This window comes from Tsukamurella sp. PLM1, from assembly GCF_023168325.1.
In the GTDB taxonomy this organism is placed as follows: Bacteria; Actinomycetota; Actinomycetes; order Mycobacteriales; family Mycobacteriaceae; genus Tsukamurella.
Genome location: NZ_AP025688.1, coordinates 2,214,896 through 2,330,238, shown reverse-complemented (window position 1 = coordinate 2,330,238; position 115,343 = coordinate 2,214,896). Strand labels below are relative to the sequence as shown.

Below are 115,343 nucleotides of genomic sequence, written 5' to 3'. Positions count from 1 at the left end.
GTGACGATGCCGTCGAGGATGCCCTCGCCGATCTCCTCGCCGTTCAGCAGGATCGCGTCGGTGGTCATCAGGTGGCCCACGTTGCGCACGAACAGCAGCGAGCGGCCGTGCAGCACCAGCTCGGAGCCGTCGGGCGCGGTGTACACGCGGTCCGGGTTCAGCGTGCGGGTGAAGGTCTTGCCGCCCTTGCTGACCTCTTCCGCGAGGTCGCCCTTGTTCAGGCCCAGCCAGTTCCGGTAGCCCACGACCTTGTCGTCGGCGTCGACGGCCGCGACCGAGTCCTCGAAGTCCATGATCGTGGTGACCGCCGACTCCACGAGCACGTCCTTGATGCCCGCAAGATCGGTGGAACCGATCGGGGAGGCCGCGTCGATCTGGATCTCCAGGTGCAGGCCGTTGTGGCGCAGCAGGACGCCGGACGGGGCGCTCTGCTCGCCCGTGTAGCCGACGAAGGCCGACGGGTCGGCGAGCGCACAGGTCTTGTCGCCCTCGGCGATCGCGAGCGCGCCGTCGGCCACCGTCAGGCCTGTGACGTCCGCCCAGGAGCCGGACTCGAGCGGCACGGCCTTGTCGAGGAAGTCCTTGGCGAAGGCGATCACCTTGTCGCCGCGGACCTTGTTGTAGCCGGGCTTGCCGCCGGGCGCCTTCTCCGCGCCGTCGGCCTCGGAGATGGCGTCGGTGCCGTAGAGGGCGTCGTACAGCGAGCCCCAGCGGGCGTTCGCGGCGTTGATCGCGAAGCGGGCGTTCAGGATCGGGACCACCAGCTGCGGGCCGGCGGTCGAGGTGATCTCGGAGTCGACGTTCGACGTGGTGATCTCGCGGTCCTCGGGGACCGGCACCAGGTAGCCGATGTCCTGCAGGAACTGCTTGTACGCGGGGAAGTCGGTGATCTCGCCGGGGGAGGCGGCGTGGTATTCGTCGATCTTCGCCTGCAGCTCGTCGCGGGTGGCGAGCAGCGCCCGGTTCTTCGGGACCAGGTCGCCGATCAGCTGAGCAGCGCCCTCCCAGAAGGCGTTCTGATCTACACCGGTACCGGGAAGCGCCTCGTTGTTGATGAAATCGTAGAGGACCGTTGCGACCTCGAGGCCTGCGACGGATGTCCGGGCGGTGTCAACCATGAAGTTCTTCAACCCCTTCGTAGCACGTGATTATGTGCCCATCAGGTTACTCCGCGGGCGATCGCCGCCGACGCCGGGACCACCTGCCCGAAGTCCAGTTTCACCAGCTGGTCGGCGCGGTCGAAGTATCTGTCGTCGTGGGTGATGACGACCACCGCCTTTCCCCGTGCTCGCAGGTCCGGGACGATCCGGTCGTAGAACACGGCGCGGAACCGTGGATCCTGATCGGCGGCCCACTCGTCGAACAGGTACACGGGCCGGTCCTCGAGGAGCGCGGTCAGCAGGGCCAGCCGCTTACGCTGCCCGGTGGACAGCGCAAGCGTCGAGAGCTTCCCGTCCTGCACCGTGACGGCGTGCGCCAGCTCCAGGTCGTGCAGCAGGCCGCGCACCCGGTCGTCCAGGTCGTCGGTCCCGAGGCCCAGGTAGTCGTCGAACAGGTGGAAATCGGAGAACACCGCCGTGGTGTGCTGCCGGAACCACTCGGTGTTGTCGGGGCCCACGAGCTCGCCGCCGATTCGGATCTCGCCGATCCGCGGCGCGTACAGCCCGTGATCAGCTTCGCCAGCGTCGATTTGCCGCTGCCGTTGCCGCCGACCACGAACGTGACCTCGCCGGGACGCAGCGTGAGGTCGACGGGGCCGAGGCGGAAGCCGTGCGGGACGCCGGGCGGTGGTCCCTGGGGAGGATGCGGCGGCGGGTCGCCGGGGCCGCCGTGCGGCGGGTGTCCGGGTCCGTGCGCGCCGGGCGGGGGCTCGGGGAGGTACTCGTAGCCCACTCCGCGCAGTTCGACGGTGCCGGCGCCGACGGGCCGGCCGTCGTAGGGCAGCGCGGTCTCGTCGCGCGGCGTCTCGAGCGAGAGGTCGAGGCCGCGGATCTTCGCGAGCGCGACGTCGCCGCGCAGCAGGTCCGGGATGCGGTGCATCAGGCTCTGCATCGGCATCGACAGGAAGGTCGTGACCAGGACGTACCCGATCATCGTCTCGCGCGGCAGCTCCATGGCCCGGGCGAGGACGAAGAGGATGAGCACCATCGTGCCGAGCTGCAGCACCTGCCCCAGCGCACTGGCCGCCCGCGAATCGGGTGCCTGCGGCGACGTGCTTACCGCGCAGGTCCTCGGCGGTGCCCAGGAGCTTGCGGTCCAGGAAATCGGTGCGCCGCGCGCGGTGCAGCTTGAGTTCCTTGACGCCGTGCGTGACCTCCTGGAACGAGCCGATCAGGGCGTCGTCGAGCTCGCGGGCCCGGCGGTAGGTCTCCCGGACCCGCCGCAGCACCGTCTCCACACAGGCGATGCCGATGAGCGTGCCCGCCACGGAGACCGCGAACAGCGTGCCCGAGACGGTCGCGAGGTAGGTCAGCGCGCCGATGATCGTCGCCAGGTCGATGCACAGCCCCGGGATTCCCGAGACCGCCATCGACAGGGAGCGGACGTCCTCGGTGAGGGTCGCCAGCAGCCGGTGGTCGCCGAGCCGCTCGATGTGCTCGAGCGGGGCGGCGAGCACGCGCTGCGACAGCCGCGCCCGCAGCCGGTACACCGCCGCCTGCGCGAGGTGCAGCAGGATCAGCTGCGAGGCGACGCCCGCCACCACCACGACGACCGCGGTCAGGACGAACTGGGTCACCGTCACCGTCGGCATCGGTCCCGGCGCGACGAGGCCGTTGATGAGCGTGAGCAGGTAGGCGTTCGCGCCGCCGGCGATCAGGCCCGCGACCACCGCCGCGGCGATCGCCGCCGGCGAGATCGAGAGCAGGAACTTGAACAGCTTCATGGCGTGCTCATTCGCCGTCGGTGATGACGTCGAACAGGAAACCCTCGACCGTGACGCCCGGTGCGAACGAGAAGGCCATGCCCGTGCTCGGCGCGGCAGGAGCACCGTCGGGCATCCGGGCCAGGAGGCGCTCGAGGACGAACAGCAGGGAGACGCTGAGCATGTTGCCGTGCTCGGCGAGCACGTCCCAGCTCAGTCGCGACGCCTCGGCCGGCAGGCCGAGCCTGGGCGGCCGACTCGATGATCTTGGGTCCGCCCGGGTGGATGGCCCAGTGCGCGACGTCGGCGTCGCTGAGGCCGTTGCGGCCCAGCACCTCGTCGATCACGGGCCGGACGCCGCCCAGGATGTACTGCGGCAGGGATTGCGCGAGCTCGCACGTGATGCCGTTGGCGTTGACGCCCAGCACGATCCCGTCCTCGGCACCGTCGAGAAGGTGGCTGAACGTGTCCCGCACGACGATGCTCCCGGACCGCAGCGGGTGCCCGACCTCGCTCGCCCCGATGAGGGCGGCGCCGCAGCCGTCGGCGAACAGGCTGGAGATGACGACGTCGTTCGGGTCGCCCGAGAACACGGCGTTCACCGAGCTGATCTCCAGGCAGATCATGAGCGACTTGCGGTCCGGGTTGGCCCGCACGTAGTCGGTCGAGACGCGGAGGGCGTTCATCGCGGCGGCGCAGCCCATGAAGTTGATGACCACGCGGCTGGTGCTCGCGGCGAGGCCGAGGGCGCGGATGACCGCGACGTCGACGCCGGGCGCCAGGAAGCCGGTGCTCGTGACGAAGACGAGCTGCCCGACGTCCTCGGGACGGGTCTCGCCGAGCGCGCGGCGCGCCGTGTCGATCGCGAGCGGCGCGGCGTGCTCGTAGAACAGGTCCATGCGCTCGCGGATGGTGTCCGGGCGGGCGCTGAACTCCGCGAACTCCGGGGTCAGCGGGTCGATCGCCAGGTGCCGCTCGGCCACCTGCGTCTTGGCGTAGACGCGGCGGATGCGCGCCGCCTGCGCGGGATCGTCGAACCGCTGCGCCACCCGGTCCGCGGACTCGGCCTGGTCGTACGTCGGCGCGGGCGAGCCCGTCGCGAGCGACTCGATCACCGCGACCGAGGTCGGCGGGGCGGGCGGGGCGCCGCGCCACAGGCCGTCGGGGACGACGGTGCGCTGTTCCTGGGTGTTCATGGTCATCTCCTTAAACCGTGCCGATGCCGGTGAACCCGGCGACGACGTACGAACCCGACGTCTTGAGGGCCTGCGGCGAGAAGTGCTCGCGGAGGAATCCGTGGCCCTGCTCCTGCGCGGGCCGGGCCTTGCTGCCGAGGAACGTCCGGACCTGGTCCGGCAGCCGGTCGAAGAAGAAGCTGCGCCGCGGCAGCCACTCGACGCCGAACTTCGCGGCCTCCTCGGCCATGAGGTCCTCGGTGATGATGTTGGCGTAGCCGCTGCGCTGGTACGGCAGGACGTGGTGCACGCGGTGGCTGGACAGCCCGGCCGAGAGGAAGCAGTCGACGTAGCGGTTGCCCGAGATCCTCAGGTCGTACGCCTGGTTGAGCTGGTTCACCGCCCAGTCCTCGGTCTCGACTTCGGGCAGTTCGTCGACGTCGGTCTCGAAGTCGTGGCTCGCGACCACCAGGAACGTGCTGACCCACAGCACGGCGACGAACTGCGCCACCCAGGCCCAGATGTCGCCGAGGAACAGGAACAGGAAGAACTCGCCGATCAGCACCGCGCGCATCGCGAACGCGCCGATGAAGTGGGGCAGAGCGCCGCGCATCGAGCCGTACATGTCGGCCACGCCCACCTGGCGGGTGAGCTTGACGATCTCGAACAGTCGCATCGTCATGCCCGTGGCGGTGTGGCCGAACTTGTGCAACGTGTGGATCGGGATCCGGTACCACCGCGGAATGTCCATCATCATGGTGAACACGTTCTTCTTGATGTCCACTTCGCTCTGCGTGTGCGGGTGGTGCAGCAGGGCGTGCCCGTCGGCGGTCACGAAGGACAGCGCGACGTAGTTGATGTCGAACGAGTTCACCAGCACCTTGGTGGCGCCCTTCTGGGCGCGGTGGATCGCGTAGTGCCCGAAGCCCGCCAGGGAGCTGCGCAGGATCACCATGAGGATCACGAACAGCCAGATCGGCATCCACGCCGGCACGCTGAGCCGCGCCGCGATCACTGCCACGTAGGCGACGGCCAGGGCCGCGGCGGTGATGTTGAACAACCGGTCCATGCGCTGGATCCGGGCCTTCATCGCCGGGTCCTTCAGCCGCGCCTTCACCTGGTGCAGGAGATCCGCGGGATCGTCGAACCGGTAGCGCGGGGTGTCGCGCCAACTGTCGAAGCCGTCCTTGAACAGGAACGCGGGGGCGTTGTTCTTCGGGTGCACGTCTTCGACGCGCGCGTCGCGGTCGAGTGCGAACCGCTGGAGCATTTTCTCGATCTTCTCGGGATTCGCGTGGTACGAACCGATGATCGAGGTGATGTCGCGATTCTTGGACCGGCCGATGAAGAATTCGCCGCCCGGGTGCTTGTTGATCCATTCCGACAGGTCGTACGCGCGGCCCTTGTAGACCCACACGTTCGACAGCTGCGGGCCGCCGCCGGGGCCGGCTCGCGGCCGAGGTCGCGGGCGCCGGGATCGCCGCCCTCACCACCGTCGATCCCGACGGGGCCGCTGCCTCGCCGACCCGGGTCGAGCGGGTCCGGGCGGCCCTCGCGGGGGCCGTTCTCCGGATCGCGGGGGGCGCGGTCCAGGTCGCGCGGGCCCGGATCGGCCGCAGTGGGGCGCGGGCCGTCGGGCCGCGGCGCGGCGGGCGGCGGGGTGGGATTGGTGGACACGTTCTCGACCTTCCATTGGGCGCGACCGGTCTCCCGGTCCCGTACACCATCTCCGGGTACGCTAATGGATCGCTGAAAGTGCACTTGTCGCTACCGTCGTTTGCCGACTCGGATGTCAGGACGTGTACTTCGAATGCTTCGTTCGGCTCCGGGATTCGTGCATACTTCATCGGTGAAGGCGGGGCCTCCGTCTTCTTTTCACGCCGGCGAACCGTTCGGCCTGATGCAAGGGGAACCCATGAAGATCTCAGCAACGCGCGCCGCCGTCGCGCTGCTCGCGGCGGGAGCGCTCGTGCTCACCGGCTGCGCCGACAAGAAGACGGACGACGGCGCCGCGACCACCACCGCGGCCGCACAGGACGGCGCGTCGGGGTCGCCGACGGCCGCGCCGTCGGTGGACGCCAGCGGCCTGCCGACGGTCCAGATCATCCAGGACGCGGCGCTCGCGACCCGCGAGACGTACTCCGAGCACCTCACGCTCAACGTCGACAAGGCGATCCAGGGCCTGCCGGTCACCAGCGTCGCGGGCGACATCATCTCGTTCAAGGACACCAAGCGCGTGGCCGCCCAGGGCGATGCGAACGTGCGCGTGAACGAGAACTTCGTGCAGACCAAGTTCGTCGTTATCGACGGAGTGCTGTACGCCAACCTGGGCGGCGCGAAGTACCAGCCGATGGGCAAGACCGGCGAGAAGGGCGTCTACGACCCGGCCATCATCCTGGACATGGAGAAGGGCCTGGCGAAGATCCTCGAGTCGGTGCAGAACCCCAAGGTCGAGGGCAAGGAGACGGTCAACAGCCTCAAGACCGTCAAGGTCACCGGCACCGTCGACACCAAGGTGCTCGACCCGCTCCTGCCGCAGATCACCGAGATCGCGATGAAGGGCAACGCGGGCACCGCCCTGCCGATCACCCTGTGGATCGTCTTCGACCCGTCGGCCGACCCGCAGCCCAAGCCGAACGTGACGAAGATGCAGGTCAAGCTGAAGGACGGCAACATCGATCTGAACCTCACCGAGTTCGGTAAGGACGTCAAGATCGTCAAGCCCGCCACGTAGGGCGCGGACGCCACGCGGAAGCCGGACCTTCGGGGGAGGTCCGGCTTTCCGCTGTCCGGGGCCGGTCAGAAGCCCTTCGAGCGGAGGTACGCGCCCAGGGTCTCGACACTGCCCGGCGTGCGCGGGCCCTCGACCCAGCCCGCGTACGGGATCACCACGAAGTTCCCCTCGCGCACCGCGGTGGTGTTCGCCAGGAGCGGCTGCGAGCGCAGCTGCGCGATCTTCGCGTCCGGCGTGTTCTCGGGGCCCACGCCGTAGTCGACGATCGCGATCACCTGCGGGTCCCGCTGCGCCGCGCCCTCCCACGACGCGGTCGTCCACGAATCGTCGAGGTCGGCGAAGACGTTGACGCCGCCCGCGTTCTCGATGATCGCCTGCGGCGTGCCGGTGCGGCCCGAGGTGAAGGGTCCGGCGACGCGCTGTCGAACAGGAAGACCTGGCCCTGCGGGCCTCGTCCGACGGTGCGCCGGTGTGCACCTTCGCGATCCGTGCGCGGTACTGCGCGACCAGCTCCGCGGCACGGCCCTGCACCCCGAACAGCGTCCCGAGGTCGGTGAGGTCCTTGAACAGCGCGTCGAGCGGGGCATGACGCCCCGCTTCGTGCTGCCGGCCTGGCGGCAGGCCTCGGTGAGCTGGTACGGCACCGCACCGATCGACCGGATCCAGTCCGGGTTGACGCCGGTGGTCTCCTTGAAGCCGTAGTTCCAGCCCGCGAAGACGAAGTCCGGTCGCGCCGCCCTGATGGTCTCCCGGGTGAAGGCGGTGCCGAGGCTCGGCGCCCGATCGAAGTCGGCCCTCCACGGCGAGGTGTTGTAGTCGACGTGCTTGCCGTCGTAGGTCGTGTATCCGGCGATCCGGTCGGTGAGGCCCAACGCGAACATGATCTCCGCGACGCCCGTGTCGTTGACCACGACCCGCTGCGGCACGCCCGGAACCGTCAGGGGCTCGCCGCAGTTGGTCACGGTGGCGGGGGCTCCGACCGGGCCCGACGGGGCCGCCTCCTCGACCGTCGCGCCGCAGGCGGTGAGCAGTGCGCCGCTCAGGACCAGCACGGGGAGTCGCTTCATGTCAGGGGCCCTTCGTCGAAGATCACCTGGGGGACGCCCAGGCGGGGGTGGGGGAGGACGTGGGCGCCGATGGCGAAGTAGCGCCGGATCGTCTCCGGGGTGAGGACGTCCGCCGGGGTGCCGGAACAGGCCAGTGCGCCGTCGGACAGCACGTACAGCCGGTCGCAGTACTGGGCGGCCAGGTTGAGGTCGTGCAGCACCGCGACCACCGTGACGCCAGGCCGCGGGCGGCGCTGAGCACCGCGAACTGGTGCCGCACATCGAGGTGGTTGGTGGGCTCGTCGAGCACCAGCACGCGCGGTTCCTGCGCGAAGGCGCGGGCGATCAGCACTCGCTGCGCCTCGCCTCCCGAGAGGGTGCCGAAATCCCGCCGGGCAAGGCCGGAAGCGCCGGCGACGGCGAGCGCACCGTCGACCGCTCTGCGATGCGCCGAGATTGGGACGCCGCGGCGGCGGTGCGGTAGCCTGCCGGTCTCGACGATCTCGCGCGCGGTGAAGCCGATGTCGAACGGCGCGTGCTGCATGACCGCGGCCACCTGGCGGGCGTTCTCGGCGAGGCCGACGGCCGTCACGTCCCGCCCGTCGACGGCGACGGTGCCCGCGGCGGGATGGAGGGCGCGGTACAGGCACCGGAGCAGCGTCGACTTGCCGCTGCCGTTGGGGCCCACGACGCCGATGAACTCTCCGGTGTCGGCGGTGAGGTCGATGTCGTCGACGATCGTGGTGCCGCCGAGCTCGACGGTGACGCCGCTGTACTCCACCCGCATCTACGCGCCCCCGAGATTTCTACGGCTCATGAGCGCGACGAACAGGGGGACGCCGACCGCGGCCGTGATCGCGCCCAGCGGCAGCTCCTGCGGCGGGACCACCGTGCGCGCCACGATGTCGGCGAGGACCAGGAACAGTGCGCCCAGCGCGGGAGCGATCACGAGGACCCGGCGGTGGTCGGCGCCGACCAGCAACCGCGCGACGTGCGGCACCACCAGCCCGACGAAACCGACGGCGCCGCAGACCGACACGATGATCCCGGTCATGGCCGCGGTGAGTACGAACAGCGTCGAGCGGTACCGTGCGGCGGCGATGCCGACCGAGACCGCCACCTCGTCGCCGAGCGCGAGGGCGTTGAGCCGGCGCGCGCCCGGCGCAGCACGACGAGTCCGATCGCCACGGTCACGGCCAGCAGCGCCGTGGTCCGCCATGTGGCGGGGGACAGGCTCCCGAACAGCCAGAACATCACCGTTCGGGCGGCGTCACCGCGCGGGGCGAGGAACACCAGCACCGTGGTGACCGCCGACAGGCCGTACGCCAGCGCGGTTCCGGTGAGGACGAGTCGCAGGGGAGCGAGCCCGCCCCGCGGTACGCGATGAGGTAGACCAGGGCCGTCGCGCCGAGCGCACCGAGGAACGCCGCGGTGGGCAGCGCGTACAGGCCGAGCGTGCCGAACACCCCGAACAGGGCCACCGTCGTGGCGCCGACCGACGCGCCCGAGGAGATGCCGAGCACGTACGGGTCCGCGAGCGCGTTGCGCACCATCGCCTGCACCGCGACACCGATCGCGCTGAGCCCCGCTCCCACGATCGCGGCGCTCAGCACCCGTGGGACCCGCGAGTCGGTGACGATCCGGTAATGCGTGGCGTGCTCGGCGTCGATGACGCCGCCGGTGAGGAACGCCCAGACGTAGCGCGTCGAGTCCTGCCACGGGATGCGGACGGTGCCCAGCAGCACGCCCAGCCACATCGCGGCGATCAGCGCGATGAGCAGACAGGCCAGCAGCACTGCCACACGGCGCGACGAGACGACTCGCACTCCGCGACTCCCCTCGGGTCGGTGAGCACCACCCGATCCGGGCGGTCACGAGGCAGGTATCGGGCTGTCGCGGGATCGCGATCACCGTTGCGGGGCAGCCCCGGAATCGCACCGGGTTCCCTCTTGCGCCGCACGCTCACGCGCGCGGACCTTCGCTGCGGGGAAGTGTAGTGGGGCTACCGGGGCGGCTCGGTGCCGGGCCAGGCCGCGACCACGGCGCGCAGGCGGTCGCGGATCGGAGCCGCCCGCTCGGCGAGGGCGGCCTGCTCCCGGACGTACTCGCGCCGGCCCTCCGCCGTCTCGATGGCGACGGGCTCGAAGCCGAGCGCCGCGAGATCGTACGGGCTCGCTCGCATGTCGAGTTCGCGGGCGTCGCAGGCCAGCTCGAACGCGTCCGCAACGAGCTCCGACGGTACGCCGGGGGCCAGCTTGAACGCCCACTTGTAGAGGTCCATGCCGGCGTGCAAGCACCCGGGCTGCTCCGAGCCGATCTGGGTCTCGCGGGTGAGCTCGACGGCGTTGCGGAGCGCCGCCTCCGGGGTGAAGAATCGGAACGCGTCGTAGTGGGTGCACGTCAGCTGTCCGGCGCGGACCACCTCGTCGGTGCCGGCCGGGCCGAGGCGCAGCGGCACCGGGTGCCGGGCCTGATCCGCCTCGCGGTAGACCATCGCCCACTCGTGCAGACCGAAGCAGCCGAACACCGGCCGGCGCGCGGCCGTGGCCTCCAGGAGCCGGGACACGTACTGCGCTGTGCCGGCCCGCTTGGCCAGGGCCGCCGGGTCCGGCCGCACCCGCGTCCCGTCGACGAGGTAGCCGCGCGCGCCCCGAACTCCGCGGCCGCGCGCGGGCCGTCGAGCTCCGTGCCGAGCCCCGGGTGCCAGCGCAGCAGGTGCCCGGTCCGGTGCCCGTAGTAGGTGAACAGAAAGTCCCAGACGGGGTGCTTCTCCCCGCGTGCGGCGCGCTCGCGGTGCGCCCGCACGAACGGTTCGAGGCGTGCCCGGTGGGCGGCCGCACGGGCCGCCCACGCGGGGTCGTGGAGCACCGTCACACCCGGTGCGTCCCGTCGCGCACCGTGCCGACGAACTCCTCCACCACGTCCTCGAGGGCGACGATGCCGATGGTCCGGCCGTGGTCGTCGGCGACGGCCGCGAGGTGCCCGCCCATCCGGCGCAGGTTCGCTGCGGCCTGGTCGAGGGACAGCGCACCGTCGACGACGGGAAGGGGGCGGATGCGCCCGGCCCCGATGACGGTGTCCGGGCCGACGGCGGCGTCCATGATGTCTTCGAGCACGTCCTTGACGTGGAGGTACCCGGTGAACGCGCCGGTCCGCCCGCGGACGGGGTAGCGGGAGTAGCCGGTCTCGGCGACGGCCGACTCGATGTCGCCGAGCGTCGGTCCCCACATGCCGTCGCGGCCCTCGACGGCCTGCAGGCCGCGGATCGCCGACAGGCCGATCGCGACGTCCGCGACAGTGCGCCGGGACGTCTGCAGCGCGCGGGTCAGGCGCACCCGCTCCTCGGAGTCGATGAGCCCCTCGTCGTGCGACTCGGCGATCAGCTCGCTGAGCTCTCCCGCGGAGACCGTGCCGTCCAGCTCGTCCCGCGGCTCCACGCCGCCGGCGCGCAGCACCAGCATCGCCATCCAGTTGTAGACGGCGATGAGCGGCCGCACCAGCCGGACGAACGCGACGTGCGGGGGCACCAGCAGCATCGCGGCGGCCTCGGGGCCGGCCAGCGCGATGTTCTTCGGGACCATCTCGCCGAGCAGGATGTGCAGCACCACCACGAGCCCGAGCGAGACCGTGAACGAGATCGGGTGCAGCAGGGCTTCGGGCACGTGCGCCCAGCCGAGCGGCTTCTCCAGCAGGTGCGCGATCGCGGGCTCGCCGACCTTGCCGAGCAGGATCGAGCAGATGGTGATGCCCAGCTGGCAGCCCGCGAGCATCAGCGACAGGTTCTCCGACGCCTTGATCACGGCCTTCGCGCTGGACCGGCCCTGCTCGACCAGCGCCTCGAGCCGGTCGCGGCGCGCGGCGATCAACGCGAATTCGGCGGCGACGAAGAAGGCGTTCGCCGCGAGCAGCAGGACCGTCAGGCCCACGCCGAGGAGGTCACTCATGGGTCACCTCCACCAGATCGACGCGGCGCCCGTCCATCCGGGCGACGCGCGCCGACCACTGCACCGGGGGACCGGCGTCGTCGTCGGCCGCGGGATGATGCGGCAGCGGCGTCCGGTCGCCGACCTCGGGGACGCGCCCGAGGAGGAACATCACCAGGCCGCCGAGGGTGTCGTAGTCGCCCTCGGGCGCCCGGTAACCGGTGTCGCGCTCGAGCTCGTCGACGCGCAACAGGCCCGAGCAGAGGTAGCCGTCCTCCGTGCGCTGGACGTCGACGGGTTCGTTCGCGTCGTGCTCGTCGCGCACGTCGCCCACGATCTCCTCGATCAGGTCCTCGACGGTGACGATGCCCGCGGAGCCGCCGTACTCGTCCACCACGAGCGCCATCTGCAGGCCGTTGGCCCGCAGCTGCTCCATCAGGGCGTCGCCGTCGAGCGTCGCGGGCACCACCGGGGAGCGGTCGCGATCGTCGTGACCGGCGTCGCGGCCCGGCGGTCCGCCGGCACCGTCAACGCCTGCTTGACGTGCACCAGCCCGACGGTGTCGTCCAGGTCGCCCCGGACCACGGGGAAGCGCGAGTGACCGGATTCGATCGACAGCGCCACCAGGTCGGCGACGGTGGCGTCCTCCTCGAGCGAGTGGATGCGCTGGCGCGGGGTCATCAGTTCCTCGGCGGTGAGCTCGCCGAACTCGAGGCTGCGGCCCACGAGCTCGGCCGTCATCTCGTCGATCGCGCCCTGCGCCGCCGAGTTGCGGACCAGCGCGCTGAGCTCCTGTGCCGAGCGCGCGGAGCTGAGCTCCTCGGCGGGCTCGATGCCCAGGCGCCGCACCAGTGCGTTCGCGGTGCGGTTGAGGAACGAGATCGCGAACCGGAAGATCGTGGAGAACAACGACTGCGCGCCCGCGGTGAGGCGGGCGGTGGCCAGGGGGCGTGCGATGGCGAGGTTCTTCGGGGCCAGCTCGCCGAGGACCATCGACAGCGACGTCGCGATGATCAGGGCCAGGATGAGGGTGAGGGCGACCGAGGCGGTGTCCGGCATGCCGGTCCACTCCAGCGCGGGGCGCAGGAACTTCGACAGCACGGGCTCGGCGAGGTAACCGGTCACCAGCGTGGTGATCGTGATGCCCAGCTGCGCGCCGGAGAGCTGGAAGGAGAGCGTGCGGTGCGCGGTCTGGACCTGCTTGGACCGCCGGTCGCCGCGGTCCCGCACGTCGGCGTCGACGGTGGACTTCTCCAGCGCAGTCAGGGAGAACTCGGCCGCGACGAACAGCGCGGTGCCCACGGTGAGGGCGAGGAAGCCGACGATGGCGCCGATCGTCATGAGGGCGTCAGCCATCGGCCCGCCTCCTCGACGTCCGGGGTGTCTGGGTTCGTCGTCGGCGGCGTTTGCCGGGTCTTCGGGCCTTCATGGTCCTTCCAGGGGTCGAGGGCCGACGCGTCGGTCGGCTGCACGCAGTCTACCGACGATCGGCTCGCGATCTCACCAACCGCCGGGCAGCGGCCGTCCCTCCGCGAACCCGGCAGCGCTCTGCACCCCGACGGTGGCACGCTCGTGGAACTCGGGAACGCTGCGTGCGCCGGCGTAGGTGAACGAGCTGCGCACGCCCGAGGTGATGCGATCCAGCAGGTCCTCGACGCTGGGCGCGTCGGGGTCGACCCGGATCCGCGAGCTGGAGATACCCTCCTCGAACAGCGACTTCCGGGCGCGGTCGAACGCGCCCTCGCCGGCGGTGCGGGCGGCGACGGCGCGCTTGGACGCCATACCGAAACTCTCCTTGTACGCCGAGCCGTCGGTGGCGTACTTCATGTCGCCGGGGGACTCGTAGGTACCGGCGAACCAGGAGCCGACCATCACGTTGGACGCGCCGGCGGCCAGTGCCAGGGCCACGTCGCGCGGGTGCCGCACGCCGCCGTCGGCCCAGACGTGGGCGCCGAGCTCGCGGGCGGCCGCGGCGCAGTCGAGCACGGAGCTGAACTGCGGGCGGCCGACGCCGGTCATCATGCGCGTGGTGCACATCGCGCCGGGGCCTACGCCGACCTTGACGATGGTCGCGCCCGCGTTCACGAGGTCGCGGGCGCCGGCGGCGGCGACGACGTTGCCGGCGGCGATGGGCAGGCCCAAGTCGAGGGCTGCGACGGCCTCCAGCGCGTCGAACATCTTGGCCTGGTGGCCGTGCGCAGTGTCCACGACGAGCACGTCGGCGCCCGCCTCGGCGAGGGCACGAGCCTTGGCGGCGACGTCGCCGTTGATGCCGACGGCGGCCGCGACCCGCAGCTTGCCCTGCGCGTCCGTCGCGGGGGTGTAGATGCCGGCCCGGACAGTGCCGGTGCGGGTGAGCACGCCGTGCAGGCGATCGTCGGCGTCGACGATCACTGCGAGGTCCGAGTGGTCCTTGTCGAGCAGGTCGAAGACCGCCTCGGGTTCGGTGCCCGGCCGCGCAGACGAACGACGTCGTCATCACGTCGCGCAGCCGGGCGAATCGATCGACGCCGTCGCACGCGGCGGCGGTCACCAGGCCGACCGGGCGGTTCTCGGCGTCGATCACCACGACGGCGCCGTGCGCGCGCTTGGGAAGCAGCGCGACCGCGTCGCTCACCGAATCGTCCGGGCCGAGGGTGACCGGGGTGTCGGCGACGAGGTCGCGGCTCTTGACGTATCCGATGGTCTCGGCGGCGGCGGGCAGGGGAGGTCCTGGGGCAGGACGACGATGCCGCCGCGGCGCGCGACGGTCTCGGCCATGCGGCGGCCGGCGACGGCGGTCATGTTGGCGACGACCAGGGGAATGGTGGTGCCCGTCCCGTCAGTCGACGAGAGGTCCACGTCGAAACGAGAGGTGACGTCCGACCGGTTCGGGACGAGGAAGACGTCGTCGTAGGTCAGGTCGTACTGCGGGCGGCTATCGGTGAGGAAGTGCACGTGGCGCGAGTCTAGCCCACTCGCGCCACGTGCTACGAATCACTGCTTGAGCGGACGTCCCTGGGGGTCGCGGACCTTGCCGGTGAGGATCATGATCCCGTCGATGAGGGCCCAGATCGCGACGCCGAGCACGACGAACACGCCGATGATCACGATCGCGAGGACGTAGCCGAGGATCGTCAGGCCGAGCTGGATTCCGCCGGTCTTGTTGTCGCCCAGGTAGAATCGGCCCACGCCGAACTGCCCGAGGAAGATCTGCAGCAGACCCGCGACGAGTTTCGACTTGTCCGACAGCGGCTCACCCGTGAGCGGGTCGCGGCCGTACGGTGCGCTCGGGTCGGCACCGAAGGCGGGGTAGCCGGGCTGGGGGTAGCCGGGCTGCTGGTACTGGGGCTGCTGGTAGCCGGGCTGCGGGTAGCCGGGCTGCTGGTACTGGGGCTGCTGGTACTGAGGCTCGCCGTAGGGATTCTGCGGGTCGGTCATGGGATTCTCCTCCTCGTGGAGTCCCCGATGGTAGTGGTCGCGGTCAGTGCGTGAAGAGCCGGTACAGCTCCGTCAGCCAGGGCACCGCCACGGCGACGGTGGGGACCACCAGGATCAGCCCCGCGAGCAGGTAGACGCCGGTGCTGAACAGTGCGCTCGCGGGGGTCAGCGAGAGCCGCTCGACCCGGACCAGGGTGCCCGTCGACCCCACCGCGAGGGCGCCGCGCGGCGCGGGGCTCTTGGCGCAGGTCACGAGGGCGTTGGCGAGGGTACCCGGCCCGCGGCGGCCACCGCCTCGTCATCCGCCAGGAGCTCGACGAGCAGCTTGACCGAGTCCAGGGCCGCGGACGACCGGGGAGCCGGGGAACGCGTGGTGGACGGCGGTGAACGCCTCCAGGACCAGGTCGTGCCGCGACCGCAGGTGCGCCCGCTCGTGTGCGAGGACTGCGGTCAGCTCCTCGTGGCTGAGCTGGTTGATCGTTCCCACGCTGAGCACGACCCGGTGACGGAGGCCGGGCAGGCAGTAGGCCAGCGGCTCGTCGACGCCGAGGACGCGCAGGTCGGCGGCGGAGACGGGGTGGTCACCGTCGACGGCCTGCGACAGGATGTCGACGACGGTGCGATGACGCGCCCGGCGCCGGCGCGTGCGGATCGCGAGCCGCACGGTCGAGGTGATCAGGCGGGCGCCGATGAGCAGCGTGAACGCGAACGCGATGACGGCGACGGTCCACGGGACGATGCCGAGCTGGCGCAACTCGTCGATGGGGTTGGTCGTCGGCCTGCCGTCGGGCCCGGGGACCAGGAGCCAGCTCGCGATGACCAACCCTGCGCTGAACGCGGACAACACCGCCGCGAGAGCGATCGCCTGCCACAGCACGAGGGCCGCACGCGGGGAGCGGATCGGCCAGGAGGCGCGCGCGAGCCAGGTGGGGACAGGCCCCGCGAGCAGCAGGGCCAACAATCCGAAGACGACTGCGGCCATGACGCGAGCCTACTGGCTCGTCAGGACCGACCGCGACGATCGGCCTCGCCGGCTTCGAGGCTCGCGAGTGCGCGACGCAACGCCTCGGCCTCGTCGGCGCCCACGCGCTCGACGAAGTGGACGAGCGCCGCCTCGCGTGAGCTCTCCGCTTGGGCCAATGCGTCGAACATCAGGTCGGCCACCAGTTCCTCGCGGCCGAACGTGGCCGCATAGCGGTGCGCGCGATCCGTGCGGATCTGGGTGACCAGCTTCTTCTTGGCCAGGCGCTGCAGCACCGTCATCACTGTGGTGTACGCGAGTTCGCGGTCCGCGGAGAGCGATTCGTGCACCTGTCGCACGGTCTGCGGTTCGGTGGACGCCCACAGGTGGTCCATGACCGCGCGCTCAAGATCTCCCAATGCCGCCATTGCAGCGATTCTACTCGGCATGGCCCAGATCGCTACGACGGAGTGTCGTAATCCACGCCACATCAATTAGGGCTTGCTTAGTTAGGGGAGGCTGTCCTAGAGTAGGTCTCGTCGCCGAGAGCGACGAGTGATCCACATCGGACCGAGACGCGAACTGAGGGCTGCAGTAATCCGCCGGTCTGTGCCACGGCGGGTCCGGGGATGGCTGAGCCCCGGACCCGCCGATCACTTTCTTCTCGCGCCGTCCCGGGCGTCGACGGGATGCCGTCACTGATCCTTGGGCATCACGAGCCAGAGCAGCAGGTACAGCAGGAACTGCGGGCCCGGCAGCAGGCAGGACACCACGAAGAGCACGCGCACCAGCGTGGCGTCGATGCCGAAGTAACGGGCGATCCCGGCGCAGACGCCGCCGATCCAGTTGTTCTGCGTGTCCCGCGCGAAGCGCTTCTGCGGAGGAGGAGTGGGGAGGTACGGGTTCTGGGTGAAGGGCGAGTTCTCGGTCATGACTCCACAGTGCCCGCCGGCGGGCGATCCGGCATCGGGGTCTTCCCCGAATCCGGCCCGGAGATCCCGGCGCCGGGACGCCGACCTAGGGTGGGTCCATGACGCAACCGACAGCTGGGCAGCAGCAGGTCATCGACGGGATCCTCGCCGGCGGGGCCGCCGGGTTCGACACGATCCTCGGCCTCGAGTACACCGAGATCACCCCGGACGGCGTGCGGGCGACGCTGACCCTGCGCCCCGAGCTGCACCAGCCGTTCGGCATCACCCACGGCGGCGTGTACTGCTCGATCGTCGAATCCGTGGCCAGCGTGTCGGGCGTGGTGTGGCTCGGCGGGGCCGGGCACGTCGTCGGCGTGAACAACAACACGGACTTCCTGCGCGCCCTCTCGAGCGGCACGCTCGCCATCCGCAGCACCCCGATCCACCGCGGCCGCCGGCAGCAGCTGTGGCTCGTGGAGATCGACTCCGCGGACGGCAAGGCCGTCGCCCACGGCCAGGTGCGGCTGCAGAACATCGACGCCTAACCGCCGCTGGAACGCGACGAGCGCGTCGCCGGATCAGGCGGCGCGCTCGTCGGCGTCGAGTGGGTGCGGGTCAGCCGGCCTTGTCGGCCTTCTCCGCGTCCTTCGACGGTGTCGCGGCGGGTGCGGCCTTCGGCAGTACCTTCGGCGAACTGGTGTGCACCGGCGGGATGGCCCGCTTGGCGCCGGTCTGGATCGCGTCGAGCGCGGTGCGCGCGTACACCTGCTGCTCGGTGATCGTCATCTGGCCGCGCTTGTTGGTGAGGAACGTGATCGCCCACGACGTCAGCGTGATCACCCGGTTCTGGTAGCCGACGATGTACCACAGGTGCAGCGCCAGCCAGCCCAGCCAGGCGAGGAAGCCGCCGAACTCGAGCTTGCCGACCTTCGCCACCGCGCTGGCGCGCGAGACGGTGGCCATCGAGCCCTTGTCGAAGTACTTGAACGGCTTGCGCTCGGCGGGCGTCTGCCCCTCCAGGCCGCCCTTGATGGCCTTCGCCGCGTACGTCGCGCCCTGGATGGCGCCCTGCGCCATGCCCGGCACACCGTCGACCAGCATCATGTCGCCGACGACGAACACGTTGGGGTTGCCGGGGATCGTGAGGTCCGGCAGGACCTTCACGCGCCCGGCGCGGTCGGTCTCGGCGCCCGATTGGTCGGCGAGGATCTTGCCGAGCTTGCTGGCGGCGACGCCGGCGGACCACACCTTGCACTGCGCCTCGATGCGCCGCCTGGTGCCGTCCTTCTCCTTGACCACGAGGCCGTCGGCGTCCACATCGACGACCATCGCGTTGAGCTGGATCTCGACGCCCATCTTCTCGAGCCGCTTGGCGGCCATGGTGCCCAGCTTCTCGCCCATCGGCGGCAGGACGGCGGGCGCCGCGTCGAGCAGGATGACGCGGGCCTCGGTGGGGTCGATGTTGCGGAACGCGCCCTTGAGCGTGTTGTCCGACATCTCCGCGATCTGGCCCGCGAGCTCGACGCCGGTGGGCCCGGCGCCGATCACCACGAAGGTGAGCAGGCGCATGCGCTCCTCGTGGTCGTTCGAGAGCTCGGCCTGCTCGAACGCGCCGAGGATACGGCCGCGCAATTCGAGCGCGTCGTCGATCGTCTTCATGCCGGGCGCGAACTCGGCGAACTGGTCGTTGCCGAAGTACGACTGGTCGGCGCCAGCGGCCACGATGAGGCTGTCGAACGGGGTGACGGTCTCGCGTTCGAGCAGGTGGCTGGTGACCGTGCGGTTCTCCAGGTCGATGTCCGTCACCTCGCCCAGCAGTACCTCGGCGTTGCGCTGCTTGCGCAGGATCATCCGGGTCGCGGGGGCGATCTCGCCCTCGGAGAGGATGCCCGTGGCGACCTGGTACAGCAACGGCTGGAACAGGTGGTGCGTGGTCTTCGCGATCATCGTCACGTCGACGTCCGTGCGCTTGAGGGCCCGGGTGCCGAACAGGCCCCGAAGCCCGATCCGATGACGACCACCCTGTGGCGGTGCGTTCCGTCGCTCATTACTCTCGTCGCTCCTGCGTTCGCGTCGAAGCCGGGTTCGCCGGCGTGTGCAGTCCTACCGTAGTCGCACCGTCAGTCCCCGTCGCGGCCCGCGTCCGAACTCGTCGCCCGGCGCTCCCGGTACGCGGCCACATGCGTGCGGTTGCCACAGTTGCCCTCCGAGCAGAACCGCCGCGACCGGTTCTTCGACAGGTCGACCAGGACCCGGTCGCAGTCGTCTGCGGCGCAGCGCTTGAGTCGGTCGACGTTGCCGCTGCGGACCAGGTCGACCAGGGCCATCGCCGACTCCGCGCGGATCCGAACGGGGATCGGTGCATCGTCGGGTGTGAAGTGCAGGTGCCAGTCCCAACTGCCGTGACGGGTCAGGCGCGGCTGCTGCGGTGCCGCTGCGAGCATCTCGTTGACGATGCCGGCCACAAGGTCGGGGTTCTGCGCGGCCCACACGCGCGCCAATTCGTCCCGGAGCGCGTGCACGGGCGAGGTCGCCCGCATCCGCGCTGTTCCACCCGGTGAACTCGTGCAGGCGCAGGTACTCCTTGAGGGCCCCGACGGTGCCGAGTCGCTCCTCACCGGCGTAATCGCTGTTGACCAGGTCGGCCGCCATCAGCAGGGACGGCTCCGTGTCATGTGCGAATTTCATTTGACTCCTTACAGCGGCGACCCCTACTGTCACCAGTGTAAATCACTTGACTCCTTACAAGGCGCGTGTAGACGGAGGTGACTCATGGGTCGGGGTATCGCTATCGCATTGGTGTCGGGGTTCGCGTTCGCGATGTCCGGCCCGTTCGGTAAGCCGCTACTCGAGGCGGGTTGGAGTCCGGCCGGGGTGGTCCTCGTCCGGGTGTGGATCGCCGCGCTGGTCACGCTGATCCCGATGCTCGTCATAGGGCGCGCCCGGCTGGCCACGCTCCGCCGGGCGCCGTTCACGGTGCTGGCGTACGGACTGCTCGCCGTGGTCGCGGTGCAGCTCGCGTACTTCAACGCGATCGCCCACATGTCGGTCACCGTCGCGCTGCTCATCGAGTTCTCGGCGCCGCTGCTGGTCCTGGTGTACCTGTGGGTGCGGTTCGGCCGGCGCCCGTCGGTGCGCACCACGATCGGCGCGGTCGTCGCGGTGGCGGGCCTGGTCGCCGTGGTCGGTGCCGCGTCCGGCGGCGCGGTGGTCACGCCCGTCGGCCTGGCGTGGGCCGTGCTGTCGCTGATCGGCCTGGCCGCGTACTTCCTCCTCGCCGAGGACGGGACGCGAGCGGAGGACCCCGTCGCCGGGGATGCGGAGGACGGGGTCGGCACCGTCGACCAGCTCGCGCTGGCGGTGGGCGGCCTGGTGGTGGGGGCGCTGTTCCTGACCGCCACGTCGCTGGCGGGGGTCACCCCGGTCCGGGTCTCGACGCAGCCCGTGGTGCTGGGCGCGTTGGGTACGGTGCCGTGGTGGGTGCCCGCGGTGGTCATCGGCGCGGTCGCGACAGGGCTGGCCTACGTGGCGGGCATCGTCGCGATCAACCTGGTCGGGCCCACGCTGGCGTCGTTCCTGGGGTTCTCCGAAGTGGTCGCCTCCGGCGCGGTCGCGTGGTTGATGCTGGGCGAGGCGCTGACCGCGGTGCAGATCGGGGGCGCCGTGGCGATCATCGCCGGCATCGTCGTGGTCAAGCGGGGCGAGCGCCCCGCTACGCCGGTCGGGCGTCGGTCCGCGCCACCAGTTGCGCCAGCCAGTCCGCCCGATGCACCTCGTACTCGACCCGCGCGTACGGCGTGAGGTCCGCTTCGGCCGTGTCGCCGAAGTCGACTTCGTCCGCGAGGGACTCCCAGTCCAGCATCGCGATGTCGAGCTGTTGCATGCCCAGCCCCGCGAGCACGCGGCGGGATGCGAGATTGGACCACGCCGTCGAGGCGTACACCCGCCCCGTCAGGCTGCGTTGGAACGCGTGATCCACCAGCGCCGCGGCCGCCTCGCGGCAGAATCCCCTCCGCCGGTGCGCCGCCGCCACCGAATAGCTCAGCTCCAGGCCGCGGGCGCTGCTGTGGCGGGCCGCGCGCAACGCGATCCGGCCCAGCGTCCGGCGCGTGTGCCGGTCGACGATGTGGAACCGCCCGTCGTCGGCGGGGTGGCCCGCCCGGCCGGTGGCAGGCGCGAGGTGCAGCCGAGCCGTCTCGATATGCACGTGCAAGTCACCCCTCACAGCTGCCCAGGGTAGCCCCTGCGGGCCGGCTTCCGGCGGACTTCACGCGGGTGTCGCGATGGTGACCGGCGGGTGGACTGCCATACTGTCGGGCGTGACGTACCGAATCGCTCTTGCCACTTCTGCGGCGCAGCCGGACCTCGATGATCGCGGTCAGGAGATTCTCGCCGCCCTGCGGGCCGCCGGCCACGAGGCCGAGGCCGCCGTCTGGACCGACTCCGCCGTCGATTGGGAGGCGTTCGACGCCGTCGTCATCGCCGGCGCGTGGGACTACGCGCAGCGCTACGACGACTTCCTCGGCTGGGCCTGGCGCGCCGCCGCGCAGACTCTCGTGCTCAACCCCGAGCCGCTCGTGCGCTGGTACGCCGACAAGCGGTACCTGGCCGACTACGCGTCCGAGGGCCTGCCGATGGTGCCCGCACAGTTCATCACCGTCCACGACGCGACGCTCGACCACGACTACCTGGACGTCGACCACGTGGTGCGCCCGTCGATCAGCGGTGGTCTGGCGGAGGCGTTCCGGTTCGGGCCCGCCGACGCCGACGCGAGCCGCGCCAAGCTCGAGGAGATCAAGGCGTCGGGCTCGTCGGTCATGGTTTTCCCGTACGCCGGCGAGGTCGGCAGCATCTCGCTGGTCTACATCGGCGGCGAGTACAGCCACGCCTTCGGCCGTGACCTCGCGGCCGAGGTGAACGGCGATCCGGCCGAGGGCCGTCCCGCCGAGGTGTTGACCGACGCCGAGCCGACCGACGCGGAGCGCGCGCTGGCCGATGCGGCGCTCAAGCCGATCGACCCCGCGAACCCGCCGCTGTACGTGCGCGTGGACCTCGTCCGCACCCCAGCGGGCGACCCGCTGATCCTCGAGGTCCAGGTCGTCCAGCCGGACCTGCACCTCGAGCGGATCGACGGTGGCGCCGCGAAGTTCGCCGATGCCGTCGTCGCGCGGATCGCGGCCGCGAAGGCCTGACCAGCACAGACAGCGTGTGAACGTCCCCGTCCGGATATCCGGGCGGGGACGTTCTGCATCTCAGGGGTTGTCACTTGAACACTCGCGATATATCGTGAATGCATCGGGTTGAGCGGAACATGCGTCGACCCCCTACCGAAAGGAGTGCCACCATGCGTAGGCACATTCACGATGAACAGCGTTGCGACCCCGCTTCCGGCACGGCGGGTTCCCCGGCGGTCCGGGCGGCCGCGGCTTCGGTCCGGGCGGATTCGGTCCCGGTGGTCCCGGTGGTCCGGGAGGCCCCCGGGGGCCGTTCGGCCCCGAGGGCTTCGGGCCCGGCGGCCCGGGGCGTGGACGGGGCCGCGGTCGCGGCCGACGGGGCGTCCAGCGCGGCGACGTGCGGATCGCGGTCCTCAAGCTCCTCGAGGCGGCGCCGATGCACGGCTACCAGATCGTCTCGTCGATCGAGGAGCGCACGGCCGGTGCCTGGAAGCCCAGCCCCGGCGCGATCTACCCCACGCTGAGCCAGCTCGAGGACGAGGGTCTCATCACCATCGCGCGCGAGCAGGGTCGCAAGGTCGCCACGCTCACAGATGCGGGCCGCGAGTACGTCGAGACCGCGCTCGCCGGCGCGCCGGACCCGTTCGCCGGGTTCGACGGCGGCTCCGCCGAGCGCGGTCACCTGCGGGAGACGCTGCGCGAATTGCACGAGGTCACCCGACGGGTGGCCCGCACGGGCAACGCGGAGCAGACCGCCGCGGTCGACACCATTCTCGGCGACGCGATCAAGCAGGTCTACCTGCTGCTCGCCGGCGTGGACCGCACCCGCCCGGCGCGGCCGACGGGGTGGCGGAAGAGAGCGCCGAGCGGGTCAGCGAACCGGAGGACGACGAGCTGTAGCCGCCCGGCGGGTCCGCGCGGGGTCGGGCTCCAGTTGCACCGGGTCGCCCGGGCGCAGGTCCCGGTGCCGGTCGGCGGGGAGCTCGGCGACGAGCGCGGCGCCATCGGCGGTCCGGGCCGTGACCCGGCACCGCCCGCCGGCCACCGTCACCTCGACGACGGTGCCGGGCGTCCCGGCACCGTCGGGCCCGCTGACGCGCACCGCGTCCGGCGGGAAGACCCACACGTCCTCGCCGTCCGGCAGCAGGTTCATCCCCGCCAGCCGGGCGGCGAACGGCGTTGCGGGGGAGAGCAGCAGGTCGGCCGCGGGACGCAGATCGGTGATCCGCCCGTCCTCGAGGACCGCCGCGGCGTCCGCGAGCGCGACCACGTCGGCGGCGTCGTGCGTGATGAGTACGCAGGTCCGGCCGGCGAGGTGCTCGCGGAGCACGCCCCGGACCTCTACGCGCGCGCCGACGTCCAGCGCCGACAGCGGCTCGTCGAGGAGCAGCACCTTCGGCTCCGCGGCGAGCGCGCGGGCCAGCGCGACCCGCTGCGCCTGGCCGCCGCTGAGCTCGTGCGGGCGGCGTTCGGCGAGCTCCGCCGCGCCGACGGCCTCGAGCCAGTGGTCGGCGGCCGCGGCCGCGACCCGGCGCGCCACCCCGGCGCTGCGCGGCGCGAACGCGATGTTCGCCCGCACGCTCAGGTGCGGGAACAGTCGCGCCGTCTGGCCCAGCAACGCCACTCTCCGGCGGTGCGCCGGGACCCACTCCTCGGTGCCGCGGTCGTCGGTGCCGTGGCCGGCCGCGAACACGGTCTCGCCGGCGACGGTGATGCGCCCGGCGTCCGGGCGGACCAGCCCGGCGATCGCGTCTGCCACCGTCGACTTGCCGGTGCCGTTGGGGCCGAGCAGGGCGAGCACGGCACCGTCGGGCACCACGAACGCGGCGTCGACGCCTCGGCCGGGCACCGAGACGGCGACTTCCAGGCCGGGCCCCGCGGTCACCGGCGCCACGCCCGCATGCCGTAGACCAGCGACACGATCACCGCGGCCGTGACCAGCAGCACCAGCGACAGCGCGACCGCGGCCTGCGGATCGGTCTCGTTGCGCAGGTAGATCTCCAGCGGCAGCGTGCGCGTGGTCCCCGCGAGCGAGCCCGCGAAGGTGAGCGTCGCCCCGAACTCGCCGAGCGCCCGCGCGAAGGTGAGGACCACGCCGGACGCGATCGACGGCAGGACCAGCGGCAGCGTGATCCGGCGCAGTGCGATCGACGGTGACGCGCCGAGCGTCGCCGCGGTCCGTTCGTAGTCCGTGCCCAGGGTGCGTAGCGCCTCGACGGCGAGCACCAGGAACGGCAGGGCGACGAAGGCCTGCGCCAGGACCACGGCCACCGTCGTGAACGCGATGTGGCCGCCGATCCCGCCGTACTGGCCCACCAGGCCACGCCGGCCGAACGCGTACAGCAGCGCGATGCCGCCGACCACCGGCGGCAGCACCAGCGGCAGCAGCACCACCGGGCGGAGCACGCCGACGAACCGGGACCGGCTGCGCGCGAGGATCACCCCCAGCGGCACCCCGAGCACGATGCAGACGGCCGTCGCGGCCAGCGAGGTCTGCAGCGACAGCACGAGCGCGGCCCGCGAATCGTCCGAGGTGATCAGGGACCAGAAGTCGGACCACTCGACCTTCGCGATGATCGCGACGAGCGGGACCAGCACGAACGCCGCGCCGAGCGCGGCCGGTACCGCGACCCAGCGGGGAACTCCCTCACGGCGCCCCGAAGCCGGCGGCCTCGAGCGCGCGCCGGCCCTCGGGACCGCGCACGTACTCGATGAAGCCCTGCGCGCCTGCGGCGTTCTTCGCGCCGGACAGGGTGGCGATCGGGTAGACGTTGACGGCGTCCGCCGCCTGGGGGAAGTCGACCGCGCCGACGGCCCCGTCGGTGCCGCGCACGTCCGTCTTGTAGACGAGGCCGGCGTCGGCCTGGCCGTGCCGCACCTTGGCGAGCACACTCGAGACGGCGTCCTCCTCGCTCACCGGGGCGAGGGTGACCCCGGCGGCCGCGGTGACCTTCGCGGTGGCGACACCGCAGGGGACCGGCTTCGCGCACACCACGACCGAGACGCCCGGCTTCGTCAGGTCGGCGAGGGAGGCGATGCCCTTCGGGTTGCCCGGGGCCGTCGCGATGGTGAGGGTGTTGGTGGCGAACGGCTCGGCGCCGCTCACCAGCCCGGCGTCGCGGGCGCGGTCCATCGTGGGGGTGTCGGCGGTGGCGAAGACGTCGGCCGGCGCGCCCTGGGTGAGCTGGGTGAGCAGGCCCGACGAACCGCCGAACGAGAACTTCACGGTGGTGCCGGGACGGGTGGCGGAGTAGGAGCGGCCCAGTTCCTCGAAGGTGGCTTTGAGGCTGGCCGCGGCGTACACGATCACGGTGCCGGCACCGCCCGGGCTCGAGGGCGCGGCACCGTTGCCGGACGTTCCGCAGGCCGCCAGGGATGCCGCGAGGAGGGCGGACATCAGAACTCGTGTGGCGCGCATCGCAGCTCCCGGTGGCAGGTGATCGTGTTCCGTGACCGACAATAACGGCATGGCGAGTCACGAGGTGAAGGTCCCGATGCGCTGGTCCGATATGGACGCGCTCCAGCACATCAACAACGTGTCGATGCTGCGGCTGCTCGAGGAGGCGCGGATCCGGTTCATGACGGAGTTCGCCACGGGGCCGGGCTCGGGTCGGATCACGATGTTCGTCGCGCACCAGGAGATCGACTACGTGTCGCCGCTGCTGTACTCGCCGGAGCCGGCCCGGGTCGTCATGCGGGTCACCAGGATCGGCGGATCGGGCTTCGACATCGGGTACGAGGTGATCGGGGCCGACGGTGCCGTGGCCGCGATCTCCGAGACCTCCATGGTGGTGGTCGACGGTGCCGCCTCGGGTCGCCCGGTGCCGATCCCGGACGATCTCCGGGCGCAGCTCGAGGCCCTCGTCGGTGAGCCCGTCCCGTTCCGCCGGCGCCGCGTGTCGGCCTGATGCGTCACCGCGTGACGCGCCCGCCGCCGCGAGGTAGCGGCGGGTCATCGCGGCCTGCAGTGCGCGGCCGAACGGCGCTCCGAGCCGCGTGTACCACCGGCCGGGCCGGGAGAATGCGCTGACCACGGCGACGACGGCACCGTCGGGCTGCTGCGGCGAGGAGCGCAGCTCCACGCAGAACAGCTCCTCGCCGCTCTCGGGGTGGCCGGGCAGCGTGCCGTACGCGAAGCCCGCCCGGCCGGGTTCGTCGATCGTGTAGACCACCCGGCAGGGGATCCGGACCGGGCCGAGGAACCGCGCGCGCAGCAGCACGACGGTGCCCGCGCGCGCGGTCGGGGTGCTCGCCCGCACCCGCATGCCCGCGCCGCGCTGCATCCCGAACGACAGGATCGACGCGCGGACGGCGGTGAAGTCGTCGGGTCCGTGGCCCACGACCCGCTCCGCGCGGACCACGTGGGCGTCGGTGGGCGGGGTGCCCGCGGTGGCGCCGACCTCGGGGTAGGTGAACGGGGCGTGGGCGAAGGCGGCGAGGTCCGGCACGGTTCCCGACTGTAGTGTTCGATTCGATCATTCACCTGTGAAGGAGTAGAGCGTGGCGAAGGTCGAGAGCACCGTCGAGTTACCGCCCCCGGACACGGCCTGGGAGAAGGCCGCGGACCTGAACCTGCTGCCCGAGTGGGTCACCCTGCACGACGGCTACCGCAGCCCCCTTCCCGACGAGCTGAAGGCCGGCGTGCGGATCAGTTCCGTCGTGAAGGTCAAGGGCTTCCGCAACCGCGTCGAATGGACCATCGACACCTACGAGCCGCCCCGCAAGCTGGTGCTGGACGGCCGGGGCGTCGCCGGGACCAAGTACAAGCTGACCGTGACCGCGACGCCGGCGGGCACGGGGACGCGGATGGCGCTGCGCGCCGATCTGGGCGGGCCGCCGCTGTTCGGGCCGATCGGTTCGACGGTGGCGCGCGCGTTGAAGGGCGACATCGAGGAATCGTTGGATAGGTTCAAGAAGCTGTTCGTGTAGCGGGTCGGGAGAGGGACGGGCGCGTGGAGATCACGGATCTGGTCGGGACCGCGGTTCGCAGCGGGGTGACCTGGGGCGCCGATGCGGTCCGGCGTCTGCGCGCGCGGTCCGGGTTCGACGGTCCGCGGCCCTGCCACGTGCTCGTCCTCGACGTCGACGACACCCTGATCGATACGGCTGCGGCCATGCGGACCGCCGCCCGTGCGGGCGCGCTCGAGGTGTGGCCGCAGTCGAGCGCCGCCGACCGGGAGCGGTTCGGCGAGCACTTCAGCGGCGACCCGGAGGGCATCTTCGCCCGGTACACCGCGGGCGAGCTCCGGTTCCACGAGATGCGCAAGGCCCGCATCGCGACGGCCGCGTCCGATGTCGGTCTGGTGTGGGAGTCGCGGCGCTACCGGCGGTTCTGCAGCGGCTACGACCCGGCGTTCGCCGCGGCGCAGCGGCTGTACCCGGACGCGATGGCCGCGGTCCAGGCGGCGGAGCGGTGGGGCATCACGGTGGTGCTGCTGACCAACTCGTCGAACTCCGCGACCCGGATGAAGCTGCAGGTCCTCGGGGTCTCCGAGCGGTTCGAGCACGTGGTCACCACGGACACGTTGGGCTTCGGGAAGCCGGACCCGCGGATCTTCGAGCACGCGTGCGCGCTCGCCGGAGCCGCGCCCGCCGATTGCATCGCGGTGGGCGACAACTACGCCAACGACGTGGCGGCGGCACGGGACGCGGGGTTGCGCGGGCTGTGGCTGGACCGGTCCGGCCGGGGGATCGGCGGGGAACCGCCGTCCATCCGCGCGCTGTCCGAGTTGCCCGCCGCGCTGTCCCGGGCGGTCTGACGCGCCCGTCGGCGTTCCGTGTCGGACCCGCGTGTTAGAACTGCGGCCATGCTGACCGTCCATCGATCCGAGCGCGGCGACGTCCTGTTGGACGCGCTCGCGGAGGTCCTCGCCGCCCCCGGCGCGGACCCGTTCGCGGCGGAACTGATCGCGGTCCCGGCGCGCGGGGTGGAGCGCTGGATCAAGCAGGGACTCGCATCGCGGCTGGGCATCGCCGCGAACATCGCGTTCCCCACCCCGGCCGCCCTGGTCGCGGACGTGGTGGCCGCCGCCTCCGGCATCGCGGTGGACGCCGATCCGTGGCGGGGCGTGCGGCTGGTCTGGTTGGTGCTCGCGGCGATCGACGAGCTGGCGTTCGAGCCCGCGGGCCGGGTCCTCGCCCGGCACCTCGGGGTCGAACGGCCGGGCGGCTGGGCAGACCAGCCCGGCCATCGTCCCCGCCGGCGCTACTCGACCGCGGAGCTCGTCGCGGGCCTCCTGCGTTCGTACGGCGCGAACCGGCCGGGCATGCTCGTGGAGTGGGCCGCCGGCCACGACTCCGACGGGGTCGGCGGCGAGCTGCCCGAGGATCTGCGCTGGCAGGCCGAGCTGTTCCGCCGGGTACGGGCCTGGCCGGGGTGGCCAGCCCTGCGGAGCGCCTGGCGGCGGCGTGCACGGCGCTGCGGGCCGACCCGGGCGTCGTCGAGCTTCCGGGCCGCGTGTCGGTGTACGGGCCCACCCGGCTGCCGACGGATCAGGCGGGGTCCTGTCGGCGCTCGCCGCCGGCCGGGACGTGCACCTGTGGCTGCCGCATCCGAGCCCCGCGCTCTGGTCGGGTGCCGTGGCCGCCGGCACCGAGTCCGACGGTGCGCTGCCCGTGCCGGTGCCGCGCGCCGTCGCGCCCGCGGCGATGAACCCGCTGCTCGCGTCGCTGGGCCGGGAGGCACGCGAACTGCAGGCCCGGGTCGCGCCGCTGGCCGGCGCGGACGTGCACCATCCCGGTCCCGCGCGCCCGACGACGCTGCTGGGGGCGCTGCAGGCGGCCGTCGCGGCCGACGCGCCGCTCACCCCCACGGCCGCAGCCGACGGGTCGCTCGAGTTCCACGCGTGCCACGGGCCGCGCGGATGATCGAGGTGCTCCGCGAGCGGTTGGTGCGGTTGTTCGAGGACGATCCCACGCTCGAGCCCCGGGACGTCCTGGTGACCTGCCCGGACATCGAGACCTACGCCCCGCTGATCCGGTCCGCGTTCGGGCAGGCCGTCGCCGGGGCGGGGGCACCGTCGGGCGAGCCGACCGAGGCGGGGGACCGGGTGCACCCCGCGCAACGGCTGCGGGTGCGCCTGGCTGACCGGGCGCTGCGCTTCACGAACCCGCTGCTGGACGCCGTGGTCACGGTGCTCGAGCTCGCGGACGGTCGCGCGACGGTGGCGCAGGTGCTCGACCTCGCGGCCACCGAGCCGGTGCGACGCCGGTTCCGCTTCACCGATGCGAACATCGAGCGGCTGCGCGAGTGGGCGGGGCCGTCGGGCGCGCGCTGGGGCCTCGACGCGGCGGGCCGCGAGCGGTTCGGGCTGGGCGGGTTCCCGCAGAACACGCTCGCGACCGCGCTGGACCGGATCGTGCTCGGCGTGGTGGCCGACGAGTCCGACGGTGACTGGCTGGGCCTGGGCCTGCCGCTGGACGACGTGGATTCGACCGACATCGACCTGGTCGGCCGGTTCGCCGAGTACCTCGCGGTGCTCACCGCGGCCGCCGCGGACAGCCGTGGCCGCCGTCCGGCGCGGGAGTGGGCGGACTCGCTGCAGCGCCTCACCGGCGAGGTGGGCGCGGTCGCCCCGGCGGACGCCTGGCAGGTCACGCAGGCCGGACGAGAGCTCGCCGCCGCGCTCCGCGACGGCGCCGACCGCGATCTGACCCTGACCGAGGTGCGCGCGATGCTGGACTCGCGGCTGTCCGCGAAGCCCACCCGCGCGAACTTCCGCACCGGCGAGCTGACGGTGTGCACCCTGGTTCCGATGCGCTCGGTCCCGCATCGCGTGGTGGTCCTGCTGGGGCTCGACGACGAGGTGTTCCCCCGGTCCACCCGCTTCTCGGGCGACGACGTCCTGGGCCGCACGCCGTGCGTGGGGAGCGCGATCCCCGGGCGGAGGACCGCGAACTGTTCCTCGACGCGGTGACGAGCGCCACCGACCGCCTGCTGGTGTTCTACACCGGCGCGGACCCGGTGAAGGGCACGGTCCGGCCTCCGGCGGTGCCGGTGGCCGAGCTCCGCGACGCGGCCCGCGCACTGCTGGCGGCGCGGCCGGCGGACGGCGCCGAGGTGGAGGGACTCGAGTTCCGGCACGCGCTGCAGCCGTTCGACGCCGACAACTTCGACCCCGACCGATTCGGTACTGGCGTGCCGTTCTCGTTCGATCCGGCGGCCTATGCGGGCGCGGTCGCGGCGACGGGCGAACCGCAGCGGCCGGAACCGTTCCTCGACGCTCCGCTCGCCCCCGCGGCGGCCGTCGAGGACGTCGATCTCGATGCGCTGCTGCGGTTCTGCGAGCACCCGGTGAAGGCGTTCCTGCGCCAACGATTGGGATTCACGGTGCCCGACCAGGACGAGGAACTCGCCGAGGCGCTCACCATCGCGCCGGACGGCCTGCAGAAGTGGGACATCGGCGAGCGGATGCTCGGTTCGGCGCTGGCCGGAGTGCCGCCGGAGAAGTTCGCGGCCGCCGAGATGCGGCGCGGCACCCTGCCTCCGTTCGCCCTGGGCGCCGCCGTCCTCGACGACGTCGCGCTCACCGTGGCCGACCTGGCTCGCGTCGCCGGGCCGCACCTGTCCGAACCGGGCTCGACGGTGGACGTCGCGGTCGACCTCGGCGACGGTCGCCGGCTCGTCGGGTCCGTCCCGTCGGTCCGCACCGGCGGGATCGTGCGGGCCTCGTACAGCAAGCTGGCCCCGAAGCACCGGATGGCGGCGTGGGTCGCGCTGCTCGCGCTCGGGGCGAGCGGGCGCGCCGGGGCGTCGGCGGTCGCGATCGGGCGGGCCCGGTTCCGCGGCGTCCTGACGTCCACGCTCAGGGTGCCCGACGACCCCGTCGAGCAACTGCGGCGGCTCGCGGACCTGCGCGAGCGCGGCCTCTCCGAGCCCCTGCCGCTGTTCCCGAGCGCATCGGCGCTGTACGTCGAGCGCGGGGTCGCCGGCGACAGCGCGGCGCAGGCCCTGGAGGCCGCCCGCGCCGAGTTCGGCGGCGCGTTCGGTGACGGCAAGGACCGGTCCGTGCGGTACGCGCTGGGGGAGTCGGCGTTCGACGACGCGCTGGGACCACCTCGGGGCGTCGAAGCCGAATACTCCCAGGCCGGCACCCGCTTCGGCGCGCTCGCCGCACGGTTGTGGGTCCCGCTCGTGACCCACGAGGAGGTGCGCTGACATGGTCCGCGAATCGGTGCTCGGCGCCACGCCGTTCGAGCTGACCGGCCCGCTGCCCGCGGGGCCCACGACGACGGTGCTCGAGGCCAGCGCCGGCACCGGCAAGACGTACGCGATCGTCGGCCTGCTGGCGCGGTACGTCGCCGAGGGGGTCGCCGAGCTCGGCGAGATGCTGCTGATCACGTTCTCCCGGGCGGCGACCCAGGAGCTGCGCGAGCGCGCCCGCGCCCGGCTGCTCGGCGTCGAACGGGCACTGCGCGACCCGGACACGGCGCGGGCCTCGGCCGACGAGCTGGTCCGGTACCTGGCGACCGGCGCACCGGCGGAGGTCGCCGCGCGCCACCGCCGGCTGGTGGCCGCCCTGTCGGACTTCGACGCCGCCACGATCACCACCACGCACGGCTTCTGCCAGCGGATGCTCGAGGCGCTGGGCCTCATCGGCGACCTCGAACCCGGCGTGCAGTTCGTCGAGGACATCGGCGAGCTGGTGCAGGAGGTGGCCGAGGACGCGTATCTGGCGATGTTCGCCGGGCGCTCGCGCCCGCCGTTCCCGCTCACGACCGCCCTGCTGTACGCGCGCACCGTCGTCGCCAATCCGCGCGCGGAGATCACCCCGCGCGACGCGGAACCGGGCACCGACGTGGCGGAGCGCGTGCAGTACGCCGAGGCCGTGCGGCGCGAGGTCGACAGGCGCAAGCGGGCCGGCCGGCTGCGCGACTTCGACGACCTGCAGGGGCTGCTGCGCGCCGCACTGGTGGACCCGGCGCACGGCCCCCGCGCCTGTACCCGCCTGCGCGAGAAGTACTCGGTCGTTCTGGTCGACGAGTTCCAGGACACGGATCCGGTCCAGTGGGACATCCTCCGCGCGGCCTTCCACGGCGCGCGGACGCTGGTGCTGGTGGGCGACCCGAAACAGGCGATCTACGCCTTCCGCGGTGCGGAGGTGTACAGCTACCTGGGCGCGGCGCGGGACGCGACGACGCGGCAGGCGCTCGACGTCAACCGGCGGTCCGACGGTCCGCTCGTGGCGGCGCTGCAACACTTGTACGGCGACGTCGCCCTCGGCGACGCCGACATCGTGGTGGGGCAGGTGAGCGCCCAGCACGGGGTCGCGCGCCTCCCGGGGCCGTCGCTGCGGCTGCGCCACCTCGGGTCGAACGGCGTCGGTCCCAAGACCCAGTACGGCGTGCCGCGCGTACCCGGGGTGCGGAGGGCGGTGCTGCGCGACGTCGCGGCCGACATCGCGCGGACCCTCGCGGCGGGGGACGTGCTCGACGCCGACGGGGACCGCGTCCCCTGGCACCCAAGGACATCGCGGTCCTCGTCCGCAAGAACGAGCACATCGCGGAACTGCAGGCGCTGCTGCAGGGGCACGGCGTCGCGGCCGTCGCCGCGGGCGGCGCCAGCGTGTTCACCACGGCGGCGGCCACCGACTGGCTGCGGGTGTTGCAGGCACTCGAGAACCCCGGCCGCAGCGACCGGGCGCGGCTCGCGGCGCTCACCCCGCTGTTCGAGTTCACCGCCCGCGACCTGGACGAGCGCGGCGACGAGCTGGTCTCGGAGATCAGCGGCCGGCTGCGCACCCTGGCCGGTGTGTTCGCACGGTCCGGGTTCGCGGCGATGTTCGACGCGGTGGCCACCGGTTCGCGGTTCGACGAGCGCATGCTCGGGCGGGTCGGCGGCGAGCGCGTCCTCACCGACCTGCGCCACGTCGCCGAGCTCGTGCAGCACGCCACCGTCACCCTGGGGCTCGGGCTGGGCGCGGCCACCCGCTGGCTGGCCGAGCGCATCGCCGATCCCGGCCTGGGTGGCACCGCCGACCCGGCCCGCCGCCTGGCCACCGACGCCGCCGCGGTCCAACTGATGACGGTGCACGGGAGCAAGGGGCTGCAGTTCCCCGTCGTGTACCTGCCGTTCGCGTGGGATTCGTTCGGCGGCTTCGGTGATCGCGACACGTTCACCTTCCACGAGGACGGCGTGCGCTACGTCGATGTGGGCGGCAAGGACGCGCCGGGCTACGCCGCACGCCTGACGGTCTCGCGCGAGGAGGAGGCGGCCGAGGAACTGCGCCTGCTCTACGTCGGCGCCACCCGGGCCCAGTCCAGGCTGGTGCTGTGGTGGGCGCCCAGCACCACGACCAAGGGCTCGCCGCTGCACCGTCTCCTGTTCTCGGCGGTCGGCGGCGGCCGGGTGCCCGACGCCGCGGCGCCGCTGCCGCCGGACGCCGAGGTCGGGGCCCGGCTGCGGGAATGGGCCGCCCCGATCGAGTCCGCGGTGTCGATCGAGCCGGTCGACCTCGCCGCCCCGCCTCCCCGCAGTGGCACCCGCCGTTCACGGGCTTCCCGACGCTGGAGCTCGGCCGCGCGGTGCGGCGGGTGGACCCCACGTGGCGCCGTACCAGCTACTCGGCACTGGTCGCGGACGCGGCGCACGGTCCCGCGGACGCCGCGCCCGACACGGGGAGCGAGCCGGAGGAACCGATCACCGCCGACGAGCCCCTCGACGAACCGTTGGGCTCGGCGGCCGAGGCGGGCGGCGCACCGTCGAGCCTGATGAACGGGCTGTCGGGCGGCGCGGTGTTCGGCACCCTCGTGCACGAGATCCTCGAACATGTCGACACCGGCGCACCCGACCTGGAGGCGGAGGTCCTCGCGCGGTGCCGCGAGGCGGCCGAGTTCGGCGCCACCGGCGACGATCCGGCGGAGGTGGCGCGCGCGCTGGTCGCCGTGCTGCGGACGCCGCTCGGCACCGGTCCACTCGCGGGCCTCACCCTGGCCGATGTCGCGCCCGGCGATCATCTCGCCGAGCTCGACTTCGAGATCCCGCTCGCCGAACGGGACTCGGCCACGCTCGCCCGCATCGCCGATCTCCTGGACGAGCACCTACCCGCGGGTGATCCGCTGGCGCCGTACGCGGAGCGGCTGCGCGAGGTCCCCGGCGCCGCGCTGCGCGGCTACCTCACCGGCAGCATCGACTCGGTGCTGCGGGTCCGGGGCGAGCTGGGCGATCGGTTCACCGTGGTCGACTACAAGACCAACCGGCTCGCGCGGGGCGATCTGACCACGGCGGACTACACGCCCGGGGCGATGGCGCGCGAGATGATCTCGTCGCATTACGTGCTCCAGGCGCTGCTGTACTCGGTCGCGCTGCACCGGTTCCTGCGCTGGAAGCTGACCGGCTACGCGCCGGGGGAGCACCTCGGCGTGATCCAGTACCACTTCGTGCGGGCGATGATCGGCCCCGACACCCCGCCCGGGGCGGGGTCTTCGAATGGCACCCGCCGGCGGCGCTCGTCGTCGCGGTGTCCGACGCGCTGGCAGGGGAGGGCGATGAGTACGACGGAGCCGACGCTGCTGGAGACGTTCGCCGACGCCGGTGTCCTCGGCCCGGCTGACGTGCACGTCGCGGCGACACTGGGCCGGCTCGGCGGTGAGACCGACCAGTCGGTGCTGCTCGCCGCCGCGCTCGCCACCCGCGCCGTGCGGCTCGGGTCGGTGTGCCTGGAGCTGAGCCGCCTGCGCGACGTCGCCGTCGACGTCGAGGGCGACCTCGACGTGGCCGCGCTGCCCTGGCCCGATAACGCCGCCGTGCTCGACGGGCTGCGGCGCAGCCGCTCGTCCTGGGCGCTGCGTCGGGACCGCTGCGTCCATTGCGGCTGGTGGGTGACGAGCTGCTCTACCTCGACCGGTACCACCGGCAGGAGCAGACGGTCCGGGCGATCCTCGACGCCCGCGCGGGCGCGGCGCCCGGCGTGGACGCCGCGCGCCTGCGGGACGGTTTGCGCACCACGTTCCCCGAGCCGGGTCCCGACCGGCAGCGGCTCGCCGCCGCGGCGTCGGTACTCGGGCAGACCACGGTCCTCGCAGGTGGGCCCGGCACGGGCAAGACGTACACGGTGGCGCGGATCCTGTCGCTGCTGTTCGACCAGCACGGCCCCGGCCTGCGGGTGGGGCTGGCCGCGCCCACCGGACGCGCCGCCGCACAGCTCGCCGGCGAGGTCCGGACGCAGGGCGCCGAACTGGGCCTCCCGCGCGAGATCCCGGCGCAGACGATCCACCGCATGCTCGGCTTCAAGCCCGGCAACGCCAGCCGGTTCCGCCACGACGCGGGCAACCACCTGCCGTATGACGTGGTCGTCGTGGACGAGACGTCGATGGTCTCGCTGACCATCATGTGCCGCCTGCTCGAGGCATTGCGGCCCGAGGCGCGGCTCATTCTGGTCGGCGACCCGGACCAGCTGGCCTCCGTCGACGCGGGCGCGGTGCTGGGCGACCTGGTGGCCCGCGGGGTGACCCGCACGCCGTCGCCCGAGCTCGACGCGGTGCTCGCCGACGAGGCGGCGCGCGAGGGTGAGGACGAGGCCGGCCTGGATCCGGCCGAGCTGGCCGAGGCCCGCCGCGGAGTCGTCCGCCTGCGCCGCGGCCGCCGGTTCACCGGGGCGCTCGGTGAGCTGGCCGACGCCGTGCGGCGCGGTGACGCCGACGCCGTGATCGCGCTGGCCCGCGCGGGCGGCGACGGCGCGATCGAGTGGTGCGATCCTGACGATCTCGTGGGTCTGCGCGCAGACGTGGAGCGGGCGAGCACGGTCACCGTCGGTGCGGCGCAGCGCGGGCTCGCCGCCGAGGCCGCCACCGGCGTCCAGCTGCACCGCGTACTGTGCGCGCACTCGGAGGGACCGTCCGGCGTCACTCGGTGGGCGCAGCTGGCCGAGGAGTGGGCGGGCGTGCGCGCGGGCGGCGCGGGTTGGTATGCGGGCCAGCCGCTGCTGGTGACCGCGAACGACTACGACGCGAAGGTCTACAACGGCGATGTGGGCGTCGTCATCGCCCACGACGGTGATCCGCAGGACCTGCGTGCCGCTTTCGCCCGCGGCTCCGACGTGGCGTTGCTGTACCCGAACCAGCTCGTCGCGGTCCGCACCGTGTACGCCATGACGATCCACCGCAGCCAGGGCAGCCAGTACGAGGCCGTGTCCGTGGTGATCCCGCCTGCGGATTCGCGGCTGCTCACCCGGGAACTGCTCTACACCGCGATCACCCGGGCCCGGCGGAAGGTCCGGCTCCTCGGTTCCGAGGAGGCCCTGCGCGCCGGCGTCGAGCGGCAGGTGTTGCGGGCGAGCGGCCTCGGGGAGACGCTGGGGTATGACCGAACGCAGGCGGGTCCTGATCCAGGGAGCCGGCGCGGTGTCGGCTGCGGCCGGTGCGTTGCTCGCGGGCACGGGCGCCGGTTCGGTAGAGGTGCGGGCCGCATCCCGGCGCGACGACGTGATCCTCACCGCCGTCGGTCCGACCGGCGACGCGGTCCACGTTCCGGTGGTGCGGTATGCGGACGTTGCGCCGGGCACCGTCGACCTGCTCATCCTGACGTCCGCGCCGGGCGAGCTGGACGCCGAGGTCGCCGCGGCCCTGGCTTCCGCCCGACCCACCGCGGTCGGGGTCACCAGCCCCGTGATCGGCGATGCGGCGGTCGCTGGGCGGATGTTCCGCGGCGCCGGCATCGTGACCCTCGCGCCGGGGTTGCTCTCCTTCGCCACGTCGCGCGGCACCGAGACCCGCGCCGAGTTCTGGGTGCCGCCGCTGGCACCGGCCTTCGCCGCCGTCGCCGTCGAGGGCTCCGCTCGCGACCTGCCGCGCCGGCTCGCCGCGCAGTACCCGAAGGTCATCGGGCGCGCGCCGGCCCGGAGCGTCGCCGCCGTGGGTGCGGCGATGGTGCCGTACGCGGCCGAGCTGGCGATCGTCGGCGGGGACTGGCCCACGTTCCTGCGGCGGCTGAAGCGACCGGGCCGGGCGATGGCGGAGGCGATGCGCGTCGACGTGGGCCTGCCGGCGCTCGCGCCGCCCCCGATCGTGGTCCGCGCGGTGCTCCGGCAGCTCTGCCGCACCGTCCCCTTCGACTTCCCGAAGTTCGCGGGCAACCACTTCGTCCGGCACGCCGGGCAGAGCCTGCGCATCCTCGACGCCTGGCGCGCCATGACGCCGTGCGCGACCCCGCGTTGGACGCGCTCCGCGAGGATCTCGCCGCGGTCCTGTAGGAGGCGTCGTCGCGCAACTCGCGTCAGGGCTGGACGAGCAGCCGGATCGGATTGCCCTCGTGGCGCTCCAGACGCTCGATGCCCGCTGCGACGTCCTCCAGCGGCACGATCCCGCTGACCGACCGGGACAGGTCGAGCCGGCCGAGCGAGACGAGCGTCGCCAGGGTCTCGATGTCGACGTTCTTGTAGCCGAGGTGGCCGAGTACCTGCTTCTTGGTCAGGCCCAGCATCGTCGTGGACCCGACGGTCGGTTCCTGATCGCTCATCCCGACGGAGACCAGCCTTCCGCCGATGGTGAGGTGGCTCAGCGCCTGCTCGAACGTCGCCTTGAGGCCCACGGCGTCGAAGGCGACGTCGATGCCCCGGCCGCCGGTGACCTCCGCGATCTTCGCGCCGAGCTGCTCGTCCCGGGAGTCGAAGGCGTGGTCGGCGCCGAGGTCGAGGGCGCGCTCGAGCACCTCGGGAATGATGTCGACCGCGATGATCGGCGCCGCGCCGACGACACGCGCCAGTTGGACCACGTGGGTGCCGACGCCGCCCAGGCCCCAGACGCCGACGGTCTCCCCGACGCCGACCTTTCCGGTCCGCACCACGGCGCCGTAGGGGGTCGAGACCGCGTCGGCGAGGATCGCCGCCTGCTCGAGCGGGACGTTGTCCGGGACGCGGGTCAGCCCGGCCGCACGGGCGACGGTGTACTCGGCCCACGCCCCGTCGTACGCGAACGCCATGATCTGGATCTGCGTGCAGTCGGCGAAATTTCCGCGGCGGCAGTTCGGGCAGGTCGTGCACGGCCGGCCGGCGGCGACGATCACCCGGTCGCCCTCGGCCCACCCGGTGACGCCGGCGCCCAGCTTCGCGATGGTCCCCGACGCCTCGTGCCCCTGGGTTACCTCCGGAAGCATGGCCGGGAACGTGCCGTTGATGAGGCTGAGGTCCGAATGGCAGATCCCGCAGAAGGCGACCTTCACCAACACCTCGCCGGGGCCGGGTTCGGGGATCGGCACGTCCTCGACGGTGATGGTCCGGGTGTCGGCGTGGAACCGCTGCGCGCGCATCGTCGGTGTCATGGCTCCATCATCAGTGACTCCGCGCGGGCGGGACCGATTCGCCGGGACCGGAATCAGACCGCACGGAGCGGGTCGTGCTCGGCCATCAACTTGTCGATCCGCGCCTCGTCGACGCGGACGCGGACGCTGTTCGCCTCCTGCTGGTCGCGGATCACCTTCGCGAGGTTGAAGGTGCTGGTGATGAGGAACAGGGCTCCGACGAGCAGGAAGCCCCGCTGCCAGGTGTCGACGGGCAGGTAGAACGCGCCGATGAGCAGGCTGCCGGAGGAGACCGCGAAGGCGATCGCGGACTGGACGAAGAAGGCGGCAGTGGGCTTGGGGTGCTTGCGATGGTGTTCATGCTCACAGCGTGCCGCCCGCGGGGATGCGGGGAATGAGTAGAACTACCTCTCCTCGGTGGGTACTTAGCGCTGTGAAAGCCGCCACACGATTGGGCGCGGGACGTGCCGGGCTGAGATTCTCATCTGAGAGAAGTTCGGCTCGGTTCTATCGCGACGGCAGGAGACGGCATGGCGACGGTCGTGGTCCTCACGGTGCTCGCGCTCGTGATCGGCGGCGCGATCTGCCTCGCGATCGCCGCCCCCGGCCGCCGGGCCGCGCTGCCCAGCCGGTTCCTCGTCGCGGTGCTCGTGGGGCTGGTGGTGGGCGAGCTCGTATCGATGCTCGCGCTCAACGGGGCCGTCCAGGACCGGCTGGACGCCGACGCCGAGCGGGCGGCGTCGTCGGCGCCCGCAGTGCGCGCCGCGCAGGCCGAGTTCGATGCCGCCCGCGCCGAGCGCACGGCGCTCGACACGGCTGTCGCGGAGGCGTCCACCCGTCGGGACCAGGCGCTGGTGGTGGCCCGGTGCGAGTACCGGCCGAGCGCCGCGTGCCCGCAGACGTCGATCACCGGCGTCCCCGGCCGCGGCCCGGAGGCCCGCACCGCCAACGAGCGGCTCACCTCCGCGCAGGCCGACCTGGATCGCGCGACCGCGGCCCGGGCGCAGGAGACACCGGTTCGCGACGCCCGCGTCGCGACGGCGCGGGCCGAGGTGGCCGCGGCCCGGCGGGACGCCTCGGCGAGCGGCGACGACGGTGTCGGCGCGCGCTGGGCCGCGATGAACGGTGTCGTCGCCGATTCGGTCTCCGCCGCGGCGCTCCGGATCGGGATCGACGTGGTCTGCGTGGTGCTCGCACTGCTTCCGCTCCTCCTGCGCCTGTGGCGCGAGGAGACGGTCCGCGACATCCGGCACCGTCGGGATCTGGAGAGCGAGCGTCTCGCCTCCGCCGCACAGCTGGCGATCGAGCGCCGCGACCACGAGCACCGCATCGGGCTCACGCTCGGCGACGACCGCCCGACGCAGATGTTGCCCGCCGTCGGCGCAGGCGCTCTCGGCGGTGCCGCGGCCGGTGCCGCGGCGGGCGCCGCAGCATTGGAAGCCGCCGGATTCGAGCCGGTCGCGCTGACCGCGCGGCGTTACCGACAGGAGATCCCCGCCGTGAACGACGACTTCCTGCCCATCGCCGCGGCCGCGGAGGCCGCGAGCCTGCGCTCTCCCGGCCAGCCGCCGGCCGACGAGACGCCGACCGGCGAGATCCCGGTGATCACGACCGACCCCGAACCCGTCGAGGAGGCCGTCGTGCGCGACGAGACGAACCCGCCCGCCCGCGTCGCTGAATCGGCCCCGGCGGTTCCGGATGCCCCGGTCGCCCCGGCGCCCGCCAGCGAGCACAAGCCCAACCCCTTCGTGCCGCCCGTCCTCGACGAGGCCGCGCGCACGATCGCCGGCTTCGTGCGGCCGCTCATGCCGCCGATCGTCGCGCGGGTCCTGCCCGGCGGCGGGACCCGCGCCGTGCAGCAGTCCTACGAGGAGGTCGAGGAGGTCACCTTCGCGATGCGTCGCACGCGCAAGGTCGTCGTCGGGACCGTCGAGCAGAGCGCACCGGCACCGTCGCCCGACGGTGCCCCGGGCCCCGCCGGGCCTCCACCCGCCCGGCGCGCCTGCCGAGGAGCCGCTCGACGTCGCCCACGAGCCCGTCGACGAGCTCCCGGGGCGGCCGGCGCGCGAGATCGGCCAGGCGCGCGATCTCCGTGGGAGGCGGTGACCGGAGCCGCTGCGGACGCCGACCGCCGTGTCGTACGCATTGTTTGCTATACTGCAAATAGGGAAACGACGGCGGGGAGGTGTCCATGATCACCGTTTTCGCGGTCTGCGCCGTGGTGGGTGTTGTGGTTCTGGTGGCGTCATTGATCTTGGGGGACATCGAGATCGGCGGGGCCGATATCGGTGGTCCGCACGCCGACGCCGGCCTGCCCTGGCTCAGCGCCCCCGCCCTCGCCGCGGCCGTCGGGGTCTTCGGTGTGGTCGGTTGGCCGCTCGCCGTGGGCACCTCGCTGCCGGTTCCGCTGGTCGCCGTGGTCGCCGCCACGGCCGGGGCGGGAGCGTACGGCGTGCTCATGCTGGTGCTGCGCGCGATGCGCCGCGCCCAGACGGGCACCGTCGCGGGGCTCTCCGCGGCCGTCGGCACCATCGGCGAGCTCAGCATGGCGATCCCGGCGGGGGGCTGGGGGCAGGTCAGGTACACGGACTCGGAGTCGGTGCGCGCCACCACCACCGCAGTCCTCGTCGATCCCGCCGCCGTCGCCGCGAGCGGCGCGCAGGTGCTGATCGTCGACGTCGACGGGGACCGGCTGGTCGTGCAGCCGCTCGACACACAGATGTGACCCGGACCGGGTCGTCCGAAGAGGAGGGAATCAATGACCGTTTCGATCCTGATCGCGGCCGGTGCCGCGGTGGTAGTGATCCTGTTGGCCCTGTGGATCTTCTTCCACAACTACATCAAGTCTCCGCCGGATCAGGTGGCGATCTTCACCGGCCGCGGCGAGATGAAGGTGGTGCGCGGTGGGGCGCGGTTCAAGGTCCCCGGTCTCGAGCGCGTGGACTACATGCCGCTGCGTCCGTTCGAGGTGCGCATCGCCCTCAACAACGCCCGCAGTATCGACGGCGTGCCCGTCGAACTGCAGGCCGTCGGACTGGTCCGCATCGGCACCACCGACGAGATGACCCGCACCGCCGCGCAGCGCTTCCTCACCGCGAACATGGCGGAGCTGGAGAACCAGATCAACGAGATCCTGGCCGGCAGCCTCCGGGGCATCGCGGCCACCATGACCGTCGAGCACCTCAACAGCAACCGCGAGGCCGGCCCGCGGCGTGGTCGAGGAGGCGGGCGGCGACCTCGCGCGGATCGGCATGGAGGTCGACATCCTCAAGATCGCCGGCATCGAGGATCGCAACGGCTACCTCGAATCGCTCGGCCAGAAGCGCATCGCCGAGGTCAAGCGCGACGCCGACATCGGCAAGGCGGAGGCCGAGCGCGACTCGCTGATCCGCTCCGCCGACGCCCGCCGCGCCGGCGAGATCGCCCAGACCGAAGCCGAGACGGCGATCGCCGAGGCGCAGCAGAGCCGCGACGTGCGCATCGCCCAGCTCCGCGCCCAGACCGAGGCGCAGAACGCCGAGGCGGATCAGGCCGGACCGCTCGCCAAGGCGAAGGCGGAGAAGAACGTCGGAATCGCGCTCGAGGAGGCCGAGGCCGCCCGCATCGAGGCCCGGACCGAGGTCGAGCGCAAGCGCCGAGCGCAGGCCGAGGCCGCGCTCGAGGCCGACGTGATCGCCCCCGCCGAGGCTCAGCGGCAGGCTGCCATCACCCGTGCCGAGGGTGAGCGCCAGTCGGCGATCCTCACCGCCGAGGCCCGCGCGAACTCGACCCGCCTGGACGGCGAATCGGCCGCCGACGCCCGCAAGTCGGCTGCCGCCGCCGTCGAGGCCGAGCTGCGTGCCGACGCCGCCGGCAAGCTCGCCCAGGCCGAGGTGCACGCCGAGTCGATCCGGCTCGAGGGCGAGTCCCAGGCGACGGCCCGCAAGTCCGCCGCGGAGGCGCTCGAGGCCGAGCTCCGGGCCGACGCGGCCGGCAAGCAGGCGCAGGCCGAGGCGTTCAACCAGTACGGCGCGGACGCCGCGCGGCTGCTGCTGGTGCCGCAGGTGTTGTCGATGATCGAGGGCGCGGTCCGCGCGCAGTCCGAGGCCACCGCCGCGATCGACAGCATCAACATCATCGGCGGCGGCCAGAATGACGCCACGGGCGGACTCCTGGGGCTGTCCGCCCAGTCCATCGCCTCCATCGTGGCGGCGCTGAAGGCCCAGGGTATCGACCTGGCCGGGCTGCTATCGGGCACCGAGGCCGGCGCTCCGGCCGTGCTCGGGGAGCCCGGGGCCGGGCCGGTCACCGTCGACGAGGAGTGACGCTCCCGTGAAACCCGGCGACGCCGAAGCCCTGCGCCTCGCGGTGGGCCTGCTGGAGCAACGCCTCCGGCAGCTGCCCGCCGCGGGGCTGCGGGGCTCGAGCTGTTCGTGCTCGCCGCGGTCGAGGCGCTCGGCGCCGCCGCGTTCCCGACCGCCATCGGGGACCGGCTCGACATGAAGCGCTCCAACGTCTCGACCGTCGTCGCGGACCTGCGGCGCCGGGGCTTCATCGTCTCGGATGCCGACGGTGCCGACGGCCGGCGTCGTCCCGTCGCCCTGACCGACCGGGGGAGGACAGCCCTGCACGCGCGCGACGCCGCCCAGGACGAGTGGCTGGTCCACGCGGGCGGCGAGCACCTCACGGCCGACGAGGCGGAGGCACTGCGCACGGCGATCCCGCTGGTCCTGCGGCTGGCGGGGGCATGAGAATCACGGCGAGTGCAAACCTGGTCGACGATCCCGCCCGGCGCTAGTGTCAGCCGCGTGAGTGGTCTCTTCTCCTTCCCGAATCCCGTCAACGAGTACGCGGCGCGCGCCGCCGCGGGCCTCGTCGTCGTCCTCGCGGTGGTGACGATCGTCGCCGGACAGTGGTGGCTCTACGCCGCGCTGGCGATCGGTTTCGCGCTCCGCGTCGCGGGCGGACCCCGGTATTCGCCGTTCGGCAGGCTGTCGGTGCACGTGATCGCGCCGAAGCTCGGTCCGGCCAAGCTGGTGCCCGGGCCGCCGAAGCGGTTCGCGCAGACCATCGGCCTCGTCTTCTCGACTGTCGCCCTGGTGCTGTACCTCACCGGGAGCCACGTCGCGGCGCAGGTCGTGCTGGGACTCCTCGTGGTGGCGGCGCTGCTGGAGTCGGCGGCGGGGGTGTGCCTCGGCTGCATCGCCTTCGGCTTCCTGCAGCGCCGGGGCGTGATCCCCGCGTCGGTGTGCGAGGCGTGCGCGGGCGTCAACACCACGCCGCCGACACTCACCGTGCCGCAGTAGCCGCGCACCACCGGACGAAAGAACGCCGCCGCGGATCGCTCCGCGGCGGCGTTCGTCTGTCAGGGGCTCAGATCTGGCCGACGATCTCCTCGGCCCACTCGACGGCCTTCTCGTCCACATCGTCGGTGCCGGAGTTGTCGTGCTCGAAACGGTCGCCCACCTGCGTGGCGCCGAGCCCCGTGAGGTGCTCCACGATGGTCTTCCCGGCGGCGTTGTAGGTGTCGACGTAGATGGTGTCGCCCAGGCCGAAGACCGCGAAGCGAGGCCGGTGAGATCTGGCGCGGCCTCGAGCAGGTCCTCGAAGAACTCGGTGGAGCCGGCAGGCAGCTCTCCCTCGCCGTACGTGGCGCACGAGAAGACGTGGAAGTCCGCGGGGTCCAGCGCGTCGATCTCGCCGTCCATCATGTCGTGCAGCTCGACGGGGCCGGCCTTGGCGAACACGGTGTACATGGCGTTCGCGGCGCCCTCGGCGGTGCCGGTCGAGGAACCGTAGAAGATGTGAACAGACATGGGCAGCAGTCTAGCCACGCGACGACCGCGACCGTGAGCGGCGTCGCGCAGGTGTGACGTTCTACGCTTCGTGGATGCCCTACGCCACGCTCGATGACGGTACCCGGCTCGCGTACGACGTGCATCCCGGTGCCTCCGGCGCGGACGGGCCCGGGGTGTTGCTGTTCGCCGGTCAGGCGCTGGCGGGGAGCTCCTGGTCACCGCTGGTGGAGGCTTTCCGCGCGGCGGGCCCGGTGGTCGTGTTCGACCATCGCGGGATCGGCGCCAGCGACGACGCGTTCCCGCGCGGATGGAGCACGCGGGACTGCGCCCGCGACGCGGTCGGCGTGCTCGACGCGGCGCGCTCCGCCGGTGGGATCGGCGACCGGGTGGACGTGTACGGCTTCTCGATGGGCGGCCGGGCTGCGCAGTGGCTCGCCGCCGACCATCCCGATCGGGTGCGCCGCCTGATCCTGGGCGCGACCACCGTGGGCGACCGGCACGGCGTGGAACGGCCCTCCGACGTCCTGCGCATCCTCGTCCGCTCCGACCGGCGGGCTCTGCTCGAGCTGTTCTTCCCGCCGGACTGGCTCGAGAGCCACCCCGAGTCGGCCGAAGCGATCCTGGCCCGTCCGCGCTCGCTGCCCGCGCAGCGCGCGCACTTCGCGGCCAGCACCGACCACGACGGGGCCGCCGCGCTGCCGAGGATCGAGGCGCCCACGCTCGTCCTGCACGGCGCCGAGGACCGCATGTGCCCGGCCGGGAACGCCGAAATCCTCCGCGCGGGCATCGACGGTGCGCGGATGCGCGTGTATCGGGGAGCCCGCCACGGCTACCATCTGCAGGAGCCCGCGGCCACCGTCGACGCCCTGGACTTCCTCACCGCGCCCTGAGGGCTGCTGTTACGGTCCAGGAATGACGGACTTCGGCTCCTTTCAGGACGGCATCTATGCGGAGGGGCTGCTGGCGAAGCACCGCCGGTTCCCGTACACCTTCGTCGATCTCGAGGAACGTGCGCGGCAGGTGCTCGACCACGCCACCTTCGACTACGTGCGTGGTGGCGCCGGCGACGAGACCACGCAGGACGTCAACGTCACGGAGCTGCGACGCTACGGATTCGTGCCGCGGATGCTGCGCGACCGCAGCGTGCGCGACATGTCGACCACCTTCCTCGGTGCGGAACTCGAGGCCCCCGTCGTGCTGTGCCCCGTCGGCGTCAACGGACTGGTGCATGAGGGCGGCGACCTGGCGGTGGCGCGCGCCGCCAGCGCGCTCGGCGTCGCCGCGATGTACTCCACGCTCTCGGAGGCGCCGCTGGAGGAGGTCGCCGAGGCGCGGGGCGACTCCTTCGCCGCGTTCCAGCTGTACCCCACCAAGGATGATCGGCTGACCGACAACCTGGTGCGCCGCGCCGACAAGGCGGGCTTCGACGCGCTGACCATCACCCTGGACACCGGCAGCCTGGGCTGGCGGCCGCGACCTGCGTAACGGGTACATCCCGTTCCTGCGCGGCCGGTGCCTCGCCAACTACCTCACCGACCCGCGGTTCATCGAGCTGTGCGGGGTGGACGCTCCGCCGCCGCTGCACGCGGGGATCGTGTGGTCGTCGCTGTTCAGCAAGCCGACGTTCTCCTGGGACGACATCGCGCGCATCCGTCGCACCACCGACCTGCCGATCATCCTCAAGGGTATCTGCCACGCCGACGACGCGCGCCGTGCCGCTGCGGAGGGCGTGGACGCGATCGCGTGCTCGAACCACGGCGGCCGGCAGGCCAACGGCGGCCTGCCCGCGATCGGCCATCTCGAGGAGGTCCTCGACGGTGTCTCCTCGGCCGGCCTGCCCGTCACCTTCGACAGCGGCGTCCGCGACGGCGTGGACATCCTGCGCGTCGTCGGTCTCGGCGCGACCCTCGCGGGGATCGGCCGACCGTACGTCTATGGGCTGACCATCGGCGGTGCCGAGGGCGTGGAGCACGTGGTGCGGTCGATGCTGGCCGAAGCCGATCTCACGATGGCCGCGGACTGCCTGACCTCGCTCGCCGATCTGCGCGTCGTCAAGCGGTGACCGGTGCCGGGGAGGTGGTGAGCGGGCCGGACTTCGACTGGTTCGGGTTCGAGGACGCGGTCTGCGAGGAGCTGCGGTCCGTCGCCCGGGCGTTGGTCTACCAGGCCGACGGGGAGCTGCCCTACGCCTACGTGCTCACCGCCTTCTACGCCGAGCGCGGGAGCGTGATCCACCTGCCTTACCCGGCCCTGGGCACCGTCGAATCCGTTCCGCCGCGGGAGTTGTGGGACCCGCCCGGGTGGCCCTGCTCGGACGACGGGTGGGCCGAGCGGCCCCGCTCGACGCGTGGCAGGACCGCCTCAACGAGGCGGTCGAGGGGCTCGACGGTGCCGCCTGGGACGCGGCGTACGCCCGGTACGGGCACGCCCTGCTCGGGGCGATGCGGCGCGCGAAGGCCGAGCTCGTGGCGGAGGATGCGCTGCCGTCGCAGGTCGTGTGCCTGCTCGACGACGAGGACGAGGTGCTGCTCGCGAAGTCCGCCTCGGCACAGGAACTTCGGCGGTGGCGCGCGGCGCGGCCGAAGTAGCGTCGGGGCGGGCATCACGCTCACGCCGGGGTACCGCGTGCCTACAGGGAGCCGCGTGGCGGTCGCCGCGGGGCGGTTTCAACCGCGCGAGTACTCCACGACCACGGGTGCGTGATCGGAGAGACGCCGGTCGGGGGAGGGCTCCTTGTCGACGGTCACGGAGGTCGCGGCCCGCGCCAATCCCGGTGTGGCCAGGTGGTGGTCGATGCGCCAGCCGACGTCCTTGGTGAACGAGGCTCCGGCCCAGCTCCACCACGACAGCGGGCCGGGACGGTCGCCGTGCACACGGCGGACCACGTCCACCAGGCGCCGCGGCCCGAGCTGCGCGCCGAACCAGTCGCGCTCCTCGGGCAGGAAGCCCTCCATCTTCTGCGTGGGTCGCCAGTTGGTCACGTCGTGCGGCAGGTGCGCGATGTTCAGGTCGCCGAGCAGGAGGAACTCCCGGCCGGAGGCGAGGGCGGACCGTCGGGATCGGTCCAGTTCCCGCCCGAACGCGGAGAGGAAGGCCATCTTCCGTTCGAACTTCGCTCCGCCGTCGGGCTTCTCGCGCATGCTGCCGGGCCTCTGCAGGTGCGCGGGAGGCCGCCCTTGGGCAGATAGAGGCAGGCGACGGTGAGGCCGGACAGGTCCGCTTCGACGTACCGGCCCTCGTGCGCGAACGCCTTCAGGCCGCGGGCGCGGGGTGGGTGCGTCGCCCACGTCCGCACGTCCGACGGTGCCTCCCGGCTCAGGATCGCGACGCCGTTGCGCCCCGGGATCGAGCCGTGGTCGACGGCCGCGTGGTACCCGGCGAACGCACCGAGTTCGAAGGCGGGCAGCGCAGTTCCTGCAGGGCCACCACGTCGCAATCGCGGCCGTTGAGCCAGGCGTCGAACCCCCGCCGCCGGGCGGCGCGGATCCCGTTGACGTTGAAAGACGCGACCCGCAGCGGTGCCGGCGTCAGGGCGCCGTCGCCGTGCTCGAGGGTCGATGAGGATCTTGGCGTGCACCTCGGGGTCACCCAGGGCGTCGAACGCCGCGCTCACCCCGCCCAGTCCGACGGTGCCCGTGACCAGCGGCCTCACGTCGACCTTGCCGTCCGCCATCATGTGGAGCGTGTCGTGGAACTCGCCGGGGTCGTATCCGAAGACGAACCTCAGGTCGATCTCCTTGTTGCCGGCGAGCGCGGGCATGAACGTGTCGGGCTCCATGCAGACGCCCACCACGATCACCCGGGTGCGCAGCGGCGCTGCCTCGATGATCGAGTTGATCATCCCCGGCACCCCGACGCACTCGAACACCACAGGGCCCGAGGGGGTCTCGCCGATCTTATCGGCGAGGCGGAACACGTGCCACCAGGGGAGGGCCCGGGGACGAGCGTGAGCTTGTCCATCGTGCTCACGCCCATCTTGAACAGGTCGCTGGCCCTGCGGATCTCGTTGCGGGGCTGCTCGTAGGCGTCCCACGGCTGCTGCTCGCGCGGATCCACGACCACGTGCGCGCCCATCTGCTTCGCCAGCGCCCGGCGGCCGGGCGAAGTCACTGGCGATGATCCTCTTCACCCCGGAGGCGCGGAGCATCGAGATCACCGCGAGGCCGATGGGGCCGCAGCCGATCACGATCGCCGGCCTCCCGCGGCCCACTTCGGCGCGGCGCACCGCGTGCCAGGCCACGGCCATCGGCTCGGTGAGCGCGGCCTCCTCGTCGGACAGTTTGCCGGGAACCGGCATCGTCATCGACTCCTGGACGAGCACCTGCTCGGCGTACGACCCCGGGGCCCGCTCCGACAGGCCCACGAGCTGCGGCTCACTGCCGACCATGACGGTGGGCAGCGCGACGACGCGGGTGCCCTCGGCCCAGCGCTTGCGGCAGCCGGGTCCGTACTCGGCGACCGTGCCCACGAACTCGTGGCCCATGACGATCTTCTGGTTCATGCGCAGCGCGTCGGGGTAGCCGGCCTTCGCGGCGAGGTCGGAGACCAGGTCCGCGTGGTGCCGGGCATGCAGGTCGGACCCGCAGATCCCCGTGCGGGTCACGTTGAGGAGTACCTGGCCACGCGCGGGGCTCAGGGCGGGCAGGTCTTCGACGGTCAGCTGGCCCTCGGTGCACACGACTGCTTTCATACATCCGAGAATAACCGGCCGGCGCTGCGCGACCGGCGCTCGCCCGAGGGCTGGCTGGGCGGGGGTGCGCGAAGCGGGTCTCCTGGTTCGATGAGTGGGTGAGCGCATCGGAATCCCCCGCACCGTCTCCGCCTCCCGCGACATCGCGGCGCCGGCGGACCTGCTGTTCGAGTTGATCGCGGATCCCGCGCGGCAGCCGGAATGGGACGGCAACGACAATCTCGACGCCGCCCCCGAGGGGCAACGGGTCCGGGCGATCGGCGACGTGTTCCGGATGCGCTTGACCAACGAGCAGGTCCGCGAGAACCGGGTCACCGAGTTCGAGGAGGGCCGACGCATCGCCTGGCTGCCGGCGCCCGTCGGCGAGCCGGCGCCCGGGCATCTCTGGCGGTGGGAGCTCTCGCCGCTGCCGGACGGCGGTACCCGCGTCACGCACACCTACGACTGGACCGATCTGCGGGACGAGCAGCGTCTCCCGCGTGCCCGCGCGACCACCGCGGACCGTCTGGCCGCCTCCCTGGACCGGCTGGCCGCGCTGACCGAGGGCCGGTGACCGAGCTCCGTCGGACGCTCGGCGTCGGCGACGCGGTCGCCGTCGGTCTCTCGGCGATGATCGGCGCGGGTGTGTTCGCGGCGTTCGGGCCCGCGGCGGCGGCTGCGGGGTCGGCGCTGCTCGCGGGCCTGGCCGTCGCCGCCGTCGTGGCCTATTGCAACGCGAGCAGCTCCGCCCGGCTCGCGGCGTTGTACCCGCGGTCGGGCGGCACGTACGTGTACGGCCGCGAGCGACTGGGCCCGTTCTGGGGACACCTCGCGGGGTGGAGCTTCGTGGTCGGGAAATCGGCCTCCTGCGCGGCCATGGCGCTGACCGTGGGGCATTACGCCTGGCCGCAGCACACGCACGCCGTCGCGGTGGGTGCGGTCATGGCCATCACCGCGCTCAACCTGTGCGGGGTCGAGCGGTCGGCGCGCGCCGCGCGGATCGCCGTGGCCCTGGTGGTCGCGGTGCTGGCCGCCGTCGCGGTCGCTGCGTTCACCTCCGGCGGCGCCGACGCGTCCCGGGTGCTCGACGGTGCCGCCGGCGGCCCGTTCGGTGTTCTCCAGGCCGCGGGCCTGCTGTTCTTCGCGTTCGCCGGCTACGCCCGGATCGCGACGCTCGGTGAGGAGGTCCGCGATCCGCAGCGGACGCTGCCGCGTGCGATCTTCACGGCGCTGGCGGCGACCCTCGTGGTCTACGCCGTGCTGGGGTTCGCGCTCCTCGCGGCCCTCGGCCCGGCGGGACTCGCGGCTGCGGGAGCGCCGGTCGCCGACGCCGCACGGGCTGTGGGGTTCCCCGCCGCGTTCGTCACCGTCGCGGCCTGCGTGGCGGCGATCGGCTCGCTCCTCGCGCTCGTCCTGGGGGTCTCGCGCACCACGCTGGCGATGGCGCGCGACGGGCACCTGCCCCGGCCGCTTGCCGCGGTCGACGCTCGGCGCGGAGTCCCGGTGCGCGCCGAGCTCGCGGTCGGCGCCGTCGTCGCGGTTGCGGCGGCGATGGTCGACCTGCGGTCGGCGATCGGGTTCTCCTCGTTCGCGGTCCTGGTCTACTACGCGGTGGCCAACGCGTCGGCGTGGACCCTGTCCACCGCGTGGACGTCGCGCGTCGTGCCGGCGGTCGGGCTGGCCGGATGTCTGTCGGTCGCGCTGTCGCTGCCCGCGGGCGCGGTGTCCGTGGGCATGATCGTCCTCGCGGCGGGCGCTCTCGCCTACACCGTGACGCGCCCTGGCAGCCGGTCTGACACAGCGCCTTGAGCCGGCCCGCGCGCTGATAGCCCCAGCCGCGGTCCGTGGAGTGCGTGATCAGCCCGGCACCGCGGGGCGCGGGACCGAACGGGCGGGCAGGGCGGCGAACAGATCCGCGAAATCGCGGTTCAGCCCGCCCGCGCGTGATCCCGGCCACCGCGCCCCGTCGGGTGGACTCGGGGCGCGGTCACAACCGGGCGTCGACCGCGTCGGGCCAGGCGGAGCGGTCGAGGCCGTGAGCGGCGAGCAGCGCGAGGGCGATCCGTTCGATCCCGAATCCGAGGCAGGAGCTGTGGGCGGGGGCGCCGTCCACCGTGGTGATGCCGAACCGGGTTCCGAAGTGGTCGCGATGGTAGTTGCTGGACGCCACCGCGACGCCGGGCAGATCCTCGCCGTAGAGCGGCACGATCAGCTCGCTCTTGAGGTCGTCGGCGGACTGGTCGGCGGCGAGCAGACGGCCCGCCCGGCCGAAGAACGGGTCCGTGGCCGCGACCCGTCGCACGTCGAGACCGAGCCCGGTGAGGAGTCCGGCGGCGCGGGCCGCCCAGCTGTCGCGGTGCGCGATCGCGGCACGGTCCGATCCGACCCGCACGACCTCGTGCATCCGGAAGGACTGCAGCCGGGCGGGATCGACCGACGGTTCATGGCGGTAGCAGTGGCCCGTGACGTCCACCCAGGCGCCGTCGCGCGGCAGCTCGCCGGCCAGCGTGGGGTACACGGAGTGGCATGCGGACGGGACGAGCGCGACCTCGCTCGCGTGGAAGTGACCGCCCCAGTCGTGCCCGGCATCCCGGCCGGCGAGCAGCAGGCGGTGCTCGGCGTCGCCCCGGTGTACGTGGACACTGCGGCGCTGAGCTGAGGGAACGACGCGACGTAGTCGGTGCGGTCGAGGTTCTCGCGCGGCATGACAGGGGGAACGCCAGGACCGTGGCAGCGCCGCCGTGCACCGAGGCCACGGTGGCGGAGATCAGCGCGTCGATCCGCTGGGTGAGGCGCTCGAACTCCGCCCCGCGCCCGTACACCCCGTCCACCCCGGTCGGGACCAGGTGACCGGCGTCGAACAGGGCTGCGCGGAACTCGCGATGGCGCTCGTGCAGGTCAGCACTGTCGAGCGCACGCGTTGTCGTGGCCTGGGTCATTCCGCCTCACCTCCCCGGGTACAGAGCTGCCGTCACTGCAACACGTTACCAGGATAGGGTGAACTACGGCGCCGCCCGGATCGCGAACGCAAAGTGTGGAGCGGGTCGGAGCGTCGCAGCGGAGGGGATGTCGTGGACCAGGCGATTCGCCGGATCGCGGCCCGTCACGGACGGTTGTCCGTGGCGATCGAGACGGTTGCGGGCGACGACGACCTGTACGCGCTGGGGCTCACGTCGCACACCGCAGTGAATGTGATGCTGACCGTCGAAGACCGGTTCGCGATCAAGTTCTCATACTCGTGCATGACGAAATCCACGTTCGCGACAGTGGATTCACTGTCGGCGGCGGTCCGCGAGCACGGCGGCGCGTGTCGCTGCGCGGCGGGGTTCGGCCCCGGCGAGGCGGCCGTCGTCACCGAACCGCGGCTCACCGTCGAACTGCGCGGGGTGTCGGCCGAGCGCCCGCCCGGGCCCGGGCCGTGGTGCCGCCCGGGATCGATCCGCCGCGCCTGAGCCCGCGGCGGGTGTCCCCGGTCGGGACGCGAAAGGGCGCCGCCCCGATGCGATCGTGCCGGCGGCACGAACGGTGATCATCGACGGGCGGCGCCCTTCGGTGGGGCAGGCGTCCTAGGAGACGGTGGCCTTACCGTCGCGGAACGTGATCGTCCCGTTCTGGAAGGTCTGCTTGATGGCGCCGTTCTCCGCGGTCTCGTCGCTGGTGGGGTAGCCCAGCTTGCCGGTCTCGTGGCCGGCCTCGCCCCACTTGTCGCCGATCACGCCGTGCACGACGTGCGCGCCCGATGCCTGCGACCAGTAGATCGTCCCGCCCTTGAGGGTCAGGTACTTGCCCTTGCCGTCCGGCAGTGGCGAGACGGGGCCGAGCGGGGCGCCCAGGTAGCCCTTCTCGTAGCCGTACTTCGCGTACTCGGCGACGATCGGCGCGTCGGTCAGCGTGACCTCGGTGCCACCCGGTGTGGCGATCTTCGTCGAGGGAACTGCCGGCTTCGACTCGGAGCCGGCGCCGCCCGCACCGTTGGCGCCGCTGGCACCCGCGCCGTTAGCCCCGCCCGTGGCGCCGGCGGCCGCGCTGCCCGCGGCGGCCGTCGCGTCGCTCGCCGCGCTGCCTGCGGCGGCGGTCGCGTCGCTCGCTGCGCTGCCTGCGGCCGCGGTGGCGTCGCTCGCCGCATCCTTGGCTTCGTTGCATGCGGTCAATCCGGCGGTCAGCGCGACGGCGGCGGCTACTGCACCGAGCGTCCGTGTGATCCGAGTATTCATGTGAACTCCCTTCGACAGGGTGAATTGAACGCCCGGTATGTAACCACACTATTGAGTGATTTTCAGCGGGGACGCACGGTTTGTATCTGATTCACCGTTCCGATCGGCCCGGTGCTGTCGTATATGACCGAACTCGTGAGCCCGACCCCGTTCGGGCCGGTCGAGACGCGCGTGTCGAATCCCAGTCCGTCGCCGACGGGCTCGCGAAACAGGTGGGCCGTCAGGTCGAGGTTCGGGTACGCCACGTCCGCGGGACCGAAGCGGGGCGTCATCCCGTTCGCGATGTCGAAGAATCTGGCCGCCCGGGCGACGGGCCGACGGTTCGTCATCGAGGAGCGGGACGTCCGAGTGCACCCAGTAGGCGGCGCGTCCGGGGCGCGTTTGCACCCGGCGCGCGCGGTGGAGGCGATGTATCCCCGGGCCAGACGGTGCTGGGACTCCATTCCGGCATCTCGGAGGCCGGCGGGAGGGGTCGAACTCGGTGCCGGCGATCGCGGCGGTCTCCCGCTCGTCGAGCAGCCACGCGCGGAGGACGAGGGCGGGGCGACCACCGTGGCTCAGGGTGGCCTCGACGAGTTCGATGGTGCGCCCGGGGCGGATCATCCGGACGTCGACGTCGACCACGTCCATCGGCAGCGTGCCGAGGATGTCGTACGACAGGCGCGCGATGCGCAGCCCGTCCCCTGGGCGCCGGGCGTCGCGGTCGCGTTCCACCTCGTGGGCGAGTAGCCCCATCGGGGGAGCGATGTGCTGCTCGGCGGTGTTCCATCCGCCGGAGACGTGTTCGGTGGGGCGGAACGCAGTCGAGGCGACCCGGTCGAAGTACGGCATGGCGGTGAGCCTACGCGTCCGACCGGCGCGAATTCGCATTAGGGTTAATAATCAGTAACCGAAGTCCGGAGGCCGGCAACGCGCCGCGCCCCGCACGCCGGGCGGGCGTGCGGGGCGCGGTTGTCCGGCCGAGGAAGAGGATCAGGCCTTCACGTCGAACCGGTCTGCGTTGGACAGCTTCGTCCAGGCGGCGACGAAGTCGTTCACGAACTTCTCGCCGGCGTCGGCGGCGCCGTACACCTCGGCGATCCCGCGAAGGATCGAGTTCGAACCGAAGACGAGATCGGCGCGCGTAGCGGTCCACTTCTTCTCTCCGGTGGCCCGGTCGGTACCCACGTAGGTCGAGTCGTCGTCCGAGGCCGGGGCCCACTTGGTCGACATGTCGAGCAGGTTCACGAACCAGTCGTTGCTGAGCGTGCCGGGGCGGTCGGTGAAGACGCCGGCCTCGGAGCCGCCGAAGTTGTTGCCCAGCACGCGGAGCCCGCCGATCAGTGCAGTCATCTCCGGGGCGGTGAGGCCGAGCAGGTTCGCCTTCTCGACGAGCAGGTACTCCGCTGGCATGGGCGCGCCCTTCGCGACGTAGTTGCGGAAGGCGTCGAACCGCGGCTCGAGCACCGCGAAGGACTCGATGTCGGTGTCCGCCTGCGTGGCGTCGGTGCGGCCCGGGGTGAACGGGATCGTCACGTCGACGCCCGCGGCCTTCGCCGCCTGCGCCACGCCCGCGTTGCCCGCGAGGACGACCACGTCGGCGAACGAGACCTTCTTGCCCGACTCCGCGTTGAAGGCCTCGACGACGCCCTCGAGCGTGCGGATGACCTGCGCGAGCTCGTCGGGCTCGTTGACCTCCCAGCCGGCCTGCGGCTGCAGGCGCAGACGGCCGCCGTTGGCGCCGCCGCGCTTGTCGGTACGGCGGAACGACGAAGGCGGCCCATGCGGTCTTCACCAGCTGTGCGGTGGTCAGGCCGGTGGCCAGGATCCGCTCCGTGATGGCGTCGGCGTCCGCCGCGTCGATCGGCGCCCCCTCGGGTGCCGGGATCGGATCCTGCCAGAGGTGCTCGGTCTTGGGGACCAGCGGTCCGATGTAGCGCGAGGTCGGACCCATGTCGCGGTGGAGCAGCTTGAACCAGGCCTTGGCGAAGGCGTCGGCCAGCTCCTGCGGGTTGTCGAGCCAGCGCTTGGTGATCTCGCCGTAGATCGGATCGAACCGCAGCGACAGGTCGGTGGTCAGCATCGACGGATGCGTCTTGGCCGTGCCGAAGGCCTCCGGCACCGAGTTGGCCCAGCCGCCGTCCTTCGGGCGCCACTGGTTCGCGCCCGCGGGGCTCTGGAAGAGTTCCCACTCGTTGCTGTAGAGGATCTCGAGGAAGCTGTTGTCCCATTTGGTCGGGGTGTGCGTCCAGATGACCTCGAGGCCGCTGGTGACGGCGTCCTTGCCGACGCCGGTTCCGTTGTGGCCCTTCCAGCCCAGGCCCTGCTGCTCCATCGGGGCGGCCTCCGGCTCGGGGCCGTTCTCCGCCGGGCCCGCGCCGTGCGTCTTGCCGAAGGTGTGGCCACCGACGATGAGTGCCGCTGTCTCCTCGTCGTTCATCGCCATGCGACCGAAGGTCTCACGGATGTCGTCCGCGGCGGCCATGAAGTCCGGAACGCCCTCGGGGCCTTCGGGGTTGACGTAGATCAGGCCCATGTGAGTGGCGCCGAGCGGCTGGTCCAGATCGCGCTTGCCCGAGAAGCGGCCGTCCGAGCCGAGCCAGGTGTGCTCCGGGCCCCAGTAGACGTCCTCGGGCTCCGCGACGTCCGCGCGACCGAAGGCGAAGCCCTCGGTGGTGAAGCCCATGTCCTCGAGGGCGACGTTGCCCGCGAACAGGATCAGGTCGGCCCAGGACAGCTTGCGGCCGTACTTCTGCTTGACGGGCCACAGCAGGCGGCGCGCCTTGTCCAGGCTGACGTTGTCGGGCCAGCTGTTGAGCGGCGCGAAGCGCTGCAGGCCGGCGCCGCCGCCGCCGCGGCCGTCAGCGGTCCGGTAGGTGCCGGCGGAGTGCCAACTCATACGGATGAAGAGCGGGCCGTAGTGGCCGAAGTCCGCGGGCCACCAGTCCTGCGAATCGCGCATGACGGCGATGAGGTCGGCGCGCACCGCGTCGACGTCGAGGGTGGCGACCTCGGCGGCGTAATCGAAGTCGGCGCCGAGCGGGTCGGCCTCGGCGGGGTTGTTGGCGAGCACCTTCAGGTTGACCTCATCAGGCCACCAGTCGCGGTTGCCGCCGCCGGCCACCGGCGGGCGCAGCGACCCGTGGGCGACGGGGCAGCCGCCGTTCGTCTGTTCCTGGGGGGAGGTGGTCTGATCCTCGGACACGGCGTTCCTCTCGGGTACGGATGTGTGTACGGCTGGTACATCTCGGCGCGGCCGCGGGCTGGCGGGGCGCTCGGAACCCACCATACGTCCGCCCGCCGACAGAATCCAGCTTTTCTGGAAATATTCCAGTTATCGAGGAAAGTCGTGGTAGACGGGCCTATCGGTCCGGTAGGAACTGCCTATCGACGCCGATTTCCGGTGCCGAACTCGCGGGCGATCGCGTCGAGCAGCGCGGGGTACCGGCGCGCCTCGGGGTGCCCGCCGGGCTTGCCGCTCGACACCACCGCTGCGGCGAGGTCGCGGTCCGGGTCGGCCCACATGGCGATCTCCGTCAGCCCCGTGTGCCCGAAGGCGTTCGGCGCGTGGCGACCGAACGGACCGAAGCGCTCGGACCCGAGCATGTAGCCCGTTCCCCAGCGCAGCGGCGCGCCGCCGTCGCGAAGTCCGGCCGGAGGCGCCGGGCCTGCCGCGTGGCCGCGGCGAGCGTCTCCGGGCGGAGCACGCGGACGCCGTCGAGCTCCCCGCCGCGCCGGAGGATCTCGGCGAACCGCGACAGTTCCGCCGCGTTGGACACCAGATTCGACGACGGGACGATCCCGGTCAGGAACTGCGGCGAGTTCGACATCGGGACGATCTGCTGCATGGTGCCGCCGACCACCTTCCGGAACGCGGCCTCGATCGCGGGCGGCGCGGGTGTACCCGTGGCGTAGCTCAGGCCCACGGCGGGCACGTCGTCGGTGCCACTCGAAGTTCGTCCACCGGAAGCCCAACGGGCCCAGGATCTCCGAGGCGGCGATGTCGCGGATCGTGCGCCCGGTGGCGGCGAGGACCAGCTCGCGGACCAGCGGGCCCCAGGTCAGCGCGTGGTAGAAGTGCAGCCGGCCAGGGGAGTAGACGGGCTTGATGCCCGCGAGCATCGCGCGCGTGTACTCGCTGTCCTCGGACCGCCGCAGGTCCGGCTTGGGTCCGGTGTTGATCGGGATCCCCGCGCTGTGGGTCAGCACGTGCCGCACCGTGATCCGGTCCTTGCCGTCGCTGGTGAACTCGGGCATGTAGTCGGCGACCCGGGCATCGAGCGCGAGGTCGCCCCGCTCGATCAATCGGTGCAGCACCGTGACCGCCACGCCCTTGGCGGTGGAGTACGTGCAGAACGGGGTGTCGACGGTGACCGGTACCGGTTCGGCGCTCTCGCGCGGTTCCGGCCGCGACGGTGCCGCCCGGCCCGGTCCGAAGACGGGGCCGTTGCCGCGAGCGTGCCCGATCGCTCGGTTGAGCACGACGCGGCCGCCCCGGCGCACGCACACCTGGATCGCGGGCTGCATTCCCGCCGCGTACCACGACCGCGCCGCGAGCCACCCGCTCGACCGCACGCGGGTCCACCTCGCCATGGTCCTCGGGGCCGCGATCGGTGACCGAGTCCAGATCGCGGGGGATCCGGATGCGGCCCTCCGCGGGGTTGTCGGTGACGAAGGCCGATGGGCCGACGGTATCGGTGCTCACGGCCCGAGCCTACGGACCGACGGCTAGATTGACGCGGTGACTCGTGCCGCCACCGTCCTCAAGCTCGCCTACGCCGCCCTCGCCGCCGTGGACACGACGCTCTCGGCGTCGTCGCGGCCAGCGCGGCATCGCGCGCGGCGGTACACCAAGCCGCTGCTGCTCCCGGTGCTCGCCGCGTCGTTCGCCGCCGACCCGCGGGCCCGGCGGTCGCCGCTGCGACGCACGACGCTCGCCGGTCAGGCCGCCGGCTGGGTGGGCGACGTCGCCCTCCTCGGCGACGAGCCGCGGCACTTCGCGCTCGGTGCCTCGGCGTTCGCGACGGGCCACGCCGCCTACATCACCGGGCTCCTGGCCGAGCGCGACCCCGCCGCGTCGCTCGCGCGTCCGGCCACCGTCGAGGCCCTGTGGGCGGTGGGCGCCCCGCGGACGCTGGTGGCCGCGTACCGGACAGAACCCCTCCTCGCCCCGGTCCTCGCCGGCTACTCCGCCCTCCTCGCGGTACCGCCGCGGCGGCGACCGTGCTCGGCCCGCAGATCCTGCGGGTGCGCGCCGCGCCACTCTCGCGGGGGCGGGGCTGTTCCTGCTCAGCGATTCGATCCTGGGCCTGCGCAAGTTCGTCCTCGCCGACCCGCCCGCCTGGCTCGAGGGCGCCGTGATGGCGACGTACTGTTCGGCCCAGTTCCTCCTCGCCGACGGTGCCGCCCGCGCCGGTGCGCACTGCGCCTAGCGATCGCGCCTTGACCCTCACGGTGTCAGGCGACAGTGTGGAGTCCGTGACCGACACCCCGGATCTCCTTCCCATCGGCAGGTTCTCCTCGCTGAGCCGGATCAGCGTGCGCATGCTGCGCCACTACGACGCGCACGGCGTCTTGGTGCCCGCGGACATCGACGCGAGCAACGGCTACCGCCGGTACGCACCGGCGCAGCTCTCCGAGGCGGCGGCGATCCGCCGGCTGCGGGACGTGGGATTCGGCGTGTCCGCCATCGGGGCCCTCCTGGCCGTCCGCGGCACCCCGGCGTTCGACGAGGCCCTGCGCGCGCAGCGCCTCGATCTCGCCGCGGCCGTGGACGACGCAGTGCTGCGGCTCCGCCTCATCGACACCCTCATCCAGGAGCCCACCATGACCGACACCCAGGAACGCGCCGCACTGACCGTGCTGCCGGCCCAGACCATCGTGTATCTGCGAGACACGGTTCCCGATTACGCCGGCGAGGGGCTGCTGTGGCAGCGCTTCCTTCCCGCTCTGCAGGAGCGGGGGATCGTATGCGGCGAACCCGGCGGTTGCATCGAACACGACGACGAGTTCCGCGAGAGCGACGTCGACGAGTCGGTGTTCCTGCCCGTACCGGAGGGCACCGCGGCGGCGGCTCCGCTCGGGGTGCTCTCCGCACCGGAGCGCCGCGTCGTGACGGCGACCGTCGCGGGTCCGTACCCCCAAGCGATCGGGCGCGCGCACGAACTGATCACCGCGTACGTCTCCGCCCACGGCCTCGAGCTCTCGCGCACCCCGGGCGATCCGGCGACGCATCACTTCAACATCTACCTCAACGATCCGTCGACGGTGCCCGAGGAGCAGTTGCGGACCCGGGTCGTGGTGCCGGTCCGATAGGTCAGTGCTCGGCGGGGGCGCCGCGGACCTTGCCGATCAGGTGCACGATCACCACGACCACGGCGCCCACCGCGAGCCCGAACAGCGCGGAGCCGAGGGTGTTCGCGAGCCATCCCGACGGAGCCGATGGACGCGATCAGGTCGTGCGCCCACTCCTCGAAGTGGTGAACGACGGAGTACGGCCAGTGCCAGCCGAGCTCGTCGAGCCCGACGAGCAGGATGTGCCCGCCCACCCAGCACATCGCGACGATGCCGACGTTGGCGAGGACCGCCAGTGCCTTCGGCATCGCCTTGACCAGCGCGGTGCCGATGCGGCGGCTCGCCTCGGACGGCCGCTCGGCCAGCGCGAGGCCCACGTCGTCCATCTTGACGATGGCGGCGACGACGCCGTAAACGAGGGCGGTGATGACGAGCGCGACCACGATCAGGATCAGCGCCCGCGACAGGAGGGTCTCGTTCGCGACCTCGTTCATCGCGATCACCATGATCTCCGCGGAGAGGATGAAGTCGGTGCGGATCGCGCCGCTCACGACGGTGTCCTCGTCGACGGCGCTGCCGTCGGAGGACGACGGTGCCTCCACCTCGCCGTGGCCGGAGACCTTCTCCCAGATCTTCTCGGCACCCTCGAAGCACAGGTACGTACCGCCGATCATGAGGATCGGCGTGAGGGCCCACGGGGCGAGCCAGCTCAGCAGCAGGATTGCGGGCAGGATGAAGATCAGCTTGTTGCGCAGGGAGCCCTTGGCGATCCGCGCGACGATGCTCAGCTCCCGTTCGGGCTTGATCCCCTGCACGTAGCGCGGCGTGACCGCGGTGTCATCGACGACCACGCCCGCGGCCTTGACGCTCGCCCGCCCGGCGGCCGCGGCCACGTCGTCGACCGACGCGGCGGCCAGGCGCGCCAACGCGGCGATGTCGTCGAGCAGGGCAGCGAGTCCTCCGGCCATGGCGCTCAGCCTAGCGGAGGGGGCCGGTATGCCGGTCTGCCTGCTGCCACGACGGAGAAAGGACCATAATGGGTCTCGCTGACAGAGCGAAGTCCCCATAACTGACACATCCAGTAGAGCCGGGAGAGTAATGACCGACCAGAAGCAGACCATCATCTACACGTTGACCGACGAGGCACCGCTGCTCGCGACCGCGTCGTTCCTGCCCATCATCCGGACCTTCGCCGGTCCCGCCGGCATCGACGTGCAGACCAGCGACATCTCGGTCGCCGCCCGCATTCTGGCCACCTTCCCGGAGCGCCTGACCGACGAGCAGAAGGTGCCGGACAACCTGGCCGCGCTCGGCGAGCTCACGCTGGATCCGTCGGCGAACATCATCAAGCTGCCGAACATCAGCGCTTCGGTGCCCCAGCTGCTCGCGGCCATCGCCGAGCTGCAGGGCAAGGGGTACGACATCCCGGATCTGCCGTCGGAGCCGAAGACCGACGAGGAGCGCGACATCGCCACGCGCTACTCCACGATCCTGGGCAGCGCGGTGAACCCGGTACTGCGCCAGGGGAACTCGGACCGTCGCGCGCCGCGCGCCGTCAAGGAATACGCCCGCAAGAACCCACACAGCATGGGCGAGTGGTCGATGGCCTCGCGCAGCCACGTCGCGCACATGAAGCACGGCGACTTCTACCACGGCGAGAAGTCCACCACCCTCGACAAGGACCGCGACCTGCGGATGGAACTCGTCACCGCGGACGGTCAGACGCATGTGCTCAAGAAGAGCGTGCAGCTCGGCCCCGGCGACGTGATGGACTCGATGTTCATGTCCAAGAAGGCGCTGCTCGAGTTCTACGAGGAGCAGATGCAGGACGCCTACGAGACCGGTGTCATGTTCTCGCTGCACGTCAAGGCCACCATGATGAAGGTCTCGCACCCCATCGTCTTCGGGCACGCGGTCAAGGTCTTCTACAAGGACGCCTTCGCCAAGCATCAGGAGCTGTTCGACGAGCTCGGCGTCAACGTCAACAACGGCCTCGGTGACCTGTACGACAAGATCGCGACCCTCCCCGCGTCCAAGCACGAGGAGATCGTCAAGGACCTGCACGCGTGCCACGAGCACCGCCCGGAGCTGGCGATGGTCGACTCGGCCCGCGGGATCTCCAACTTCCACTCGCCGTCCGACGTCATCGTCGACGCGTCGATGCCCGCGATGATCCGCGCCGGCGGCAAGATGTACGGCGCCGACGGCCGCCCGAAGGACACCAAGGCCGTCATGCCCGAGTCCACCTTCGCGCGCATCTACCAGGAGATCATCAACTTCTGTAAGACCAACGGCGCCTTCGATCCCCGGACCATGGGCACCGTCCCCAACGTGGGCCTGATGGCGCAGAAGGCCGAGGAGTACGGCAGCCACGACAAGACCTTCGAGGTTCCCGCCGCCGGTACCGCCAACATCGTCGACAACGCCACCGGCGAGGTCATCCTCTCCCAGGAGGTCGAGGAGGGCGACATCTGGCGCATGTGCACCGTCAAGGACGCCCCGATCCAGGACTGGATCAAGCTGGCCGTCGATCGCGCCCGTAATTCCGGTACGCCCGTGCTGTTCTGGCTCGACCCGTACCGCCCGCACGAGAACGAGCTCATCAAGATCGTCAAGAAGGAGCTGCAGAAGCACGACACCGAGGGGCTGGACATCCAGATCATGTCCCAGGTGCGCGCCATGCGGTACACGCTCGAGCGGGCCATGCGCGGCCTCGACACCATCGCCGCCACGGGCAACATCCTGCGCGACTACCTCACCGACCTGTTCCCGATCCTGGAGCTCGGCACGTCGGCGAAAATGCTGTCGATCGTCCCGCTCATGGCCGGCGGCGGCATGTACGAGACGGGCGCCGGCGGTTCCGCGCCGAAGCACGTCAAGCAGCTGATCGAGGAGAACCACCTGCGGTGGGACTCGCTCGGTGAGTTCCTCGCGCTCGCGGTCTCCTTCGAGGACCTCGGCCGCAAGAACGACAACGCGCACGCGGCGACGCTCGCCAAGAGCCTCGACGCGGCCACCGGCAAGCTGCTCGAGAACAACAAGGCGCCCTCGCGCAGCACGGGCGAGCTCGACAACCGCGGTAGCCAGTTCTACCTCGCGCTGTACTGGGCGCAGGAGCTCGCGGCCCAGACCGAGGATCCCGAGCTGGCGAAGGCCTTCGCCCCGCTCGCGGAGAAGCTGGCGAACGACGAGGAGAAGATCGTCGAGGAGCTGCGCGCCGTCCAGGAGGCCGCCGACATCGGCGGCTACTACTACCCGGACCCGGAGAAGATGTCGAAGGTCATGCGCCCGAGCGCCACCTTCAACGCCGACCTGGATTCGCTGAACTCCTGATGGACCGCGAACGGGCACCGTCGAGATCGTCTCGGCGGTGCCGTTCGGCGTTCCGGGCGGGGTTCGGTGCCGGTCCGTGGAACTCACAGGAAGCGCGACTGCTGGCCGTCCACGAAGGCCATCAGGCGCTGGTACCCGGAGCCCGTGACCCGCACGATCAGGTCGAACGCCACGGCGTCGGGCCCGATCAGGATGCGGCCGTGGTTCTTCTCGACGCCCTTGAGGATCGTGCGTGCCGCGGCGTCGGCCTCGGTGCGCGCGAGGTGCTTGTTGAAGAAGTCGGCGAACGCGGCCTGGTCCTGCCCCGCGCCGACGGTGGCGTTGTTGCAGATGTCGGTCTTGATGCCGCCGGGGTGCACGCAGCTCACGCCGACGTGCGGGTGAGTCGAGAGCATCTCGATCCGGAGCGCCTCCGTGAAGCCGCGGACCGCGAACTTCGCGGCGTTGTAGGCGCTCTGCCCGCCGACGCCGAACAGTCCGAAGACGGAGCTCGTGTTCGCGATGTGGGCGTCGCCCGAGGCGATCAGGTGCGGCAGGAACGCCTTGGTGCTGTTGACCACGCCCCAGAAGTCGATGTCCATGAGGCGGTCGTAGTCCTTGAACGAGGTCTTCTCCACGCTCGCGTGGTGCGCAATGCCGGCGTTGTTGAACAGCAGGTTGACCACGCCGTACTCGGCGACCACGTCGTCGGCGTATGCCAACAGTTGTTCGCGCTCACCGACGTTGACGACCTTCGTGTGTACCTCGGCGCCGAGCGCGCGGGCGTCGGCCGCCGTCCGTTCGAGCCCCTCCGGGGCGTAATCGCACAGCGACAGGCGCGCGCCGCGGCGCGAGTTCGAGCGCGAGCTCGCGGCCCATTCCCGACGCGACGCCGGTGACCACGGCGACCTTTCCGGTGAAGTCCTTCATCAGTGTCCTTCCATTGCGCCACGCCAGCAACGCGGCAGCGTCGTCGGCGGCCGCACGCACGGTCGTCCAGCAAGCCGGTGGCGCGGGCGGTCAGCGTCCGGGCGAGGGTGATGGGCGACACCGTGGCAACCTAACACCGAGTGCGCCAGAGTGGCACGGTCAGTGCGTCGCGCCGGTCCGGCGTCGGGGGATCGCCAGCGCGCAGGCGACCGCCAGCGCGCACACGACGAGGCAGATCACGGCCGTCGACGCGTACGCCCCGGTGCTCGGTGTGACGACGGGCCCGGCGGTGGTGGGGGTGAGCACGACCGATCCGGTGAGGACCATGCCGACGACCGCGGTGGCGAGGGACGTGCCCACCGACCGCATCAGGGCGTTGACGCCGTTCGCCTCGCCGGTCTGGGTGACGGGAACGACCGACATGATGAGGGCCGGCATGGCCGAGTACGCGAGGCCGAGACCCGCGCCCACCAAGCCACTGGAGCCGAGGATCCACAGCCAGGAGATGGGCCAGGGCCCGATCAGCGCGAACAGCAGGACGAGGTAGCCGGCCCCGATGACGAGGGTGCCGGACGCGAGGGACATGCGTGCGCCGTACCGGTCGGTGATCCACGAACTGACGTAGGTGAAGCCGAACATGATGAGGCCGGTCGGCATGAGGACGAGGCTGGCGCGGACCATGTCCAGGCCGAGTCCCAGCGGCGTCGCCTCGGGCGCCATGAGGATCTGGATCGGCGCCATCTGCATGGCGTAGAACGCGAAGCCGGTGGCGATCGACGCGATGTTGGTGAGCATGATCGGCCGGTCGAGCAGCGATTCGACGTCGATGAGGGCGTTGGGGGTGCGACGCTCGTACCGCCACCAGGCGACCGCGGTCACGGCGAACGCCGCGAACAGGCCGAGGGTCAGCGGGGCGGTCCAGCCCCACTCGCCGCCCTTGGAGACGGGGAGCAGGACGAAGGTGAGTACCGCGGTCAGGCCGAGCGTGCCGATCGCGTCGAAGCGGCCGCCCGGTGTCGACGGTCCTTCCGGCACGCAGCGCTGGATGGCCAGGCCGCACGCGAGTGCGGCGGCGCCGCTGATCCAGAACAGGGCGTGCCAACTGATGTGCTGGGCGATGGACGCGGCGAACGGGAGCCCGAGTGCCCCGCCGACGCCGAGTGACGCGCTCATCGCGCCGACCGACGATCCCAGGTGTGCGGCCGGGACGATGTCGCGCATGATGCTGATCCCGACCGCGATCGCGCCGATCCCCAGGCCCTGCAGGCCGCGCCCCACCAGGAACGGCAGCAGGGCCGACGAGACCGCGCAGACCGCGGATCCGGCCGCGACCGACGCCATGTTCGCCAGCAGGACCCGCCGCTTGCCGAACATGTCGCCGAGGCGTCCGGCGATCGGGGTGGCGATGGCGCCCACCAGCAGCGTGATGGTGAGCGCCCACGACGCGTTGCCGGGGGAGGTGTGCACGAGGTCCGGTAGCCGGGGGATCAGCGGGACGATGATCGTCTGCATGACGGCGACGACGATGCCGGCGGCGCACAGGAGCGCGACGGACGTGCGGGGGAACGACTCGGACAGCGGGTCCAACTTTCAGCGGCGATGTCTTCAGCTAGAGATTCTAACCGTCTGGCGAGCCGGAACTCGAACCACGACGGGCAACGGTCGCGGCGTCGTGACTTCCGCGTAGGGCGGTCGACCTGATTGGATCGACCGATGCTCGTCGCTCTCCTCTCGTTCACCGCAGCTGCGGCGCTCATCGTGGTCCTGCCCGGTCCCGACACCCTCGTCGTCGTGCGGGGCGTGGTTCAGGGCGGGCGGCTCGCCGGCGTGCGTACCAGCCTCGGGGTGCTGAGCGGCCTGGTGCTGTGGGTGCTGGCGGCGGTGCTCGGCCTCTCGGCGATGCTCAAGGCCAGCGAGTACGGCTACACCGCGCTCAAGGTCCTCGGCGCCGCGTACCTCGTGTACATGGGGGTCCAGTCGCTGCGCGCGGTGGTGCGCGGCTCGGCGCTGGGGGAGCTGCCGCCCGAGCCGGCGGCGTCCTCGTGGCGCACCGGCGGTTTCGGCGGGCTTCCTCACCGACGTGCTCAACCCGAAGATCGGCGTGCTGTTCGTCAGCCTGCTGCCCGGGTTCGTCCCCGCGGGGTACCCGGTGACCGGGACGACGCTCGCGTTGGGAGGCGTGTACATCGCGCTCACGGCGCTGTACTGCGGCGTGCTCATCGCAGCGGCCGGCACCGTCACCCGCTGGATGCGGACGCCGCGCACGCGTCGCCTCCTCGACGGTATCGCGGGCGTCGCGCTCATCGGTTTCGGCGCCAAGCTGGTCACGGAACGATGAGTCCGGTGACGTGCGCCGCCTCGGCAGCCGCGCCGTCCGCGTCCGGGTGGCCCCGGACGCCGTCGAGCACTTCGTGCCCGCCTGGCGGCCGAACCGCTCCCCGGCCAGCGCGACCTGGTCGCCGGGGGAGAGACCGTCACCGTCGTCTTCGATGACGCCACCGCCGCGACGGAGGCCGAGCGGCTGCTGGCGGCGATGGCCCCGCCGGCACCGCTCGCCGCCGACGGCCCACTCGTCGAGATCGGCGTCGTCTACGACGGTGAGGACCTGGGCGCGGTCGCCGAGCAGCTCGGCACCGACGAGGCGGGCGTCGTCCGAATACACACCGAACGCGCCTGGTACGCGGGCTTCCTGGGGTTCGCGCGGTTTCGCGTACCTCCGATCGGTGGAGCCGGGACTGGGGATCGCGCGCCGTGCGTCGCCCCGTGTCCGGGTGCCCGCGGGCGCGGTGGCGCTGGCGTGGGAGTACGCCGCCGTCTACCCCCGTACCTCCCCGGGCGGCTGGCAGTTGATCGGCCGCACCGACGCCGAGCTCTGGTCACTCGACCGCGACCCGCCGGCAGTGCTGGTGCCGGGCACCCGGGTTCGGTTCCGCGCCGTCCGCGAGCGCGTGGCCTTCCAGTCGCGGCCGTCGACGGCTACGCGGATGTCGCGCCCGGAGCGCGGCCTCGTGGTGCGGGGAACCGGGGTGCGGAGCCTCGTCGAGGATCTCGGCCGCCCCGGGAACGCGGTGATCGGCGTCACCCGCTCCGGTGCCGCTGACCGCGCCGCGCTGCGGCAGGCCAATCGGCTCGTGGGCAACCCGGCCGGCGCGGCCGCGATCGAGAACGCCGGGGGCGGGCTGGAACTCGTGGCGGCGGGGAGCAGGTGATCGCCGTGACGGGCGCCGACGCGCCGCTCGGCGTCGAGTCGCCCGACGGGCGGTGGCGCACCGTCGACCGTGGTCGGCCGGTCGGGCTCGACGACGGCGACCTTCTCGCGGTCGGACCGGTGCGCGCGGGACTGCGCGTCGTCGTCGCGGTGCGCGGCGGCGTCGACGTCGCCCCGGTACTCGGCAGCCGCAGCACCGACACCCTCGCGCGCCTCGGGCCAGACCCGATCGCTGCGGGCGACGTCCTCCCCGTCGGACGGGCGCCGAGAGCCGCCGTCGGAGAGCCGGAGACCGTGCCGGCGGTCCCGGACGGGAGGAGTCCGACGGTGCTCGACGTCGCGCTCGGACCCGACGCCGACCTCTTCCCCGACGGTGCCTGGGGGCACCTGCTGAGCGCGGTGTGGGAGGTCACGCCGAACGGTGACCGCGTCGGGGTCCGTCTGGCCGGACCGCCCCTGGACCGGGCCGGCGGCGAAGTGCAGAGCCAGGCGCTGGTGCCGGGCGCGATCCAGGTGCCGCCCTCGGGGCAGCCGGTGGTCTTCGGCGTCGATCACCCGACCACGGGCGGCTATCCGGTGCTGGCGGTGGTGGCGGAGCGCCACCTGGGTCGCCTCGCGCAGGTGCCGATCGGTGCGGCCGTGCGGTTCCGCGTCACGTCGTGAGCGCGTTGTGGTCCACCGGGCAGGCGGTGGGGAAGGTGCCCATCTGCTCGACGGTGAAGCCCCCGGGGTAGCTCTTGATCCTCGACATCTCGTAGACGTGCAGCGGCTTTCGGCGCGGGGGAAGCTTCGCGACGACGGCAGCGCGGAGCTTGAGACCGCCGTTCGAGAGGGCGCGCGCGACCGCGTTCGGCCGGTCGTAGCGGAACGCCGCGAGCAGCGGTTCGTCCATGATTGCGCGGCTGAAGACATCGATGGCGGGCGCGAGCGGCCGCGGGTAGAAGGACGCGAGCAGGGCCTTCGTCGCATCGGCGACCTTGCGGGCGCCGCCGTCGTACGCGAAGTGGTCGCGTTCGTAGTCGTCCATCAGCTTCGCGAATCCCAGGTAGTCCTCCGGAATTCCCTTGATCGCCATGTGCTTTCCCAGGGTGCGGTAGTACAGCACTGACGCCCGCAGCTCGGCCGCGGTGAGCTTGCGCCAGCCGTACCGGTCGATCCAGCGCTGCGGGACCACGACGAACGTGGAGAGGACGTAGAGCATGTCGTCGTTGGAGATGTCGTACGACCGGTGCATCTGGTTGATCCGGCGGATCGCGGCGCGGCCGCGATCGTCGTCGAAGCCGGTGGTGAGCGGGACCTCGAGCAGCAGTGCAGTGTCGTCGTAGCGCTTCTGGGTGCGGTTCTCGAACTCCGCGGTGCGGTGCAGCAGGGCGCCGATGCTCGGCACCGCGTAGGTGCGGAAGAGCGCGAAACTGAGCGCCTGGTTGAAGTCCCACGGGAACTCGAGCGTGGTCAGATCACGGTAGATCCGCACGAAATCGACCTCGGGATCGAGGTGGGCATTGCGGCTCGCCTTGGCCATCGACTCCTCCTAAGTGAGTGCACGTTCACTGTAAGTCGACTTATAGTTTTGTGCAAGAGGTCACACAGGAGGTGCTATGCCGGTCGAGCGCAAGTCCGCGCCCACACCGCAGGCGCGGCGGCGGTTCCTGGACGCCGGGCTCGCGGTGCTGGGACGGCACGGGCACGCCGACTTGAAGCTCGCCGCGGTGTGCGCCCGCGCGGGGGCCACGACCGGCAGCTTCTACCATGCGTTCGCGAGCTGGGGGGAGTACACCTCCGAGTTGATCGCCTTCTGGCGCGAGGATCAGAGCCTGCGCCTGATCGTCGAGGCGACCGCGATCGCGGATCCGCGCGCCCGGCTGGAGCGGCTCGTCGAGATCGGGCTGAGTCTGGACGCGGACTCGGAGGCAGCCATCCGGGTGTGGGCGGCGCATGACCCCGAGGTGCTGACCCATCTTGCGGAGGTCGACGCCATCCGCCTCGCCGCGATCCGGGAGACGTACGTCGCGATCGTCGGCGACGAGGCGCGCGCCGACGAGTTCGCGCGGATCGCGATGTACCTGCTGGTCGGCTATCAGAGCGGCACGCTCCGTTCGGATGCCGCGCTCGAGCTGGGGTACCGCACGGTGATCGACGCCGCGCTCGCCGCCGTCGGCGCCCCGCCTCGGTAGGTCGTCGGGTGCAGCTGCTGCATCGGATCGCTCATCTAGCAGCAGGTTGCGAGCACGCTTCCTTGCGGCCGGGATCGATGTTTGTCAATATCGATGGGTGTCGAATTCGATTCCGTTGACCGATGTGACCGTGCGGTGCTCACCGCTGGTCCGCGAGCCTCTCGGAGGGGCAGTCCGCCGACCTCGCGGTGGTGTTCAAGGCCCTGGCGGACCCGGTCCGGTTGCGGCTGTTCAGCTTGATCGCCAGCCACGAGGGCGGTGAGGCCTGCGTGTGCGACATCTCGCCGGCGGTGGACGTCTCGCAGCCGACGATCTCGCATCACCTGAAGGTCCTCAAGGCCGCGGGGCTACTCGAGTCTGAGCGCCGCGCCTCGTGGGTGTACTACCGCGTCGTCCCCGAGGTCCTGACCTCGCTCGCCGAGGTCCTGCAGGCGGGCGAACCCGCCGCTTCGCTGGAGGTTCTCTCGTGAGCAGCCCCGCCCCGACGGCCGAGCATCCGCCGGTCGTCGGCCAGCTCTCCACCCTTGACCGGTTCCTCCCGGTGTGGATCGGCGTCGCCATGGCCGCCGGCCTGCTGCTCGGCCGGATGGTTCCCGGGTTGAACACTGCGCTGGAGAAGATCAACGTCGACGGCATCTCGCTGCCGATCGCGCTCGGGCTGCTGGTCATGATGTACCCGGTGCTGGCGAAGGTCCGTTACGACCGCCTCGGCACTGTCACCGGCGACCGCGCACTGCTACTCGGGTCGCTGGTGCTCAACTGGGTGCTCGGCCCGGCGCTGATGTTCGCCCTCGCGTGGATCTTTCTGCCCGATCTGCCCGAGTACCGCACCGGTCTGATCATCGTCGGGCTGGCGCGCTGTATCGCGATGGTGATCATCTGGAACGACCTGGCCTGCGGCGACCGCGAAGCCGCCGCGGTGCTGGTCGCTCTGAACTCGGTGTTCCAGGTGGTCATGTTCGCGGTCCTTGGCTGGTTCTACTTGTCGATCCTGCCCGGGTGGCTCGGGCTCGAGCAGACGACGATCGAAACCTCGCCGTGGCAGATCGCTCGGTCCGTTCTGATATTCCTCGGCATCCCGCTGCTCGCCGGCTACCTGTCGCGCAGGATCGGGGAGAGGGCCAAGGGGCGCGCCTGGTACGAGGCGACGTTCCTGCCCAGGATCGGTCCGTGGGCGCTGTACGGGCTGCTGTTCACCATCGTCATCCTGTTCGCGCTGCAGGGAGCAGATCACTTCGCACCCCTGGGACGTCGCACGGATCGCGTTGCCCCTGTTGGTGTACTTCGCGGTGATGTGGGGCGGCGGGTACCTGCTGGGAGCGGTCACGGGCCTGGGGTACGAGCGCACCACCACGCTGGCGTTCACCGCGGCGGGCAACAACTTCGAGCTCGCCATCGCGGTCGCGATCGCCACGTACGGCGCCACGTCGGGCCAGGCCCTGGCCGGCGTCGTCGGGCCGCTGATCGAGGTGCCGGTGCTGGTCGCCCTGGTGTACGTGTCACTTGCCCTCCGCAAGCGATTCCCGGGAAAGGGGGAGTGATGTCCACTCCGAGTGTGCTGTTCGTGTGCGTGAAGAACGGCGGCAAGTCGCAGATGGCGGCCGGCCTGATGCGCCGGGCCGCCGGCGGTGCGGTCGAGGTGCATTCCGCCGGGACCAGGCCCGGGAGCGCGGTCAACGGCCTGTCCGCGGAGGCGCTGGCCGAGGTCGGCGTCGACATCACCGGCGAGACGCCGAAGGCGATCGACCCCGAGTTGCTCGCGCGGGTCGATCTGGTGGTCACGCTCGGGCGCGAAGCCGTCGTCGAGGTGCCCGACGGTACGCGCCTGGTCAACTGGGACACAGACGAGCCGTCCGAACGGGGGGTCGACGGGATCGAGCGGATGCGTCTCGTGCGCGACGACATCGCGCGGCGGGTGGCGGAGCTGGCGGACGAGTTCGCCCGGCGCGGGTAGCACCGTCATCGCTGCCGGCGTGCGCCGGCCGATCGATCGAGGGAGCCGGTCCGGTGCACCTAGTCCCACCAGAACGACCACCTGGTCCACGTCGAGAGGCCCTGGCTGTAATAGTCTGGCATGGACGCTGCGAAGTTGTCCGGGCAGATCCAATAGTGTTCGGAGACGAGCTTGCCGCGCTGCTGCGCGGATTCGGGGCGGTTTCCGACCTGCACCTCGAGCGTATCGAACCCGATCGACACCAGAACGGCTTCGAATCGGTCTTCCCATGATCGAAGAACCGCGGTGATGTCAGCCCCGGTGAGCTGAGTATTGGTGGCGCCCAACCAGCCCAGGACCGCGGGAACGTCGGCGGGGCGCGCGACGGGTACGAGGAGGAGACCGCCGCCCTTGGCGATCCGCAGCCCGCTCGGCATCATCTCCGGCCCCGGCTGGCGTCGTGCCAGAGCGGTCACGGGCGGCACCAACGGCTCGAGGTCGGCGCTGTGGCGTGCGTAGTCGCGGCAGATTCGCTCATAGACGGCGGGCGCCGTGGGGATCGCCGCGAGGGATCGTTCCGGCCCCGTCTCCAACCACGGGGGATCGAGTACGGCGTCGTCCCGGTACTGAGTCGGAACCCTTATCGGCCACAGCCCTGTACGGGAGAAGACGCCCGCCAGATCGCGGATCAACCCGATCAGTCGGTCCTCACTCAGCACGTCGGTCCCGAGCCACGCGACGGCGACTCCGTCCGCATTCTTCACGAGCTGCCCGCGTGGGATGGCGACACCGCCGACCTCGCCGGCGTCGGGCGCGGGCAACTGTCCCGGGGTGGCATGGAACGTCGGTGTTCTGCCGCTGTCGTCGCCGGACTCGCTCGATGGACGCGGCGTGCAATCGAGGGGCGCGACGGCGCTGGGTGAAGCAGTGGTCGGTGCCGCGCTGGCCGGCCCGGCACCGTCGGGCCGATAGCCGCATCCGCCCAGGTAGACCATCCCGGCGACGATGGTCGCGGCGATTGCGATAGGACGTGGCACACCACCAGCATGAAGTCTGTTGCTTGCCGAGGACCAACGTCACGCTTGGTGACGACGCGGAGAAGGGGTGCGGTGTTCTGTTGGCACTAGTGGAGACCCTGCGTATCAGAATCAGCCGTATACGTAAGGCCAGTCAGGTCATGTGAGGACACCCAGGCGCAGGTGATTGCCTACTCTGAAAGCCATGTTGGAACGGCTGGCCTACCCGATCTGCGTCGTCTTCGCGTGCGTCGGGCTCGGACTCCTGGCGGCAGAAAGCGAGCTCGGAATGGCTTGGGTCGCGTTGGCTGCAATGGCGTTCGCTGTCGGATATGCCCGCAAGGGCCCTGGCGGCGGTACCACACCGTAGGTCACTCCGAGCGCGTAACGCGTCGGCCGGCGTAGCGGGCCCACGGTTCAGCTGACTTGGCCGCGTGGACGCGTACGCGGCGAATCCCGACCGGTTCCACCGCCGGCCCCCACCGCCGCTACCGACCGCGGCATGGATCAACCAACCCATCCAACAGGAGGCCCTCATACAGCCCACATAACGGGATTCGTCTCACGAACCTTGACACGGTAGATGATCGCCTCGACCATCGTCCGGGCCTCCGAGAACGGACGACCCCGCCGACCGCTAGGCCGCGGAAGCATGTCTTCGATCAACGACCACTGAGCGTCTGAGAGCACCTGAAAACGCGACATAAGATCACCTCGCAGCTCCCGACCGGAATCTTAGTCAGACACGTAGCTGCCCGGTTGGACTTGCCCTGCTTGATGCCGACGAATCGCCAACCGCCCCCGTCGGGGATGTTGCCGAACTTGGTGACGTCGACGTGGATCAACGAGCCGGGGTGAGGGTGTTCGTAGCGGCGTAAGGGCTCGCCGGTGACCCGGTCGATGTGCGCGAGGCGGTTGACGCGGCAGCGCACCAATACCGCGTGCACAGTGGAGGCGGCGATGCCGAGGCGGCCGGCGATCTGCACCGGGCCAAGACGGTGGCGCCACCGCAACCCGATGATGCGGCGCACCAGCTGCGGCGGCGTCTTCGTCGGGCTCGTGCGGGGCCGCGAACTGCGGTCTTTCATTCCCTCGACACCGTCGACGCGGTATCGGCCGGCCCACTTCTTCGCGGTACGGGGCGAGACCATGAACATCTTCGCCGCCGCGGCGTAGGTCCATCGTTTCTCAACGATCAGTCGGGCGAGCCGGAGCCGAGTACGTGGAGTCAGGACGGCATTGAAGTGGGTAGCGTGGGACATCGAAGGCCTCCGGTCTGTGAAGCGGTGAACTAGACAGCTCCACTTCACTACCGGTGGGCCTTGGCCTGTCAGTCAGACGTGCCGTTGCCGGGCTGACCAACCTCCCTGGACATCACACCTAACTCATGTGTCACTCAGGTCGGCAGACGGAACACGTCAAGAAAGACACTGCGTTGAAGCCGTAGTCCGGGGATCCTTGAGGGGAACTCGCACCGTTACAGCCCGGATTTGAGTAGACGTCGCCGGCGAAGATGCTGGTGCTAGATCCAGACCGGGAGGGCGGGATCGATACGCAACCGATCTCACCGTTTCCGGTAGCAGTGATTCCCCCTGTGTAGTTCGCCCCGGCAAAGAAGCACCATTGAGCACCGCATCCTGGAGCCGCCGATGCTGGCGCTAGGACCAAGGTTGAGGTCACCGCGCCCAGCATCAGAGCGACGCTGGCTCCCCCGAGTCGAATCTTCATTTCACTTGCATCCCTTCATGTTTGGTGACACCCACAGAACTGGCCAGGCACCTCGAGTGCATATTATTGCTTGGCCTAAGGAACCTGTGGTGAGTGTACGTCACGCGCGAGTCCTGACACGCGGGATCCGTGAAGTTTGGGTGGTGAATCGTCGGAACGCTCTTGTATCGTTGAATTTATGAGTATCCAGGCCGCGAACGCACACAGGAGCACGCTCCTTCGCATGAGCGCCGCGACACTTGCGGGTGCAACATTTCTAGCCGCATGTCAGACCAGTCGGGCACCGGCTCCGCCGGTAGTCTCACCTTCGTCTTCATCTCCCGCTTGTGACGTAGTTGGCAGTCAATCGGGGCTGCTGTCGGTAGGTGACGGCTCGATCGCGCCGGTCGTGATACAGCCGCCGTCCCAGCCTGTCGCGGCTCCTATCGAACCGTCGGGGGCGCGAAGCTGGTATCGGTTACACCCCAAAACTTTGATGCGACACAGTCTGAAGTTAGCTACGTCTTCGGAGGGCAAGGGGTGGTAGGGTGGACCGTGGCGGTCGTTTCCTCACCGATGGTTTACGGCGGCGAGTCCGCCAAAGTGGGCGTAACCGGTGCTTGTACAGTCCAAGTCTCACTCACGTTCGATCGCACTACTCATAGCGGGCAACGCACAGGTGGTGCGACCCCATCGCCCGACAGACTTCTGCCGATTGGTGATCGGCAGGGGAGCATCGCTGAGGTTGTCACCTACCCCATCAATGATGGGGTCAGCCAGTACTTTATCGGAGTACGTTCCGCCGAGTCTCGAATTGCAGTGTCTCAAGGTACAGCGCTGACGGTTCGAGTTGTGGGGACGTCGCCGCACGGCCAGGATGTCACAGTTCGGGGCCCTGGCGGCAGTACTACACCGTAGGTCACTCCGGGCGCGTAACGCGTCGGCCGGCGTAGCGCGCCCATGGTTCAGCTGACTTGGCCGCGTGGAGAAATGCGACTTGCGGGCTGTAGCCAAGGGCGTCCGCGACCAGGGACGGCGGGCAATCGAGCACGAGTTCCGCAAGGGCGCGATTCCTCGAGCCGAGGATATTGATCCCGAGAGTCCGAAGCCGGTCCATCACCGTGTTGGGATGCAGGTGTCGGCCGGCCAACGAGCTGGGGAATAGCCACGGGCTCTCGGGGCCGCTCCCTGTTCTCAGGTTCGGGCGAGTGGCGACGTGCGTCCGGACCAGCGCGGAGAACGGCTCGGGGACGTCGATCGGCGATTTTCCCAGGAGGATCGTCATGCTGTCACCCGTGTCGGTGACGGCTGTGACGGGCAGCTCCACCACCCGGACCAGTGGTTGCGCGTACAGCAAGAGCAGCATTCCAGCGACTCGATACTGGACCGATTCGTTTGTGCTGGTGAGGAGTTCATGAATCCAGGCGATCCGTTGCTCCTGGCTCAGCAGGCGGGCGGTCTTGGGATCGCGGAATCCGATCGTGACCTGGCGGTTGAGGCCAGATTTGCGAGCAATCACGAAGAAGGTGCGAATGATGTGGCGCGTGGTCGGCCCGGTTGTGAGCCACTCGTCGACGTCCTGCTGTGTGCAGGTTGCGGCAGTCCGGCCGTACGTGGTGTGCAGCCAGGTGAGGAACTTCACGGTCTCGGTGATCTCCTGCTTCGCCGAATGGACCGCGGCGCGTGTCTCCTCGCCGGCGGCTGCCTTGTCTCGGATTCGTCGCAGGTGATGCCAGGTCGCGAAGTGCGTCACCGGTTGCTGTACTTCGACTGGGAGGTCGGCGGTCTTGTTGCCAATCCATCGTTCGAAGACCGGGAGGTATGGATCACGATCGGGCAGGAGCGCGTGGTGCACTAGGAGAGCGCGGAGATGTTCTGAGGGTCGCCCGTGCGCGCTGTCGAGACCCTCGTGCGTGACTGGAATAGCGCCTGTCCCGAGGGCGCGTAACAGGTTCTGGACCTTGGCCGAACGCCTCCACGTGAGGATCGACTCGGGGCGGTCCGATGCGCACAGTGCATCGACGAGTCCGATCAAAGCGGGGTCGACGGGACTGCCGCCGAGGTCGTCGCCAAGGGTTTCTCGAAGGACACACCGAACGCACCTGCGACCACGATGGTGGGCGGCTTCCTCGCCGCACTCGTCACAATGGAAGTCGTAGGGGATACAGGCGCACTCTGCGCAGTTGCGGCGCCCTGACTTGTCAGGAGGGCCCGGCAACAACCGATTCACGCCGCAGGTGGGGCATGTCCCACGGGCGCGCACGGCCTCGAAGTAGCAAGGGTTGCAAAGGCGCCCCTCGGGCCATCGTGCTGCGAGGCGGGGAATGTTGCGTCCGCACCGAGCACACGGGTCGAACCGATCCGACGTCGTTCGAGGACGGCCGCGCGCCGTCGACCGAGGGAGAGGCCGTCGGGGCGGGCGACCCAGTGGTCATCGGGTTGCATCGCTGTTCCTTCCGCGTTACTCGTCGAGGACGTTGGCGCGTCGAGGTCGCACGGTGCGATCGAGCGGGACGACGTTGCGTGCTGCTGCAGTCCCGGTCTTGCGTACTCGCGCATCCGCTGCGGTCGTGGTCAACAGGTCTGCGGGCGTGCACTCGAAGATGTCGCAGAGCGCGGCGATCACCTGCAAGGAAACACGCTCGGGGCGCTGATTCACCATCCGGTACACCTGCGGGCGCGAGAGCGTGATGTCCCGTTCGGCGAGCAGCGGAATCAATTCGGTGGTGTTGTGCAGGCCTCGTGCGGCCATCAACTCCGGCAGGCGCCACGTGTAGGAGACTGTACGTTTCATCGTCTTCATCCCCTCGACGATTGAATTCCTGGACTAAGAGCTTCGTTCAGTGCTCGATCCAACCCTGCGCGCAGGGTGGTGCGCCGGAAGTCGTCGGATACGAACTGGTAGATCCCAGTTGTCGACGCGTGCTCGTGCCCCATCTGGTCCTGGACGAAACGCGAGTCCCAGCCGGCCTCGAGCAGATGGGTGGCGTACGAGCGCCGCAGCGAGTGCAGGTCAAGCCCATCGGATTGCTCCAACTCGTCGCAGTAGCGACGAAGTCTGCGCAGCAGAGTGGACTCGACGACAAGACCGCCCCGCTCACTTGGGAACATGTCCAAGGTGTCAGGCACCTCGTCCGTTGGCGATCCAGTCCTCGAGGACCGCGGGTGTCCACCGCCAGACGGTCAGTACGCTTCGCTGTTTCGGCGGCGACGCCCGTCGAGATTTTCCGTACCGCACCTTGCAGAGGCCGAAGGAGCGGAACTCTCGCGCGTGGGGGTTGCGAGCGAAGTCCACGGTTTGAAGGTGCCGCAGCTCGTTGAATCGGAGGCCGTACGCGTAGGCGACCTTGAGCATGGTTGCGTCGCGATACGCGGCTTGCCAGCCCTTCCGGCCCGACCGCCCAATCCGTTCGACCTCGTTGTCGGCGTGCTCGAACAGGACACTCAGCTCCTCGCGGGTGAACGGGCGCTTCGTTGGTCGTCCGTCGTGTTCCTGAGCGTGCGAGGCGGTGTTCCAGTCGAAGAAGACCTGCGCTGGGTGCGTGCCGAAGTACTTCTCGCACACGAGGTCCCAGCCGTAGTCGGGATTGCTGATGTAGCTGGTGAACGCCTTGAGGGCGCCGTGATAGCTCCGGAGTGTCGAGTGGGATACATGCTTGATCGTCCGTAGATCGGCGGAGAACTCCTCAACCATCGCTGGCGTCCAGTTCCACGGGTCCTCGTTCACGTGGTCGATGAACCGCTCTACGCAGCGAACCCGCTGCTCGACAGTGGCGAACTGCAAGTTCCTCGACAACTGCTGGTTTCGCCAGCCTTCCAGCATCAAGCTGAGCACCTGTTCCTCGGCGCGGAGGACGGGCACGGCCTGCGCCAGGTGGATTCGCCCAGCACCGTCGATCTGCATCAGATTGCTCCCGAGGTCGGATACGCTGAACGAATCAATGATGCATTGAATGAGACCAGGTGTCAATATGGCCAGGTAGACGGACACTGAATGAGACCAGGTGTCAATATGGCCAGGTAGACGGACACGCGGCGCAACGCGATCGCGACGAAGTCTGCCTGGTAAGCGGACGCTCGGCCCGCTGCTATTTGCGAGATCGAGCATAGAATCGAGGGAGGTCGCGAGCGGTCCACGAGGCCAATCGGGCTGACGCCGGCAGCCGAGCCGGGGAGAGTCGTTCCGTGATTCATCAGGTGAATACGCAGACAATGTAATGTCATAATGTAGATTATCGGCGTAATGGGTACCTGGCGCCTGGCGCGACGACTGTCCGCCCTTCGAGCGCCTGGCCCGGCCACACGCAGGTGCGGCGGTAGCCTGGTCCGGTTCCCGTGTCACCGCGCCCCCCGTCCGACAGGAGCCCCCATGCCGCACGCCGCCGATTCCCACGAGAAGATCCGTGTCCACGGTGCGCGCGAGAACAATCTCAAGGACGTGAGCATCGAGCTGCCCAAGCGGCGGCTCACAGTGTTCACCGGCGTGTCCGGCTCGGGTAAGAGCTCTCTGGTGTTCGGCACCATCGCCGCGGAGTCGCAGCGCCTGATCAATGAGACGTACAGCGCGTTCGTCCAGGGATTCATGCCCACGCTCGCGCGCCCCGACGTCGATGTGCTCGACGGCCTCACGACGGCGATCATCGTCGGCCAGGAGCGCATGGGATCCGATCCGCGGTCCACGGTCGGCACGGCGACCGACGCCAACGCCATGCTGCGGATCCTGTTCTCCCGCTTGGGTGATCCTCATATCGGATCTCCGCAGGCGTTCTCCTTCAACGTGGCGTCGGTGAGCGGAGCGGGCGCCGTCAAGCACGACAAGGGCGGCCGCGAGGTCAAGGAGCGGGTCAGTTTCAGCATCACCGGTGGGATGTGTCCGCGCTGCGAGGGGCGCGGCAGTGTCAACGACATCGATCCCACCGCCCTGTACGACGACTCGAAGTCGCTCGACGACGGGCCGTTCACCATTCCCGGATACAGCATGGACGGCTGGCAGGGTCGGATCTACCGCGGCAGCGGCTTCTTCGACACCGCGAAGCCGATCGCGAAGTACACGAAGCGCGAGCTGAACGATCTGCTGTACAAGGAGCCGACCAAGATCAAGGTCGAGGGGATCAACCTCACCTATGAAGGCATCATCCCCAAGATCCAGAAGTCCTTCCTGTCCAAGGACGTCGAGGCGATGCAGCCTCATATCCGGGCCTTCGTCGAACGGGCCGTCACGTTCAACACCTGCCCGGACTGCGACGGAACACGGCTGTCGGAGCTGGCTCGATCGTCGAAGATCAACGACACGTCGATCGCGGACTGCTGTGCCATGCAGATCAACGAGCTCGCGCAGTGGGTGCGCGCGGTGGACGATCCGGGCGTCGCTCCCCTGCTCGAGAGTCTCCGGCAGACCCTCGACTCCTTCGTCGAGATCGGCCTCGGCTACCTGTCGCTCGACCGGCCCGCGGGAACCCTGTCGGGCGGCGAGGCGCAGCGCACCAGGATGATCCGACATCTCAACAGCTCGCTCACCGACATCACGTACGTCTTCGACGAGCCCACCATCGGCCTGCATCCGCACGACATCGCCCGGATGAACGACCTGCTTCTCCGGCTCCGGGACAAGGGCAACACCGTGCTCGTCGTCGAGCACAAGCCCGAGACCATCGCGATCGGCGACCACGTCGTCGACCTGGGACCGAAGGCCGGGACCGCAGGCGGCGAGATCGTGTTCGAGGGCACCGTCGACGCGCTCCGCACGGCGGACACGCTGACCGGACGACACCTCGACGACCGGGCCCACCTCAAGGCGGAGGTCCGGGCACCGTCGGGCGTCCTGGAGGTGAGGGGCGCGACCGAGCACAACCTGCAGGACGTCGACGTCGACGTGCCGCTCGGCGTGCTCGTGGTGGTCACCGGGGTCGCCGGATCGGGGAAGAGCTCGCTGATCCACGGATCCATCAGCCCGCGCGAGGGCGTCGTCACCGTCGACCAGACCCCGATCAAGGGCAGCCGCCGCAGCAATCCCGCCACCTACACGGGGCTGCTCGATCACATCCGCAAGGCGTTCGCGAAGGCCAACGGCGTCAAACCCGCTCTGTTCAGCGCGAACTCGGAGGGCGCATGCCCCGCGTGCAACGGCGCCGGCGTGATCTACACGGACCTGGGGATCATGGCGGGCGTGTCCAGCACGTGTGAGGAGTGCGAGGGCAGGCGGTTCCAGGCTGCGGTGCTCGAGTACCACTTCGGAGGCCGCAACATCAGCGAGGTCCTGTCGATGCCCGTCGCGGAGGCTCTGGAGTTCTTCGGCGACGGCGACGCGAAGATCCCCGCCGCGCACCGCATCCTCGGCCACCTCGACGATGTCGGCCTGGGCTACGTCAGCCTGGGGCAACCGCTGAGCACCCTCTCCGGCGGCGAGCGGCAGCGGCTCAAACTCGCCACGCACATGGGCGACAAGGGCGGCGTACTCGTTCTCGACGAACCGACCACCGGGCTGCACCTCGCGGACGTCGAGCAGCTCCTGCGGCTGCTCGACCGCCTGGTGGACTCCGGCAAGTCGGTGATCGTCATCGAGCACCACCAGGCCGTCATGGCGCACGGCGACTGGATCATCGACATCGGCCCCGGCGCCGGGCACGACGGGGGCCGGATCGTGTTCGAGGGCACGCCCGCGGAACTCGTCGCTGGTCGGGCCACGTTGACGGGCCGCCATCTCGCCGACTACGTCCAGGCCTGACTGTGCGCTCTCGGCCCGCTGTCGGGCGCTTCGCATACGATCGCTGTCGTGGCCACCACTGAGAATCGACGAACTACCGGGTTCCTGCTGATCATCACCGGAGTCCTGGGGCTGCTCGCCTCGGCGATGCTCACGATCGACAAGATCCGGATCCTGGAGGACCCGAACTACGTTCCCGGCTGCAGCCTGGACCCGACGATCTCGTGCGGCTCGGTGATGCAGTCCTGGCAGGGCTCGCTGTTCGGGTTCCCCAACCCCCTGATCGGCATCGCGTCGTTCTCGGTGGTGATCGTGGCGGGCGTGCTGGCCGCCGGGGGCGTCGCGCTCCCCCGCTGGTTCTGGACCGGATTATCGCTCGGCTCGGTGGCGGGGATCGCGCTGATCGTCTTCCTGATCTACTCGAGCCTCTTCGAGATCCACGCGCTGTGCCTGTGGTGCATGCTCGTGTGGACGATCATGCCGATCGTGCTGGCGACCTCCGTCGCGGCGGCGTTGGGCACGAAGGCCACGCAGCAGGTCCGGCAGCTGCTGGCCGCCCTCGTCCTGCTCTGGTACATCGTCGTGATCACGCTGATCGCGGTCCAGTTCTGGGACTACTGGAGCAGCAAGTTCTAGATCAGTTCCAGGTGTCCTCGAGCATCCGCGGCCTGCAGGCCTGGTAGGCGCCGAGGCACAGCACCACGAGGCAGCAGAACAGCATCGCGAACGGTGCGATCCAGCCGTGCGACGCCTCGTGCAGCAGGCCGAACCCGAGCGGGCCGACGCACGCCGCCAGGTAGCCCACGCCCTGCATGAAGCCGGACAGCGATGCGGAGCCCGCGCCCGTGCGGGTACGCAGATTGACCAGCGTCAGTGCCATCGGGAACGTGGTCGGTCCGAGTCCGGCGGCGATCACCCAGAGCCAGGTGAGAGTCATCGGCGCGAACAACAACCCCAGGAAGCCGACGACGAAGCATCCGAGGAAGACGATCACGAGCGGGAACGGGTTCGTCATGCGCGCGCACAGGCCCGGGATGACGAGCGTCGCGACGAAGCCGACGCCGGAGAACAGCGCGACCATGTTGCCGCCGAGCGCCGCGCTGCCGCCCGCGTCCGAGAGGATCGTGGGGATCCACGTGAACATCGCGTACGTATTGAGCGAGGTCATGCCGAACATCGCGGCCGCGCCCCACGCGAGCGGCGAGCGCCAGATCCGGCCGCGGGGTTCGCCGGCGGCCTCGGCGGACACGTCGTGCACGTCGTGACCCCGCCGCGCGAGGACGATGCCGAGCCAGGGCAGGAAGGCCGCGATCGGGACGATCGCCCAGATGCCGAGCGACACGCGCCATCCGTAGGCGTCGGCGAGCGGCACCGCGGTCAGCGCCGGGACCATCGTCCCGAGCTGGACGAACGTCAGGTAGGCGGTCGACAGCACCGCGACGTTGTCCGAGAAGTAGCGCTTGACCAGGGGCGGAAGTACCACGTTGCCGATGCCCATACCCAGGAGGGCGAGGCAGGAGAACGCGAGCAGACCGGCAGTGCCGCCCATGAACGAGCGCGCTCCGATGCCCAGCGCCGTCGCGACGACCGCCACCAGGGTGGTCCGTTCGAGCCCGATCCGGTTGCTGAGCAGCGGAGACACGACGCCGGCTGCGGCGAACATCGCCGTCGGCAGCATGCCGAACACGCCGATGATCGTGGCCCCGAAGTGCATCTCCCCACTGATCTGGGTCAGCAGTGGCGTCAGCGATGTGACGGCGGTGCGCAGCGAGAAGGCGAACAGAACGATCGCCAGCAGCACGAGAAGCCGGCCCTGGCGCACGGAACGTGCCATCTGCTGGTCGCTCCCCTGCGGCTCGGTCACAACGGTGGTCATTCGCCCTCCTTACGGTCAAGGAAATCATAGGATGAATGGATCTATGGCGGCAAGCCGATTCTCGGCCGGATAGGATGACTGTGATGCAACCGGTACGTAGGCAGACCTTGATCGCGCAGGTCACAGAACAGCTCCGCGGCGAGATCGCCGGCGGGCGCTGGCCCGTGGGCTCGCGAATCCCCACGGAGACCGAGCTTCGCGAGCTCACGGGGACCGCGCGGAACACGGTGCGGGAGGCCGTGCAAGCGCTGGTGCACGCGGGCATGCTCGAACGCCGTCAGGGGTCGGGGACGTATGTGCTGTCCGCCTGCGCCACCTCGACGCTGGGCGACTACTTCTCCGCCGCCCGCGACACCGACCTGCTGGAACTGCGGGAGGCGCTCGAGGTCACCGCCGCGGGGCTCGCGGCGGAGCGACGCGACGACGACGACGTCGCCGACCTGCAGCGCCTGCTCGAACGGCGCAATCGACTGTGGTCGCCCGAGCGGGTCGATGCGGGGGCCCAGCAGGAGGCCGTCGCCGCCGACCTGGCCATGCACCGCGGCGTCGTGGCCGCCAGCCACAACGCGATCTACCTCGAGTTCTACGATTCGCTCGTCCCGATCCTGCAGGAGCACCTCGAGGAGTTCCCGGTCGGGGCGTCCACGTCGTACGAGTGCGCGCACGTCACCCTGATCGGCGCCGTCGTCGACGGCGACGCGGTGGCCGCGCGCGCGGCGGCGCGGAGCTGCTCGCCGAGGTCCGACTCCGCCAGCGCTGACGCCATATACCCCTCTGGGGTATCATCGCCCCGTGCGGATCTTTCGGATGCGGGTGACGGCGGCAGTGCTGGCGGTCGTGCTCGGCGTCGGGGTGATCCTCATGCACACCGGCCTGCGGCCGACGGGGCTCGCACACGGAGGCGGTGGGCACGCCGTCGAGCGAGCCGCCCCCACCGTCCACTCGACGGAGCACCGGCAGACGGTCGAGAAACAGACCGCCGATGCCGTCCACCAGCACGACGCGCACGACTGCGCCGGCACCGTCGTCGTCCACAAGTCGGTGGCCGCGCCGCCGCTCGTGGCCACGCTCCCCTGGTCCGACGGTGCCCCCGGGGCACGTCCGTCGGACCGTGCCGCGGTCGCCCGCGGTCCCCCGCCCTGGACCGTTCTCGACCTGCATCGCCTCTGCGTGCTCCGAGTCTGATCGACGCCTCGCGCGCGGCCGCCGGCCGCGGCGCGACACCTCCGCGTCCGATCGACCCGAACACACACGAAGGGGAACACCATGTTCCACAACAACACTCGTATCCGCACCGCCGTGATCCTGTCCGCGATCGCCGCCGGCGCGACCGTCCTGTCCGCGTGCACCGCGTCGGAGGAACCGGCGCCCGCGGCATCGTCGACCCCGCGGCGGAGCACGCCGGGCACGGCGCCACCGGCGCCGGACCGTCCTCGCCCGCGGCGAACGCCGCCTTCAACGACGCCGACGTCGACTTCGCCACGATGATGTACCCGCACCACGCGCAGGCCGTCGAGATGGCCGACCTCGTGGACGGCAAGGGCGCGAGAGCGGACGTCGTCGCGCTGGCGGCCGAGATCAAGGGGCGCAGCAGCCCGAGATGGACGCCTTCACCCGGCTCTTGAAGCAGTGGGGCAAGCCCGCACCGTCGGCGACGATGACGCACACCATGGAGGGGATGATGACCCCCGCCCAGATGGAGCAGCTGAAGAACGCGCGCGGGGCCGAATTCGACCGGCTGTGGCTCACCATGATGATCGAGCATCACCGCGGCGCGATCACCATGGCGGAGACCGAACTCGCCCGCGGCGTCAACCCGGAGAACCGCAGGATCGCCGAGGCGATCAAGACCGGCCAGCAGGCCGAGATCGCGCGGATGCAGAAGCTCCTGTGATCGCCGTGTAATCCGTTCGGAGGAATCTTCGGGCCGAATCGCGGGTCGGGCGGCTGGTATTGATCGTTTGCGGCATCACAGGTGCAGAATCATCATCGAGTTCCTCTGATCAGTGGTTATTTGATGAAAGTGAATAGCGAATGACGAGCAGATCCGCCCGCCCGCCCGCGCACCCCGCCGCGCTCGCCTTGGCGGGCCTCGGGATCGCGGGCACCGTCGCAATGGCAGGAATCGCACCCGGTCTGCTCGCGACCGCCGCTGCGAAGACCATCGTCGTCGTCGGCGGCGCGAGCGATCCCGACGGGAAAGATCAGTGGGAGCGGATCCGCGGTGACTACGCAGGCGCAGCGCCCGTGTTCGTTCATTATCCAGCGCAATTCGGCGTCGGGTTCCCGGGATTCGCGCTGAGTGCGGACGGTGAGAACACGTTCGCGACGTCGGTGGACACGGGAGCGGACGCCACCGTCCAGGCGATCGAGTCGATCAAGGACGATGATCCGGACGAAGAGGTCGTCGTGTACACGATCTCCCAAGGTGCGGATGTGGTGGGCATCGCGGTCCTGCGGTACGGCGCTGCTCATCCCGCTCCGAATGGTGCGGCGAAGTTGACCGTCATCGAACAGGGCAGTCCCAGCTTCGTTCGCTCCGGGATGTGGAACGTGATCCCACCCGGGATCCCCGGCCTGATGAACGGTCCGGTTCGCAACGACGGTGCGTCGGGCGCGACCGTCGTGAGTGTGTGCGTCAAGGGCGATTACGCCTGCGGGCTCGGCGGCAATCCCGTCTCCGCGGTGTTCTACTTCATCCCCGGATACGACATGCACGGGAAGGTGTACACGGCGCAGAACATCGGCAAGTACTCGCCGGAGGACGGAGAGGGTTTCACGCCCGGGGCCGTGGCGGAGACTCCTGTGGCCACCACTGTCGAGATGCGCAACGGCAACGAGGTGACGGTCGAGCGCTACGCCGACGGCACCGTCAAACGCACGTGGAACGAGGACAACGTCACGTGGGTCTCCCTCGACAAGGGCGAGAACCCGTGGGGTTGGATGCTGCGTGCGCAAGGGATACCGGTGCCGATCGAGTTCGACCGTGTCCTCAACCGGTTGGTCCCGGTGAACGAACCCGGCGACACGGGGCTCCCCTCGTTCCCGCCGCTGTCCGCGGGTCCGGCCCCGAGTCCGCTCGAGCTCACGTCGGTGTTCGGCGATTCCGGCGACGCTGCCAAGCACCGGGAGGGAACCCCTGGGACCGTTCCGGTCCAGGAGATCCTCACGCGGACGATGCCGACTTCGGACCCCGTGGAGCGCGATACCAACCGCGTCGGGTCGTCGAGCGTCCCGCAGCAGGACGTGGACGCCGACCCCGAGCAGCCCGAGGCTGAGACCCAACCGGGCGCGGGGACCGACGGGACCGTCGCACCGGAGGCCGACGGACTCCCCGAGCCCGCCACCACACCGTCGGACGTCGATGCCGAGCCGACTCCGGCGCCGACCGACATCGAAACGGATCCGGACACTGCACCGTCGGACAGTGACACCGCGCCCGAGACGCCGGAGCCGGACGAGGACTCCGGGGTGGCGGCAGCGGCCTAGCCGTACACCTCGGCGTAGAGCTCGACGATCTCGGCCGCGTCGGGGACGCGCGGGTTGTTGCCGGGCGATCCCGACGCCAGCGCCTGCTCGGCCATGAGCGGGGACAGTTCGTCCCAGCGCGCGCGGTCGATGCCGTACGCACTGGGTGTGGGCACGGCGAGGTCGACGCACAGCTGCTCGATCGCCGTGACGAGGCCCTGCGCGAGTGCGGCGTCCGAGTCGCCCGACAGGCCGTAGGCGCGGGCGCAGTCCGCGTACCGCGCCGGCGCCGAGTCCACGGAGAACTGCATCACTGCGGGCAGCAGCATCGCGTTCGACAGTCCGTGCGCTACGTGGAAGTGCGCGCCGATCGGCCGGCTCATGCCGTGGACCAGCGCGACGGAGCTGTTGGAGAACGCCACGCCCGCCTGTGTGGCGGCCAGCATCATCGCCTCCCTGGCCGCACGGTCGGCACCGTCGGCGTACACGCGCCGCAACGTGGCGGAGATCGTCCGGATGGCGGTGAGCGCAAAGCCGTCTGCGAACGGATTCGCCTTGCGGCTGACGTACGCCTCGATCGCATGGGTGAGGGCGTCCACGCCGGTGTCGGCCGTGAGCCGCGCCGGCATGGAGAGCGTGAGCTCGTAGTCGACCACCGCCGCCACCGGCAGGAACGCAGGCCCCGGGCAGAGCATCTTCTCGTCGCTCGCGCTGTCGGTGATGATGCTGAACTGGGTGGCCTCGCTGCCGCTGCCGGCCGTGGTGGGAACGGCGATCACCGGGAGCGCGGGGCCGGTGGTGACGGTGGGGGCCTTGTAGTCGCGCATCGTCCCGCCGCCCGCGGCGAGCACCGCGAGGGCCTTCGCCGTGTCCAGTGGGCTGCCGCCGCCGAGGCCGATGACGCAGTCGGCGTCGTGGCCGCGGACCACGTCGAGGCCGGGAACGAGGGAGTCCGTCGTCGGGTCGGGCACCGTCCCGTCGAACACGGCGACGGTGCACCCGGCCTCGGTGAGCGCCGCGACGAGCCGGTCCGCGGTGCCCTGGCGCTGTAGGAACGCATCGGTCACCACCACGGGTCGGGAGTAGCCGAGGTCGCGGACGAGGCGTCCGGTGTCGGCGAGTGCGCCGCCGCCGACCGCGAGCCGGCGGGGAAGTCCGATCTGAGCTGCCGTCATGCGACGAACCTACCTAGACTTCTTCGCATGGCTGAGCAGATCGGCGAAGGCACACACGAATTCGAGCCCCACCACGGCGCGGTCGGCGATCGGTTGAACTGGCTGCGCGCCGGGGTGCTCGGCGCGAACGACGGCCTGATCTCCACCGCGGGCATCGTCATCGGCGTCGCCGCGGCCACGGGCGAGACTGCGGCGACCCTGACCGCCGGCATCGCCGGCCTCACCGCGGGGGCGGTGTCGATGGCGCTGGGCGAGTACGTGTCGGTGAGTACGCAGCGCGACACCGAGGTGGCGCTGATCGCCAAGGAGAAGGCCGAACTCCGCCAGATGCCCGACGACGAGTTCAGTGAACTCGAGCAGATCTACCGCGCCAAGGGGCTCTCCCCGAGACCGCCCGCCGGGTGGCGGAGGAGCTGACCGCGCACGACCCGCTGCAGGCCCACCTCGACGCCGAACTCGGCATCGACGCGGAGAACCTCACCAGCCCGATCGCCGCGGCGCTGTCGTCGGCGGTCGCGTTCAGCGTCGGCGCCGCCATCCCGATCCTCGCGTCGCTCGTCGAGGCGCAGCGGATCCTCGCGATCGCGCTCGCCGTCCTGATCGGGCTGGCGCTGACCGGCTACGTCTCGGCCCGGCTCGGCGGCGCCGACGCCAAGCGGGCCACATCGCGTGTCGTGGTGGGTGGGCTGATCGCCATGGCCGTCACGTACGCCGTCGGTAAGCTCCTCGGTACCACTGCATTAGCCTGATCGCCCGTAGGAGGCACCCGTGATCGGATCGTTCGGACAGCTCTCGCCCAGGATCGCGGAGACGGCGTGGGTGGCGGATTCCGCCACCGTGATCGGCGACGTGGAGCTCGGCGACGGCGTCGGCGTCTTCTACAGCGCCGTGATCCGTGGCGACATGGCGACGATCTCCGTCGGCCGGGACAGCAACGTCGAGGACGGCGTCGTGATGCACGCGGATCCCGGCGTGCCGCTCACCGTCGGCGAGCGGGTCTCCATCGGGCACAACGCGGTTCTGCACGGCTGCACCGTGGGCGACGACGTGCTCGTCGGGATGGGGGCGACGGTGCTCAACGGCGCAGTGATCGGCGCGGGCACCCTGATCGCGGCCAACGCCCTCGTCCCGCAGGGCATGGAGGTGCCGCCGGGGTCGATGGTGGCGGGCGTGCCCGCCAAGGTACGGCGCGAACTCACCGACGCGGAGCGCGCCGGAATCACCGCGAACGGTGCCGGCTACGTCGAGCTCACCAAGGCGCACAGCCGCGAGGCGGGCACCGCGTAGCTCAGATCCCCGACCACACCATGGTCGCGCCGGAGTGTCCGGCCGAGATGGTCCCGACGACGCACGCGGCGGCCGCCGCGGTGGCGAGGACGGCGAGGACGATCGCCCCGGCGCGCGAGGACAGCACCGTCGAGCCCGCGAACCGCGACCCGACCACCGGGCTGGACCCGGCCCAGACCAGCACCGCGAGCACCGTCAGGGCGATCGCCCACAGGAACGTGGCGGTGCCCTGCGTCGCGTGGCCCTCGATCTGTTCCTGCATTCCCGCCATGGTGGGCCGCTGCTGGAGTCGTTCCCCGGACTCCTTGGCCACGTAGCAGGCACCCAGCGCGAGCGCCGCGGCGACGGGGAGCCCGGCGCCCAGGCGGGTGCGCGCCGCCGGCCACCAGGCCGCCACGACGACGGCGAGCGCGGCGAGCGGGAGGAGCACCACCGCGCCGTGGACGAACAGCGGATGGGACGGAATTCCCGCGATCTCGGTGAACACGGAACAATGCTGGCAGAGTGTGCGGTGTGACGCAGACAACTCAGCCGATGTTCTGCCCCACGCGGCGCGCGGTGCTCGCGGCCATCCCGGGAATCGCGATCCTGCCCGTCGCGGTCGCCTGCGGATCGCCGAGCACGGACGACACCACGTCGGGGTCCACTCCCCGCGAACGGGACCGGGTCGCCCGGCGGCGCGCAGAGCGGCGCTCAGGTGCCGGCCGCTCAGGTGCCCGTCGGCAACGCCGTCGTGATCGCGGGCGCGAAGCCGTACGTGGTCGCCCAGCCCACGGCGGGTAAGTACGTCGCCTTCGACGCCGCGTGCACCCACCAGGGCGCAACGGTCGGGGCGAGCGAGGGCCTCACCCTCGAGTGCCCGGCGCACGGCAGCCGGTTCGACGGTGCGACGGGCTCCGTCGAGCGCGGGCCGGCCCGCACCCCGCTGACCTCGGTCGCAGTGCGGCTGGACGGGGACACGCTCCACGTCGGATGATAGATCTGGACCCCATAGCTACCGCGCTGTAGCATTGGGCTCAACCTGTTATTGACCCGGTCTCAGTAAGCAGCCCTTGCGGGACCGCGGCGGATTCGACAAGGAGGCCCCGTGGCTGATCCCGAGGCTATCTACAAGGACGTACTGATCGTCGGCGCCGGCTTGGCCGGAATCGATACGGCGTACCGCGTGTCGAACGAGGTGCCGCAGCTCAGCTACGCCATCCTCGAGCAGCGCGGGGCGATGGGGGGCACCTGGGACCTGTTCAACTACCCGGGCATCCGGTCGGACTCGGACATCTTCAGCCTGAGTTACCCGTTCCTGCCGTGGAAGGGCACCAACCGCCTCGCCAGCGGCCCGGAGATCAAGGCGTACATCGAAGAGGCCGCCGCGAAGTTCGGTATCGATAAGCACATCAGCTTCAACACCAAGGTCGGCACCGTCGACTTCGACTCGCGCACCGACCTCTGGACCGTCACCGCCGAGCGCGACGGTGAGCAGGTCGTCTACCAGGCGCGGTTCCTGGTCGCCTGCACCGGTTACTACAACTACGAGGCCGGCTACGAGCCGCCGTTCCCCGGCGTCGACCAGTACCAGGGCCAGGTCGTGCACCCGCAGCACTGGCCGGAGGACCTGGACTACAAGGACAAGAAGGTCGTGGTCATCGGCTCCGGCGCCACAGCGATCACGCTGATCCCGTCGATGGCCGACGACGTCGAGCACATCACCATGCTGCAGCGCTCCCCCACCTACGTACTGCCGGTCCCCAACGCCGACCCGCTGACCAAGTTCGGGGCCAAGGTGCTCCCGGCCCCGGTCGCACACACCATCACCCGCAACGTCAACGCCGTCATCAACGTCGGTCAGTACGTGCTCGCGCGCTCCTTCCCGAAGACCTCGCGCAAGTTCCTGCGCAAGCTCAACCAGAGCATGCTGCCGGAGGGGTACGAGGTGGACGTCCACTTCAAGCCCCGCTACGAGCCCTGGGACCAGCGCCTGTGCGTCGTGCCCAACGGCGACCTGTTCAAGACCATCCGCGACGGCAAGGCCGAGGTGGTCACGGACACCATCGACACCTTCACCCAGAAGGGCATCAAGCTCACCTCGGGCCGCGAGCTCGAGGCCGACATCGTGATCACGGCGACGGGCCTGCAGCTCCTCGCGTTCGGCGGCGTCGACGTCAGCGTGGACGGCGCCCCGGTCAAGCCCAACGACCGGTTCGCGTTCAACGGCTACATGCTCGAGGGCGTGCCGAACTTCGCGTTCATCATCGGGTACACCAACAACTCGTGGACCCTGCGCGCCGACATCTCGGCCCGGGCCATCGCACGGCTGCTCAACCACCTGGTGGTCAAGGGCTACACCCACGTGGCGCCCGACGTCGGCGGCGAGGTCCTCACCGAGCATCCCGCGCTTGACCTGAGCTCCGGCTACGTGCAGCGCTCGCCCGACGCCATGCCCAAGGCTGCGACCGTGCATCCGTGGATGATCCGGCACAACTTCGTGCTCGACTCGCTCGACTACCGGCGCTCGCAGGTCGACGCACCCGAGCTGAAGTTCGGCACCGTCAGCGCGCCCGCCACGGTCTGACGCGCGCGAAGAGACGAGAAACCCGCCCCGGTCGGACCGGGGCGGGTTTCTTTCTGCGCTGTCGCGGGCGTCAGGAACCGGGCGTGTACGAACCGCCGACGGTGCCGCGCACCACGATCGGCGTGCCGATCGGGAAGTTGTCGTAGATGTACTTGCCGTTGGCGGTGCTCACGTTCAGGCAGCCGTGGCTCACATTGGACACACCCTGCTGGTTCACCGACCACGGGGCGGCGTGCACGAAGATGCCGCTCCACGACATGCGGGTGGCGTACTCGACGTACGTGCGGTACCCCTCGGGCGAATCCACGGGGACGCCGTACGTGGACGAATCCATGTACATCTCCCGCTTCTTCTCCATCGTGTAGTACACGCCGTTCGGGGTGGGATGCTTGTTGCTGCCCATCGACGTGGGCATCGTCTTGACGACCTCGCCGTTGTGCCAGATGGTGATCTGCTTGGTGGCATCGTCCGCCAGCGCGACCCAGCCCGTCTTGGTGGCGACCGGGGGCGCCTGCGAGGTGGTCGGCTCGGTGGTGGGCGTCGCCGGCGTCGTGGGCGCTGCGGTGGCGATCCCGACGGTGGCCGTGGCCGCGACGAGCGCGAGCGCGGTGCTCGCGCCGAGGCGCGCGAATCCGCGCCGGGTGACTCCCGTGGCGCCGGTGTGGCGGTCAGTCATCGATGTTCCTCCTCCAGGAAGGGATCCGGGGTTCCCGGGGGCGGAGCCCCCGGGGTCGGTATCAAGCCTTGCGCATGATTCTACGGTGCCGTGGCATCAGATGAAGAAAACACTGAACCGGAGCTGAGGACGGCGCCGCAGCCGTTCAGCAACCAGTGGGCCACGAAAGCGGGCCACCACCTGCCGGTACGCCGGGTCAGCACATCGAAACCGGCGCCTGCCAGGAAAGTGACGCAGATTGTCGGAAATACAGGGTCGTGCGCCGCCCGTGCAGCACCGACGTGCCAGAGGCCGAACACCGCGGGGCCGGCGATCGAGCCTGTGCGCGCGCCGTACGCCCGACGCAGTGCCGGCGTCAGCACTCCGCGGAACAGCAGCTCCTCCGGCAGGGTGGTGCCGAGCGGGATGTCCACGAGGACCCATTTCGCGAGGCTCGACGGGGGCTGCCGATCGACGGGTTCCACCGTCGCCAGGCCGGCGACGGCGAGCGCCACACCGGCGACGGCGCCGGGCACCGTCGGAATGCTGGACCGCGCCAGCCCGGAGTCGGCGAGGCAGAAGGCCAGCGTCGCCGCCGACCGGCCGTCGCTGCCCCAACCGAACCGCCGCGCCAGCCGTGGTGCCAGGGCGTTCGACCACGCGATCGCAGCGCCGGACGCGAGGGCCGCGCCGCCGCTCACTGCATCGAGACCCACGAGCCCAGGGAGCGGTAGAGGCTCGCCGAGAACGGGAGGTCGGTGCCGTAGCGGGCGGGATCGCGCGACTCGTCCTCCTGGAGCGCGTGGCTGACGCCGCGCAGCCGGACGTAGTTCACGTGGGTGCCGGTCATGACGTCGGCGAGGCTCTGCGTGGCGCGGCAGTCGACGGCGATATCGGAGTCCGAGCAGGTGAGCAGATTGTGCTTGAGCCGCGGCAGCGCCATCGCCGCTTGCAGGGTGTCAGGGGTCCCGGCCGGGAGGCCGGTGAGAACGGCTCGATCAGGCCGATCGGCATCGGCTGGCGCCCCGTGCCGCCCGCCCCCAGCGCCAGCGCCAGTGGTGCGGCCGTGCCGTGCCCGATTGCGAGCAGTCGGTCGTCGCCGAGGCCCGAGCGCTCCGCGAGCGCGGCGAGGCCGCGCCCGGCCCGGCCGAGCAGCGTCGTATGGTCCGCGCCCGACGGTCCGCCGTCGAACCGCAGAGACGCGACGCCCAGCTGGGCGAGCATGACGGACAACTCGCGCGTCGCGACCTCGCCCGCCTTGTCGGCCGAGCCCAGGATGAGCGCGGCGCGCAGCCGGCTCGGGTTGCGGGGCGCGACGTACGTCGCTGCGCCGTCGGCGCCGGGAACGTCGAGCACGGACTCGCTCCAGTCGGCCGGCAGTGCAGCGGGTGCCGGCGGTGCCGGCGGATTCGAGATCACGGGCGTCGGCGCCTCGGTCGACGAGCACGCGCCGAGCGCGAGCAGCGCGACCGCGAGCAGTGCTGCGATCCGGATCCGGGCGTGGGGCATCGGCTTCCTCCTGGTCGGCTTGCGCGTCAGCGCAGGCGTTCCGCGGCCTTGGCGGTCTCGACCAGACGGTCCGCCAACTCGGCCAGTTCGGCGGTGGTGGCGCCCTCGGCGATCGCGGTCCGCACGTCCTCGGCCGCGCATCTCACCTCGAACATACGCTCCCCCACTGCGTCGGCCTCGGCCGCGGTGAGCACCACCGAATCCGTGGGCAGGGCGGTGCCGGTCAGCGCGGCGCGGGACTCGTAGGCGCGCTGCCGGCACGAGCGCCGGCAGTACTTCCGGGTGCGTCCCGGCCCCTCGGAGACCACCTCGCGCCCGCACCAGGCACAGGTGCCGGACCTGCGACGGCGAGCGGTGGTCATGTCCGCAGTCTAATGAACCGGGTAGACTGGGAATGTTCGGCGTACCGCGATCGTTGGGAGAAGCATGGCAGACCGAGTTCTACGGGGCAGCCGCCTGGGTGCGGTGAGCTATGAGACGGATCGGGACCACGACCTCGCGCCGCGCCGCATCGCGCGGTACCGCACCGATAACGGTGAGGAGTTCGACGTCCCGTTCGCGGACGACGCAGAAATCCCCGGCACGTGGCTGTGCAAGAACGGCCTCGAGGGCACCCTGATCGACGGTGTCGTGGCCGAGGAGAAGAAGGTCAAGCCCCCGCGCACCCATTGGGACATGCTGCTCGAGCGGCGCTCGGAGGGTGAGCTGGAGGAGCTCCTCAAGGAGCGGCTGGACCTGCTCAAGGCGCGTCGCGGCAAGTAGGCGCGGGGTTCGTCCCCGGTGAACGCGAAGGGCCCCGGATCTCCGGGGCCCTTTCGCGTGCCTGCGGGACTACTTGCCGCGCAGCTGCTGCAGCTTGCGCTTGCGGGCCCGGTACCCCCACTTGGGGACCAGGGTGGCCGCTTCCTTGACGATGGAGCCGCTCATCTTCGACTCGCCGATCACGCGCTCGGTGAACGTGATCGGTACCTCGACCACCGTGAACCCGGCCTGCACCGCGCGCCAGGTGAGGTCGATCTGGAAGCTGTAGCCGAGCGACTCGATCTCGTCGAGGCCGAGTCCCTCCAGCGTCTCGCGGCGGAAGGCCTTGTAACCGCCCGTGATGTCGCGGATCCGCGTGCCCAGGATCACCTGGCTGTACACGTTGCCGCCGCGGGAGATCAGCTGCCGCGAGAGCGGCCAGTTGACGGTCTTGCCGCCGAACACGTAGCGGGAGCCGATCACGAGGTCGGCGCCGGCGTCGATCGCGGCGAGGTGCCGCTCGAGCTGCTCGGGGGCGTGGGAGCCGTCGGCGTCCATTTCGACGATCACGCGGTAGTCGCGCTCGAGGGCCCACTTGAAGCCCGCGATGTACGCGCCGCCCAGGCCGTTCTTCTCGGCGCGGTGCAGCACGTGGATCCGAGGGTCGTCGGCGGCCATCGAGTCGGCGAGGTCGCCCGTGCCGTCGGGGCTGTTGTCGTCCACGACGAGCACGTCCACGCCCGGCTGGGCCCGGTGCAGCCGGCCCACGATGAGCGGCAGGTTCTCCAACTCGTTGTAGGTGGGGATGATCACCAGCGTCTTCGACGACGGCGCTGACGGCTCGCTCATGCAGGTTCCTCGGTCCGGGTACGGGGCGCAAACAGACTTCTATCGTGCCTCATCGCGATCGCGATGCCGCACAGGGTCGCCACCAGCAGCGCCACCTCTCCCCAATCCCCAGGCGCACGGCCGGGGTGAGGCCCGCACGGAGCGTGATCGTCTCGATCAGGTGGTCGTTCGTCCAGACGGCGGTCCGCCGGGGCACGGCACCGTCGGGGCGCACCAGCGCGCTGACGCCCGTCGTGGCCGAGACCACCACGTCCCGGTCGAGCTCGACCGCGCGCACCCGGACATGCCGAGTTGCTGGTAGGTCATCCCTGTGCGGCCGAAGGTCGCGTTGTTGGTGGGCACCGTGAGCACCTGCGCCCCGTTCTCGACGGAGCCGCGCAGGGCCCGGTCGAACGCCACCTCGTAGCACGTCGCGACCCCGAGCGGAACGCCGTTCGGGCGCACGACACCGGGGCCGTGCCCGGCGAGAAGTCGTTGGCGAGGTCCACGTAATCGCTGAAGAACCGGAAGAACTCGCGCATCGGCATGGTCTCGCCGAAGGGCTGCAGGATCGCCTTGTCGTGCCGCTCGATCACTCCGGTCGCGTCGACCAGCAGCATGCTGTTGTAGTACCGACCCGTGCCGTCGTAGTGCACCGAGCCGACGAGGATCGGGGCGCCCACGTCGACCGAGGCGGCCCGTAGCCGCGCCGCCACGTCGGGGTCGCGCTCCGGCGAGACATCCGAGGAGTTCTCGGGCCAGATCACCACGTCGGGCTGCTGCTGCCGGCCCTCACGGACCTCCGTCGCGAGCCGGTGCGTCTCGTTCAGATGGTTGGTGAGAACGGCCTCGCGCTGGGTGGCGACGTCCCAGCGCTGCTCGGGCACGTTGCCCTGGATCGCCGCCACGGTCACCGTCCGGCCGTCCGACGGTGCCCCCACGAACGGCCAGGCCGCCGCCGTCGCGATGCCGGTCAGGGCCACCGCCGCCGCCGGCAGCAGGTACGCCCGACGGTCCGCGCGACGGTACGCCGCGATCCCCGCCGCGGCGAGGCACGCGCCGAGCAGCGCGACGGCGAAGGAGAGGCCGGGCGCGCCGGCGTACCGGGCGAGGGAGAGCAGCGGACCGTCGGCCTGGCTGAACGCGAGGCGCCCCCACGGGAAGCCGCCGAACGGGAAGGAGGCGCGGGCCCACTCGGTCACGGCGAACGCCGCCGCCACCCACACGGGGCCGCCGGGCGCGCGGACGACGCGCGTCGCGATCAGGCCGAACGCGCCGTAGTAGAGCGCGCACGTGATACCGAGGCCGATCCACGGCAGGGCGCCCACCATCGAGTCGATCCACTTGAGCAGCGGGACGAACAGCCCGAGCCCGGCGAGGAATCCGTAACCGAAGCCTCCGCGCAGCGTCGGACGCTCGCGGGTCGCGAGGACGGCGACCAGCGCCGCGACGCCCAGCGGTGCGAGCCACCACAGTCCTGCGGGCGGGAACGCGAAGAACAGGGCGACGCCGGCGAGCAGGCTCGTGCCCGCGCGGAGCAGGAGCTTCACGCCGCGAACACCGTCCGGCCGTCGGCCACGGTGCGCAGGCAGCGCGGCAGCCGGGCGCCGGGCGCGAGGTCGGGCAGCGGCGCGACGCCGGCGCGCGGGTCGGTCGACCAGCGCTGCACCGCGTCCGACGGTGCCCGCACCACCAGTTCGTCGGCGTCCCAGACGGCGAAGGTCGCGGGCGCGCCGGGGACGAGGGTCCCGGCGACGCCGTCGCGGACTCCCCGGCCCGCCACGCCCCACGGGTGGCGGCGGCGAAGGCGGCGCGGGGCGAGATCGCGCTGCCGGGCGTGCGGTGCTGTACCGCGGCGCGCAGTGCGGCCCACGGGTCGAGCGGGGTCACGGGCGAATCCGACGAGAAGGCCAGCGGCACGGCGTTCTTCGCGAGCAGGGCGAAGTCGTTGAGGGTCGCGGCGCGCTCGGCACCCAGGCGGCGGGTGTACATGCCGTCCGGTCCGCCCCAGAGCGCGTCGAACTGCGGCTGCATCGAGGCGATCACGCCCCAGTCGCCGAGCTGGGCCGCCTCCTCAGGGGTGACCATCTCGGCGTGCTCGATCCGGTGCCCGCAGGCGGCCAGCAGGGGGCCGCCGTGCGCGCTGGCCGCGGCATCGACGCCGGCGACGACCCGGGCCACGGCAGCGTCGCCGATGGCGTGGAAGCCCGCCTGGATGCGGGCCTCGGTGCACGCCAGCAGGTGCGCGGTGACGGTCTCCTGGTCGAGGTACCCCACGCCGTTCGACGGTGCGTCCGCGTACGGCGCGTGCAGCAGCGCGGTGCGGCTGCCGAGCGAACCGTCGACGAAGAGGTCGCCCGCCAGGCCGTCGGCGCCCGTGCGCTCGACGATCGCGCGCGCGTGCTCCGCGTCGCGGGCCGCCTCGCCCCAGTAGCGGCGCACGTGGACCCCGTGAGTGAGGGCGCCGAGGAGCGCGAAGTCGCGCTCGCCCGCGATGTCGGGACCGCCGCACTCGTGCACGGCGGCGATGCCGGCGGCGGCCGCGGCGTCGAGGGCCGCGGTCTGGGCGGCGGTGATCTGCGCGTCGGTGAGCGACGCGAGGGCCGCCGCGCGGACGGCGTGGTGGGCGGCGGCGGTGAGCGGACCGTCGGGCGAGAAACCGGCGAGGCCCTCCAGGCCCGGGACGAGCGCCCGCAGGGCGGTGCTGGCCTGCGCGGAGTGCTCGTCGACGCGGGCCGCGTAGACGAGGCGGTTCTCGTCGAGGTCGGTGCGCTGGAGCGGACGCTTCCAGTTGGTGTCGTCCCAGCCCCGGGCGATGACGGTGGCGCCGGGGGCGGCGGCGAGCGCGGCCTGCAGCGCCTGCGCGCTGCCCGAGAGGTCGGGGCCGGTGAGCGCGAGCCCCGTCGCGGTGAGGTGCACATGGGTGTCGACGAACGCCGGGGCGACGAACACCCCGTCGAGGTCGGTGACGGGCAGGTCCGGGTGCAGGGCGCGCGCGGCGTGGTCCTCGCCGATCCAGGTCACGACACCGTTCTCATGGGCGAGGGCGGTGGCTGAGGTGGATGTGGGCGTGTAGATCCGCCCGCCGACGAGGAGTTCTGCGGTCACCGGACCAGTCTGCCAATTGCTACGCGGGCGGCAACTCCCGGTATCCCGGCCGCGGTCCGGTGCCGGGCCCGGCGGGCGGGACCACGGCACCGTCGACGACGGTGCCGTACCCGCGCGGCTGTCCGGCCAGGACGGTGACCAGTCCCGACTCCTCCACGAAGGAGGCGACGCGCTTGGCGCCCACGTACGCGACCGCGGGACGGACCACCGCGCGGACCGGCTTGACCAGCAGGAGCAGGCCCGCGGCCGTGCTCACCACGCCGGGGACGGCGAGCAGGAAGACGGCCGCCGCGAGGATCGCGGTGTCCATGAGCGCGGGACCCGCGGACCGCTGCCCGTCGAGGGCCTCCCCCAGGTCACGCAGGACGCCCGAGGCGGTGCGCCGCAGCATGAGCACGCCGAGGGCGGTCGCGGCGATGACCGCCAGCACGCCCCACCCGAATCCGAGCCAGGCCACCAGCGAAGCGAACGCCGCGATCTCCACGACGACGTAGGTCAGGAACGCGAAGAGCTTCATACCCGTACAACGGGCGAACCGGGCGAATGGTTCCCGGCCCCCCTCGCGATTGAACACTGTTTCGGTCGGTGAAACCCCACTCGGGTCCAAGGGGCTAGCGCAACACCAGAGGTAGATGAGGTGTGCCTGGTGGGAAGGCCGAAGAGTCCGGCGGAGCGGGAGCGTCCGTTCTGGGATCAGATCCGCAGCGGTAAGACTGTCGCGAGCGCGGCCGCTGGTGCGGGCGTGTCGGAGAGGCTGGCAAGCCGGTGGTTCAACGATCGTGGAGGAATGAAGCCCGCGATCCGAACCGGTGAGCCCTCGTACCGAAGGCTTGATTTTGCCGAGCGGGAGGAGATTGCCCTGCTCAGGGCCGATCGGCTGACGGTGCGTGCGATCGCTGACCGGTTGGGGCGCTCGCCGAGCACGATCAGCCGGGAGCTGCGCCGTGCGGGAACGTTCATCCACGGTCGGACGGTCAACGGCCGGCGGTATGAGTATGAGCGGGAGCGGCGGTATCGGGCGAGCACAGCGCAGGCCGCGGCCGATGCCGCGGCCTGCAGGACGGTACCGGGGAAGTTGGCCTCGAACCCTCGGCTGCAGCAGGTGGTGCAACAGTGGCTCGAAGACGACTTCAGCCCGGAGCAGATCTCGAACCGGTTGCGGGTGGAGTTCCCCGACGACCCGGAGATGCGTGTGTCCGACGAGACGATCTACAAGGCCCTCTACGTTCAGGGGCGCGGCGAGTTGCGCCGCGAGCTGACCACGCATCTGCGCACCGGGAGGAAGCTTCGTAAGCCGCAGCGCAGCAACACCGTCCGGAATCGGATACCGAACATGGTCAATATCAGCGAGCGCCCGAAAGACGTGGAGGACCGGGCGATCCCCGGCGACTGGGAAGGCGATCTGATCCTCGGATCGACCGCCTCCGGGTCCGCGATCGGCACCCTCGTCGAACGAGCGACCGGGTTCGTCATGCTGCTGCACCTGCCCGGCGATCACACCGCCGAGACCGTCGCTGCGGCGCTGATCGACAAGATCGGAGAACTACCCGAACAGCTTCAACGTTCCCTGACCTGGGATCAAGGCATCGAGATGACCAAGCACGAACTGGTCACCGCCGCAACGGGGATCGATATCTACTTCTGCGATCCACGCTCACCATGGCAACGCGGCAGCAACGAGAACACCAACGGGCTTCTCCGTCAGTACTTCCCCAAAGGCACCGACCTGTCACAGTGGGGCCCGGGCTACCTCGACCTCGTCGCCGCCCAACTCAACCGCCGGCCCCGCAAGCGCCTCGACTGGCACACACCAGCCGAGGCACTCGACCGACTACTATCCGAACAAGCAGCGTAGAGCCGTGTTGCGCTAGCCCCTTGGATTCGCCCCAGGTCGCGCTGGACAGGAACGGTGTTCAATTGCGGGGTCAGCGGTCCTCGAGGTCGCCCTCGGTATCGAGGTAGGCCTGCTGGAGGGCGGCGAGCAGTTCGGGATCGGGTTCCTTCCACAGTTCGCGCTGCGACGCCTCGAGGAGCCGCTCGGCGATGCCGTGCAGCGCCCACGGGTTGGACTCGTCCATGAACTTCCGGTTCTCGGGATCGAGGACGTAGTTCTCGGTGAGCTTCTCGTACATCCAGTCGGCCATCACGCCGGCGGTGGCGTCGAAGCCGAAGAGGTAGTCGACCGTCGCTGCCATCTCGAAGGCGCCCTTGTAGCCGTGCCGGCGCATCGCCGCCATCCAGCGGGGGTTCACGACGCGGGCGCGGAAGACCCGGTTCGTCTCCTCGCTCAGCGTGCGCGTGCGCACCGAGTCCGGGCGAGTGGAGTCGCCGACGTACGCCTCGGGGGCGGACCCCGTGAGATGCCGCACCGTCGCGACCATGCCGCCGTGGTACTGGAAGTAGTCGTCCGAATCCGCGATGTCGTGCTCGCGGGTGTCGATGTTCTTGGCCGCCACGTTGATCCGCCGGTACGCCGCGCGCATGTCGTCGGCGGCGGGCGCACCGTCGAGCCCGCGGCCGTAGGCATAGCCGCCCCAGGCCGTGTAGACCTCGGCGAGGTCGGCGTCGCTGCGCCAGTTCTTCGAATCGATGAGCTGCAGCAGGCCGGCGCCGTAGGTGCCCGGCTTCGAGCCGAAGACGCGGGTCGTGGCACGCCGCTGATCCCCGTGCTCGGCGATCGCGGCGCGGGTGTGCGCGGCCACGTGATTGTCGGTGTCCGATTCGTCGAGCTGCGCCACCAGCTGGACGGCGTCGTCGAGCATCGCCACGACGTGCGGGAAGGCGTCGCGGAAGAAACCGGAGATGCGAACCGTCACGTCGATGCGCGGGCGGCCCAGCTCCTCCAGCCCGATGACCTCGAGGCCGGAGACGCGGCGGGACTGCTCGTCCCACACCGGCGTGACGCCCAGCAGAGCCAGGACCTCCGCGATGTCGTCGCCCGCTGTGCGCATGGCAGAGGTGCCCCACACCGACAGCCCGGCGGACTTCGGGTACTCACCGTGCTCGGCGCGGTACCGGTCCACCAGCGAGGCGGCGAGCTCCTGGCCCGTCGCCCAGGCGAGCCGCGACGGCACGGCCTTCGGATCCACGGAGTAGAAGTTCCGCCCCGTGGGGAGCACGTTCACCAGGCCGCGCAGCGGCGAGCCCGACGGCCCGGCCGGCACGAATCCGCCGTTCAGCGCGCGGAGCACGTTGTCGATCTCGTCGCCGGTGCGGCGCAGGCGGGGCACGATCTCGGTGGCCGCGAAGTCGAGGATCGTGGCCACCGCCGGGTCGTCGGTGAGGCCGGGCATGGCCGACGGTGCCCAGTCCACGGCTGCGGCGGCGACGACGAGCTCGCGGGCGCGGGCCTCGAACTCATCCGTTTTCGCCTTCGAGGCGGTCCCGTCCTCTTCCAGGCCGAGGGCCTCGCGCAGGCCGGGCGTGTGTACGGCGCCGGCCCACATCTGCTTCGCCCGGAGCATGGCGAGCACGAGATCGGTCTCCGCCTCCCCCGAGGGTGCGGCGCCCAGGATGTGCAGGCCGTCGCGGATCTGCACGTCCTTGATCTCGCACAGCCAGCCGTCGACGTGCAGGATCATGTCGTCGAAGGCGTCCTCGTCGGGCTGGTCGGTCAGCCCCAGGTCGTGATCGAGCTTCGCGGCCTGCAGCAGGGTCCAGATCTGCTGCCGGATCATCGGCAGCTTCGCCGGGTCCAGGCTCTGCACATTCGCGTACTCGTCGAGGTGCTGCTCGAGCCGGGCGATGTCGCCGTAGCTCTCGGCGCGGGCCATCGGCGGGATGAGGTGGTCGACGAGCACCGCGTGGGCGCGGCGCTTGGCCTGGGTCCCCTCGCCAGGGTCGTTGACGAGGAACGGGTAGACGAGCGGCAGGTCGCCGAGCGCGGCGTCGGTGCCGCAGGACGCGGACATGCCGAGCGTCTTACCCGGCAGCCACTCGAGGTTGCCGTGCTTGCCGAGGTGGATCACCGCGTCGGCCCCGAAGCCGTGCTCGCGGTCCGCGATCCAGCGGTAGCTCGCCAGGTAGTGGTGGCTGGGCGGCAGGTCCGGGTCGTGGTAGATCGCGACGGGGTTCTCGCCGAAGCCCCGGGGCGGCTGCACCATCACCGTGAGGTTGCCGAACCGCAGGGCGGCGATCGCGATGTCGCCCGAGCCGGTGGTGAAGAGCGCGCCGGGGGCCTCGCCCCAGTGTTCGGTCACCGCGTCGCGCAGTTCCTGCGGGAGCGTCGCGAACCACGCACGGTACATCCCGGGGTCGACGGTGACCTCACTCCCGTCGAGGCGCTCGTCCGACAGCCAGTCGGGGTCCTGGCCGCCGCGGGCGATCACCGCGTGGATGAACGCGTCGGAGTCGTCGGCCGCCAACCCGGGGACGTCGGGGGCGGCGCCGGGCGCGTTCCCCAGGTCGTAGCCCGCGCCCACGAGCCTGCGGATCAGCTCGAGCGCCGACTGCGGCGTATCGAGGCCGACGGCGTTGCCGATGCGGGCGTGCTTGGTGGGGTACGCCGAGAGCATGAGCGCGATCTTCTTGTCCGCGTTCGGGACCGAACGCAGCCGCGCGTGCCGCAGCGCGAGACCGGCGACCCGGGCGGCGCGCTCGGCGTCCGGGACGTACGAGGGCAGCCCGTCGTCGCCGATCTCCTTGAACGAGAACGGCACGGTGATGATGCGGCCGTCGAACTCCGGGATCGCCACCTGGGTCGCCACGTCGAGAGGGCTGAGGCCGTCGTCGCTGCCCTCCCACTGCTCGCGGGAGGTGGTCAGCGCCAGGGCCTGCAGGATCGGGATGTCCAGCGCCGCCAGGCGGCCCACGTCCCACGACTCGTCGTCGCCGCCCGCCGCGGCACCCGCGGCGCTGACGCCGCCCGCGGCCAGCACCGTCACGACCAGCGCGTCGAGCGTGCCGAGCTCGGCGAACAGGTCGTCGTCCGCGGTGCGCAGCGATGCGCAGAAGATCGGTACGGCCGTGCCGCCCTTCTCCTCGATCGCCGTCGCGAGAGCGTCGATGTAGGCGGTGTTCCCCGCGAGGTGCTGGGCGCGGTAGTAGAGCACGCCGATCCGCGGTCCGTCACCGGCGCGCTCGCGCGGCACGAGACCCCACTGGGGCGCCGCGACGGGCGGCGCGAAGCCGTCGCCGGTGAGCAGGATCGTGTCCGACAGGAAGTGGTACAGCTGCGCCAGATTCTCGGGCCCGCCCTCGGCGAGGTACGCGTGTGCTTGGGTGGCGACGCCCGCGGCCACCGTCGAAGCCTCCATGAGGTCGGCGTCCGGGGCCTGCTCCCCGAGACCACGACCACCGGCTTACCGCTCGCTGCCAGCGCGTCGAGCCCGTTCTCCCAGTACCGGCGCCCACCGAGGATGCGGACGACGACGATGTCGGCACCGTCGAGCAGCCCGGGAAGGTCCAGGTCGACGCTGATGCGCGCGGGGTTGGCCCAGCGGTAGTCCGCGCCACTCGCCTTCGCGCTCAACAGATCGGTGTCGGACGTGGAGAGCAGAAGGATCATGAAGGCGACCCTATGTCACGGTGCGCGGTGTCAGAGCACCGCGCCGTGCATCACCACGTTGCCGGACGCGGTGCCGATGTCCGGGACGTCCGCATCGGACGCGTAGGCGACGGTGCTCGACGTCTCGATGCGCCGGCCGTCGGCCGCGACGACCACGCACTCCACGTCGAACAGATCCACGCCGGCCCGGGTGATCCGATCGGTGATGCGGGCACCGAGCGAGACCACGTCGTCGATGCGCAGCGGATCGACCTGCCGGACGGACTGCGACACGTGCAGCAACCGACTGACGTCGAAGTCATCGATCTCGGCGGCCAGCAGGCGAACGGCCGCTTTGAACACCGGGTCCGCAACGATCAGCGGAGGTACCGGAGTGTCCTTGGGTAATACCCGGATCTGCGAATACGGGACGTGCGGCGACCTCGTGGCGCGCGCGTAGGCGCGCACGCCCTCCGAATCCACGGCGTAGCAGTCGTCGAGCCAGAGGGTGTAGTCGTCGCGGATCATTCGGCGACTGTAGCCCCGGACCACGTCGGGGCGGGCGACCGTCAGGTCGAGCAGCGCCATCATCGACACGTACACGTCGGTGAGCGGATAGATGTCGCGCGCCGCGCGGGCCCGGGCGACGGCGCCCTCGATCGAGCTCATGAAGACGGAGGCGAACACCAGCGCGCCGGCGTCGTCGACGCCGTAGTCGACCAGCGCGGCGGCGAACCTGCGCTCGCACTCGGTGTAGGCGGCGGTAGCGGCGTCCTGGACGCGGGGCTCGCCGTCGGCGAGCGCGGCCGCCAGAAGCGGGCACCCGACCTGGAACTCGGAGCGGACCAGGACCCGCTTCCACAGCTCGATGAACCGGCCGATCCACTCCTTCGGTTCGCCCTTGGACGTGGCGGCGTCGATGTACCGCAGGAGCCGGCGTCCGGCGAGCGACGTGGATGCCTCCACCAGCTCGGCCTTGCCACCGGGAAAGTACTGGTACAGCGAATTCTTCGACGCCTGGGACTGCGCCGTCAGCTCGGCGAGGCCCGCGTCTGCGAAGCCGTGCCGGCCCACCAGATTCAGTGCGGTGTTGACGAGGCGGACCCGCGGGCGCGGGCGCGGCTTCGGGGCGGCGGGCATCGGTGGGCTCACCCTCCTGATATCTCGAGTGAACGATGGATCGTCACTGACGAATGGTGTCTCGTGCAGCAGTGCGGTGCTTGTTTGAACCGCTCGGTTCATGTTACCAATACGGGGCGGTGAACCGAATGGTTCACCCGCGTCATTCCTTCGAAACGGAGTTACCCACGCATGACCGCACCCGCCCGGATCGCACCGCCCGCCCCCGCTGAGCAGCCGCATGTCAGCTATCTCGGGATCGGTGCGTACCGTCCGCGGCGCGTGGTGCCCAACTCCGAGATCGTCGACAAGATCGACTCGAGCGACGAGTGGATCAAGACTCGCTCGGGCATCGAGTCGCGCCACTTCGCCGAGGATGACGAGACCATCCTCTCGATGTCGGTGAAGGCCGCTGAGCGGGCGGTCAAGGCCGCCGGCATCGACCCGCAGCTCGTCGACTGCGTCATCTCCGCCACCAACACGCGCCTCGAGCTCGGCCCCTCACTGGCGCCGCAGATCGCCAAGGAGCTCGGCCGCGTCGGCATCCCCGCCTTCGACATCACCGCCGGTTGCTCCGGTTTCACCACCGCTGCCGCTGTCGGGACGGACCTGATCCGCGCCGGCACCGCGAAGTACGTCGTCGTCGTCGGCGTCGAGCGCCTGTCCGACCTCATCTCGCCGGAGGACCGCACCTGCGCGTTCATCTTCGCCGACGGTGCCGGTGCCGCCGTGCTCGGGCCGTCCGAGGAGGTGGGCATCTCGCAGGTGTCGTGGGGCGCCGACGGCGACTTCACCACCGCGATCTACCAGGACAAGGACTTCGGCACCTACTTCGACGAGGTACACGCGTTCCGGGACGACACCACGACCGAGGCGCCCGTCCGCCCGTTCCTGCGCATGGAGGGGCGCAAGGTCTTCCGCTGGGCCGCGACCGCGCTGCTCCCCGCCTGCCAGGAAGCGCTCAAGCTCGCCGGCATGACCTCGAAGGACATCGACGTCTTCGTGCCGCACCAGGCCAATCTGCGGATCACCCAGGTGCTCATCAAGGCCCTCGAATTGCGCGACGACTGCGTGGTCGCCGAGGACATCGTGACCACCGGCAACACCTCCGCGGCGTCCATCCCCCTCGCCGTCGAAGAGCTACTGCGCACCGGCAAGGCGAAGCCCGGCCAGACTGCGCTCGTCATGGCCTTCGGCTCCGGCCTCGCCTACGCCGGCCACGTCATCACGTTGCCGCCGGTCAACTTCGAGGACTGATCGTCCTGCAGCCGAAGCCGCCGGACTCCTGCCCGGGCGTATTACGGCCGCACGTCGCGGCCGATGGTGCCCTGGTGCGTGTCCGGCTGCCCGGCGGCGCCCTCGAGCCCGCGCAGCTGGAGGTCCTCGCGGAGCTCGCCGGGGCCGAGCCGATCGAGCTGACCTCCCGCGGCAACATGCAGCTGCGCGGCGTGGGTGACCTGGAGTCCGCCCGCGAACAGTTGGCTGCTGCGGGACTGTTGCCGTCGGCGACGCACGAGCGAGTGCGCAACATCGTCGCGTCGCCGCTCGCCGACGGGTACCGGGAGGCCGCCGCGCGCCTCGATCGGGCGCTCGTGGCGCGCGCCGGGCTCGCCGCGCTGCCCGGACGGTTCCTGTTCGCACTCGACGACGGTGCCGGCGACGTCGCCTCCCTCGCCGCGGACGCCGAGATCCGGTCCGGCGTGCTGCATCTCGACGGCCACCCGACGGACCTACCCGGCGCCGTCGACGCACTGCTCGACGCCGCGCAGGCCTTCCTCGACCTGCGCGGGGACGAGTGGCGCGTGCGGGACCTGTCCGACGGTGCGGCGCGCATCGCCGCAGCGCTGGGTGGCGCGGTGACCGGGCCCCGGGCGATCCCGGCGCCTCCGATCGTTCCTCCGGTCGGGTGGTTCGACCGGCCCGATGGAGCCGTGGACCTGGGGGCGGGCGTCCCGCTCGGCCGCCTCGAGCCCCGGCTCGCGCACTTCGTGGCCGCCGTCGAACACCCGGTCACCGTCACGCCGTGGCGCACCCTGGTGCTGCACGGCCTCGACGAGGGCGCCGCGGAGACGGTGGTGCGCGTGCTCGCGCCGCTGGGCCTGATCTTCGACGCGAACGCGCCGCTACTGCGGGTGAGCGCCTGCGTCGGCGACCACGGATGCGCCCGCGCGCAGGGCGATTCGCTCGCGCACGCGGCGGACCTCGCCGGCATGATCGCGGACGACGAGCGCGTGCACGTGGTCGCCTGCGGACGGGGCTGCGGCGCCCCGTCCGGCGAACACCGACGGGTGGTCGTGACAGAGGAGCCCGGCGAATAGACTTCCCGGGTGCACGACTACCTCACTGACGGCGCCGAGATCTACCGGCGGTCGTTCGCCACCATCCGCGCGGAGGCCGACCTCAGCGCGCTGGCCGCGGACGCGGAGACGGTGGCGGTCCGCATGATCCACGCCGCCGGCCAGACCGACCTCGATCGCGACATCCGCATCTCGTCGGGTGCCGTCGCCGCCGGCCGGTCCGCTCTGGCCGCCGGGGCCCCGATCCTCACCGACGCGAACATGGTGGCGCACGGCGTCACCCGCGCCCGCCTGCCCGCCGACAACGAGGTGCTGTGCCTGCTGCGCGACCCGCGGGTGCCGGCGCTGGCCGCCGAGATCGGAAACACGCGCAGCGCCGCGGCCCTGCAGTTGTGGGGCGAACGGATGGAGGGCGCGGTGGTGGCGATCGGCAACGCCCCGACCGCCCTGTTCCACCTGCTCGACCTGCTGGCCGCGGGCGCCCCGAAGCCCGCGGTGATCGTGGGGATTCCGGTCGGCTTCGTCGGTGCCGCGGAGTCGAAGGACGCACTCGTCGCGGAGGCGGCCGGGCTGGGCGTCGAGTACATCACCGTGCTGGCCGCCGCGGCGGCAGCGCGATCACGGCGGCGGCGCTCAACGCGCTGGCGCGGGAGGAGGAGCTGTGACGGGGATCCTGTACGGCGTGGGCGTGGGCCCCGGCGACCCGGAGCTGGTCACCGTCAAGGCGGCGCGGCTCATCGCCGAGGCCGACGTGGTGGCGTATCACAGTGCGCGGCACGGCCGCTCGAACGCGCGCGCCTGCGCGGCGCCGTACCTGCGCGAGGGCCAGGCTGAGATCCGGTTGATGTACCCGGTGACCACCGAGACCACCGACCATCCGGGCGGCTACCGCGGCGCGCTCGACGACTTCTACGCCGGCGCCGCGGAGGAGCTCGCCGAGCACCTGACGGCGGGGCGGAACGTCGTGCTGCTCGCCGAGGGCGACCCGATGTTCTACAGCTCCTACATGCACATGCACAAGCGGCTCCGCGGTCGGTTCGAGTGCGTCGTCGTCCCGGGAGTCACGTCCGTCAGCGCCGCGGCCGCCGCGACCGGCGTCCCGCTGGTCGAGGCCGACGAGGTGCTCACCGTGCTGCCCGGCACACTCCCCGAGGCCGAGCTGCGGCGGCGCCTCGCGGACACCGATGCGGCGGCGATCATGAAGTTGGGCAGGACCTTTCCGACGGTGCGCGGCGCGCTGCAGGGCGCGGACCGGGACGGATCGGCGCGGTACGTCGAACGGGCCAGCCGCCCCGACGAGCGCGTGCTCGCCCTGGCGGACGTGACCGCGGCGGACGTTCCGTACTTCTCCACCGTGCTCGTGCCCGGACGGATCAACGCGCCCGCGGCACCGTCGGTCCCCCGTGGCGAGGTCGTCGTGGTCGGCCTGGGCCCCGGTGACGAGGCGTGGACCACGCCCGAGGTACGGCACGAGCTGTCCGAGGCCACGGACATCGTCGGGTATCGGACCTACACGGACCGCGTGCGCCCGCGGCCGGCCAGCGCGTGCACGCCTCGGACAACCGGGTCGAGGCCGAGCGTGCCCGGCACGCACTGGAACTCGCGACCCGAGGCGCCCGGGTGGCGGTGGTGAGCTCCGGCGATCCGGGGGTGTTCGCGATGGCCTCCGCCGTCGCGGAGGTCGCTGCCGATCCGGCCTTCCACGACGTGCCCGTGCGTGTCGTTCCGGGCATGACGGCGGCGAACGCCGTCGCGAGCCGCGTCGGCGCGCCGCTCGGGCACGACTACGCGGCGATCTCGCTCTCGGACTACCTCAAGCCGTGGGAGGTCATCGAGGCCCGTCTGCGTGCCGTGGCCGCCGCGGACCTGGCGCTGGCGGTGTACAACCCGGCATCGAAGACGCGGCGCGAGCAACTCGTCCGGGCGCGGGACGTGCTGCTCGAGGTGCGCTCCCCCGAGACCGTGGTGATCATCGGCCGCGCGGTGGGATCGCCGCAGGAGTCGGTCACGGTCACCACGCTCGGCGAGTTCGATCCCGACCAGGTGGACATGCGCTGCCTGCTCATCATCGGGTCCTCGCGCACCGAGGTCACCGAACGGCCCGGCGGACGCATCGTGCACACTCCCCGTAGGTATTAGAAAAGGAGACGGACATGGCCAAGGCGTACTGGATCGCGTTCTACCAGGAGATCAAGGACTCCGAGAAGATGGCCGCCTACGCGGCGATCGGCGGGCCGGCGATCACCGAGGGAGGCGGCCGGTTCCTGGTGCGCGGCGTGCCCGCGGTCACCTATGAGGCCGGCCTGAAGGAGCGCACCACGCTCATCGAGTTCGACAGCCTCGAGGCCGCGATCGCGACCCACGACTCCCCCGCCTATCAGGAGGCCCTCGCCGCTCTCGGCGACGGGTGCGTGCGCGAGATCCGCATCTGCGAAGGCGCCTGACCTTCTCTGATCGACGCCCGCGGAGCCTGCCCCTCGCAGGGGCAGGCTGCCGCGCGTGCAATGGGCCAGACTCGGAGACATGATCGAAGAGACCACCCCGACGCTGGGCTCCTACCTCCGCTCCCGCCGGGCCGCGGTGGACGCCGACGACCTCGGCCTCGCCACGTACGGCCGCCGCCGCGTGCCGGGCCTGCGCCGCGAGGAGCTGGCCGACCTCGCCGGAGTGTCGGTCAACTACCTGACCCGCCTCGAACAGGGTGCCGCCGGCAATCCCTCCGACGAGGTGCTCAGTGCCCTCGCCCGCGCGCTGCGGCTCAGCGAGGTCGAGCGCCTGCACCTGCTCGAACTCGCGCATCCGTCCGGCGAACGTGCGGCACCCATCGACCGGGACGGCCACGGGTTCACCGGCGTCCGGCAGCTCGTCGACGCGATGGACACCCCCGCTGTGGTGCTCTCCCGCAATCAGGACGTGCTCGCCTGGAACCGCCTCGGCAACGCCGTGCTCGCCCCGCACGTGCCCCACGAGGACGTGCACGATCCGCCGCCGAACAAGGTGCGCCAGACCTTCCTCGATCCCCAGGTGCGCTCCCTCTACGTCGACTGGGAGCACGAGGCCGAACTCGCCGTCGCCTCCCTGCGCTGGGTCGCCGCGCAGTTCCCCGACGACGAGGCGCTCCGCCGCCTGCTCGGCGAGCTGGTACTCGACCGCGACTTCGCGCGACTGTGGGCGCTGCAGGCCGTCGAGCTGTGCACCAGCGGCCTCAAACAGTTCCGGCACCCGTGGGTCGGCCGCATCGACCTCTGCTATCAGATGCTCCACCTCCCCGAGTCCGACGGTGCGCGGATGATCGCGTTCAGCGCCGCGCCCGGTAGCCCGGATGACGACGCCCTCACTCTGCTCCGCCACCGCGTAGCCGACTGAGAATCCCCTCCCTCACCCCCACCGCTGCACACGCTGACCGTCGCAGACGCCGAGCGCGCGACGCGCGGCTACCTCGACCTGCACACCCCGCGGTCGGCGTTGAGTACTTCGGCACGCTGCACGGCTTCTACTGGATGGACGCCGTTCCCGACTCCGCCTCCGACCTCCAACACGACCCTGAACGGAACACGATGACCACCACAACCACACACCGTCGCCTGCACCCCGGACTGCTCGCCCTCGCCATGGGCGGATTCGGGATCGGGCTCACTGAGTTCTCCATCACCGGGCTGCTCACCGACGTCGCGGCGGACCTCGGCGTGAGCATCCCCGTCGCCGGCGGGCTGATCACCGGGTACGCGCTCGGCGTCGTGGTCGGCGCCTTCACGGTGACCCTCGCCCTGGTGTCCAGGGCGCCCAAGACCGCACTGCTGATCCTGCTGGCGCTGTTCGTCGCCGGGAACGCGCTCTCGGCCGCGGGCCCGACCTACGAGTTGGTCATGGCGGGCCGAATCCTCGCGGCACTATGCCACGGGGGCTTCTTCGGAATCGGCGCGGTCCTCGCAGCCCGACTCGTCACACCCGACCGGCAGGCTTCCGCGATCGCGCTCATGTTCGCCGGCCTCACCGTCGCCAACGTTCTGGGCGTCCCGGCCGGAACCGCCCTCGGGCACCGTCTCGGCTGGCGCGCAACGTTCGTCGCGGTCGCCCTGATCGGGCTCGTGGCGATGGCGGCCATCGCCACCCTGGTCCCGTCCGTCCCCGCGGAGACCACCTCGGTCCGCACGCAGCTGCGGGTCCTGCTCCGTCCGTCGATCTGGATCGCCTGCAGCGTCACGGCTCTCGTCTTCGGCGGCCTGTTCGGTGCCTTCACCTACATCGAGCCGCTGCTGCGCTCGGTGTCCGGGTTCGGCGCCGCGGCGATCCCGTGGCTGCTGGTGCTCTTCGGTCTCGGCCTGTTCGCCGGCAATCTCGTGGGTGGCCGTGCCGCCGATCGGGACGCCGACCGGGCGCTCCTGGTCTTCGCGGCGCTCCTGCCGCTCGGTATCGCGGCGCTGGCGCTGTTCTCCGGCTCGAAGCCGCTCGTGGCCGTCGCGCTCGCGGTCATGGGCCTCATCGGGTTCGCGACGGTGCCCGCGCTGCAGTTGCGTGTGCTCCGCAATGCCGGCACCGCGACGCTCATCGCGTCGTCGGCGAACATCGCCGCCTTCAATCTCGGGAACGCCGTCGGCGCGCAGCTGGGCGGCACCGGGATCAGCGCGGGCGGCGGGCCCACCGCCCCGGCGTGGATCGGCGTGACCCTCAGCGGCGTCGGCGCCCTGATCGCCGCCGCGAGTATCGCGTGGGAGCGCCACCACCGCGCCCCGCTGCACGACGCCCCGCTGGAGCGCGTGGCCGCCTGACCGCGAACGCCCCGTCAGGCCCGGAACACCCGGGCCCGACGGGGCGTTGGACCGGGCATGACGCTCTCGCCGTTCGATCCCCGCACGCTCATCGCCGACAGCCGCATCGGTGTCCTCGCGACACTCCGGGCGAGCGGCATGCCGCAGCTCTCGCCGGTGACCACGGTGTACCACCGGGAGGCCGACGAGATCCTCGTGTCCATGACGGCCGGTCGCGCCAAGGAGGCGAACCTGCTGCGCGATCCCCGCGCGGCGATCGAGTTCACCGGTCCCGACGGCTACACGTGGGCGACCGCGGAGGGCGATGCCACACTCATCGGCCCGTCCACCGATCGGGACGGGCCGGAGGTGGATGCGCTCGTGGACTACTACCGGCGCGGCGCCGGCGAGCACCCGGACTGGGACGACTACCGCGACGTGATGGTCGCGGACCGTCGGGTCCTGTTGGTGCTGAAGCTCACCCACGTGTACGGCGCGAAGCTGCGCTGAGGGCCTACCCCGCCGCGAACGCGTCCAGCACGTCCTGCGCGTCGATGCACCCCGCGGTCGCGAGGTCGAGGTTGGCCAACGACGCCGCGTGCACCGCCGGGTCGGCGGCGGCGACGCAGTCGGACACGACGTGCACCACGAGGCCGAGGTCGGTGCCGTGGCGCGCGGTCTGCTCGACCGTCAGGTTCGTCGCCACCCCCGTGAGGAACAGCGTGTCCACCCCGTGATCGGCCAGCCACCCGGTGGCCGGGCCGGCCAGGCCCGACAGCCGCTGATTGTCGTAGACCGCGGTCGGCTGATGGGCCATGGTGTCGATGATCCGGGCACCGTCGGCGTCCGGGCGGAACGCCTCCTGCGCGTCGGCGACCGCGCGCATGAACCCGGTGTTGCGCACCAGTTCGCCCTCCCCCTCGGGCACGGTGAAACGGGTGAACAGCACGGGGATCCCGACCGTCAGGGCCGCGTCGTGGAACGCCGCGGCCCGCGCGACGACGCCCGATTCGGCGACGGGCGCGGCCAGCATGGGGCCGAAGAAGCCGTCGGGTTCGATCACGTTCACCTGCCAGTGCAGGGCCAGGACTGCTGCGGTCATGCCCCGATCATGCCGTGCCTACGGCAGTGCGTGGAGGAAGCCGCTCACATCCGCCGCCCACCGCGCCGCCTCGTCCGCGGTGAAGATGTGGCCGGCACCGTCGTACTCGAGGCCCGTGCGCCCGGGATCGCGCCGAACTCGCGCTCGATCTCCGGTGGGATCAACCGGTCGCCGCCGGCCACGACCACGAGCGTCGGCACGGTCGTCAGCCCTCGCGGATCGTCATGGACTTCAGGCGATCCCCCGCGACGGCGAAGGTGAACTCGCTGAGCCCGTTCGCGTGCGTGCTGCGCCAGTCGCCGACGACCGTCACGGTATCGCCGTCGACGGTGACCTTCTCCGGCGTCAGCACGCCCTTCGCGCCGATGAACTCCTTGGCGCTCCAGCCCTGCATCGCGGCACGGTCGCCGAAGACGCGGCCCCAGTCGTCGATGAAGCCATCGGCCGTGAACGCGTCGAGGAAGGCGGCCTCATCGCCGGCGTTCACGGAATCGATGAATTCTTTGACCGGGCTGGGAATCTCGATGTTCGTCATGCGTGTCTCCTCGTCGTAGCGTCGGTGAACTTGCAGCCCCACACATCATCGTAGGGGCGAATCCACCGGTGCGCCGCTGGAAAACCGAGGGGCTCCACAACCTGTGGTTGTGGATCGGGCGACGCTCAGGCCCGTGCGACGAGCTCCGCGTAGGCCTGCGCCGCGGTGGCCACCACGGGCACGCCCGCGGGGCGCGCCGGGCGATCCACCATCACCACCTCGACACCGAGCTCCCGCGCGGCGGCGAGCTTGGCGGACACCAGGTCTCCGCCGCTGTTCTTGGTCACCAGCAGGTCGATCCGGTGCTCGTGCAGCAGGGCCCGCTCCGAGTCGATCGTGTACGGGCCGCGGGCGCGCAGCAGGTCGTGTCGTCGCGGCAGCGGGCCCGACGGTGCGTCGACCACCCGGACCAGGAACCACCAATCGTCGAGCGCCGCGAACTCGTGGGCGTCCTGCCGGCCGGTCGTGAGCATCGCCCGGCCTCCCGGGCGCCGTGCCAGCTCCGCCGCGGCCGCCGGCACGGTGGGCACTCGAGTCCAGGAATCATCCTCGGCAGGAACCCATTCCGGGCGGACCACCGCGAGCAGCGGGAGCCCGGCGGCTGCGGCGGCCGACGCGGCGCTGCGCGAGATCGTCGCCGCGAACGGGTGTGTGGCGTCGATCAGCGCGTCGAACGCCCCGTCGGCGAGGAAGGTCGCGAGGCCCGACGGTCCGCCGAACCCCCCGATCCTCGTCGGTCCCACCGGCAGGCGGGGATTCGCGACGCGGCCGGCCAGCGAGCTGAGCACCTCGAAGCCGTCGTCGTCGTGGAGCAGGCGCGCGATTTCGCGCGCCTCGGCGGTGCCTCCGAGGACCAGGACGTGCGTCATCAGTGGCTCGCCCCCGGGGCTCGGAGGCGGCGCGCCGAGTACAAGTAGCTCTCCTCGAAGGCGGCGGCGTCGAGGACCTTCCCGATGAAGATCACTGCGGTCCTGGTGATGCCCTCGGCCGCCAGGCGGGACGGCAGTTCCGCAAGGGAGCAGCGCACGATCCGTTCGCTCTCGCGGCTCGCGAACGCCACCACCGCCGCGGGGCAGTCCGCGCCGTAGTGCGGAATCAGATCGGCGGTCAGCGCCTCGGCCCGGTGTGCGGCGAGGTGCAGCGCGAGCGTGACGCCGGTCTGCGCGAGTACGGCCAGATCCTCTCCGGCCGGCATGTCGGTCGAGAGGGTGGACACCCTCGTGATGAGCAGCGACTGCCCCACCCCGGGCACCGTCAGCTCTCGGCCGAGGGAGGCGGCCGCGGCGGCGAACGCCGGTACGCCGGGCACGATCTCGTACGGCACGCCCGCGGCGTCGAGCCGGCGGGCCTGCTCGGTGAACGCCGAGTACAGCGAGATGTCACCGGAGTGCAGGCGCGCCACATCGAGGTCGTCGGCGTGGGCCCGCACCATCGCATCGACGATCTCGGGAAGCGGCATCCGGGCGGTGTCCACCAGGGTCGCCCCCGGCGGGCACTGATCCAACATCTCTTGCGGCACCAGCGATCCCGCGTACAGGCAGACGGTGCAGCGGGCCAGCAGATCGGCGCCGCGCAGGGTCAGCAGATCGGGTGCGCCGGGCCCGGCGCCGATGAAGTAGACGGTCACGCTTCACCTTTCACGTAGACCCAGGTGACGATCGGCCGGCGCGGCTGCCGCGCAGTGCCGGCCCCCAAGGGACGCAGGTCCGCGACCGTGTAGCTGCGCAGCTCGCCCCCGTACCGGGTCCGCAGCGCGGCCGCCAGTGCCTGCCCCTCGACGGTGACGGTGTTCGCCACGAGGCGGCCGCCCTGCGGCAGCACGCCCACGCACGCGGCGGCGAGGTTCTCGGTCAGTCCCCCGCCGATGAAGATCGCGTCCGGCTGCGGCAGGTCCGTCGTCAGATCCGCCGAGTCCGAGACCACGAGCTCGAGCCGCACGCCGGCCCGGGCGGCGTTGCGCGCGACGCGTTCCGCGCGGTCGGCGCGCCGCTCCACGGCCACCACCGACCCGCCGCCCGCCAGCGCCCAGGTGAGCCCGACCGACCCGGAGCCGGCCCCGAAGTCCCAGATCCAGCCCGGGCCGGGGCGCAGGGCCGCGACCGTGAGGGCGCGGATGTCGGCCTTCGTGATCTGCCCGTCGTGCTCGAACTCGAACGCGCCGGCCGCAGCCGGCGGTTCGATCGCGACCACGTTGAGGTCGTCGACGTCGAGCGTGCGGCGCCACGGCCGTACCTTCTCCCGGAAGCCGCCGAGCTGCTCGAGCACGGTCAACTCGGCGGTCAGTCCTGCGTCGCGGAGCAGGTCGGCGACCGCTGTCGGCGTGGTGCCGGATTCGCTGAGCACGATCACCCGCCGCCCGGCACGGACGGCCTGGACGAACGGCGCCGGGTCGCGGGCCACCGCGGAGACCACCGTGACCTCCTCCGCCGGCCAGCGCAGCCGCGCGCACGCGAGCGAGAAGGACGACAGGTGCGGGATCACCTTCAT

At 71.1% G+C, this 115,343-nt stretch carries 79 protein-coding genes, 40 pseudogenes and 1 riboswitch (2 of these 120 running past the window's edge); of the genes and pseudogenes, 55 read left to right on the top strand and 64 right to left on the bottom strand.

Going from position 1 to position 115,343, the window contains the following annotated elements:
* From MTP03_RS12085 to MTP03_RS12070, 5 genes and pseudogenes are all read right to left on the bottom strand, one after another.
* Positions 1 to 1,118, bottom strand: partial view of a malate synthase G gene (locus MTP03_RS12085; RefSeq protein ID WP_248488533.1) — the 5' portion only. Its footprint begins 1,063 nt before the window's first position; 1,118 of the gene's 2,181 nt are visible here — the first part of the coding sequence; its start codon is at positions 1,116 to 1,118; its stop codon lies off the left edge, out of view.
* Positions 1,119 to 1,159: 41 nt separating this feature from the next.
* Positions 1,160 to 2,040, bottom strand: a pseudogene (locus tag MTP03_RS23730) (ATP-binding cassette domain-containing protein).
* A 307-nt stretch (positions 2,041 to 2,347) separates the two neighbouring features.
* A pseudogene (locus tag MTP03_RS23725) lies at positions 2,348 to 2,884 on the bottom strand (ABC transporter transmembrane domain-containing protein); the annotation flags it as partial.
* Positions 2,885 to 2,891: 7 nt separating this feature from the next.
* Positions 2,892 to 4,059 (bottom strand): annotated as a pseudogene (locus tag MTP03_RS12075) (type III polyketide synthase).
* Between the two features lie 10 nt (positions 4,060 to 4,069).
* Positions 4,070 to 5,464 (bottom strand): fatty acid desaturase, encoded by a 1,395-nt coding sequence (locus tag MTP03_RS12070; protein ID WP_248492142.1) that lies wholly within the window; start codon positions 5,462 to 5,464, stop codon positions 4,070 to 4,072.
* Between the two features lie 489 nt (positions 5,465 to 5,953).
* Here MTP03_RS12070 and MTP03_RS12065 point away from each other — a divergent pair, with 489 nt between their 5' ends.
* The gene (locus MTP03_RS12065) at positions 5,954 to 6,772 is read left to right on the top strand and encodes an LppX_LprAFG lipoprotein (protein WP_248488532.1); all 819 of its coding nucleotides are present in this window, start codon (positions 5,954 to 5,956) and stop codon (positions 6,770 to 6,772) included.
* Between the two features lie 65 nt (positions 6,773 to 6,837).
* Here MTP03_RS12065 and MTP03_RS12060 read toward each other — a convergent pair.
* From MTP03_RS12060 to MTP03_RS12010, 11 genes and pseudogenes are all read right to left on the bottom strand, one after another.
* Positions 6,838 to 7,839 (bottom strand): annotated as a pseudogene (locus tag MTP03_RS12060) (ABC transporter substrate-binding protein).
* Positions 7,836 to 8,605: pseudogene (locus MTP03_RS12055) on the bottom strand (ABC transporter ATP-binding protein). Before MTP03_RS12055 ends, MTP03_RS12060 begins: the two co-directional pseudogenes overlap by 4 nt.
* Positions 8,606 to 9,575, bottom strand: a pseudogene (locus MTP03_RS12050) (FecCD family ABC transporter permease). It lies immediately after the preceding pseudogene.
* A gap of 102 nt (positions 9,576 to 9,677) precedes the next feature.
* A riboswitch (cobalamin riboswitch) is annotated at positions 9,678 to 9,813 on the bottom strand.
* Positions 9,814 to 9,820: 7 nt separating this feature from the next.
* Positions 9,821 to 10,692 (bottom strand): annotated as a pseudogene (locus MTP03_RS12045) (3-methyladenine DNA glycosylase).
* Positions 10,689 to 11,762: a hemolysin family protein gene (locus MTP03_RS12040; RefSeq protein ID WP_248488531.1), complete on the bottom strand. Its 1,074-nt coding sequence runs from the start codon at positions 11,760 to 11,762 to the stop codon at positions 10,689 to 10,691. Before MTP03_RS12040 ends, MTP03_RS12045 begins: the two are co-directional and overlap by 4 nt.
* Positions 11,755 to 13,097: pseudogene (locus MTP03_RS12035) on the bottom strand (hemolysin family protein). The gene MTP03_RS12040 and the pseudogene MTP03_RS12035 overlap by 8 nt, the downstream one beginning before the upstream one ends.
* 144 nt (positions 13,098 to 13,241) lie before the next feature.
* Positions 13,242 to 14,678: pseudogene (locus tag MTP03_RS12030) on the bottom strand (GuaB1 family IMP dehydrogenase-related protein).
* A 39-nt stretch (positions 14,679 to 14,717) separates the two neighbouring features.
* A complete protein-coding gene (locus tag MTP03_RS12025) occupies positions 14,718 to 15,161 on the bottom strand; it encodes a TM2 domain-containing protein (protein ID WP_371820741.1) in 444 nt (147 codons plus the stop codon).
* Positions 15,162 to 15,204: 43 nt separating this feature from the next.
* Positions 15,205 to 16,143 (bottom strand): annotated as a pseudogene (locus MTP03_RS12020) (M56 family metallopeptidase).
* 20 nt (positions 16,144 to 16,163) lie between these two features.
* Positions 16,164 to 16,550: a BlaI/MecI/CopY family transcriptional regulator gene (locus MTP03_RS12015; RefSeq protein ID WP_371820740.1), complete on the bottom strand. Its 387-nt coding sequence runs from the start codon at positions 16,548 to 16,550 to the stop codon at positions 16,164 to 16,166.
* Between the two features lie 267 nt (positions 16,551 to 16,817).
* A complete protein-coding gene (locus MTP03_RS12010; protein ID WP_248488530.1) occupies positions 16,818 to 17,054 on the bottom strand; it encodes a PspC domain-containing protein in 237 nt (78 codons plus the stop codon).
* A 98-nt stretch (positions 17,055 to 17,152) separates the two neighbouring features.
* On the opposite strand from MTP03_RS12010, the gene MTP03_RS12005 reads away from it, so the two are divergent.
* The gene (locus tag MTP03_RS12005) at positions 17,153 to 17,578 is read left to right on the top strand and encodes a PaaI family thioesterase (RefSeq protein ID WP_248488529.1); all 426 of its coding nucleotides are present in this window, start codon (positions 17,153 to 17,155) and stop codon (positions 17,576 to 17,578) included.
* A 70-nt stretch (positions 17,579 to 17,648) separates the two neighbouring features.
* Here the strand turns inward: MTP03_RS12005 and MTP03_RS12000 are convergent.
* A pseudogene (locus MTP03_RS12000) lies at positions 17,649 to 19,081 on the bottom strand (NAD(P)/FAD-dependent oxidoreductase).
* 72 nt (positions 19,082 to 19,153) lie between these two features.
* Positions 19,154 to 19,721 (bottom strand): annotated as a pseudogene (locus MTP03_RS11995) (CGNR zinc finger domain-containing protein).
* An 84-nt stretch (positions 19,722 to 19,805) separates the two neighbouring features.
* Here MTP03_RS11995 and MTP03_RS11990 point away from each other — a divergent pair.
* On the top strand, positions 19,806 to 20,834 hold the full coding sequence (locus MTP03_RS11990) for a DMT family transporter (protein ID WP_248488528.1): 1,029 nt from the start codon (positions 19,806 to 19,808) through the stop codon (positions 20,832 to 20,834).
* Here the strand turns inward: MTP03_RS11990 and MTP03_RS11985 are convergent.
* The gene (locus MTP03_RS11985; RefSeq protein ID WP_248488527.1) at positions 20,746 to 21,240 is read right to left on the bottom strand and encodes a GNAT family N-acetyltransferase; all 495 of its coding nucleotides are present in this window, start codon (positions 21,238 to 21,240) and stop codon (positions 20,746 to 20,748) included. The two genes, MTP03_RS11990 and MTP03_RS11985, sit on opposite strands and share 89 nt — an antisense overlap.
* Positions 21,241 to 21,352: 112 nt before the next feature.
* Here MTP03_RS11985 and MTP03_RS11980 point away from each other — a divergent pair, with 112 nt between their 5' ends.
* Both MTP03_RS11980 and MTP03_RS11975 read left to right on the top strand, forming a co-directional pair.
* Positions 21,353 to 22,225, top strand: a complete 873-nt coding sequence (locus MTP03_RS11980) for a RimK family alpha-L-glutamate ligase (protein WP_248488526.1) — start codon at positions 21,353 to 21,355, stop codon at positions 22,223 to 22,225.
* Between the two features lie 418 nt (positions 22,226 to 22,643).
* Positions 22,644 to 22,763: pseudogene (locus MTP03_RS11975) on the top strand (PadR family transcriptional regulator); the annotation flags it as partial.
* Positions 22,764 to 23,078: 315 nt separating this feature from the next.
* On the opposite strand, the gene MTP03_RS11970 reads toward MTP03_RS11975, so the two are convergent.
* Genes MTP03_RS11970 through modA form a run of 3 tightly spaced genes read right to left on the bottom strand, consistent with a single transcriptional unit; the run spans position 23,079 to position 25,604 of the window.
* Positions 23,079 to 24,101: a sulfate/molybdate ABC transporter ATP-binding protein gene (locus MTP03_RS11970; RefSeq protein ID WP_248488525.1), complete on the bottom strand. Its 1,023-nt coding sequence runs from the start codon at positions 24,099 to 24,101 to the stop codon at positions 23,079 to 23,081.
* Positions 24,089 to 24,805 carry an ABC transporter permease gene (locus MTP03_RS11965; RefSeq protein WP_248488524.1) on the bottom strand — a complete coding sequence of 239 codons (717 nt, stop codon included), beginning with the start codon at positions 24,803 to 24,805 and terminating at the stop codon, positions 24,089 to 24,091. The genes MTP03_RS11970 and MTP03_RS11965 overlap by 13 nt, the downstream gene beginning before the upstream one ends.
* A gap of 49 nt (positions 24,806 to 24,854) precedes the next feature.
* Positions 24,855 to 25,604 (bottom strand): molybdate ABC transporter substrate-binding protein, encoded by a 750-nt coding sequence (gene modA, locus MTP03_RS11960; RefSeq protein WP_248488523.1) that lies wholly within the window; start codon positions 25,602 to 25,604, stop codon positions 24,855 to 24,857.
* 70 nt (positions 25,605 to 25,674) lie between these two features.
* On the opposite strand from modA, the gene MTP03_RS11955 reads away from it, so the two are divergent.
* Positions 25,675 to 26,115: a thioesterase family protein gene (locus MTP03_RS11955; RefSeq protein ID WP_248492140.1), complete on the top strand. Its 441-nt coding sequence runs from the start codon at positions 25,675 to 25,677 to the stop codon at positions 26,113 to 26,115.
* Between the two features lie 87 nt (positions 26,116 to 26,202).
* Here MTP03_RS11955 and MTP03_RS11950 read toward each other — a convergent pair.
* Positions 26,203 to 26,568 (bottom strand): annotated as a pseudogene (locus MTP03_RS11950) (DUF1990 family protein); the annotation flags it as partial.
* 139 nt (positions 26,569 to 26,707) lie between these two features.
* On the opposite strand from MTP03_RS11950, the gene MTP03_RS11945 reads away from it, so the two are divergent.
* The 5 genes and pseudogenes from MTP03_RS11945 to recD form a co-directional block, all read left to right on the top strand.
* A complete protein-coding gene (locus tag MTP03_RS11945; RefSeq protein ID WP_248488522.1) occupies positions 26,708 to 27,136 on the top strand; it encodes an SRPBCC family protein in 429 nt (142 codons plus the stop codon).
* Positions 27,137 to 27,159: 23 nt separating this feature from the next.
* A complete protein-coding gene (locus MTP03_RS11940) occupies positions 27,160 to 27,966 on the top strand; it encodes an HAD family hydrolase (protein WP_248488521.1) in 807 nt (268 codons plus the stop codon).
* 48 nt (positions 27,967 to 28,014) lie between these two features.
* Positions 28,015 to 31,364, top strand: a pseudogene (recC, locus tag MTP03_RS11935) (exodeoxyribonuclease V subunit gamma).
* A gap of 1 nt (position 31,365) precedes the next feature.
* A pseudogene (locus tag MTP03_RS11930) lies at positions 31,366 to 34,758 on the top strand (UvrD-helicase domain-containing protein).
* Positions 34,694 to 36,489 (top strand): annotated as a pseudogene (gene recD / locus MTP03_RS11925) (exodeoxyribonuclease V subunit alpha); the annotation flags it as partial. The pseudogenes MTP03_RS11930 and recD, both read left to right, overlap by 65 nt.
* A gap of 929 nt (positions 36,490 to 37,418) precedes the next feature.
* On the opposite strand, the gene MTP03_RS11920 reads toward recD, so the two are convergent.
* Together MTP03_RS11920 and MTP03_RS11915 are read right to left on the bottom strand one after the other, a co-directional pair.
* The gene (locus tag MTP03_RS11920) at positions 37,419 to 38,462 is read right to left on the bottom strand and encodes a zinc-binding dehydrogenase (RefSeq protein ID WP_248488520.1); all 1,044 of its coding nucleotides are present in this window, start codon (positions 38,460 to 38,462) and stop codon (positions 37,419 to 37,421) included.
* 53 nt (positions 38,463 to 38,515) lie between these two features.
* Positions 38,516 to 38,746, bottom strand: a complete 231-nt coding sequence (locus MTP03_RS11915; protein WP_248492139.1) for a YiaA/YiaB family inner membrane protein — start codon at positions 38,744 to 38,746, stop codon at positions 38,516 to 38,518.
* Positions 38,747 to 38,971: 225 nt separating this feature from the next.
* Here MTP03_RS11915 and MTP03_RS11910 point away from each other — a divergent pair, with 225 nt between their 5' ends.
* The 5 genes and pseudogenes from MTP03_RS11910 (at position 38,972) to MTP03_RS11890 (ending at position 43,726) form a co-directional block, all read left to right on the top strand.
* A complete protein-coding gene (locus tag MTP03_RS11910; protein ID WP_248488519.1) occupies positions 38,972 to 40,636 on the top strand; it encodes a DUF4407 domain-containing protein in 1,665 nt (554 codons plus the stop codon).
* Positions 40,633 to 41,166, top strand: coding sequence for a hypothetical protein (locus MTP03_RS11905; RefSeq protein WP_248488518.1), 534 nt, complete (start codon positions 40,633 to 40,635; stop codon positions 41,164 to 41,166). Before MTP03_RS11910 ends, MTP03_RS11905 begins: the two co-directional genes overlap by 4 nt.
* A gap of 33 nt (positions 41,167 to 41,199) precedes the next feature.
* Positions 41,200 to 42,745 (top strand): annotated as a pseudogene (locus MTP03_RS11900) (flotillin family protein).
* Positions 42,746 to 42,853: 108 nt separating this feature from the next.
* Positions 42,854 to 43,171 carry a MarR family winged helix-turn-helix transcriptional regulator gene (locus MTP03_RS11895; RefSeq protein ID WP_248488517.1) on the top strand — a complete coding sequence of 106 codons (318 nt, stop codon included), beginning with the start codon at positions 42,854 to 42,856 and terminating at the stop codon, positions 43,169 to 43,171.
* Positions 43,172 to 43,228: 57 nt separating this feature from the next.
* A complete protein-coding gene (locus MTP03_RS11890) occupies positions 43,229 to 43,726 on the top strand; it encodes a DUF4395 domain-containing protein (protein WP_248488516.1) in 498 nt (165 codons plus the stop codon).
* A 67-nt stretch (positions 43,727 to 43,793) separates the two neighbouring features.
* Here MTP03_RS11890 and MTP03_RS11885 read toward each other — a convergent pair.
* A pseudogene (locus MTP03_RS11885) lies at positions 43,794 to 44,176 on the bottom strand (flavodoxin domain-containing protein).
* Positions 44,177 to 44,310: 134 nt separating this feature from the next.
* On the opposite strand from MTP03_RS11885, the gene MTP03_RS11880 reads away from it, so the two are divergent.
* The 3 genes and pseudogenes from MTP03_RS11880 (at position 44,311) to MTP03_RS11870 (ending at position 46,806) form a co-directional block, all read left to right on the top strand.
* Positions 44,311 to 45,108, top strand: a complete 798-nt coding sequence (locus MTP03_RS11880) for an alpha/beta fold hydrolase (RefSeq protein WP_248488515.1) — start codon at positions 44,311 to 44,313, stop codon at positions 45,106 to 45,108.
* Positions 45,109 to 45,130: 22 nt separating this feature from the next.
* Positions 45,131 to 46,280: pseudogene (locus MTP03_RS11875) on the top strand (alpha-hydroxy-acid oxidizing protein).
* A 238-nt stretch (positions 46,281 to 46,518) separates the two neighbouring features.
* Positions 46,519 to 46,806 carry a hypothetical protein gene (locus tag MTP03_RS11870; RefSeq protein WP_248488514.1) on the top strand — a complete coding sequence of 96 codons (288 nt, stop codon included), beginning with the start codon at positions 46,519 to 46,521 and terminating at the stop codon, positions 46,804 to 46,806.
* A 78-nt stretch (positions 46,807 to 46,884) separates the two neighbouring features.
* Here MTP03_RS11870 and MTP03_RS11865 read toward each other — a convergent pair.
* Positions 46,885 to 47,734 (bottom strand): annotated as a pseudogene (locus tag MTP03_RS11865) (exodeoxyribonuclease III).
* Between the two features lie 34 nt (positions 47,735 to 47,768).
* A pseudogene (locus MTP03_RS11860) lies at positions 47,769 to 48,908 on the bottom strand (zinc-binding dehydrogenase); the annotation flags it as partial.
* 94 nt (positions 48,909 to 49,002) lie between these two features.
* Here MTP03_RS11860 and MTP03_RS11855 point away from each other — a divergent pair.
* A complete protein-coding gene (locus MTP03_RS11855; protein ID WP_248488513.1) occupies positions 49,003 to 49,461 on the top strand; it encodes an SRPBCC family protein in 459 nt (152 codons plus the stop codon).
* 56 nt (positions 49,462 to 49,517) lie between these two features.
* Positions 49,518 to 50,696 carry an APC family permease gene (locus MTP03_RS11850; protein ID WP_248492138.1) on the top strand — a complete coding sequence of 393 codons (1,179 nt, stop codon included), beginning with the start codon at positions 49,518 to 49,520 and terminating at the stop codon, positions 50,694 to 50,696.
* 178 nt (positions 50,697 to 50,874) lie between these two features.
* On the opposite strand, the gene MTP03_RS23720 is transcribed toward MTP03_RS11850, so the two are convergent.
* The gene (locus MTP03_RS23720) at positions 50,875 to 51,405 is read right to left on the bottom strand and encodes a hypothetical protein (RefSeq protein WP_371820739.1); all 531 of its coding nucleotides are present in this window, start codon (positions 51,403 to 51,405) and stop codon (positions 50,875 to 50,877) included.
* A gap of 553 nt (positions 51,406 to 51,958) precedes the next feature.
* On the opposite strand from MTP03_RS23720, the gene MTP03_RS11840 reads away from it, so the two are divergent.
* Positions 51,959 to 52,339 (top strand): acyl carrier protein, encoded by a 381-nt coding sequence (locus MTP03_RS11840; protein WP_248488512.1) that lies wholly within the window; start codon positions 51,959 to 51,961, stop codon positions 52,337 to 52,339.
* Positions 52,340 to 52,453: 114 nt separating this feature from the next.
* Here MTP03_RS11840 and MTP03_RS11835 read toward each other — a convergent pair whose 3' ends face one another.
* The 5 genes and pseudogenes from MTP03_RS11835 to MTP03_RS11820 form a co-directional block, all read right to left on the bottom strand.
* Positions 52,454 to 53,101 carry an LGFP repeat-containing protein gene (locus tag MTP03_RS11835; protein WP_248488511.1) on the bottom strand — a complete coding sequence of 216 codons (648 nt, stop codon included), beginning with the start codon at positions 53,099 to 53,101 and terminating at the stop codon, positions 52,454 to 52,456.
* Positions 53,102 to 53,163: 62 nt separating this feature from the next.
* Positions 53,164 to 53,373: a hypothetical protein gene (locus MTP03_RS23715; RefSeq protein WP_371820738.1), complete on the bottom strand. Its 210-nt coding sequence runs from the start codon at positions 53,371 to 53,373 to the stop codon at positions 53,164 to 53,166.
* Between the two features lie 304 nt (positions 53,374 to 53,677).
* A pseudogene (locus tag MTP03_RS23710) lies at positions 53,678 to 53,836 on the bottom strand (thioesterase family protein); the annotation flags it as partial.
* 237 nt (positions 53,837 to 54,073) lie between these two features.
* Positions 54,074 to 56,366: pseudogene (katG, locus tag MTP03_RS11825) on the bottom strand (catalase/peroxidase HPI).
* A gap of 98 nt (positions 56,367 to 56,464) precedes the next feature.
* Positions 56,465 to 57,655, bottom strand: coding sequence for a beta-lactamase family protein (locus MTP03_RS11820; RefSeq protein ID WP_248488510.1), 1,191 nt, complete (start codon positions 57,653 to 57,655; stop codon positions 56,465 to 56,467).
* Between the two features lie 166 nt (positions 57,656 to 57,821).
* Here MTP03_RS11820 and MTP03_RS22795 point away from each other — a divergent pair.
* The 3 genes and pseudogenes from MTP03_RS22795 to MTP03_RS11810 form a co-directional block, all read left to right on the top strand.
* A pseudogene (locus MTP03_RS22795) lies at positions 57,822 to 58,223 on the top strand (lysoplasmalogenase family protein); the annotation flags it as partial.
* A 136-nt stretch (positions 58,224 to 58,359) separates the two neighbouring features.
* Positions 58,360 to 58,512, top strand: a complete 153-nt coding sequence (locus MTP03_RS22790; RefSeq protein WP_256465280.1) for a lysoplasmalogenase family protein — start codon at positions 58,360 to 58,362, stop codon at positions 58,510 to 58,512.
* A 46-nt stretch (positions 58,513 to 58,558) separates the two neighbouring features.
* Entirely contained in the window at positions 58,559 to 59,395 is an 837-nt protein-coding gene (locus MTP03_RS11810) for a MerR family transcriptional regulator (RefSeq protein ID WP_248488509.1), read from the top strand.
* 1 nt (position 59,396) lies between these two features.
* Here the strand turns inward: MTP03_RS11810 and MTP03_RS11805 are convergent.
* A pseudogene (locus MTP03_RS11805) lies at positions 59,397 to 60,342 on the bottom strand (DUF808 domain-containing protein).
* A gap of 130 nt (positions 60,343 to 60,472) precedes the next feature.
* Between MTP03_RS11805 and MTP03_RS11800 the strand changes: the two are divergent.
* The gene (locus MTP03_RS11800) at positions 60,473 to 62,707 is read left to right on the top strand and encodes an NADP-dependent isocitrate dehydrogenase (protein WP_248488508.1); all 2,235 of its coding nucleotides are present in this window, start codon (positions 60,473 to 60,475) and stop codon (positions 62,705 to 62,707) included.
* A gap of 83 nt (positions 62,708 to 62,790) precedes the next feature.
* Here MTP03_RS11800 and MTP03_RS11795 read toward each other — a convergent pair.
* Together MTP03_RS11795 and MTP03_RS11790 are read right to left on the bottom strand one after the other, a co-directional pair.
* Positions 62,791 to 63,616: pseudogene (locus tag MTP03_RS11795) on the bottom strand (SDR family NAD(P)-dependent oxidoreductase).
* 159 nt (positions 63,617 to 63,775) lie between these two features.
* On the bottom strand, positions 63,776 to 65,128 hold the full coding sequence (locus tag MTP03_RS11790; protein ID WP_371820969.1) for an MFS transporter: 1,353 nt from the start codon (positions 65,126 to 65,128) through the stop codon (positions 63,776 to 63,778).
* A gap of 201 nt (positions 65,129 to 65,329) precedes the next feature.
* Between MTP03_RS11790 and MTP03_RS23705 the strand changes: the two are divergent.
* From MTP03_RS23705 to MTP03_RS22780, 5 genes and pseudogenes are all read left to right on the top strand, one after another.
* A pseudogene (locus tag MTP03_RS23705) lies at positions 65,330 to 65,566 on the top strand (LysE family transporter); the annotation flags it as partial.
* 130 nt (positions 65,567 to 65,696) lie between these two features.
* A complete protein-coding gene (locus tag MTP03_RS23700; protein WP_371820737.1) occupies positions 65,697 to 65,954 on the top strand; it encodes a LysE family translocator in 258 nt (85 codons plus the stop codon).
* Between the two features lie 81 nt (positions 65,955 to 66,035).
* Positions 66,036 to 66,257: pseudogene (locus tag MTP03_RS23695) on the top strand (carboxyltransferase domain-containing protein); the annotation flags it as partial.
* An 82-nt stretch (positions 66,258 to 66,339) separates the two neighbouring features.
* Positions 66,340 to 66,825: a carboxyltransferase domain-containing protein gene (locus MTP03_RS23690; protein WP_256465142.1), complete on the top strand. Its 486-nt coding sequence runs from the start codon at positions 66,340 to 66,342 to the stop codon at positions 66,823 to 66,825.
* A gap of 5 nt (positions 66,826 to 66,830) precedes the next feature.
* A complete protein-coding gene (locus tag MTP03_RS22780) occupies positions 66,831 to 67,487 on the top strand; it encodes an allophanate hydrolase subunit 2 family protein (protein ID WP_256465141.1) in 657 nt (218 codons plus the stop codon).
* Here MTP03_RS22780 and MTP03_RS11775 read toward each other — a convergent pair.
* Positions 67,477 to 68,346 carry an oxygenase MpaB family protein gene (locus MTP03_RS11775; protein ID WP_248488507.1) on the bottom strand — a complete coding sequence of 290 codons (870 nt, stop codon included), beginning with the start codon at positions 68,344 to 68,346 and terminating at the stop codon, positions 67,477 to 67,479. The genes MTP03_RS22780 and MTP03_RS11775 overlap by 11 nt on opposite strands.
* 76 nt (positions 68,347 to 68,422) lie before the next feature.
* Here MTP03_RS11775 and MTP03_RS11770 point away from each other — a divergent pair, with 76 nt between their 5' ends.
* The 4 genes and pseudogenes from MTP03_RS11770 to MTP03_RS11755 all read left to right on the top strand — a co-directional run bounded on the left by MTP03_RS11770 (position 68,423) and on the right by MTP03_RS11755 (position 70,952).
* Positions 68,423 to 68,998, top strand: a complete 576-nt coding sequence (locus tag MTP03_RS11770) for a TetR/AcrR family transcriptional regulator (RefSeq protein WP_248488506.1) — start codon at positions 68,423 to 68,425, stop codon at positions 68,996 to 68,998.
* A 97-nt stretch (positions 68,999 to 69,095) separates the two neighbouring features.
* Positions 69,096 to 69,468 (top strand): annotated as a pseudogene (locus tag MTP03_RS11765) (metalloregulator ArsR/SmtB family transcription factor).
* Positions 69,465 to 70,539: pseudogene (gene arsB, locus MTP03_RS11760) on the top strand (ACR3 family arsenite efflux transporter). The pseudogenes MTP03_RS11765 and arsB overlap by 4 nt, the downstream one beginning before the upstream one ends.
* Positions 70,539 to 70,952: a low molecular weight phosphatase family protein gene (locus MTP03_RS11755; protein WP_371820736.1), complete on the top strand. Its 414-nt coding sequence runs from the start codon at positions 70,539 to 70,541 to the stop codon at positions 70,950 to 70,952. Before arsB ends, MTP03_RS11755 begins: the two are co-directional and overlap by 1 nt.
* Positions 70,953 to 71,011: 59 nt before the next feature.
* Here the strand turns inward: MTP03_RS11755 and MTP03_RS11750 are convergent, their stop codons facing one another.
* The 6 genes and pseudogenes from MTP03_RS11750 to MTP03_RS11730 form a co-directional block, all read right to left on the bottom strand.
* The gene (locus MTP03_RS11750; protein ID WP_248488504.1) at positions 71,012 to 71,968 is read right to left on the bottom strand and encodes a DUF4253 domain-containing protein; all 957 of its coding nucleotides are present in this window, start codon (positions 71,966 to 71,968) and stop codon (positions 71,012 to 71,014) included.
* Between the two features lie 513 nt (positions 71,969 to 72,481).
* On the bottom strand, positions 72,482 to 72,601 hold the full coding sequence (locus tag MTP03_RS23685) for a hypothetical protein (protein WP_371820968.1): 120 nt from the start codon (positions 72,599 to 72,601) through the stop codon (positions 72,482 to 72,484).
* A gap of 92 nt (positions 72,602 to 72,693) precedes the next feature.
* Positions 72,694 to 73,209 (bottom strand): annotated as a pseudogene (locus MTP03_RS11745) (leucine zipper domain-containing protein); the annotation flags it as partial.
* A gap of 1,364 nt (positions 73,210 to 74,573) precedes the next feature.
* The gene (locus MTP03_RS11740) at positions 74,574 to 75,509 is read right to left on the bottom strand and encodes a hypothetical protein (protein ID WP_371820735.1); all 936 of its coding nucleotides are present in this window, start codon (positions 75,507 to 75,509) and stop codon (positions 74,574 to 74,576) included.
* Positions 75,510 to 76,115: 606 nt separating this feature from the next.
* The gene (locus MTP03_RS11735; RefSeq protein ID WP_248488502.1) at positions 76,116 to 76,448 is read right to left on the bottom strand and encodes a helix-turn-helix transcriptional regulator; all 333 of its coding nucleotides are present in this window, start codon (positions 76,446 to 76,448) and stop codon (positions 76,116 to 76,118) included.
* Positions 76,449 to 76,453: 5 nt separating this feature from the next.
* A pseudogene (locus tag MTP03_RS11730) lies at positions 76,454 to 77,558 on the bottom strand (tyrosine-type recombinase/integrase).
* Between the two features lie 465 nt (positions 77,559 to 78,023).
* Between MTP03_RS11730 and MTP03_RS11725 the strand changes: the two are divergent.
* Complete coding sequence (locus MTP03_RS11725; RefSeq protein ID WP_248488501.1) at positions 78,024 to 80,378, top strand: excinuclease ABC subunit UvrA; 2,355 nt, start codon at positions 78,024 to 78,026, stop codon at positions 80,376 to 80,378.
* Between the two features lie 48 nt (positions 80,379 to 80,426).
* The gene (locus MTP03_RS11720; protein WP_248488500.1) at positions 80,427 to 80,993 is read left to right on the top strand and encodes a vitamin K epoxide reductase family protein; all 567 of its coding nucleotides are present in this window, start codon (positions 80,427 to 80,429) and stop codon (positions 80,991 to 80,993) included.
* Between the two features lies 1 nt (position 80,994).
* On the opposite strand, the gene MTP03_RS11715 is transcribed toward MTP03_RS11720, so the two are convergent.
* Entirely contained in the window at positions 80,995 to 82,233 is a 1,239-nt protein-coding gene (locus tag MTP03_RS11715; RefSeq protein WP_248488499.1) for an MFS transporter, read from the bottom strand.
* A gap of 83 nt (positions 82,234 to 82,316) precedes the next feature.
* Between MTP03_RS11715 and MTP03_RS11710 the strand changes: the two are divergent.
* The 4 genes and pseudogenes from MTP03_RS11710 to MTP03_RS11690 all read left to right on the top strand — a co-directional run.
* Positions 82,317 to 82,952, top strand: a pseudogene (locus MTP03_RS11710) (FadR/GntR family transcriptional regulator); the annotation flags it as partial.
* A gap of 73 nt (positions 82,953 to 83,025) precedes the next feature.
* Positions 83,026 to 83,418, top strand: a complete 393-nt coding sequence (locus MTP03_RS11705; RefSeq protein WP_248488498.1) for a DUF6153 family protein — start codon at positions 83,026 to 83,028, stop codon at positions 83,416 to 83,418.
* 299 nt (positions 83,419 to 83,717) lie between these two features.
* A pseudogene (locus MTP03_RS11695) lies at positions 83,718 to 84,127 on the top strand (DUF305 domain-containing protein).
* A gap of 140 nt (positions 84,128 to 84,267) precedes the next feature.
* Positions 84,268 to 85,722 carry a PE-PPE domain-containing protein gene (locus MTP03_RS11690; RefSeq protein ID WP_248488496.1) on the top strand — a complete coding sequence of 485 codons (1,455 nt, stop codon included), beginning with the start codon at positions 84,268 to 84,270 and terminating at the stop codon, positions 85,720 to 85,722.
* Here MTP03_RS11690 and MTP03_RS11685 read toward each other — a convergent pair.
* Entirely contained in the window at positions 85,719 to 86,876 is a 1,158-nt protein-coding gene (locus MTP03_RS11685; RefSeq protein ID WP_248488495.1) for an iron-containing alcohol dehydrogenase, read from the bottom strand. The two genes, MTP03_RS11690 and MTP03_RS11685, sit on opposite strands and share 4 nt — an antisense overlap.
* Positions 86,877 to 86,903: 27 nt before the next feature.
* On the opposite strand from MTP03_RS11685, the pseudogene MTP03_RS11680 reads away from it, so the two are divergent.
* Both MTP03_RS11680 and MTP03_RS11675 read left to right on the top strand, forming a co-directional pair.
* Positions 86,904 to 87,625 (top strand): annotated as a pseudogene (locus MTP03_RS11680) (VIT family protein).
* A gap of 19 nt (positions 87,626 to 87,644) precedes the next feature.
* Complete coding sequence (locus MTP03_RS11675; RefSeq protein WP_248488494.1) at positions 87,645 to 88,163, top strand: gamma carbonic anhydrase family protein; 519 nt, start codon at positions 87,645 to 87,647, stop codon at positions 88,161 to 88,163.
* 1 nt (position 88,164) lies between these two features.
* Here MTP03_RS11675 and MTP03_RS11670 read toward each other — a convergent pair whose 3' ends face one another.
* Positions 88,165 to 88,650, bottom strand: coding sequence for a hypothetical protein (locus tag MTP03_RS11670; RefSeq protein WP_248488493.1), 486 nt, complete (start codon positions 88,648 to 88,650; stop codon positions 88,165 to 88,167).
* A gap of 210 nt (positions 88,651 to 88,860) precedes the next feature.
* Here MTP03_RS11670 and MTP03_RS11665 point away from each other — a divergent pair, with 210 nt between their 5' ends.
* Both MTP03_RS11665 and MTP03_RS11660 read left to right on the top strand, forming a co-directional pair.
* Positions 88,861 to 89,139 (top strand): Rieske (2Fe-2S) protein, encoded by a 279-nt coding sequence (locus MTP03_RS11665; protein ID WP_248488492.1) that lies wholly within the window; start codon positions 88,861 to 88,863, stop codon positions 89,137 to 89,139.
* 111 nt (positions 89,140 to 89,250) lie between these two features.
* A complete protein-coding gene (locus tag MTP03_RS11660) occupies positions 89,251 to 90,729 on the top strand; it encodes an NAD(P)/FAD-dependent oxidoreductase (RefSeq protein WP_248488491.1) in 1,479 nt (492 codons plus the stop codon).
* A 70-nt stretch (positions 90,730 to 90,799) separates the two neighbouring features.
* Here MTP03_RS11660 and MTP03_RS11655 read toward each other — a convergent pair whose 3' ends face one another.
* From MTP03_RS11655 to MTP03_RS11635, 5 genes are all read right to left on the bottom strand, one after another.
* A complete protein-coding gene (locus MTP03_RS11655; protein ID WP_248488490.1) occupies positions 90,800 to 91,405 on the bottom strand; it encodes a L,D-transpeptidase in 606 nt (201 codons plus the stop codon).
* Between the two features lie 80 nt (positions 91,406 to 91,485).
* Positions 91,486 to 92,100, bottom strand: coding sequence for a CPBP family intramembrane glutamic endopeptidase (locus MTP03_RS11650; RefSeq protein WP_248488489.1), 615 nt, complete (start codon positions 92,098 to 92,100; stop codon positions 91,486 to 91,488).
* On the bottom strand, positions 92,082 to 92,234 hold the full coding sequence (locus tag MTP03_RS11645) for a hypothetical protein (protein WP_248488488.1): 153 nt from the start codon (positions 92,232 to 92,234) through the stop codon (positions 92,082 to 92,084). The genes MTP03_RS11650 and MTP03_RS11645 overlap by 19 nt, the downstream gene beginning before the upstream one ends.
* Entirely contained in the window at positions 92,231 to 92,893 is a 663-nt protein-coding gene (locus MTP03_RS11640; RefSeq protein WP_248488487.1) for a hypothetical protein, read from the bottom strand. Before MTP03_RS11640 ends, MTP03_RS11645 begins: the two co-directional genes overlap by 4 nt.
* Before the next feature lie 26 nt (positions 92,894 to 92,919).
* On the bottom strand, positions 92,920 to 93,255 hold the full coding sequence (locus MTP03_RS11635; RefSeq protein ID WP_248488486.1) for a hypothetical protein: 336 nt from the start codon (positions 93,253 to 93,255) through the stop codon (positions 92,920 to 92,922).
* A 64-nt stretch (positions 93,256 to 93,319) separates the two neighbouring features.
* Between MTP03_RS11635 and MTP03_RS11630 the strand changes: the two genes are divergently transcribed.
* Complete coding sequence (locus MTP03_RS11630) at positions 93,320 to 93,655, top strand: RNA polymerase-binding protein RbpA (protein WP_248488485.1); 336 nt, start codon at positions 93,320 to 93,322, stop codon at positions 93,653 to 93,655.
* Between the two features lie 69 nt (positions 93,656 to 93,724).
* Here MTP03_RS11630 and MTP03_RS11625 read toward each other — a convergent pair whose 3' ends face one another.
* The 5 genes and pseudogenes from MTP03_RS11625 to MTP03_RS11605 all read right to left on the bottom strand — a co-directional run bounded on the left by MTP03_RS11625 (position 93,725) and on the right by MTP03_RS11605 (position 98,087).
* Entirely contained in the window at positions 93,725 to 94,483 is a 759-nt protein-coding gene (locus tag MTP03_RS11625) for a polyprenol monophosphomannose synthase (RefSeq protein ID WP_248488484.1), read from the bottom strand.
* A gap of 49 nt (positions 94,484 to 94,532) precedes the next feature.
* Positions 94,533 to 94,760 carry a hypothetical protein gene (locus tag MTP03_RS11620; RefSeq protein ID WP_248488483.1) on the bottom strand — a complete coding sequence of 76 codons (228 nt, stop codon included), beginning with the start codon at positions 94,758 to 94,760 and terminating at the stop codon, positions 94,533 to 94,535.
* A gap of 25 nt (positions 94,761 to 94,785) precedes the next feature.
* Positions 94,786 to 96,012, bottom strand: coding sequence for an apolipoprotein N-acyltransferase (gene lnt, locus MTP03_RS11615; RefSeq protein WP_248488482.1), 1,227 nt, complete (start codon positions 96,010 to 96,012; stop codon positions 94,786 to 94,788).
* Positions 96,009 to 97,570: pseudogene (locus MTP03_RS11610) on the bottom strand (amidohydrolase). The gene lnt and the pseudogene MTP03_RS11610 overlap by 4 nt, the downstream one beginning before the upstream one ends.
* 19 nt (positions 97,571 to 97,589) lie before the next feature.
* Complete coding sequence (locus MTP03_RS11605) at positions 97,590 to 98,087, bottom strand: FxsA family protein (RefSeq protein ID WP_248488481.1); 498 nt, start codon at positions 98,085 to 98,087, stop codon at positions 97,590 to 97,592.
* A gap of 270 nt (positions 98,088 to 98,357) precedes the next feature.
* Between MTP03_RS11605 and MTP03_RS11600 the strand changes: the two genes are divergently transcribed.
* Complete coding sequence (locus tag MTP03_RS11600) at positions 98,358 to 99,425, top strand: IS30 family transposase (RefSeq protein WP_248488480.1); 1,068 nt, start codon at positions 98,358 to 98,360, stop codon at positions 99,423 to 99,425.
* 70 nt (positions 99,426 to 99,495) lie between these two features.
* Here MTP03_RS11600 and cobN read toward each other — a convergent pair.
* Together cobN and MTP03_RS11590 are read right to left on the bottom strand one after the other, a co-directional pair.
* A pseudogene (cobN, locus tag MTP03_RS11595) lies at positions 99,496 to 103,076 on the bottom strand (cobaltochelatase subunit CobN).
* Positions 103,077 to 103,106: 30 nt separating this feature from the next.
* Entirely contained in the window at positions 103,107 to 104,195 is a 1,089-nt protein-coding gene (locus tag MTP03_RS11590) for a TetR family transcriptional regulator (RefSeq protein WP_248488479.1), read from the bottom strand.
* A 171-nt stretch (positions 104,196 to 104,366) separates the two neighbouring features.
* Here MTP03_RS11590 and MTP03_RS11585 point away from each other — a divergent pair, with 171 nt between their 5' ends.
* The 8 genes and pseudogenes from MTP03_RS11585 to MTP03_RS11550 all read left to right on the top strand — a co-directional run bounded on the left by MTP03_RS11585 (position 104,367) and on the right by MTP03_RS11550 (position 111,729).
* On the top strand, positions 104,367 to 105,431 hold the full coding sequence (locus MTP03_RS11585; RefSeq protein ID WP_248488478.1) for a beta-ketoacyl-ACP synthase III: 1,065 nt from the start codon (positions 104,367 to 104,369) through the stop codon (positions 105,429 to 105,431).
* 74 nt (positions 105,432 to 105,505) lie between these two features.
* The gene (locus tag MTP03_RS11580) at positions 105,506 to 106,492 is read left to right on the top strand and encodes a precorrin-3B synthase (RefSeq protein WP_248488477.1); all 987 of its coding nucleotides are present in this window, start codon (positions 105,506 to 105,508) and stop codon (positions 106,490 to 106,492) included.
* 9 nt (positions 106,493 to 106,501) lie between these two features.
* A pseudogene (locus MTP03_RS11575) lies at positions 106,502 to 107,136 on the top strand (precorrin-8X methylmutase).
* Positions 107,133 to 108,610, top strand: a pseudogene (locus tag MTP03_RS11570) (precorrin-2 C(20)-methyltransferase). The pseudogenes MTP03_RS11575 and MTP03_RS11570 overlap by 4 nt, the downstream one beginning before the upstream one ends.
* A 14-nt stretch (positions 108,611 to 108,624) precedes the next feature.
* Positions 108,625 to 108,915 carry a DUF1330 domain-containing protein gene (locus MTP03_RS11565; protein WP_248488476.1) on the top strand — a complete coding sequence of 97 codons (291 nt, stop codon included), beginning with the start codon at positions 108,625 to 108,627 and terminating at the stop codon, positions 108,913 to 108,915.
* A gap of 79 nt (positions 108,916 to 108,994) precedes the next feature.
* A complete protein-coding gene (locus MTP03_RS11560; protein ID WP_248488475.1) occupies positions 108,995 to 109,837 on the top strand; it encodes a helix-turn-helix domain-containing protein in 843 nt (280 codons plus the stop codon).
* A gap of 191 nt (positions 109,838 to 110,028) precedes the next feature.
* The gene (locus MTP03_RS11555) at positions 110,029 to 111,240 is read left to right on the top strand and encodes an MFS transporter (protein ID WP_248488474.1); all 1,212 of its coding nucleotides are present in this window, start codon (positions 110,029 to 110,031) and stop codon (positions 111,238 to 111,240) included.
* 57 nt (positions 111,241 to 111,297) lie between these two features.
* Positions 111,298 to 111,729, top strand: coding sequence for a PPOX class F420-dependent oxidoreductase (locus tag MTP03_RS11550; RefSeq protein ID WP_248488473.1), 432 nt, complete (start codon positions 111,298 to 111,300; stop codon positions 111,727 to 111,729).
* Positions 111,730 to 111,733: 4 nt separating this feature from the next.
* On the opposite strand, the gene MTP03_RS11545 is transcribed toward MTP03_RS11550, so the two are convergent.
* The 5 genes from MTP03_RS11545 to cbiE form a co-directional block, all read right to left on the bottom strand.
* Positions 111,734 to 112,321 carry an isochorismatase family protein gene (locus MTP03_RS11545; protein WP_248488472.1) on the bottom strand — a complete coding sequence of 196 codons (588 nt, stop codon included), beginning with the start codon at positions 112,319 to 112,321 and terminating at the stop codon, positions 111,734 to 111,736.
* 205 nt (positions 112,322 to 112,526) lie between these two features.
* Complete coding sequence (locus MTP03_RS11540; RefSeq protein WP_248488471.1) at positions 112,527 to 112,856, bottom strand: nuclear transport factor 2 family protein; 330 nt, start codon at positions 112,854 to 112,856, stop codon at positions 112,527 to 112,529.
* Positions 112,857 to 112,981: 125 nt separating this feature from the next.
* Complete coding sequence (locus tag MTP03_RS11535) at positions 112,982 to 113,725, bottom strand: cobalt-precorrin-6A reductase (protein ID WP_248488470.1); 744 nt, start codon at positions 113,723 to 113,725, stop codon at positions 112,982 to 112,984.
* Positions 113,725 to 114,483 carry a precorrin-4 C(11)-methyltransferase gene (cobM, locus tag MTP03_RS11530; protein WP_248488469.1) on the bottom strand — a complete coding sequence of 253 codons (759 nt, stop codon included), beginning with the start codon at positions 114,481 to 114,483 and terminating at the stop codon, positions 113,725 to 113,727. The genes MTP03_RS11535 and cobM overlap by 1 nt, the downstream gene beginning before the upstream one ends.
* On the bottom strand, positions 114,480 to 115,343 hold the 3' portion of the coding sequence (cbiE, locus tag MTP03_RS11525) for a precorrin-6y C5,15-methyltransferase (decarboxylating) subunit CbiE (protein ID WP_248488468.1). It continues 276 nt past the right edge of the window; the window shows 864 of its 1,140 coding nt (coding positions 277-1,140); its start codon lies off the right edge, out of view; the stop codon is at positions 114,480 to 114,482. The genes cobM and cbiE overlap by 4 nt, the downstream gene beginning before the upstream one ends.

Excerpts from the sequence above, each read along its gene's own strand:
- MTP03_RS11955 (WP_248492140.1), top strand. The coding sequence starts at position 25,675 with ATGGCGAGTCACGAGGTGAAGGTCCCGATGCGCTGGTCCGATATGGAC.
- MTP03_RS11685 (WP_248488495.1), bottom strand. The coding sequence starts at position 86,876 with ATGACGGCAGCTCAGATCGGACTTCCCCGCCGGCTCGCGGTCGGCGGC.
- MTP03_RS11535 (WP_248488470.1), bottom strand. The coding sequence starts at position 113,725 with ATGACGCACGTCCTGGTCCTCGGAGGCACCGCCGAGGCGCGCGAAATC.
- MTP03_RS12040 (WP_248488531.1), bottom strand. The coding sequence starts at position 11,762 with ATGAGTGACCTCCTCGGCGTGGGCCTGACGGTCCTGCTGCTCGCGGCG.
- MTP03_RS11880 (WP_248488515.1), top strand. The coding sequence starts at position 44,311 with ATGCCCTACGCCACGCTCGATGACGGTACCCGGCTCGCGTACGACGTG.
- MTP03_RS11655 (WP_248488490.1), bottom strand. The coding sequence starts at position 91,405 with ATGACTGACCGCCACACCGGCGCCACGGGAGTCACCCGGCGCGGATTC.
- MTP03_RS11715 (WP_248488499.1), bottom strand. The coding sequence starts at position 82,233 with ATGACCACCGTTGTGACCGAGCCGCAGGGGAGCGACCAGCAGATGGCA.
- MTP03_RS11725 (WP_248488501.1), top strand. The coding sequence starts at position 78,024 with ATGCCGCACGCCGCCGATTCCCACGAGAAGATCCGTGTCCACGGTGCG.
- MTP03_RS11555 (WP_248488474.1), top strand. The coding sequence starts at position 110,029 with ATGACCACCACAACCACACACCGTCGCCTGCACCCCGGACTGCTCGCC.
- MTP03_RS11790 (WP_371820969.1), bottom strand. The coding sequence starts at position 65,128 with ATGCAGACGATCATCGTCCCGCTGATCCCCCGGCTACCGGACCTCGTG.
- MTP03_RS12065 (WP_248488532.1), top strand. The coding sequence starts at position 5,954 with ATGAAGATCTCAGCAACGCGCGCCGCCGTCGCGCTGCTCGCGGCGGGA.
- MTP03_RS23715 (WP_371820738.1), bottom strand. The coding sequence starts at position 53,373 with ATGACGCCCCGCTTCGGTCCCGCGGACGTGGCGTACCCGAACCTCGAC.
- MTP03_RS11625 (WP_248488484.1), bottom strand. The coding sequence starts at position 94,483 with ATGAGCGAGCCGTCAGCGCCGTCGTCGAAGACGCTGGTGATCATCCCC.
- MTP03_RS11770 (WP_248488506.1), top strand. The coding sequence starts at position 68,423 with ATGCCGGTCGAGCGCAAGTCCGCGCCCACACCGCAGGCGCGGCGGCGG.
- MTP03_RS11645 (WP_248488488.1), bottom strand. The coding sequence starts at position 92,234 with ATGACCGGCACCCACGTGAACTACGTCCGGCTGCGCGGCGTCAGCCAC.
- MTP03_RS11800 (WP_248488508.1), top strand. The coding sequence starts at position 60,473 with ATGACCGACCAGAAGCAGACCATCATCTACACGTTGACCGACGAGGCA.
- MTP03_RS11560 (WP_248488475.1), top strand. The coding sequence starts at position 108,995 with ATGATCGAAGAGACCACCCCGACGCTGGGCTCCTACCTCCGCTCCCGC.
- MTP03_RS11920 (WP_248488520.1), bottom strand. The coding sequence starts at position 38,462 with ATGACACCGACGATGCGCGCGCAGCGGTTCCACGCCGACACCCGGACC.
- MTP03_RS11755 (WP_371820736.1), top strand. The coding sequence starts at position 70,539 with ATGTCCACTCCGAGTGTGCTGTTCGTGTGCGTGAAGAACGGCGGCAAG.
- MTP03_RS12010 (WP_248488530.1), bottom strand. The coding sequence starts at position 17,054 with ATGACCGAGAACTCGCCCTTCACCCAGAACCCGTACCTCCCCACTCCT.
- MTP03_RS11640 (WP_248488487.1), bottom strand. The coding sequence starts at position 92,893 with ATGCCCCACGCCCGGATCCGGATCGCAGCACTGCTCGCGGTCGCGCTG.
- MTP03_RS11540 (WP_248488471.1), bottom strand. The coding sequence starts at position 112,856 with ATGACGAACATCGAGATTCCCAGCCCGGTCAAAGAATTCATCGATTCC.
- MTP03_RS11550 (WP_248488473.1), top strand. The coding sequence starts at position 111,298 with ATGACGCTCTCGCCGTTCGATCCCCGCACGCTCATCGCCGACAGCCGC.
- MTP03_RS11600 (WP_248488480.1), top strand. The coding sequence starts at position 98,358 with ATGAAGCCCGCGATCCGAACCGGTGAGCCCTCGTACCGAAGGCTTGAT.
- MTP03_RS11990 (WP_248488528.1), top strand. The coding sequence starts at position 19,806 with ATGGGTCGGGGTATCGCTATCGCATTGGTGTCGGGGTTCGCGTTCGCG.
- MTP03_RS11690 (WP_248488496.1), top strand. The coding sequence starts at position 84,268 with ATGACGAGCAGATCCGCCCGCCCGCCCGCGCACCCCGCCGCGCTCGCC.
- MTP03_RS11590 (WP_248488479.1), bottom strand. The coding sequence starts at position 104,195 with ATGCCCGCCGCCCCGAAGCCGCGCCCGCGCCCGCGGGTCCGCCTCGTC.
- MTP03_RS11635 (WP_248488486.1), bottom strand. The coding sequence starts at position 93,255 with ATGACCACCGCTCGCCGTCGCAGGTCCGGCACCTGTGCCTGGTGCGGG.
- MTP03_RS11850 (WP_248492138.1), top strand. The coding sequence starts at position 49,518 with ATGATCGGCGCGGGTGTGTTCGCGGCGTTCGGGCCCGCGGCGGCGGCT.
- MTP03_RS12015 (WP_371820740.1), bottom strand. The coding sequence starts at position 16,550 with ATGGCGGCATTGGGAGATCTTGAGCGCGCGGTCATGGACCACCTGTGG.
- MTP03_RS11835 (WP_248488511.1), bottom strand. The coding sequence starts at position 53,101 with ATGAATACTCGGATCACACGGACGCTCGGTGCAGTAGCCGCCGCCGTC.
- MTP03_RS11585 (WP_248488478.1), top strand. The coding sequence starts at position 104,367 with ATGACCGCACCCGCCCGGATCGCACCGCCCGCCCCCGCTGAGCAGCCG.
- MTP03_RS11905 (WP_248488518.1), top strand. The coding sequence starts at position 40,633 with ATGATCACCGTTTTCGCGGTCTGCGCCGTGGTGGGTGTTGTGGTTCTG.
- MTP03_RS11910 (WP_248488519.1), top strand. The coding sequence starts at position 38,972 with ATGGCGACGGTCGTGGTCCTCACGGTGCTCGCGCTCGTGATCGGCGGC.
- MTP03_RS11565 (WP_248488476.1), top strand. The coding sequence starts at position 108,625 with ATGGCCAAGGCGTACTGGATCGCGTTCTACCAGGAGATCAAGGACTCC.
- MTP03_RS12005 (WP_248488529.1), top strand. The coding sequence starts at position 17,153 with ATGACGCAACCGACAGCTGGGCAGCAGCAGGTCATCGACGGGATCCTC.
- MTP03_RS11735 (WP_248488502.1), bottom strand. The coding sequence starts at position 76,448 with ATGAAACGTACAGTCTCCTACACGTGGCGCCTGCCGGAGTTGATGGCC.
- MTP03_RS11545 (WP_248488472.1), bottom strand. The coding sequence starts at position 112,321 with ATGACCGCAGCAGTCCTGGCCCTGCACTGGCAGGTGAACGTGATCGAA.
- MTP03_RS12025 (WP_371820741.1), bottom strand. The coding sequence starts at position 15,161 with ATGACCGACCCGCAGAATCCCTACGGCGAGCCTCAGTACCAGCAGCCC.
- MTP03_RS11605 (WP_248488481.1), bottom strand. The coding sequence starts at position 98,087 with ATGAAGCTCTTCGCGTTCCTGACCTACGTCGTCGTGGAGATCGCGGCG.
- MTP03_RS11775 (WP_248488507.1), bottom strand. The coding sequence starts at position 68,346 with ATGGCCAAGGCGAGCCGCAATGCCCACCTCGATCCCGAGGTCGATTTC.
- modA (WP_248488523.1), bottom strand. The coding sequence starts at position 25,604 with ATGTCCGCCCTCCTCGCGGCATCCCTGGCGGCCTGCGGAACGTCCGGC.
- MTP03_RS23685 (WP_371820968.1), bottom strand. The coding sequence starts at position 72,601 with ATGCTTCCGCGGCCTAGCGGTCGGCGGGGTCGTCCGTTCTCGGAGGCC.
- MTP03_RS11630 (WP_248488485.1), top strand. The coding sequence starts at position 93,320 with ATGGCAGACCGAGTTCTACGGGGCAGCCGCCTGGGTGCGGTGAGCTAT.